Below are 87,525 nucleotides of genomic sequence, written 5' to 3'. Positions count from 1 at the left end.
GTAAAAAACTCTCGAAATTTCAGGTTCGCACTACAACCTTCGTTCTTTTGAACAAAAGTTTAAGCACATCGTTGTTTAATTTACAAGGTACAATCTGCTGTTTTCAAAGAGTTTTCACAACTTTTCGTTGTTCTCAACCGCTCATCAACAGCTTATTTAGTATATCAAAACCAGAAGCGTTTGTCAAGAACTTTTTTCGATTTATTTTTCAATCAATTTTCGTTCATCGACTCGATTCTATTTTGACCGCTGTCGAAACAGCTTATTCAGAATACCAAACTTTTCACCGTTTGTCAAGAACTTTTTTTCAAATTCTTTTTGGTACGCTGAACCGCTGTTTGAAAACAGCTTATTTAGGATACCATCGTTCCCCCTGTTTTGTCAATAACTATTTTTCATTTTTCTGCATTTTATGCAAACCCTTGAGATACCGCCGTAAATCTGCTATACTGAATATATTATATAAAGATTTGTGAAGAGAAAAAGGAGGTGTCGGCTTGCCTATCAAGATAGCCGACAGTCTGCCGGCACGCGCCGTATTGGAGAGCGAAAACATTTTCGTTATGACCGAACACCGTGCCGCGACACAGGACATTCGTCCTCTTCGCATCGGTTTACTCAACCTGATGCCATTGAAAATCATTACCGAAACCCAGATCCTGCGCTGTTTATCCAACACGCCGATCCAGATCGAGGTCGATCTGATCCAGACCGAAACGTACCATTCCAAAAATACGCCGGAGGATCATCTTCTCACCTTCTACAAGACGTTCGACGATATCCGCGACCAGAAATATGACGGTTTTATCATCACCGGTGCGCCGGTAGAGACCATGCCGTTTGAGGAAGTCGAATACTGGAAGGAACTGACCGAGATCATGGACTGGACTAAAACGCACGTTCATTCCACGCTGCACATCTGCTGGGGTGCGCAGGCCGGTCTGTATTATCACTACGGTATTCTGAAGTACATGCTGCCCGAGAAAATGTCCGGTATTTTCAAGCACCATGTTCTGCTGCCGAAGGAGCCGCTGCTGCGCGGCTTCGATGATATCTTCTGCGCACCGCACTCGCGCCACACCGAGGTGCGTGCCGCCGACATCCGCAAAAATGATCGTCTGACCATTCTCGCGGAGTCGCACGAAGCCGGTGTGCACATCGTAGAGGCAATGAACGGCCGTCAGATCTTTGTGCTGGGTCACGGCGAGTACGACGCCGACACGCTCAAAAAGGAGTATGAGCGTGATCTGGCCAAAGGCATGAACCCGGAGGTGCCGCGCCATTACTTCCGCAACGATGATCCCAACGAGGACGTACTGGTGACCTGGAAGGCACATGCCAACCTGTTTTACACCAACTGGGTCAACTACTATGTGTACCAGACAACACCGTATTATCTGGACAAAATGTAATACCAAAGCCGCTCATCCATTGGATAGCGGCTTTTTTCACACAAAAAAGGGAGTATCAAAAGATACTCCCTTTCGTTTTACAGGTTCTGCTCTCTTCCCTCGTCTGCTGCGCCGACCAGATGGCACAGTGTCATCAGGCTGTCCGACAGATGCACGTTTTCGACCGGAACGCCCAGTCCCTCCAAATGAAGGTCCTCGCCGGTGAAATTCCACAGACCGCGGATACCGCGCTCTACCAGACCGTGTGCGATACGCGGGGCATCTCCGCGCGGAATGGTGAGCACCGCCACATCCGGCTTGTTGCGCTCAATAAACTCCGCAAGCGTATCCGCGCTGCGTACCTCATGGCCGCCAAAGCGCTGACCGATGAGCTGCGGATTTGCGTCAAACGCACACAGCAGTTCAAAGCCGCTGGCAGAAAAGTTAAAGTTATTAAGCAGTGCACGACCGAGGTTGCCGGCACCCAGCAGAATCGCCGTGCGGCCGGTCCGCAGACCCATGATCGCACCCAGCTCCTCCTGCAGTTTGTCGATATTATAGCCGTAGCCCTGCTGACCAAAGCCGCCGAAGCAGTTAAAGTCCTGACGAATCTGCGAAGCGGTCAGTCCCATGCGCTCTGCCAGTGCTTTGGAGGAGATACGCTGCTCCCCTTCAGCCTTCAGCTCACAAATATTCCGATAATAGCGAGGCAATCGCTGAATTACCGCTTTGGAAACCTCTTGCTTGTGTTCCACAGACCCTCTCCCTCTCTCAAATTCTATTTCTCGTGTAAATTACAACTTAGCGATGGTATCCAGCACATAATCGGTAAATTTCTGTGCAGTTGCACCGGTATCACGACCGGTAACAACAACCTTGCGCTCCTCTACCATGCAGATATCAAGTGCGCGGTCGAGCTTCTTCGCCAGTTCGATTTCACCGATGTGCTCAAGCAGCATAACAGCTGCACGCAGTACGGAGGACGGATCCGCGTACTTTGCGCGGCCTTCCTGTACCATACGCGGCGCAGAGCCATGAATTGCCTCGAACATCGCATAGCGCTTGCCGATATTGGCAGAGCCTGCCGTGCCGACACCGCCCTGAATCTCAGCAGCCTCGTCGGTGATGATGTCGCCGTACAGGTTCGGCAGAACAACGACCTTGAAGTCGCGGCGGCGCTTGTCATCGAGCAGCTTTGCGGTCATGATGTCGATGTACCAGTCGTCAAACTGTACTTCCGGATACTCCTTGGCTACCTTCTGGCAGGTATCGAGGAACTTGCCGTCGGTGGTTTTGATAATATTCGCCTTGGTGACGCAGGAAACGCGGTTCTTGCCGGTCTTGCGCGCATAGTCGAAGGCCAGACGAGCGATACGCTCGCAGCCCTGCGAGGTAGCTACGGTAAAGTCGATGAACAGATCGTCATCAATCTGTACGCCCTGAGAGCCGACAGCGTAGCCGCCCTCGGTGTTCTCGCGGTAGAACGTCCAGTCGATACCCAGCTCCGGCACCTTTACCGGGCGCACGTTGGCAAACAAGTCGAGACCCTTGCGCATTGCAACGTTTGCGGACTCTACGTTCGGCCACGGATCGCCCTTGCGCGGGGTCGTGGTGGGGCCCTTCAGGATAACGTGGCACTTCTTCAGCTCTTCCATAACGTCGGGCGGGATTGCGCAGCCGAGTTCAGCACGGCGCTCGATGGTCAGACCGTCGATCACGCGGAACTCCACCTTGCCGGCCTTTACCTTGTCTGCCAGCAGAACCTCCAGCGCATGCTGGGCCATGCCGGTGATCATCGGGCCGATGCCGTCGCCGCCGCACACGCCGATGATCAGCTTGTCCAGCTTGGAGTAATCAATAAAATCGTCCTGCTCCTTCATATCCATGATACGCTTGCGCTGGCTCTCTACAACTGCCTCAAATTTATCCAGAACAGACTGGTCGATAGACATGGTTTTGTCCTCCTACACCATTGATATTATTTTAACAAAAGAAAATATGCCTGTCAAGTCCGACCAGAGAACCCGCTTGGCTCTCCGGCCGGCATAACGTCTTGACTTACTTGCTCTGCTGACGTGCGTACAGCAGCGTACCGCCTGCAAGCAGTGCGTGACGCTGGCGCTCGGAAACCTCACAGTCGGCCTTGAAGGTCTTGCCGCCGCAAACAACGGTGACCTGCTCGCCGTTCTTTACTTCCTCGAGCACGTTCGGCAGAGAGATTTCATCCAGCAGATTGATTGCATCGTAATCCGCCGGATCGGCAAAGGTCAGCGGGATGATACCGGAGTTGACCAGATTTGCCTTGTGAATTCGTGCGAAGGACTTGCACAGTACGGCCTTTACGCCCAGATACAGCGGAACGAGCGCTGCATGCTCACGGGACGAGCCCTGACCGTAGTTTGCGCCGCCGACAATTACGCCGCCGCCCTGCTCCTTGCAGCGGGACGGGAACTCCGGATCGACGTTGATAAAGCAGTAGTTGGAGTAGTACGGCACGTTCGAGCGGTACGGCAGCAGCTTTGCGCCGGCCGGCAGGATGTGGTCGGTGGTGATGTTGTCCTCGGTCTTGAGAACGACCTTGCCGGTGTAGGATGCCTCGAGTGCCTTGCCCAGCGGGAACGGCTTGATGTTCGGGCCGCGAACGACCTCAACCTCAGCCGGATTCTCGGCCGGCTTTACGATCATGTTGTCATTGATGGTGAAATGCTCGGGCATTTCGATCTCCGGCATCTCACCGAGGGTGCGCGGATCGGTCAGCACACCGGTCAGTGCAGACGCTGCTGCAACCTCCGGAGATACGAGGAAGATCTGTGCATCCTGGGTGCCGGAACGGCCCTCAAAGTTGCGGTTGAAGGTACGCAGCGATACGCCGCCGGACTCCGGCGACTGGCCCATGCCGATGCAGGGACCGCAGGCGCATTCAAGGATACGCGCACCGGCCGAAATGATATCCGCCAGAGCACCGTTCTGCGCCAGCATATTGAATACCTGCTTGGAACCGGGGCTGATGGTCAGCGAAACCTCCGGGCTTACGGTCTTGCCCTTGAGGATGGAAGCGACCTTCATCATGTCGTGGTAGGAGGAGTTGGTGCACGAACCGATGCAGCACTGGTTTACCTTGATCTCGCCAATCTCGGATACCTTCTTGACGTTATCCGGCATATGCGGCATAGCTGCCAGCGGCTCGAGTGCGGACAGGTCTACGGTGTACTCCTCGTCATACTCTGCGTCCGGGTCGGAGGACAGCGGTACCCATACGTCGCCGCGGCCCTGTGCTTCGAGGAACTTCTTGGTTGCCTCGTCGGACGGGAAGATCGAGGTGGTAGCACCCAGCTCAGCGCCCATATTGGTGATGGTGGCGCGCTCCGGTACGGACAGGGTCTTTACGCCCTCGCCTGCGTACTCTACGATCTTGCCGACGCCGCCCTTGACGGTCATCTGGCGCAGTACGTCCAGAATAACGTCCTTCGCAGATACCCACGGAGACAGCTTGCCGGTCAGGTTGACGCGGACCATCTTCGGCATCGGGATGTAGTACGCGCCGCCGCCCATTGCGACTGCAACGTCCAGACCGCCGGCACCGAACGCCAGCATGCCGATGCCGCCGCCGGTCGGCGTATGGCTGTCCGAACCGATCAGGGTCTTGCCCGGTGCGCCGAAGCGCTCCAGATGTACCTGATGGCAGATGCCGTTGCCTGCCTTCGAATAGTAGATACCGTGCTTCTTAGCGACAGAACCGATATATTTGTGGTCGTCCGCATTCTCGAAGCCGGACTGCAGGGTATTGTGGTCAATGTAAGCGACCGAGCGCTCGGTCTTGACCTGATCGACGCCCATCGCCTCAAACTGGAGATAAGCCATCGTGCCGGTGGCATCCTGCGTCAGCGTCTGGTCGATCTTCAGACCGATCTCCTGACCCAGTACCATTTCGCCGTCTACCAAGTGCGCTTTCAAAATCTTCTGCGCGATTGTCATACCCATGTGTGTTTCCTTCGCTCCTTTATGTCCCGACGCGAAAGTCTTTCGCTTTCGCGCCCCATTCTCGTCAGAATGGGTGGTTGCGGCTTCCACAGCCTTCTCCACGGTGCAGCTCGCACCGTGCCCCAAAAAACAAAAATAGAAGTGGTGTTCGCATACACGAAACCACTTCTATTTTACAACATTCTATCGGTTTTGCAAAGCACTTTTCACCGCAGTGATTTGAAAAAGTTCAAGCCTTTTTCTGCGTTTTTTCAGCAGAATTACTGTTTTCGGCAGAAAGTCACTTGTATTTGTCGAAAAAGCGGTTTCGCAGCAGTTCAACTCACTTGTTCTCCTGCCATGTACCTTCCTCGGTCACTTCGATGACGCTGCTGGTCATATCCAGCTTGCGGTTTTCAAACGCTTCGCGGTTGTTCTCGTAGATGAGACGCAGACCCTCGAGCGTCAGGTTCGGGTCCACATCGTCGATAAGGTCGCAGTATTCCGCCATCATGCGGCCCATGCCGCCGGTAGCGACTACTCTTGCCTTGCCGCCCAGTTCCTTCTGGATATCCGTGATGATGCCGGTCAGCGCGCCGACATAGCCGCGCACCGCACCGGACTGCATGGACTGCACAGTGGTCTTGCCGATGGCATTCTCCGGCCGCTCAATGTCCACGCGCGGCAGCTTGGACGCCTTGAGGAACAGCGCCTCCATCGCCACCTTCAGACCCGGGAAAATCGCGCCGCCCTGATACGCGCCGTTCTCGTCGATGGCGTCAAAGGTAGTCGCCGTGCCGATATCCACAATGATGAGCGGCTTGCCATACTTGCGAACCGCAGAAACCGCGTTGACCAGTCGGTCCGCGCCGACCTCGCGCGGGTTGGCATAGCAGTTTTCAATGCCGATATCCGCATCGCGGCCCGCGATGACCGGCTGCACATACAGATACTTGCGGATGGCATTGATCAGCGTATACATCACCGGCGGCACGACCGACGCGATCACGACCGCCGTCGTTTCCGCGCAGCTGATCTCGTGGAAGTGGTAATACTGCGCGATCAGCATGCCCAGCTCATCCGAGGTGCGCTCAGAATTGGTGGAAATGCGGAACGAGCCGCGCAGCTTGTCTCCGTCATATAAACCGAACACCATGTTGGTGTTGCCTACGTCGATTGCTAAAAGCATAATGTTCTCCTAATTTTCTATTTCTCTTACAGACGCTCTTTTCGCAGCAGACTGCCGTCCTCATCGACCAGCTCGAGCAGCGCAGCCCGTCCGTTCTCGACAGTCAGCCGAGCGTAGCTGGCCGGGCCGCCGCGCGGCAGACTGATGCTGCCCGGATTGCATACCCACACGCCGTTCTCCCGCTCGAGCATCATGCGGTGCGTATGCCCGAAAAAAGCAAGCGCGCAGTGCTCCTCGTAAGCCCGCTGCGGCACAATGCCGCTCGACAGCATGCCGACACGCTCACGGTGGCCGTGCGTGATATAAATCCGCACGCCGCCCGGTGTCACAACCGCATTCAGCGGCACATCGGGGTCAAAATCGTTGTTGCCCCGCACGCGGTAGATCGGCATGGCCGGGAACACGCGCTCGATCTCGCGAGCATCCTCGGCGTGATCGCCTAAGTGAATGACCGCATCCGGTTCTTCCCTGTCTACCGCAAAGGCCATTGCCATGTTATAGCCGTGGGAATCTGCAAATATCAGCACTTTCATGTTGTTCCCTCTCTCTGCGCCGCACATATAGCTGTATTTTACACCGAGTATCCCGCGATGTAAAGTAATTTTCTTGCGATCAGCCACAATTTATTTCCCTGTGCACACACTTCTCCTCCCGGCGGCATATACTGTCATGAAACAACTTCTTATGAGAGAGGACGGGACGCGAATGAATCAGAACGAACTGCTCCGCAGACTTGCGGCACAGGCCGGTGGAGACGCGGCGCTCGAACGGCTTTCCGGTGCGCTCGGCACTGCAGACGGCAGACGTGCGGTCGAGCAGCTGTCCGCACAGCATGCCGCTGAGCTGGAACAGGCCGCAAAAGCCGCGCAAAGAGGTGACATGCGCAGCGCAGCACAGGCAGCGCAAAAACTCATGCAGACACCCGAGGGTGCGCGGCTGGCCGCACAGCTTCGGCACATTTTCGGCAAATAAGGAGGCGTTTGGATGGAAAACGATATGCTTTCCTCGCTGCTGAGCGACCCGGAGTCACTGCAGAACGCGATGAAAACCGTGTCCGACCTGCTCGGCGGTCAGCCGTCCGCACAGGCAGAGCCGCAGAGCACCTACGATCCGGCCTCCGAAATGATGCAGAAGGCGCTTCCGGTCATCGGCGCGATCGCGCAGAGCGGGCAGAATGCCGTAAAACCGGAAAAACGCGCACTGCTCGGTGCGCTCAAGCCGTTCGTTGCCGAGGAGGTCTCCGGCCAGTTCGACCGTGCCCTCCGTCTGGTCAGCATGGCTCGGATGGCGCGCGCGGCACTCGGACAGGTGAACCTCTCTGCAGACGATACCGCGCCGCGAGCCTTATAGGAGGTGCTGACCCATGTATAACCGCTATCTTGCCGCCGCAGAGCAGACCGCACCGGAAACAAACGAACCGCCGCAGAGCAGCACCTTTTCCGGTCTCGGACGCACGCTGAATGCGCGTCTGCAGGGTGTCCGGCTGGACATGGATACTATGATCGCCCTGCTCATCGTGTGGTTCCTGCTGATGGACGATGACGGCGTGGTGGATTGGGAACAGTTTCTGCTCACCGCCGCCCTGCTCCTGTTTGGGCTGTGAGTACATGAAAAAACTGCCGCACGGTTGATGTGCAGCAGTTTTTTATTGCATTCGCGTGCTATAATTGAGAATGAGCGCTATCCTTGCGCAGCTCTGTCCGCGCTGCCGCGATTTCTTGCAATACGGCAAGTATTGCAAGAAACCGCGCCTCAGCAGTACGCAGAATTTATTCGCAAACCGCTCTTGTTCCATTATGCGGTATTGCCTTAATCCGCGCCTTCGGTGCGCACATTCATTTTCCATTCTCCATTTTCAATTACAAAATAGGTCCCGACCCATCATCCTTCTCCTTGGTGATGGACTTGATCACAACAGTATAGCTGTCGCCCTCTTCGGTGGTGACATCCACCCGGTCACCGACCTTTTTGCCGAGCACCGCCTTGCCAAGCGGTGCCTTGCAGCTGATTCTGCCGTTCAGCGGATCACACCGCACGGTCGTTACCACCTGAATGGTATCCGTGTCATCATCGTCCTCAAACAGCAGCTCCACCTTATCGAACAGACCGACCTCATCCGCGCCCGCCTTATCCTCAATCACATGCGCGGATTTAATCATGCGCTCCAGATAGCGGATGCGGCTGCGGTTGCGGTTCTGCGCCTGCTTGGCGGCTTTGTATTCAAAATTTTCACTCAGGTCACCGAACGCACGTGTGCGCTTGACCTCCTCGATCAGCTCGGGCATCAGCTCCAGCTTGCGGTGGTCCAGCTCCTTCTGCATCATTTCAATGTCCTGTGCGGTCAGATCGTCATGCATAGCTTTTCATTTCCTTTCATGCTTCCATGCTCATGCCTTAGATTATATGCTGTTTGGCGGAATTTTGCAACGCCTGTCCTCCCGTCAAATTTCCGCATGGTTAAATTTGCGTGATAACCGCGCAGAATGTTCAACAATTTGCACAATTTTCTATTTTCCGCCATTTTTATTTGCTGTATCGTTTTCCATATGATATACTGTTGCTATACGCCTGTACACCACAAAGCAGGGTGCTGACGTTTTCCGTTGGCCGCCCTGCTTTTTTGCTGTGTACGGGAGAATCACAAAAAGGGGAATGAAAACATCATGGGAACTGCATTTTTGCGGCAGCTCAGCAGGAATTCAAGGGCTACAACGGGCAAAAGCTGGCCAAGGACCTGATGGCTGGTCTGACCGTTGCGGCAGTGGCGCTGCCTCTGGCACTGGCGTTCGGTGTATCGGCCGGTGCAACAGCGGCCTGCGGCCTGGTTACGGCGATTGTTGCCGGTCTTATCATTTCGGCGCTGACCGGCGGCTATTATCAGATTTCCGGTCCGACCGGTGCTATGGCAGCCATTCTCGGCTCGCTGATCGCGACCTACGGCATGCAGGGCATGTTCGTGGCAACCTTTCTCGCCGGTGCGCTGCTCATCCTTGCGGCGGTGCTGCACCTCGGCAACCTGACCGCCTTCGTACCCGCGCCGGTTATCACCGGTTTTACCTCGGGTATTGCGGTCATTATCGCGATGGGTCAGATCGACAACTTCTTCGGCACGCACTCGGAAGGGGCCAGTGCGATTGCGAAGATCATCTCGTATAAGGATCTCGGCTTTCATCCGGATATTGCTACCACGCTGATCGCGCTTTTTGTCGTTCTGCTGATGGTGTTCTTCCCGAAAAAGTGGAACGCGGTCGTACCGGCTTCGCTCATCGGCATTATCATCGCAACTGCGGCAACGATGATTCTGAAGCTCGATATCGCAACCGTCGGCGAGATTCCGAAAACGCTCATGCTGCCGGATCGTCTGTCTCCGGCACAGATTGACTGGAACACGGTTCCTGCTCTGCTGGCGCCGGCATTCTCCATCGCGGTGCTGAACATGCTCGAAAGCCTGCTGTGCGGTGCGTCTGCCGGCCGCGCGACCGGCGTCAAGCTCAACAACGATCAGGAGCTGTTCGCACAGGGCGTCGGCAACATGGTGCTGCCGATGTTCGGCGGCATTCCGGCAACTGCCGCTCTGGCGCGTACCTCGGTAGCAGTTCGCTCGGGTGCGCAGACCCGTCTGACCGGTATCTTCCATGCGGTCGGTCTGCTGATCATGATGTTTCTGCTCGCGCCGGTCATTCAGAATGTGCCGCTGGCCGGTCTGGCAGGCGTGCTGATGGTCACAGCATGGCGCATGAACGAATGGCACGCCATCAAGTACATGTTCAGCCACCGTTTCAAGGGTGCCATGGCGAAATTTATCGTCACCATGATCTGCACCATCGTATTCGACCTGACGGTTGCGATCGTAGTCGGTGTCGGTCTCGGTCTGATCCTGATGGTTGCCCGTCTGTCCAAGCTGCAGATCAACTACGAGCGTGTTGACATGTCCCGCATCAAGAGCAACGACGAGGCGCTGAACGAGCGTTACCGCAACGCAATGGTCGCTTACATCACCGGTCCGCTGATCTTCGCCAACATCGACACCATCGAGCAGCTGACCGAGCGTGTCGGCACCTGTGATACGCTGCTGCTGTCCATGCGCGGCGTGCCGTATATTGATATTTCGGCGGCACAGGCGCTGATGGATATTCTTCGTTCGCTGCACGAAAACGGCGTGGATATCGTACTGTGTGGCCTGCCGAGCAGTGCCATGAATATGATGCACCGCTCCGGTATTTATGATATGGTCGGTGAACAGGGCTTCTACTGGAGCGTAGAGCGTGCTCTGCTGGACCTTCGTCCGTATACCGGCAAAAAGTAACAATGCACAAGGCGTATGTTTGAGACATGCGCCTTTTCTCTTGTGGATATTATACAAATTCTTTTCATGGTTTTAATGCAATATAACGAAATTGCGTATTGCGTTTTTTCTGAAATGCGCTATAATAATATCGTAATCAGAAAGAACAGAAAAAATGTTAGCAGCACCGTCAGAAGACGGATTAAAGGAGGCTGATTATCATGACTAAGAAAAATTACATCCGCACGCTCGGTATGATCGCTGAATCCATGTTTATGCAGAACCCCAGCTACTCCTGGAGAGGCAGCATGGCTTGCCGCGATTTCTCCAAGACCCGCAAGTAAGATAAACAATAGAAAGACCGCTGTATGATTGTACAGCGGTCTGAGGCTGTCGAAAAACTAACGTTTTCCGAGCACGCTCTCGATCGAAACCACGCTTTCGATCGAATTTCGAAGAAAAACCGCGCCTTGCAGGCACATTTTTTCTTCCCTTGTATAAATTCCGAGGTACACGCCCCCGGAATTTATGAATTTGCTCCGCAAATTCTATTTTATGCGTGCTGCCGCACAAAGCACAAGAGTTGAAATGCTGCTTTTTCGACAGACTGAGACCGCTGTATGATTGTACAGCGGTCTTTTTTCCGGTTTGGGCGGTGAAAACACCACGGATTCCCCGTCCGGGCACTTGACAAAAGCCCGTCAGACCTTTACAATAATACTGTTGTCTGCAGGGTTAGTTCATCGGTAGAACGGTCGCTTCCCAAGCCACAGAGGCGGGTTCGATTCCCGTACCCTGCTCCAAAAAACACAGCCATCCAAATGGATGGCTGTGTTTTTTTCATATAACGGGTGCCGAATCAAACGCACGGTTTCGCCCGAAGAGCAAGAGAAGCTCCTCGGAGAGACCCGTGTCACGCCGCTCGTTGATGCGAAAGCTGTCCTCGGCTCTATGTACTTAGCCTTTGCGGATATCCTTAATGAGCTTTTCCTTCTCCTTGGCTTCCTTCTTTTCTTCCTTGAGGCGCTTTTTCTCCGACTCGTATTCCTTGCTCGGACACTTGCCGCAGTAATGAACCTCATATCGCTCGATACAGTCCTTGATCACCTTGACTGCCACCGAGCGCGTCAGCGCGTCCGACGTTGCGGTGTACTTGTGCTCCAGACTCTTGTAAATCTCGAAGAAATGCGCGATCTCGTTGCCATGATGCGGCGGCAGCTGGTCGATATCATGATAATAGTTCCAGTTCGGGTCCTCAAACGGAATGGCGATGATCTTATCGTCGATCTCGTCATCATCAATCATGCGGATCACGCCGATCGGATAGCAGTCCACCTCGACCATCGGGTCAAGCGTTTCACTGCACAGCACGAGCACATCCAGCGGATCGCCGTCGCCCGCATAAGTGCGCGGAATAAAGCCGTAATTGGCCGGATAATGCGTTGAAGTATACAGAATACGATCCAGCCGCAGCAGGCCGGTCTGCTTGTCCAGCTCATACTTTTTCTTGCTGCCTGCCGGAATTTCAATGACTGCCGTAAAGCTCTCCGGCGTTACGCGACTCGGATCAATGTCATGCCAGATGTTGATCATATCTGATTTTCTCCCTCTTTCTTCTTATTTTATATCCACAGTATAACAGACCTTTTCATTTCCCGCAAGACCTGCGGAGGAAAGAAACTTTTTATGCATTTTACATGAAACACATTGTTCCTTTACAAAAGCGCAGTATAATAGTAACTATAAAATGACGGCGTATGCCACCACGAAGGGGGACATGATATGACACAGAAGATTTGGGAGCAGGGCTACACCCAGAACCGTGAGTTTTCGTGGCTGCAGTTCAACGCCCGCGTGCTCGCCGAGGCGGAGGATGAGAACGTGCCTCTGCTCGAGCGTTTCAAATTCCTCGCAATCTTTACCAGTAATCTGGATGAGTTCTTCATGATCCGTGTCGGCAGCCTGTGCGACATGGCCGCCGTGGACAAAGGGCATACCGACAGCAAATCCGGTCTGACCGCCAAAGAGCAGCTGCATCTGATCTACAAGGCGGTTGAGCCGCTCTATGCACGTCGTGATGCGGCGTTCTCCGATGTGGACAGCAAACTGAGTGCGATCGGTCTGCGCCGACTGACAATGGATTCGCTTGCGCCGGACGAACAGAAATACATCAAGCGGTATTTCAAGGATATCATTGCGCCGGTGCTTTCGCCGCAGATCGTGGACTCGCACCATCCGTTCCCGCACCTTGAGGGCAAGGTGCTGCATATTGCCGCGCTGCTCAGCCACAAAAAGACCGAACGGCTCGGTCTTCTGCCCGTGCCCGCATCGCTGCCGCCGGTTGTGTTCCTGCCGGAGACACCGTCGCGCTATATTCTCACCGAGGACATTCTGCTCGCCTACGCTGACCATGTGTTCGAAATGTACGATGTACTTGAAAAGACCGTGCTCTGCGTTACCCGCAATGCGGATATTCAGGTAGACGACGAGACCTTCGGCGTAGAAGGCGGAGATTTTCGCAAAAAGATGGAAAAGCTGCTGCGGCAGCGCCGCCGCATGGCTGTCGTGCGCGTGGAGATCAGCCGTCCCATCAGCGACCATTTCAAAGAGCACTTCCGCAGCCGCTTTGAGGTCAGCGATGCACAGATTTTCCTGTCGCGCACAGCACCGCTCAAGCTCGGATATGCGTTCTCGCTCGGCGAACACCTGCCGGAAAAAAAGCGTGCGTTTCTCAGCGACGCGCCCTTCACGCCGCAGCAGCCGGCCATGCTGTCTGCCGGTCAGAGTCTGCTCAAGGCCGCTCTGCAGCGGGATATTCTGCTGTCCTATCCGTATGAGAGCATGGAGCCGTTCCTGCAGATGATTCGTGAGGCGGCAAACGACCCGGCTGTACTGGCGATCCGCATCACGATTTACCGGCTGGCAAGCAAGGCAAAGCTGGTCGAATACCTGTGTGCTGCCGCCGAAAACGGCAAGGACGTTACCGCACTCATCGAGCTGCGCGCGCGCTTTGACGAGCAGAACAACATCGACTGGTCCGAACGCATGGAAGAAGCCGGCTGCAAGATCATTTACGGCTTTGAGGATTACAAGGTGCACTCCAAGATCTGCCTGATCACCCGCAGAGAACGCGGAACCGTCCGCCATATTACGCAGGTCGGCACCGGCAACTACAACGAGAAAACCGCCAAGCAGTACACGGACGTGTCGCTCATCACGGCGGATGAACGCATCGGTCAGGACGCAGGCGCGTTCTTCAACAACATGGCGCTCGGCAACCTGTCCGGACGCTACAGCCGCCTGTTCGTCGCGCCGACCAGCCTGAAAAACAACATTCTGGCGTTGATGGACGAGCAGATTGCCAAAGGCAAGGACGGTTACATCCTGCTCAAGTTCAATTCGCTGACCGATATCGATGTAATCGCCAAGCTGCGGGAGGCATCCTGCGCAGGCGTCACAGTCGAGATGATCGTGCGCGGCATCTGCTGCCTGCTGCCCGGTGTGCCGGGCCACACCGAGAACATCACAGTGACGAGCATTGTCGGACGTTTTCTTGAGCATTCCCGCATTTATGTGTTCGGCCGCGGTGACGAGGAAAAAATGTATATCTCCTCCGCCGATCTGATGACGCGCAACACTGAACGCCGTGTTGAAGTTGCCTGTCCGATTGACAATCCTGCCGTCCGCGCCCGCCTGCATGATATTCTCTATGCCATGCAGCACGATACTGTCAAGGCGCGTGTGCTGCAGCCGGACGGCACCTACTGCAAAAAGCCTGCCGTTCAGGACCCCATCTGCGCACAGGATCTGCTTATGCAGCAGGCCATTGAGAACGCCCGCAAACAGGCCGCACAGCCTGCGCCGCATCCGGGTTTCCTCGAGAAAATCCGAAAATGGTTCTCCGGTTCCTGAACAAATGGACTGTCGAAAACTTCGTTTTCCCGACAGACTGAAAGAGAGGCTTCAAAGCCTCTCTTTTTCTATTTATTCTTCAGTTTTCTTTGCCGTCTTTTTTTCCGACTTGCCAATCTTCTGATTGATGTACGCCGGAACTTCCTTGAGCGGAATACCGAGTGCAACCGAAAGCTCGCTGTTGAGCAGTTCCTCGGCACGCTTGCGGTAGCGCTGATCGACCTGACTGACACGGCGTCCGTGCCAGCGCGACTTGGCGTAAACCGTCTTGATCAGCTGCACAAGCTCCTCGCAGTCGTGGCTCTGCAGCGCCGCCTGATAATGCTCATTCGCCATGCGGACACTATGGCAGACAAAGTGGTCCTCTTCGATGTCAGGAATAGAGTTGATAAGTTCCTCTGCTTTTTCGCGGGAGATTACCGGACGGGTAAACACCGGCGAATCCGTCGGAATATAGATGGTCTCCGTGCCCGTTACCGGTACCAGCGTATAGTACAGCTTATCCTCCTCGGTCTCGAACGGCGGCTTGCCGATTGACTCTACCCGGCACACACTGTTGGTTCCGTACACAATGAACTCTCCTGCCTGATACATCAAGATGCCTCCTCACACATCGCGTTTCATTCTGTTTCCGTTATCCACTTTTTCTGATATAATTATAGCACATTTTCTTGCAAATTGTAAGTTTTATTTGCTCTTTTCCTCATTTTTCGGCAATTTGACGTATATTTTCGCTGTAAAACCGCACGTCCGTGCGCAAAATTTCTCCTGCATATGAAAAAGCACCGTACATAAAGTACGGTGCTGAGACTGTCGAAAAACTTCGTTTTTCCGACAATCTGTGTTTTGACTTTGCAAAACACGGACGTCCGAAAGTTCCCATACGGAAACTTTCTCCCTCTGAAAGTATGAAAACCGAGGTACACGCCCCCGGTTTTCATGCATTTGCGCCGCAAATGCTATTTCATGCGCGCTGCCGCGCGGCAGCAGCGCTAAAACGGACTTTATTGACAAACCAAAGCACCGTACATAAAGTACGGTGCTTTGGATTTCAGCTTTTAGCCTTCGATTGCCGTGTAATCATCCGGAACGGTGATGCCCAGCTTCTCGCAGTTAGCCTTGTTGTACATCTTCGTAAAGTTCGGTGCAGACTGTACTTCCATATCGCCCGGGTTTGCACCGTTGGCGAGGATCTCGTAAGCCATCTCGCCGGTAGCCTGACCCAGCTCGTAGTAGTCGATCGACAGGGTAGCTACGCCGCAGCCGTTGCAGATGCCCTGCTCGCCTGCGATAACCGGAATATTTTCCGGGATAACAACGTTTGCAATTGCCTCGGTGCAGGAAGCAGCGGTGTTATCGGTCGGGATATACATAACATCGCTTGCCGCAGCAGCCTTCTGCGCTACGGAAGCAACGTCGTTGGAGTCGGTGAACGCATACTCGGTGCAGGTGTAACCCAGCTTCTCAAGCAGCGGCTTGATGGTGTCGATCTGGTACTTGGAGTTCGGCTCAGCGGAGCAGTACAGCAGACCTACGTTCTTGGCATCCGGGAACAGCTCCTTGAGCATGTCGGCCTGACCGTCGAGCGGTGCAAGATCGGTAGTACCGGAGATGTTGGTGCCGGTCTTGCCGGTCCAGTCGGATACGCCGAGTGCGGTGCCGTAGTCGGTTACCGAAGTGCCGAGGATCGGAATATCAGAGGTGCCGGCCTGTGCTGCCTGCAGTGCTGCGGTAGCGTTCGCCATAATGAGGTCCACACCCGCGGAAACAAAGCCGTTTACGATGGTGGTGCAGTTTGCGGACTCGCCGGAGGCGTTCTGCGAGTCAAACTTGACCTCGCCGCCGTCTGCCTCAACCAGCTCCTTCAGCTTATCCTGGAAACCCTGCGTAGCCGCATCCAACGCCTCATGCTGAACCAGCTGAACAATGCCTACCTTATAGCTGCCAGCCGAACCGGAATCGCTGCCGGAGGCTGCATTGCTGTCATCGCTGCCGGAGCTGCTGCCGCCGCAGGCAGTCATCGTGAGTGCCATGGCGCCAGCCATCAGCGCTGCGAGTAATCTCTTCTTCATGGGAAACCCTTCTTTGTTCAAATTTTACTTTTCACAGAACTTTTGCACTTCTGTTACTTCATCATTTTAGCAGTTAAAAGAGTGCAAGTCAAGTATACCGTTTAATTTTCTTACGATAAGAATTATCTATCCGTCATTTTTTACAATATCAACTTTGCAATTTGTTAACAATCTGTAAGGATTGTCAAATTCCAGTTGACCCTCGCTCCTGTCTATCGTACAATAGAGGTAACAAAAGCAGCACCGGTGAATCAGCTTCACGGTGCTGCTCTGCTACGATTTATATTACAATTTTTAAGGAGCGATACTATGAATATTTCGTTCTTCCTGAAACCCAAGGTAGAGGTTTCCTACTTAACCGAAAGCTGCCCGGTGCAGAAGGCCATTGACGACATGCTCCGCAGCGGCTTCACAGCGATTCCGGTGGTAGACGCCAAGGGCAAATACGCCGGAACGATTACCGAAGGTGATTTTCTGCGGCTAGTGCTGCATTACCCGAAGGAAACCCTCGAACAGCTGACCGTCGGTCAGGTTGAACTGCGGATACACCACCGCTCGGTAAGCATTGATGCACGCATGGAGGATATGGTCGATCTGGTCACAGCGCAGAATTTTGTACCTGTAGTGGACGGACGCGGTATCTTCTGCGGCATTGTCACCCGTCGGGATGTGATCACCTATCTGTGCAAGCAGCTCGGTAATTAGCGCAGCAGTTCGCGGTATGTATCCTCGCTGTCCGGCTGACCGACAACGGCCAGAGAAGCCTTCGAGCGGTCGAACACACGGCGGGCAAGGTTCAGGATATCATCTGCGGTCACACTGTCGTAGGAATCGAGCACTTCCTCGATCTTGGATACCTCGCCGCGCAGCAGCTCGCTGCGGCCAATGGTCATCATGCGGTTGCCGGTGTTCTCCAGACCCATGAGCAGCGTTGTCTTGACCTGCTCACGGCAGCGCGACAGTTCATCCGGCGCCGGGCCGTTCTGGCAGAATTCATCGAGTTCACGCAGGATGAGATCGAGCGCCTTTCGCTCGGTTTCCTGTCCCAGACCGGTGTAGATGGACAGCAGGCCGGTATCCAGATGCGGCGTGGTGAACGTGTAGATGGAGTAGCACAGGCCGTTCTGCTCGCGCACGCTCTGGAACAGGCGGGACGACATGCCGCCGCCAAGGATGGAGCTAAGCAGGTTCATTGTAAAGCGGTCCTCGCTGACAAGCGATACGCCCGGAAAGGACAGGCACAGGTGGTTCTGCTCGATCTCCTTGTCCCTCAGGAACAGGCTCGGCTGATAGGCTGCCGGTGTGATAACGTTTTTGCCCTCGCCCTCCATCTCAGAGAACAGCTCCTCGATAAAGTCGAGATCATCATCGGTAAAGTGGCCGGAAACCGCAACAACTGTATCCTGCGGGCGGTAATATTCGCGCATATACTTGTGCAGTGTTTCCGAGGTCATCAGCTCGAGCGTTTCCGCCGTGCCGAGGATTGGGCGGCCGAGTGCCGAACCGTCGTAGCAGCGCTCGAACAGCTTGTCGATGGCGACATCCTCCGGAGAATCCTCGTACATGTCGATCTCCTCGAGAACGACACCGCGCTCCAGCTCCAGATCCTCCTGTGCAAAGCGGGAATGCAGGAACATATCCGCCAGCAGAGCCACTCCGTTTTTCAGCCGGCTGTCCAGAACCTTCATATAGTAGCAGGTGCATTCCTTATCTGTGAATGCATTCGCCTGCCCGCCTAATGCGTCGATCGCGATTGCAATATGGCGGGCAGAGCGTTTTTCTGTGCCCTTGAAGATCATGTGCTCGATGAAATGCGATACGCCGCCGAGCTCTGCGGGTTCGTATCGGCTGCCGTTGCCGACCCAGATGCCGACCGACACCGTGCGCATGTTATCGATCCGTTCGGTAATCAAGCGCACACCGTTCGGGAGAATTCGTTTTACATACATAGGTTTTTACCTGCTTTCTGTTTGTACTCTTTCTCTCTATTTCTTATAGCAGTTATCGCCATATAAGAACAGGGGACATGATCGTCGTCATGTCCCCTGCTTCGTTCTCTAACGATCACAAGTTTAATAATACACCTTATTCCCGTTTTCGTCCAGACTGTATCGGTCACCATCGCAATCATAATAGTCACCGGTGTCGGAATCGTACCAGCCGCCTTCCTCCACAAGGGATTCCGGATCCACAGCAGTGGTATTCGACTTGGTATCCGTGCTCTTGGACGAATCGGTCGTATCCGTATCGGACTTGCTGTCCGTGCCGGTATCATCGTCGGTCGTGCCGCTGCTGATATCCGCGTCATCATAGATGTATGCATGGATATGGTCGGCTGCAACGTCCAGATCGTAGGTGATATACTCGCCGGAATTACCGGAATAACTCCACTCGCCATCCACCGGAATACGGGTGTGCTCAAGTGTCGGAATGCCGTTCTTGACCGCGCCGACGATCAGCGACGCCATATCAGTCGGCGAAAGCGAGGTCGTGACATACGGAACCAGCTTGCGCATGCTGCCGATCAGCTCGGTGGCGCTTGCACTCTGCAGCTTGGTGAAGATGGCGTTCAGCACAACGCTCTGACGCTCCACGCGCGCCCAGTCATCGCCGGTATCGCCCTTGCGGATACGGCCATAGCACAGCGCCTGCACGCCGTCCAGCGTCTGCAGGCCGGTCTTCTCCACGCCGGAGACTCCTTGCCCCGCTCTGCGCCGTAGTCCTTGATGACACGGTTGAGCTCCTTCAGCTCGTTATCGTTCTGCACGTCGATATCCACGCCGCCGATCGCGTCTACGATCTGCACCAGCTGCTCGAAGTCTACGGCAACGTAATCCTTGATATCCGTGCCGAAATTCTCGTTGATGGTGCGGATGGCAAGACTCGGACCGCCGCGGAAATACGCCGCATTCAGCTTGTCCTCACCGTAGCCGTCGATATCTACCAGAGAATCGCGCATCAGGCTGATGAGCTTGATCTTGCCGCGCGTGTTGTCCACGGTAACGATCATCATGCAGTCCGAATGACTCTGCTTGTCGCCCTCGCGGGTATCCAGACCGAACAATGCAATATTCGTAATATTTTCGTCCGCTGTGACGCTCGCCGCCAGATCTTCATCGGACAGCGAGGAGTCATAGGTATAGCCGAACATCGTGCGGTAGCCGTACAATCCGATGCAGAACAGGATCGCCAGCGCCACAACAGCGGCCATCGTGCGGAACAATGCACGCTGCAAGCGTTTGAAAGACATAGTGTTAGTCCTCGAAAGACTTCTCGGTCAGTTCGTGTACACGCAGGGTATTGGTGTAGTAAACCTCGCCTACCGGCATACCTGCGGTGATGGTGATAACGTCGCCAACGCGCAGATCGAGCGCAGTTACCGCTGCCTTCTCGGACAGATGGTACAGCTCAGTGCCGGACTGCGGGCGCTTTTCAACCAGAATCGGCTTTACGCCCCAGGACATGGTCAGGCGGTTAAAGGTCTTTTCACTCGGGGTAGCGGCGATGATCGGCGCGCCCGGACGGTAGGTGGATACAGCGCGAGCGGTAGAACCGGACTCGGTAAACGCTACAATGCCCTTAACGCCCAGATCAGCGGAGGTAGAGCAGGTTGCGTGCGAGATTGCCAGCGTCTTCGTGTCGCCGTCTACGTCCATGTTCTGGAACTCAAGACGGGTTACACGGCGGCGGTCGTAGTGGATGGTCTTCTCTGCGTTCTCTGCGATGCGGCTCATGGTGCGAACGGTCTCTACCGGATACTTGCCGACAGAGGTCTCACCGGACAGCATGATAGCGGAGGTGCCGTCGTAAACAGCGTTTGCAACGTCGGAAACCTCTGCACGGGTCGGGCGCGGGTTCTTAGCCATGGACTCGAGCATCTGGGTAGCGGTTACAACGCGCTTGCCACGGGAAATGCAGGTCTTGATGATGGACTTCTGGATCTCCGGCAGCTCCTCAAACGGAACCTCAACGCCAAGGTCGCCGCGGGCTACCATGATGCCGTTTGCCTCATCGAGAATCTCCTGTACGTTGTTTACGCCTTCCATGTTCTCGATCTTGCAGATGATCTCAACATCTTCCTTGCCGTGTGCCTTGAGGATCTCCTTGATGTCGCGGACGTCCTGTGCGGAACGGGTGAAGGAAGCAGCGATAAAGTCGATGTCCTGAGACAGACCGAACTCAATATCCTCACGGTCCTTATCGGAAACGAACTTCATGTTCAGCTTGATGCCCGGTACGTTGATGGACTTGCGGTTGGAGAGCGGGCCACCGTTGAGCGCCTTGCACACAATGTCGGTGCCGTTCTTGATCTCCTCGACCTCGAATGCAACCAGACCGTCGTCGATCAGGATGCGGGTGCCCGGCTGAACGTCGTTCGGCAGGCCTTCGTAGGTGATGGAAACGATGGTGTTGTCACCCTCGATATCGCGGGTGGTCAGCGTAAACTCCTGACCCTCAACAATCTCGATCTTGCCGTCCTTATAGGTCTTGGTACGGATCTCCGGACCCTTGGTATCCAGCATAATGCCGACCGGCATGCCAAGCTCCTTGCGGGCTGCCTTAACGGCGTCCATGCGAGCCTTGTGCTCCTCATGAGAGCCGTGGCTGAAGTTCATACGGGCAACATTCATGCCTGCCTTGATCATCTCGGGCAGTACAGCATCAGTTGCGGGACCAAGCGTGCAGATAATCTTCGTTTTGCGCATCGAAACATATTCCTCTCTATAACAATATGGTTTTAATAATAAAATTCTCTATACGTATACGTTTTTTATTTTAGCAGTTTTCCCGACACTTTGCAATCATCACCCGAACCCCATTTGGATTTTCATGCTTTTCGACAAAAAAGCAGACCCGCACCGCAAACATCTTGTGTTTTATGATACGCTCTTGTATAATAAAGAAGTATTCCCGTTTGAGAGTATGAAAAACATGAATGAAATGCTTTATCTGTATAAATAGATAAGGTTCTTTAGGAGGATATAGACTATGGCAAATCCGGTTTTGGTGATCATGGCGGCAGGTATGGGCTCGCGCTACGGCGGACTCAAGCAGATCGACCCGATCGGTCCGAACGGACAGATTCTGCTCGATTATTCCATCTACGATGCACACCGTGCAGGCTTTGACCGCGTGGTATTCATCATCCGTCCCGAGCTGCACGAGGCGTTCGAGGACGCCATCGGCAAAAAGGCGCGCCGCTTCATGCAGGTGGACTACGCTTATCAAACGCTCGACAATCTGCCGGACGGTCTGACCGCACCGGAAGGCCGTGAGAAGCCGCTCGGCACCGCGCATGCCGTGTGGTGTGCAAAGGAGCTGACCGCCGGCTGCCCGATCGCCGTTATCAACGCGGATGACTTCTACGGCGCAGATGCATTTCGCAAAATGTATGATTACCTGTCTGCCGCACAGGATGACGACAAATTCCGTTACTGCATGGTCGGATATCAGGTCGAGAACACGCTCACCGAAAATGGCACGGTCTCCCGCGGCGTATGCACCGCAGACGAAAACGGTCTGCTCGCACATATCATCGAGCGCACCGCCATTCACCGCGATGCGGACGGCATCATCCGCTATGATGCGGACGGCGATGCACCCGCCGGTGAGATTGCGCCCGGCACGCCGGTGTCGCTCAATCTCTGGGGATTCACCCCGTCGTTCCTGCCCTCGCTTGATGACGGCCTGCGTGAGTTTTTCGCAGGCAAGCTGCCGAACAATCCGATGAAGGCAGAGTATTATCTGCCGTTCGCGGTGGACACACTCATCAAGGACGGAAAGGCGACCGCAAAGGTACTCACCACGGATTCCCGTTGGTACGGCGTCACCTACCGCGAGGACAAGCCGACCATCTGCGCTGCCGTTGCAGCTATGACGAAAAACGGCGATTACCCCGCTGATCTGTAAAAAGCGAGGTTGTTTATGGATTTTTCTACTGAATTTGTTGCCTTGCGCGACAAGCTGCTGAACGGGCAGGATCCGCATTTCCGTTCCCAGCAGAACGTACAGGTTTCCGGCCGAATGACGGCGCTGCTGAGCGTTTTCAACTCCCGCACGGCCCGCAAAATCCTCGGTCTGATGCCCACCGGCGGCACGAGCCACGCACACGAATACCGTCTGCTGTTCGCCGTGCCCTCGCTCGATGAGCAGACACTTGACGACTGGTGGAAGTACGCGCAGCAGGTCAGCGCCGAGCTGGTAAAGCCGGACGAAAACCACGATTTTTCGCTGATTTCGGTCATTCTTGCCGCCGGCGAGACTGACAAAGCCGTGCTCAAAAAGCTGAAAAAACTGTCTGATGAGCGCAAATACCAGAGCGACAAGCACGGCTGGTCGTCCATCCGTCTGGCGGTCGTGGATCTTGATACGCACAAGGTGCACACCAACCGCATGGGCGATTCGCTGAAAAACATTCTCCAGCCGCTTGTCTGAGACAAATTCCCGGACAAAAATACGGAAAACCTCTTGAAAAAGTGCACTTAATATGATATAGTATCATGTACGCATATTGCGCGCATAGTCTCGTTATGCGCGATAAGAAAAATGAAAAGCAGTGGAGGAAATTACCTATGACTACCGCACAAATCGCTCTCTCGGTCATTATGATCGTTGCAAGCCTGTTCCTGATCGTTGTTGTTCTGCTCCAGCATGGTGCACAGCAGGGTCTGGGCGCTGTATCCGGCTCTGCAGACACCTTCTACGGCTCCGGCAAGGCAAGCGCATCCGACCGTATCTTTGCTCGTCTGACCTCGATTGTCGGCGTTGTTTTCGTCATCATTGCAATCGTCCTGAACCTCATCCACTAAGATGCAGACGGTTCAGCGACTGCTCCTGCTGCTGTTTGCCGCGTTCGCCGCGCTGACAGTCCTGCAGCAGATCCGCTACGGCATGATCTGCGGACGCAGTGAGCAGGAGGACAAACAGGATGATCCCAAGGCCAAAGCGTGCCGTCAGCAAAGCACGATCTACGCGATCGCAGCCGCGGTCAGCCTGATCATCAATATCATCATCGGCGCACTCAGCAAGTAAAGCAAAAGCTGTCCTTTCGGACAGCTTTTTGTTTTGAAAAATATCAAGTAAATGCAAAAATCCGCTGCTTTACAGCGGATTTCGGGTTCCATATTGATGAATGTCGATATTATAGGGCAGCCGCCTCCCCTTGTCAAGTGGAAGGCGGCTGTTCTTTTTAGTCAAAAAGTGCTTCGATACGCGGTTTCGCGCCCTGCCACTCCTCAGTGTGCAGACAGCAAGGGATTCGTTCGGCATCTCCATCGTGCGTCCGTCCGGTGTCAGACCGGTGAGTGATGCGCCCTGCTCCTGTGCGGCGGCAAAGTCCGCCAGCGGCACGAACAGCATCTCCGCGACCTCCGGGCCGGGCCGGAACGGCGGAATGCCGTCGATACGCGCCAGAAATGTATACGCCAGCTCATCATCAAAGCCGCCTTCGCCGCGCGAGTAGCGCTGACGATAACTGCCGCCGTCAATCAAGTCGGCTGCTGTCAGCTGCAGTCCGCTCTCCTCCCGCGCTTCGCGCAGAACAGCGGTCTGCGGCGTTTCGCCCGGGTCGATATGTCCGGTCGAGGTCAGGTCGAACCCACCCGGAAATAAAGGCCGGTCAAACTGCCGCTGCTGTAGCCAGATGCCGCACACGCCATCCCGCTTACCGACCACCCACAGGTGGCACACATGGTGGAACAGCCCCTGCGCATGCACGACGGCCCGCGGGCGTTCTCCGCAGGCACGTCCGTCTGCATCGTAAACAGTGAGCAGTTCTCCGCCGTTCTGGCTGTCAATCAGCGCCTGCTTCTGCGGCCGCGTGAGCCTTTTAATTGCTGCTTCGCGCTGCATGGCCTCGCTCTGCGTGTCGAACATTTCACTGTACGCCAGCGTCACCGGACCGCGTCCGCGCGTGTATTTTGCACCTTTTCCGCTGTTGTGCGCCGCCAGTCGAGCCGTGAGGTCGTTCGTCCAGCCGCAGTACAGCGTATCATCCGCACAGCGGAGCACATAGGTATATCCGCTCATCGGCTTGCCCTGATATCGCGCTGCGCAAAGATCGTACAGCCGCGCTTTTTGATTTGCAGACGCACCTTCGCCTTGCTCTTTTCACTATTTCCGCTGCCGGAAACCAGTATTACTTCGACCTCCGTACCGGGCGGCAGCAGTTCCACCGCGCTGTTGAACACCGGTGCCGGATAACCCGCCCAGACCGGCGCCATCAGCACCACTCTGTCATAGCCGACAAACAGCGGCATACCGTCCAGCGCGACCGCCTTCTGCTTGACGGCCTCCGGGCAGCCGCGCACAAACGCGGTGAACCGGTTGTACGGCGTTTTCGGCGTAAGCTCAATCAAATCGGCGTTCCGCGCCTTGGCTTCCGCGCGGGCGTATGACCGTGTTGTGCCGCCGAGCGAGTAATATGCTACTGCGGTTTTCATCAAAACCAACTCCTTAGATGCGTTTTCCGTTGAATTTCTGCGCGGCAGCGGCACAGTCCTCCGCGATGATGCAGGCAGCCGCGTTCACCGCGTCCTCGCACGCCTTGTCGATAGCCTTCTGCTCCTCCGCCGGGAACTTGCCGAGCACCCACGCCGCCAGATCGTAATCCGGACGCGGCTTTTTGCCGACGCCGATCTTCACGCGCGGGAAGTCCTCGCTGTTCAGATGATAGATAATGTTTTTCAGGCCGTTCTGTCCGCCTGCCGAGCCTTTTGCGCGCACGCGCAGCGTGCCCACATCGAGCGACACATCGTCCGACAGCACGATAATGTGCTCCGGCGGGATTTTGTAGAACGAAGCCGCATCGCGCACCGCTTCACCCGACAGGTTCATGAACGTCTGCGGCTTGAGGAACAGCACGCGCTTGCCGCCGAGCATACCCTCACCCGCCAGTGCCTTGAACTTCATGCGGTCGATCTTCTGTCCGCTGCGGGCGCAGTAACCCTCAAGTGCACGGAAGCCCGCATTGTGACGGGTATTGTCGTACTTCGTACCCGGGTTGCCCAGTCCGACCACGATCCACTCGATCGGCTGGGATGCCTTTGCGGCTTTTTCTTCATCCAACTTCTTAAAAATATCGAATATTGACATATTTTTCTCTCTCCGATGTCTGTTTAGTATGCCATGCTGCTGCCGAGCGTGTCGTCATTCTCCACCCAGTCGTGCACATTCACGGTGTCATATGTATCTGTGTCACGGCGGATAATCACCTTCTCAATGCCCGCATTGATGATGAGGCGCTTGCACATCGTGCAGGAGTTTGCGTCCGACATGATCTTTCCGGTGGACATATCGCGGCCGACCAGGTACAGCGTCGCGCCGATCATCTGGTCACGCGGAGCGGCAATAATGGCGTTCATCTCCGCATGCACCGAGCGGCAGAATTCGTATCTTTCGCCGCGCGGAATGCCCATCTTCTGACGAATGCAGGTGCCGATGTCGATGCAGTTGGCACGACCTCTCGGCGCACCGTTGTAGCCGGTGGATACGATGACGTCGTTCTTAACGATGACCGCGCCGAAGTTGCGGCGCAGACAGGTTCCGCGCTCAAGCGCAACCTGCGCCATGTCGAGGTAGTAGTTTGTTTTGTCCCGACGGTCCATTTTTGTTTCCTCCTTCTATATAGGAAAACCTGTTAGGTTTGATTGCGTTATTTTCATGCACTGATTATCCGGTGCCGGATAATCTCACCCGAAAAGGCACCCGTTTTCAAGATGCATCCGCCTTGCGGCGCACTGCGCTGCCCGCTCATCGTGTGTGATGAGCACCAGCGTATGCCCCGACCGATGCAATCGGTCAAACAGCTCCAGCACGCTGTCCGCCGCAGCAGGATCCAGTCCTGCGGTCGGCTCATCCGCCAGAATCACGCACGGTTCTGTCACGACCGCCCGTGCGATTGCCACCCGCTGCTGCTGTCCGCCGGAAAGCTGGTGCGGCCGGTGATTCGCCCGATCAGACAGGCCAACGTGCTCCAGAACCGCCAGTGCGCGTTTGCTCCGCTCATCCCGCGGAATGCCCTGCAGCGCCAGCGGCAGCGCAACATTTTCCAGCGCTGTCATGCCCGTCAGCAGCCGGAACTGCTGAAACACAAAGCCGATCTTCTCACTGCGCAGACGCGCCCGCTGTTTGGCCGGCAAATGTGCGACTGCTGCTCCGTCGAGCAGATATTCGCCGTCAGTCAGGCTGTCCAGCAGACCCAGAATATGCATGAGTGTGCTTTTGCCCGATCCGGATGCGCCGGTCACCGAAATGTAGTCACCGTCCTGCACGGTCAGATCGACTGAGTTCAGCGCACAAATGCCGTTCTTAGCATATATTTTACTCGCATGAATCAGTTTTAGCAATGCCGATTCACTCCTTCCCACCCTATCTTTGGCGGGAAGTATACTTATCATACCATGAATATGCGCTTTCCGCAAATTTGTATTGACATTGATCGGCATTGACCTTACTATTATATAGTAATCCGGTAGGAATACGCCACACGAAAGAAGGTTCCCCTATGAAAAATCCGCTGCGCTACCAGCTTTCCGAATATGACTGCGGTCCAACCTCCATGCTCAATGCGCTCGCATTCCTGTTTGAGCGTGAGGATATCCCGCCGGAGGCTGTCCGCAACATCATGCTGTACTGTCTGGACTGCTACGGCTCGGACGGCGTGAGCGGCAAAAGCGGCACCTCCTGTGCGGCGATGATGTTTCTCAGCAACTGGCTGAACGGCTTCGGCAAAATCGGCCGTCTTCACATCTCCACGCAGTATCTGTCCGGTCCGGCGGTGAATTTCGGGCAGAACAGCCGTCTGCGCGATGCACTCCGCTGCGGCGGCGCTGCCGTGGTGCGCCTGCACTTCGACGGCGAACACTATGTGACACTCACCGGCATTGATGAGAACGACATGGTGCGCATGTTTGACCCGTATTATCTTGATCAGCCGCTCGATACGGACGGCGTGCAGATGGTGTACGACCACCCGTGCGAATACAATCGGCTCGTGCCGCGCCCCTGCTTCGATCGTGAGACCCACGAGGTTTACGCGCTTGGCGAGATTGACACCCGCGAAGCCATTCTCCTGTTTAATGACCGGACGCGCCTGACGGCAGAGAATACCATCGAATATATGATTTAACGCCAAACGGCGGAACGATTTGTATCGTTCCGCCGTTTCAGTCTGTAAAAAATGATATCCCTGCCATTTCAAATAATCCGCGCGACAGCGCGCGTTAAATAGCATTTGCTTACAAATGCCAAAAAAGTCAGGGCGTGTACCTGACTTTTTTGACTTCTATAGGGAGAAAGTTACCGTATGGGAACTTTCGGACAACTTTGGAACGGCCCACGATCCGTTCCCGCTTGTCGGCGAAGCTGTAGTTTCACGACAGCCTCCACCGTTTTCATTCCGGCTGCTCCTCGCAGTATTTCTCCGTGTAGGCCGTTGCTTTGGGATCGCCTTTCGGCTCGCGTGTCTGCTCCCACGACGCAGCTCGGCCACTGCTGCCGAGTCAATATGCGCCGCATCATCGTACTGCGGGAAGGCCTTTGGCTCACGCTCTTTGTGATCGTGCCTGTGCATATAGAGAACGCTCCTTTCACACTGCAATGCGTTTGGACAAAAACTGCGCCGCCGACTGACACAGCTTGAGCAGCACCTCATCCGCCGTTTCGTCCTCTTTTTCGCTGACAAACGCGACACAGCCGCTGACATCGCCGTCTGTGATGATTGGCGCCGCCGCAACCACCGCGCAGCCGTCCTGAGAGGAGATAAGCACCTCCGGCTGCTCGTCCACACCGCGTTCGTAACATTCGCGGCGTTCCATCAGCTGCTCCAGCTCGGATGAAATACTCCGCTCCAGAATATCCTTTTTCGCACCGCCCGCTGCCGCAATCACCGCATCCCTGTCGCAGATGGCACAGCTCATGCCCGCTGTACGCGCCATAGCCTCCGCCAGCTCGGCGGATACCGCGCCCATCTCTCCCATCGGGGAGTATTTCTTGAAAATCACTTCGCCGTCGCGGTCGGTATAGATTTCTAACGGGTCGCCCTCTCGAATCCTAAGCGTTCTTCTGATCTCCTTCGGAATAACAACGCGGCCGAGATCGTCCCCTTATGTCAAGTAGGGGAAACACAAAAATATTTGTTTTTATTTCTCACAATAAAGCACGATTTTAGAGCTTTATACCCCAAAATTATTGCAAGTTTTTGCGACGGATTGTGTTATTTTAGGACACCATAACAAAAATCAATACCGAGATCACTTTGAGATCTCGGTATTTTTATTTACGGATTCCTCGATTCTATCGAACTTCCACACGATTTCTATGCTTTCGGTATCATAAATGATAACACGCTCTACTGCATCATATAAACATGTTTTCAGCTTAGCATCTGTGAGATTATCCATAGGGCGAAGCATTTGCCGGCGCTTCTCGTCAACTGATGCTATATTGTGCTTTTTCTGAATGTCAGCTTCACAGTCTTCGATTTGCACTTTCAGCATTGTCTGATGCTTTACGACAGCATTCTTTTGAAGCAGGTACTCATCTTTATTCAATACGCCTTCTCGATAGCTTTCGTAAAGTGCAATTTTTTCTCGATCACAGCTACTATACCGCATATTCAACAGAGAGAGCTTTTTCTCCAAGTCATTATCAGACGATAGGCTGTCCGACTGTTTTGTAGTAGCTTCAAGGCGAACAATACGAATCTGTCTTTTCAGCGCTTCGAAGATAATGGATTCCAAATCCGCTTTTCGCCAGCGAACATTAGCACACATGCTTGCTTTATGGTAGCGATGAGCAGGGCATGCAAATACCGTACCATTGGCTTTCTCCAGTTTTCCGCCGCAGTGAGCACAGAAGTACACACGATCAGACTGGTCATGAGATACCCTGACTGATTTTTTTCGGTGCGGAATCGCTTCTTGTGCTTGCTGATATTCATCACGAGTCACAATTGCTTCATGTGCATTTTCTCTAATGAACCATTCTTCCGGCGGAAGTCGGCATTGACTTTTGTCTCGAATAAATCTACTTTCTCTTGTGTGATTAACCATTGTACCAGTATATTTGATATTTTCTATCAGTTTGAGTACTTTCCAATGGGTCCATTGAGCCTTCGACTGGAAAGTCTTGCGAACTACGGATTTCTGTTGTGCCGGAGTAGGAATATTTTCTGCATTCAACTCTTTTGCTATTTGTGTGCAAGACTTTCCTGCGATTACATCCATGAAAATACGTCGAACAACCACTGCCGTGTTTGGCTCAATAATCAGATGATGTTTATCTGCCGGATCAACCACATATCCATACGGAGCAGTATTTACATACTTTGCTTCACGCTGTTTCATGCTCATAGCAGATTTAACCTTCTTGGAGAGGTCTTTACTGTAATAGTCATAGACAAGATTTTTGAAGGCTACATCCATACCTATGGTCTTGCCTTCATGCTGCAAACTGTCATAATGGTCATTAATCGAGATAAACCGAATACCAAGGAACGGAAAAATATGTTCCAAGTAATCTCCAACTTCAAGATAATCGCGACCAAAGCGTGATAGATCTTTCACTACAATGCAGCTTATCTCACCATGCTTTGCACATTCGATCATCCTTGTAAAATCCGGGCGCTGAAAGTTCGTACCTGAAAAACCGTCATCACAAAATTCCATTCGCGGCAAACTACAAAGCTGGGTGTCCTGGCTCAAATAGCTGTCAATAAGGGATCTCTGCGCGACAATACTGTTGCTTTCCTCTTTCAGGCTGTTAGAACGTTTATCCACATCTTCAAGCGACAGGCGCAGGTACATTGCAATTCGCTCTTTCATCAAGCCACCTCACCGGTAATCCGCTTACAAGCGTCGAGCAGCGCCGTTAGTTCATCCTTGAAATTTAGCTCAATTTCCAGCTTTCCGCTCTCGTGCAGCTTCATAGATGCAATGAATGCATTGACCATTTCGGAAGATACTTCAGTCGCATCCAGCAGATGTTCCATTTGGGATTGCCACTTCATGATTTCGTTCAGTTGCTCTGCTTCTGTATCTTGCACACATCCTCGTTCAGACAGTTTGTTTTCCAGAATATGAATATCTTCGCTAATCACATTCCTGTGATGCTGATATTCCTCCTCTGTCAGCAGGCCCTCCTTAAAATCAACATACATACCGCTGAGTAGCACCTGTTTGTGCTCCAACTTTTGACGCAGTATGCGAACCTCCTGCTCAGCAGGGCTTTGCATACGCTGCTGCGCTGCGGCTGTTGTCATAGCTTGCATGATCTTTGCTTTCTCTATAAAAGTGCTCGTCTGCGTTCTAATGAGAGAAAATACCGCTGTATCTAAATCCTTTTTTCTGATTTTAACGTCGCTGCAAGCCCGCGCACCATGCTCAGCATAAGTCGGACATTTGAATACATAGTATGCCTTATCGCCTTTAGAGCTAATCGAGCGGTGCATTTTCATAACAGCTCCGCACTTCGCGCAGGTAAACTTTTTCCCATAAATATTCTGCTCTCTCGGAAGATGCGCATATTTACCGCTATTGTTTTTCGCCTGCGCTGCGGCAATCTGGTTAACCTCTTGCACTTTGCAGAACAAGTTTTCATCTATCAACGGTTGATGCGTGTTTTTGACCACAATCCATTCCTCCGATGATGTGATATGATATGGTATTCCGTTGTACAAGCACTGACTTCCCTTTTTCTGCGCAAGATGGCCAATATAGACTACATTGTTCAGAATTTCTTTAATCATGTGTCTATTCCACAGTATCTTCCGGTCTTTCTTGTTGAAGTTAGTTTCTATCCCTCGTACTCGTTTAAGCTCACTGGGGGAGAGAATACCGGCATCATTAAGCCGTTTGCATATTCCCATATAGCTGATTTCTTGCGCACGCCACTCATAGATTTGTATAATGACCGGTGTTGTCTCGTCATCAATTATAAGATGATTCTTATTCTGCGGATCTTTTTTGTATCCGTACGGTGCATAGTTACCTATATAATCACCGCGTTCCATCTTGATACGCAGTGCAGACGTTACTTTGCGCGAAATATCTTTCGCGTAGAAATCATTGATGATGTTGGAAAGCGATATCGCAAGGTGACTCTCGTTTGTCATCGTTTCCGTATCCAGTCCGTCATTGACCGAAATAAATCTCAGGTTTAAGAAAGGACATACCTTTTCGATAAATCGTGCGCTTTCAATATAGTTTCGGCCCAGTCGGGACAAATCTTTCACAACAATGCACTCTACTTCTCCGGCCTTGGCTGCCTCGATCATACGCTGAAACTCCGGCCGGAGAAAATTTGTGCCGGTATATCCGTTGTCAACATATAAAGCGACCTGTGTCAGGTATGCGTGATTGGAAATATAGTTCTCTAAAAGAGTAATCTGATTATCAATCGAGTCTGAGCCTGATCCGTTATCTTCTACTGAAAGTCTGACATAAATCGCTGTTTTCCAGAGTCGGGCAGGAGCATCTAATGCCGCTGCCTGCACGCTCTGTTTTTTTCTCGATACTCTTGCCACTTATATCACCCCTTTTACAAGCTGCGCTGCTTGCTGCGTTTGTCCGGTTTGCTCTTCTTTTAGAAAAGCAACAATCGATGCAAAGCGATCTCCATGCATCAGCGCAACGTCAATATCTTTACTTGCATGGATGCGGATATTATCAATCAGATTTACCACTGTGCTTCGAGTTAATTCCTGTATATTTTTGTACTGCTTGAATTGCTCCAGCCATCCTTGCTGTGCCACCAGTCCGTCCATCACACTGTTGCGCTCACTGATAAGCTGATTGACTGCTTCAGTAGCTTCATTGATTTGTATATCAAACTGGGCTGTAAAAGCCTTATATTCCTCGCGCGTAATAAATCCGCTTTTGAAATCTTCGTATGCACCAACTTTCAGCCGTCTGTTTTTTTCAATCATTTCTTCTTGAAACGAAATTTTGGCATTGATCTTTTCGATTTCACGATTTTCCCATGCCAAACGATCAATTTGCTCTAATGCAGCCGACATATTCATAGCAGCCGCAATATGACCCTGTACAACGGCCAGTACCGTATCATAAACAATAGATTCCTTAATGATGTGGGAAGAACACGACTTTTTATCATGTTTGTTGCCATTGCACACGAAATAAGCATATTCTCGTTTGCCGTGATGATTTACCTTACGCACCATCGGACTTCCACAATCAGCGCAAAAGATTTTACCGGAAAACGGATGTACTCCGGGAGCCCCTGCCGGACTGCGCGTATCTTCCAGCATAATTTTACGGACAAGGTCGAACTGTGCAGGAGAAATAATCGCTTCATGTGCGTTTTCGGTGCGCGACCACTCTGTCTGCGGCTTTGCAATCGTCTTTTTCACCTTGTGATTCGGAGAAGTTGTCTTTCCCTGAACCAGCGTGCCTGTGTAAACTTCATTTCTCAGAATACGATATATAGCAACTGCACTCCAAACAGCAACTTTTTTTGTTTGAAAGCAGGTACGCTGCTTCGATCCGTGCGCCTTTTTATATTCGATAGGTGAAGGAACATTGATCTCATTGAGCCTGTCTGCAATCCGATTCGGGGATAAACCTTCAATTTTCCAACGAAAAATATCTTGCACTACCGATGCAGCAGGGGGATCAATCACTAACTGATTTTTATTGTCCGGAGCACGCATATACCCAAACGGTACATGAGCGCCTACAAACTGTCCATTTCGCCGCTTGGCATCCAGATTACTTCTTACCTTAATCGAAATGTCACGACAATAGGAATCATTCATCAGGTTTTTGAACGGCAGCACCAATGCATTGTTGCCGGCATCCGGCTTGGCATTATCATAATTATCATTGATTGCGATAAAGCGAACGCCCAGGCGAGGAAATACCTTCTCAATGTATTCACCCGCACCGATATATTCTCGGCCGAAACGCGATAGATCCTTTACCACAACGCAGTCTATCTCACCGACACGGATGGCCTCCATCATGCGCTGAAACTGCGGTCGGTCAAAATTCGCACCGGTATAGCCATCATCGCAATATTCCCGTACAACTGCGATTTCCGGATGCTTTTTCAAATATTCCTTGATCAACAGCCGCTGGTTGGAAATACTGTTGCTTTCCGTTTTTTCATTTACAACAGAAAAGTCGCCATCTTCCCTTGATAATCGCAGGTAGATGGCGGCCTTATACTCTCTGTCCAATGTTAGGTTTAACATAAAAACGCCACTCCTTACTTTATTTCGATCATCTATCCGAAAACAAGTATGCAGTGGTGTTTCGCTTGATTTTGTCCATGCCTATTATAGCATAGTACCATTCGCTTATCCAGCGAATTTTACTGGAACAAGATAAATCTTTTTCCATATTACATACTTGCTAAAAGGTTCACAAAATTATCATTGAGAGTTTCCTGTGTATTCGCATAAGAAACTCTCACAATAGTCTCGCCTACCTTAAACATATAGGGATTCTTGATTTGCTCTACATAGGATTTCATTCGTTCCTCTATCGGCAATGTTTTGTCGATCTCTACGTCACGAATATCCACCAGAGAGTCAAGCAGTTCTTTTCGATTTTCTTCCATTTAATCACCGCCTTGTACGATACATTATAACCATAATTTTCCTCGCAATTCACAACAGCATAAATCTTATCTGCAAATTGATGGACAGCAGCAAAACTGCTGTCCATTGTATTCACCGACAAGATCTTACGACCTTTTTCAGTATTATATGGCATATTTGCAGCTCGCCCCCTGCCAATATGGGAATGCTGCGAACTGCCGCTGGTTGTCGGCATCACGGGAATTTCACCCCTCCGAGGATCGCTCCGAGCCGCTTTACTGATAGAAAACGGGAGTATCATTATACCTGGTCACTGTATCATCGCAAGCAACCGTACCACACGGTTGTTATAGTTCATCGTGATTCGCTCGTCCGATTGGAGTCATGGCGCCGAAAACTGTGTTGCTACACAGTACCGGAAAGATCCGCAGCACTGATATCCTATTGTCAAGGTTCAGCAATCGAGATGAAATGTGATCTTAGGCTGGGTATCAGCCTGTTCGAGGACACCTTGTCAGATGTGCTCGAACAGAATGATAAGGCAGCGCATTCATCAGGAATATCTATTTGTATGGTGATGCGCTGCAAACCACAAACATCTAACTAATGGTTGAAATCAAAAATAGTGGCTATAACGTTTCATATACTCTTCTACGGTTTCACGAACCGATGTCACAAGCTGTTCTTCCATCACTCTGCGCCCAATCGAATTATACTCCGGCGGTATGTATCCAATCATATAGTCCACCGAAGTTGAAAAAAACGCTGCCAGCTTGCACAGATTGTCAATGCTCGGAGAACGTACACCGCTTTCATACGCCGAAATGGAAGAGCTCGTCATACCAAGTTCCTTTGCAAGCTGCTGTTGTGTCAAATTTCTCTCTAAGCGAAGTTTCTTTATATTTTCAGGGAGAATGTGTTTCATAAGGGTGTGCTCCATGTGCTTCATTCGATTGCGCAAGTTGATAAAACAGACTGATGACCTGTTGCCTATATATAGAATACCAAATTTTAGTCAACAGTTGGTGTTTTGAGTACACGAATCGTGGAATTTCAAAAATTTTTTTTGCTCAAGCACTTTTATTCGCGTGTTGTAAAATGAAGTTGCGCATTTAGTCAAATAAAAGGTCCACAGCGAGTGCCTCTGTGTTAGGGCAATACCGCGCAATACAATTTCATAAAACAGGAAAGTGCCCAACCCAGAAAAAGGTCAGACACTTCTCAAAAATCGCTTACGAGGCAACACTGAATTAGTAACCGTCAAATCTCCCTCCCCACAAAGCAAAGCACCGGATACCATCAAGGTATCCGGTGTACAATCAGAATATATCGGCTTCCGGTGCAATGCCAAGGAATTCATCCACGGCATTCGTTTCCGTTTCCAACTTCGCCAGCCGGGCAAACTCAGGACCGTTATCCGTTGTGATGGTACGGAATACCTTGCCGAAGTAATCCCACAGTTCAGACTGCATCTTCTGAAAGGCGGCCAACACAGAATCAGCGGATTTGTCCGGCAAGCGAGTAATGGAGATCCTCTTTCTCTCATTGTCTCCAACCTTCCCGAATTGAGGCCATGTTCTGCAGTCCCTCATCAACCGACTCGATCCCCAACATCACTTTTGTATATTCTTTATCAATTTGTTCCTTCAAAATATGTATCTGCTCAGAAATCGGATAAAGCGTATAATCGAAACCATCCAAAAGCAGTGATGCATCCACATCAAACTGCTTCACATTCTGTGAAAATATCTCCCTCACTTCATTGGTGAGACAAGCAGGCAGCATTCCTTCTTCTGCCAGAATCGCGGCACCTTCTGGTCCGCAGACGAAACTTACAAACTCCCACGCGGCTTCTCGTTCACGTGTATTCCGAGAAATGCATACCGGAGTTTGCCAAATCTCATCTATTCTGCTTTCTTCATTTTTCCAACTAGGCGGTGCACAAACTCCCCATTCAAAGGAAATCTTTCCGTTTTTCGTATCATTAATGAGATAATTCAGGAACCAGCTTCCGTGTACAAACATCCCATAATCACCTTGTTCGAACATACGCTGCACACCTTCTTGATCTGACATTTCGCTTAAAGGCTTCATTACACCTTCCTCCTGCATTCGTAGCATTAACTCCAAACCAGGACGCAACTCTTCAAAAGAGCTGTTCGCTACCGAAAAAAACTCATCTGTTAAAAAAGACATCTGGCGGCTAGGAGCGATCAACTGAAAAACGCTATATTGATCTGATGATAGGGAAATATGTTGCTGAAGCGTTTTGGCCAATTCCTCAAACTCCAGCCATGTCATATTACTATCAGGGTACTGCACACCAGCCTCATCAAACATTGACTTATTGAAATATAGCATAAATCGATCCATCCGATACGGCAGACCAAGCAGCTCGCCGCTCCGAGAATCACGCAAAGCATCCAAAGCTAAATACGAGTCCAGTGGAAGCTTATCCTTCTCCAAAAACGCATCGATCGGATAAATCATGTCCTGTTCCTGCAACATAGAAAGAGACTCTAACTGGTTGACAAAAATCACGTCCGCTTGCTGCCCTGATTCAAGCATGCTCTCCAATGTTTTATTATAATAATAGGAATTAAACGCCACCACTTCAACCTGAATATGAGGATGAGATTCTTCAAAGGCCGCAATCAATTTGCGGTCATACGAGACAACATCATAATCCCACAAGCATACCCGTAATACATGCGGCTCTTCTTGTGGCTTACGCATTGTCTGCACAACAAAAAGTGCTATTCCCAATATGATACATATTCCTATCACGCCCCAGAGTACATGTTTTTTCATGGCGACCCTCCATGCTGTTTGCGATACTCTGCGGGCGAGCGGCCCGTAACTCTTTTAAAAATACGACTGAAATAAAACTGATCCGGATAGCCAACCAGTTCAGCGATTTCATAAACCCGAAAACCACTCTTCCGCAAATAACTTTTCGCATGCTTGATACGCACCGAAGTCATATATTCTACAAAGCTCATTCGGGTATATCGTTTCATCAGCGTACTGAGATATCCAGGCGAAAGGTGAAGCTGCGCTGCTACCTGCTGAACAGATAACTCTTCCATATAATGTTCTTCAATCAACTTCTCCGCCTTTTGAATGATAAACTGATATCCTTTTCGATTTTCTTCGGCAAAATAGACCTCTATATTGCGTTGCAACTGCTCGATCCATTTGAGAAACCGTTCTCGTGTCTGCAATTTCAGTAATGCCGAGTCTCCCTTAAAACCTTCGGGAAGCAACCTATCTACTGGTATCGCGCATTGCACACAGTATTCATATACTGCACTTGAAAGCATCATCACCATATAGAGAATTTGCTCGCGAGAGCGGATAAGGCTGAGCTTATGCTGTATCGCCGCAAATGATCGTTTTATAACCTCATCATCCATTGCGCTTAGGCCGTTTTGAATCTTCTGTTTTTCTTCAAAAACGTACCATTCTTCCGCCTTATCCGGCTGTACCGGCAACAGACCATCGTGAAACAGCAATACTCTTTTCTCCGGAAAGTGAAACGCATATTGTACCACCTCTGCCGCACGGTAACGCGCAGTTTGCAACGCATCAATCCCGCCATATTCCGTACCAATACCAATAACGCAAGAAAGGTCCAAATAGATGCGCAGCATCTCTTCCATTCGCTCAGCTGTCTCCATGCACAGCTTTTCAAATTCCTCTATTCCTGTGTCTTTCATGGCGCTTCCGATCAGATAAAATTCACCTGTTTTTCCTTCAACACAAAAAACGCACAAACTTTCCCGCGCGATTTCTTGCGCAATATTGATTACAGAGAATTCAAGTGTGTGATATTCTTCCTCTGGCAGTTCTTCAAAGCGAAAAACATCTCCTGTCTTAATTAAAAAACAAGCTTTGTTGGAGGATGGAAAAATAATATCTGCCTGACTCATGCGTTGTTCCATCTCTGCTGCACTTAGATAGAATCGGCTTACAAAGTCGCGTAATACGCGCGTGCGCAGCATCGATTTCTTTTCATATTCATTTGTATCCGGCTGTCTTGTAAAACGTTGCTCAGCCTGCATCAAAACGCTCAACAGCAAACTGGGGGTTAATTCTAGTTTCAGCAGATAATCTATGGCACCGCACTTCATTGCCTCGCGAACCAACTTATAATCATCATATCCACTTAGAGCTAAAATCACTGGGACACTTTCTTCCTGACTAAGATTTTTAATCAGCGTCACGCCATCCATCTCTGGCATTTTCATATCTGTAATCACGATATCCGGCTGAGTTGTACGATACAACATTAACGCCTGTCGGCCGTCTTCTGCCTCCGCAACAATATGATAGCCGTGCTGCTCCCAATTCAGCATTGTTCGCAAACCGATTCGCATTGTCGCATCATCATCAGCTATTAGCACCCGGTACATCCAGATCCCCTTTCCGTGGTATCCACAGCGTTACCACTGTTCCCTTACCCCATTCGCTTTCAATATTCAGCCCACACGAAGATCCAAAATAAAGCTGCAAACGCTGCAACACATTGCTCAGCGCAATGCCATTCCCGCCTTCCTCTTTTCCGCTTGTATTTTGTTTGCTGTACAGACACTGAAGCAACTGATTAACTTGCTCTGCCTGCATGCCTTTTCCTGTATCGCGCACCGACAGATAAACAAATCGTCCCTGCTCCCAACCTGAGATCTGCAAATCACATTTTCCATCTTTTCCATTCATACCATGCAAAATTGCATTCTCGACTATAGGCTGCAGCGTAAACTTTGCAATCTGCTGCGACATCAGCGCGGCGGGTACCCCTTCACGCGTGTATCTTATTTTTCCATTCAGACGAATATTTTGTATGTACACATAGCTATCCAGCAACTCTAATTCTGTCGATAGCGGAATTTCCATCCCTTCAACCGCTAAATTTGCACGAAGTAATTTCCCCAATTTCTCCAGCATGTTAGCAATTCCGCTCTTTCCCTGCATACCAGCCATCAATCTCATTGAATTGAGTGTATTATACAGGAAATGTGGATTCATTTGTGTTTGCAGCACGTTAAGCTCCACTTTCTTCCGTTCACGTTCCTGTACAATTTTCTCTTGCATCAGTTTCTGCAGGCTGATCCCCATGTCCAGAATATGTCGGTTAAGCCGCATAATCTCATAGGCTCCCCCTACCTTCTGCGAGTGATCAAAATCTCCTTCGGATAACCGGTTCACGTTTTCGATAACTGTTTGCAGAGGTTGAATAAAACGGTCTGTCAGCAAAATACTGCTGACTACTATGACAAGTAGTACAATTCCCACCAGCATGCTTCCAATCACCCATGCAGATTTTTGCTGCATCTGCAGCAATTCAGTTGAAACATGTGCCTCAAGTGACCAAGAAGTCGCTGCCGACTGAACATTATACTGCATTTTCCGCCCTTCCTGCATCACTCCCTGTACAGATAAGATATCACCTTCTGCATTACGCAATAAAACCTGTTTATCATTCAGATCCGCCGCACCAATTACATCATTGAAAACCGCAGGCGACAGAAGCGCGATAACACGTCCTTTTTTTTGGTCTCCCGCACTACTGGTTAAGTCCCGAACATATAACACCACTCTTCTGTAATTACTAAACGAGCATAAATTACTGCTTAACGCGCCCCAGTTTGTATCATCGGTGCGACTTGCCGTTTGCGCAATCAATTCCATGCGGTCGATCAGCGGCGCTTCCACTCCCATACGAACATCCAGCCCATTTTCACCCACAATAAACAGCGACAGAATATACTGAGAAATCATCCGCCGGTAAAACTCTTCCTGAATCTGATGTTTGAATAAATAATGCTCCTGCGAATACTGCTGACCATCCTCCTGATTCAGCATATTATGTAAGATTTCATTATTCTGTATCCAATAAAACAGATCCTCCATCTGAGTCGTTTGATATTCCACCAGTTCTAATGCATGTTCCAATCCCTGCCGCTCCTGCTGCGCCATCCATTCAGCTGTCTGTGTCTGAACAGATACAAAGTAACCGGAAACTGCAATGACTGCCGGTATCAACGCCCCCAGCACAAAGCAAAGGAGGAGCTGCCTTTTTAATGTATACTTTTGCATCTCAGCCCCTCCTTTTATACTTTAATTATATCTTTCAAAAACTTCTGGTTCAACCGGATATTTATTCCAGTTCTACCCATGCACCATTCTGCTGATGGCTCTTTACGCAGGCCTGCACAAAACGCACGCCATTGACCCCATCCCCGCCTGTGGGATACCAATATGGCGGCCGTGAAATCCCTTTCTTATGATCCTCGATATGGCGCACCCATTCTCGATATAAGTTAGCAAAAGCATCATGATATCCTTCTACCTGCCCATTTGACAAACGGGTCATTGCGCGCGTTTTTGCATCCAGATAGTCCCGTCCGGCTGCATAAATCTGCACCGGCTGATCTAGCAGCGCCACTTTCAGCAGTTGCGGCTGCAGATGAGACCACTCTAAGGATCCCTTCTCCCCCATAATCCGAATATTAATATTGCAATCTTCTCCAACAGCAGTTTTGCAGCCCCACATCGTGCCGGTTGCTCCACCAACGTAGCGCACCATCGCGGAAAAATCAGTCTCCATTGGTCGCTCTTTAGGAACGCTGTCAAAAATCGCTGCGATCGACTCGATCCGCAGTCCAGTCATACAGGCAACCAAATATTCGATATGGGTGCCGATATTCGCCGTACATGCCGACGCCCCGGCAATTTGCGGGTCAAAATGCCAGGGTTTAAAATTTGCTGTCCGGATGATCTGACCATCCTGCCGATATTCGCTGACCACCTTAAAAATTCGTCCGAGTGCCCCCGATTCAACCATCGCACGCGCCTGTCGAATCATCGGATACCCTGAATATGTATAGTTCACTGCCAGCAAGGTCCCTGTGCGCTGTGCCAACGCCGTCAGCTCGCATGCCTGTTCCGAAACGTTTGTCAGCGGCTTTTCACAGAATACATGGATCCCCTTTTCCAAAAAGCTGCACGCGATAGCATAATGGCTCTCATTCGGGGTCGCGATCACGACAAAATCTATCCCATCCCCGCGTGCAGCTTCCCGCTCCGCCATTTCGAAGGCATTCGCGTAAATACGCTGCTGATCCACGCCCCAAACCTGTCCCTGCTGCACATTCTTTTCCCAGTCGCGCGAAAAACAGCCTGCCGATAATAGGAGCTGTCCATCCAACAACGCAGCGCGGTAATGTGCCGCACCAATCTGGCCACCATTTCCGCCGCCAACCATTCCAAATCGAAGCATCGTTTTCTCCCCTTTCCATCCCCCCCCAAAGGAGCAGACGACCCATTGCATAAAGCGCGGGTCGCCTGTTCCTAACAAGAGAGAGAGTAAATGAGTGATATGAATTCGTTTTACTTGCGCTTAACCTGTACGCCTGCGATCTCTTCCAGAATCTTAGTGATAGACCAGTTGTCCTCATCCGGGTAACGGGTCAGGCCAGCCATGAAGAGTTCTCTTGCGCTAGCGGTCGTCGGCATATAGCAGCCTACCTCACGCGCAAGATCCATGGTGATGTTGAGGTCCTTGGACATCGTCGTAATAGCAGAACCGGTATCTTTGAACTTACGATCCATAATCAGCGGTACGCAGTTCTTAAATACGCCGCAACCGCCGCCGGAGGTGCCGATAACGTCGAGTAGAATCTGCGGGTCAACGCCAGCCTTCGCGCCCATAACCAGCAGCTCGAAGGTAGCGGTGAACTCAGCGCCGATCAGCGCCTGCAGGCAAGACTTAACAACCTGACCCTGACCGGGCTCGGTGCCAACATGGTTCGGATTGCTTGCAATAGCATCCATAACGTCCTTGCAAGAATCATATACTTCCTTCTTGCCGGAAGCCATGAGGGTCAGCGTGCCGTTATGCGCACCCGAGAGGCCGCCCGATACGCCGGAATCGATCATCTCAATGCCGTACTCCTGCAGGCCCTTTGCCAGCTGCTGCGCATAGCCCATGCCGATAGTAGCAGTCAGGAACAGAACTGAGCCCGGCTTCATGGTCTTGCACAGGCCATTTTCACCAAAGGCAACGTCCAGCGCCTGCGCACCGTTCATAACCATAACGAATACGACTTCCGCGCCATCACCGACTTCTGCCGGAGAGAAGCACGGTACGCCACCGTAACCTCTCAGTTCTTCGCGCTTCGCCTCAAACAGATCGTAGCCGCGCGTCGTAAAGCCAGCCTTAAGCAGGTTCTTTGCAATACCCATACCCATATTGCCCAGACCGATTACACCAACAGTTCTCATCACAAACACTCCTTATATTATAATATGTTTTTTATGCAAAAATTTCCTTGAGGGTCTCAATATCAATGCGATAGCCGTCTACATAATCCTTGCCTTCCGGACGATAGATGTTCTCCAGCGAGACGAATCCATCATAGCCGTCATCACGCAGCGCCTTTGCAATACGCGTCAGGTAGGGAGCAAGATCTCCGCGACCGATCGCCACAACCTCTGCCGTAGAGCGAACCGGATCGAGTAGCATATCCTTGATATGCACATGACCCAAGCAGTTCTTCACTTCTTCGTAGCCATTCGGGTACGCAATGTCGCCAACCCAAGCCGCATTGGCCGGATCCCACAGCACAGATACGTTCGGGCTGCCGAGATCCTCGATAAAGCGGCGTGCGGTGTAAGCGGAAGTCAGCATGCCGTTGAAGCCGTTCTCGACGATTAAGCTAATGCCTTCCTCCTCAGCCAGCTTTGCGATCGGGCGATACAGCTCAATGAACTTCGGCCAAGCCTTGTTGCCACCAGCATTCCACTGATCCGCACCATTCTTGCCCCACATTACGATCTGGCGGGCAAAGCACATTGCGCGAACATGCTTGGCGCCAACGATCTTAGCAATCTCGATGCCGTTTTTCAGCAACGCCATCTGCTCCTGATACTTCTCATCACCGACTTCGATGCCGCCGACACCAATGCCGACAAAGGCATGTGTCGTTACGCTGGCAACCTCAATATCATACTGATCATTGAGTGCCTTGATCTTACGTGCATCGTCCAGCGTAAGGTATTCGACGCGCTTGCCATAGGCTTCCTGCAGCTCGGCATATTTTACACCGGTTTCATTCATGATCTGACATGCAGTCTCATAATCCTGACTGATGCCGTTGGTAATTGCACTGATTTTCATTTTAAATTCCTCCAAATCTTTTTACTCAAAATAACAGCTGGTCAGATCAAAGCTCTCACCAATCAGCTTTACACCCTGCAAATTAGCGCGTGCTGCACATTCCTGATTGCGCTGATAGTACGCAATGCCCGGTACATCTTCCATGAAGATCTGCTGCGCCTTGATATAGCATTCTTCCTTAAAAGCATCATCCGTCGAGGTACGCGCATCATCCAGCAACTTGCTGAACTCATCGTTGACGTAGCGCATCATATTGGTGCCGCCCGAAACTGCAAAATCCTTGTGCATAATCTGATAGAAGCACTTATCCGGTTCGCCGGTCGATGCATTGATACCGTTGAGGAACATGTCATCTTCCGTACCTTCAAACAAGATATTGAACCAGGTTGCGTAATCATACGAATGGATATTTACCGTGATACCAATTGCAGCCAGCTGGTTCTTGATAACCTCTGCTGCCGAAATACGAGCTGCCTTGTCATCGATATACAGTTCTACCGTCAGGCCACCATCGGGATAACCAGCTTCCACCATGAGTTTCTTCGCCTTGTCCAGATCATATGTATACGGTGGATTGGTTTTCAGGCTCTCATCAAATGCCCAAGTATCAGTAGTCAGCGGACCGTAAGCAATCTGTCCCTGGCCTTGATAAACAGCTTGCAGGATTGCATTCGGATCAATTGCATAGGCGACTGCCTTGCGCAGTGTTGCATTATTGAACGGCTCCTTAGATGTATTGAAGCAAACAAAGTCATTTGTGACCGAACGGCCGCGAATCATCTTGAGTTCTTCATTTTTTTCTACACGCGTGATATCATTGCCCGAAATATCCAACGCCAAATCAATGCCGCCGGTCTCAAGTTCGATCATTGCCTGCGAAGATTCCGGGATGATGCGGAAAGTCAAAGTTTCGATTTTCGGCTTGCCGCCCCAGTAATCATCAAAGGCTTTCAGGCGGATATAGTCACCCTGTACCCAGTCATCGATCATATAAGCACCAGTGCCAACGGGCTTCGCACCAAAGCCATCCCCCATCTCTTCCATTGCCTTTTGGCTGACGACATACAGATTGGTGGTTGCCAGATAGCCAAGTGCAATCGAGTTCTTATAGGTGAACGGCATATAAACAGTCTTGTCATCGACAGCTTGATGCCATCCCAATCCAGCCAGTCAATGCCGCCAGAAGAAGCAGTTTCCTTGCTCGCTGCCTGGAAAGAATACACAACATCTTCCGCTGTCATGGTTTCTCCATTATGAAACTTTACGTCCTCACGCAGCGTAAACTGCATGGCCATGCCATCGTCAACATACTCCCATTCGGTCGCCAAACCGGGAACATAAGTGTTGTTCTCGTCGCCCAGTTTAACCAGCGACTCAAAAATCTGATTGTTGATTCGCAGAATTTGGCTGCTAACGCGCTTATACGGGTGCAGGTCCTTGGGGTCCTGATTAGTTGCAACAACAAGTTCAGTCTTACCAGCTGCATCCTCCGCTGATCCGCCGCCACCACAACCTGTTGCTAGCAATGAAACACTCATAATCAGTGCCAGTGCCAGCGCTACTTTTCTCTTTAGCATTCCATTTCCTCCTTCTGATTCAGTGCATTGGGTTGATTTCTTTTGTAAGATGACATGCTACAAAATGACCAGGCTCTACTTCCTGCAACTCAGGTTCCTTCTGAGAGCATATCTCTTTCGCATAGAGACAACGCTGGCAGAAGCGGCATCCCGGTTTGGGATCAATCGGAGATGTCAACTCACCCTTTAAGAGAATGCGCTCTGTCTTGCTGTGAATATCCGGCAATGGAATCGCAGAAAGCAACGCTTTGGTATATGGATGATATGGTTTTGCGAACAGCTCGTTCGACGGACTCTTTTCAATCAACTGCCCTAAGTACATGACACAGATATGATGGGAAATATATTTAACTACCGACATATCGTGTGTGATAAAGATGTAGGTCAATCCCAGCTGCTCTTGCAGATCCTGCATCAGATTCAAGATCTGTGCCTGAATGGAAACATCCAGCGCTGATACTGGCTCATCGCACACAATGAACTTCGGGTTAAGCGCCAATGCCCGTGCAATACCGATACGCTGCCGGCGCCCGCCATCCAACTCGTGAGGATATGTATTAACTAGACGCGCCGACAGACCTACCGTATCCATCAATTCTTTAACGCGGTTGTCCACCTCTGCCTTAGAAAAGCTTCCGGAAATAATCAGCGGCTCGGCAATGGCCTCCGCAATGGTCATGCGAGGATTCAGGGAGGAAAACGGATCCTGAAAAATAATCTGCATATCCTCGCGCAGTTTACGCAACTCTTTTGGGGAAACATTCGTGATATCCTGTCCACGGAAATAAATCGATCCGCCCGTAATATCCAGCAGATGTAGGATCACTCGACCTAGTGTCGATTTGCCGCAGCCGGATTCACCAACAACGCCCAGTGTTTCGCCTTCGTTTACTGTAAACGAAACGCCATCCACTGCGTGCAGCACACCCGACGGTGTAGGAAAATACTTTTTCAGATCTTTAACTTCCAATAACGTACCCATTACTTTTCCCCCCTTTCTTTCCACTTAGCGCAACGCACCACATGTCCGTCTCCAACATCCACCAGTTTTTGCTCCTGTTTGCATTCTTCCGTGCAATAGGGGCAACGGGTATTAAATTTGCACCCTTCCGGCAAATTTGTCGGATCAGGCATCAAACCCGGAATCGGTGACAGACGTTCTCTCGTGTCATCCAGACCCGGCAAGGAACCGAACAGCCCTTCCGTATAGGGATGTCTATGGTGGTCAAAGATTTGCTCCACTGTGCCGAACTCTACGATTTCACCAGCGTAAATGATCGCAACCTTTTCACACATCTCGGCGACAATACCCAGATCGTGCGTAATCATCAACATAGATGTACCAAGGTCTTTTTTTAGCTGGTTCATCATTTCCAGCACCTGCGCTTGAATCGTTACATCCAGCGCGGTTGTAGGCTCATCAGCTATCAGCAACTCTGGATGGCAGGCCAGTGCAATCGCGATTACAATGCGCTGCTTCATGCCGCCCGAAAACTGATGAGGATAATCCCCATAGCGTTCCGCCGGAATTCCCACCAACTCCAGCGCATCGCAGGCCCGCTTTACCGCATCTGCTGCTGAAATCTTTTCATGCAGACGAATGGTCTCGCAAATTTGATCGCCAACCGTATCGATCGGATTGAGTGCCGTCATCGGATCCTGAAAAATCATGGAAATTTTATCGCCTCGAATTTTCAGCATCTCCCGGTCACTTTTTTGGGTGATATCTTCACCTTCAAAAATAATTTCGCCTTGACAAACCCGTCCGGGTGGATTAGGAATCAATCCGAGCAAGCTCAGCGCAATCGTCGTTTTTCCTGCACCAGTCTCACCGACCAAACCTAGCGTTTCGCCACGCCCGATCTGCAAATCCACACGGTTGACTGCATGCACAGTTCCATCATCAGTAACATATTCGATTACCAGATCGCGCACATCCAACAACTTATCGCTCACAAACGCCACCCCTTATTTCTTCAGTCTCGGATCCAACGCATCACGCAAACCGTCGCCAAGCAAATTGATCGCAAAAACAGTCAACAGAATAGCGAGCGCTGGGAATATTACCGTGTGCGGATAATCGCGCAAGAAGCCTCGCGCCTGCGAAAGCATTGCGCCCCACTCCGGAATAGGCGGCTGTACACCTACGCCCAAGAAGGACAATGACGCTGCCGTCATAATCGCCGTTGCAATATTGAGTGTTGCTTGAACAATAACCGGTGCCATTATGTTCGGAAGAATATGCCGTGTAATAATGCGCAAATCAGAAGCATTAATCGCCCTTGCAGCTTCGATATACTCATTGCCTCGTACAGAAAGCACCGAAGCGCGAACCACGCGGGCGAAGGCGGGCGTTCCCGAAATACCTACTGCAATCATTGCATTGGTCAGGCCAGGGCCAAGCGTTGCGGAAATCGTGATAGCTAGCAAGATGCCCGGGATTGCCAGCAGAACGTCCATCAAACGCATGAGGATATTATCTGTTCTATTGCCGTAAAAGCCTGCAATCGAACCAATAATGCCACCCAATACTGCCGAAATACCGACTGCAATAATACCTACCTGCAGGGAAATCCGGGCACCATAGATCACACGGCTAAGAATACATCTGCCCAGATTATCTGTACCGAAGGGAAATGCTGCGCAAGGCACCAGAAAAGCACGGTTGACTGGATCCTGATCATCATATCCATACGGTGCAATGAAGTCCGCAAAAACTGCAAGGAATACCAGTATCGCAAAGATTCCCAGGCCAAAAATGGCCATTTTATTGCGTTTCAATCTCTTCCAAACTTCTCCCCACTGTCCACGCTTTTTCGGTGGCGTATGTTCGCGAGATGCCGCCGGCTTACTTGTGGTCGCTATGCTCATTTCACCTTCACCTTCTTTCCTACTTTATACTGTGCTTTAATACGCGGATCTACGAATGCATAGATCAGGTCGATAATGAGATTCAAAATGCAGAACGTAAACGCGATAAACAATACACCGCCCTGGACGACCGGATAATCGCGCCCCTTGATCGCTTCCAGCATGAAGTTACCAAGTCCTGGAATAGCAAACAAGTTTTCTGTAACCATTGCGCCACCTAATTGCACGCCAGTCTGCAAACCGATAACCGTGATGATCGGAATCAACGCGTTCTTCAGCGCATGGTGCATAACGATTTTGCGCTCTGTCTGTCCTTTTGCCCGTGCTGTCCGAATATAATCCTGTCGGATAACCTCCAGCATGGATGATCTGGTCATGCGGGTGAGCAAGGCTATTGCGTTAAAACCGATGGCCAACGACGGGAGCACCCAATATTCTGGACCATAGAATCCGGAGGGCGGCAGCCACTTCAGATTCAATGCAAAAATCAATGACAGTACCATACCAATTACAAAGGTCGGTGTGGATACGCCAATTAATGCAATCGTCATCGAGATTTTATCCATCCATGAATACTGTTTTACCGCGGAGATGATACCGGTTGGGATACCGATGATCACCATAATCAGAATCGGGAAAATGGTCAAAAGCATTGTGGTAGGAAATCTGTCCAGAATCTGATCCAGTACCGGCTGACCCGAGGTATAGGATGTGCCGAAATCGCCTGTAACAACCTCACCAAGGAACCGTCCATACTGCACGATCAGCGGATCGTTCAACCCCATTTTTTCGCGCTGTTCCATGATATCCGCTTCTGTCGCCGCTTCACCCAGCACTGTGCGAGCCGGATCACCCGGTGCAAAATGCAGCATGAAAAACACAAGCGTAATAACACCAAACAGAACCGGAATCATGGATATTAAACGTTTTACAATATATTTTCCCATGTTTTCACCCCTTTTCAATGTCTCCGTTTCTATGGTTGAAGTATATCATAGGGCAATTCCGAAGAACATGGAGGATTATTTAATTTCATGTACATTTTCACACAATTTCATTACACCGTTCAAATTTCTGCTTGATACTGCATCTGCATTATATAAAATCGCTTTAAATCCCAAAAAACACTCTCCTGTCCAGTTCTACCACCTACTTCTCCGGACCGTCTCCCTTAACAATCATATAGTTCAGCTTCTTCTCGATTGCCACATTGGCCGCTGCAAGATTTTCCTGAACTTCATTCAAGTTTTCCGTGGTCACCTTGCTGTCCAGCTTCTCTTTCAGCGCTTCATCAAACATATTGCGCGAAATCGTGCCAGAAAAGGTTTCCAGAAGCAGAGCTTCCACCTTTATCTATGGCAACACCGCACAATTGAGCTTTCCCCAAAACAGAAAAGCGTCCAACCGCAAAAGGTCAGACGTATTCCAAAATCTGCTTACGAGGCAAACATAATATTCATTTTTGCAATTTTCTTTTGCAATCCTCGGTATCGCATCTTGTGGAAACGAAGCTGTAGCTTAACCACAGCAAAAAATGTTCAACCTTGGCGCGTACAGAGGATTTCTCATGCTCACGGCGTTTGATTTGTGCTTGGGAGCGTGCGGAGTTATTCTTACTTTGACTGGGACGGCGATTGATTTTATAGTGGACAGACTTACCGGCTTTGTTTTTCTTCAGCGCTTCCGGACGTTTCTCCGCTCCGAGCTAGACGCTATCTCCATAGACTTCTTTCTCATCTCCGGCAAGAAGTTCTGAGATCACCGTAACACCATACTCGTTGGCAACTGTCACTTTTACCGTATGAACCAAACCACTTTCTTTATCTACTCCGATATGGGCTTTATAGTTAAAGTGCCCAAAGGAGCGTTCAGAAAGCAGCTCAACTTGTTCACCAAGCGTACCGAGTTGCATTGCCATATTTAAGTCACGCAAAGAGATTGTATTGTTCACAAAATCTTCTGCAAAGGAAATATAAGAATCATCCGCACGATAACCAAAATTCGTTTACTTCTCGAACAAAAAATGCTCCATTTAAGTAACAATCGGTATTTCCAGTACGCAAATCGTAGAATGCTAAAGTTTTTTGAATACAAACTGCCCTCTATATGCTGCTTAGCACATAGAGGGCAGTAGGCTGTTTATACAATCTTCGAGATTGTTTCGTTCAATCTGGTATTTTGCAACATACGTCGCGCGGTCCAGACATTTGCAAAATACATCGGTGTAAACCAGTAATTTTTTGTAGTATCACCGGATGCCATAGGCTCTGTCAGCGAATTGCCGACCTTAACGTACCCTGCAACACCTAACAGTGACAGCTGAATATAACACATCAGCGCAACTGTTTCGTCAATGTCTTGTGCCACTACAAGCACGTGGTTCTGGTAATTTAGATTTGCCTTTTCAAGCTGATGTTTTGCTTCATGTACGCCAGCGATCAGCGTTGCACCACCGCCGCAGCACGGATCATTGATTGTAATATAGCCTTGATTCTCAACCTGCTTTGTGATATTACCCATCACGATAGCCGCCATCATTTGGCAGACATGATATGGCGTGAATATCTGCTGCAATGTTTTTCTGCTAAGATTAAGTCGCATATAGGCTTCGCCCAGGAAGTCCTGTTCAGAGTTGTTCTCCAATGCCATAACCAGTTGGGCCAACAATTCAGGGAACATTCCCTGCTCCTGTTTGTTATACTTCCTAATCGTTTGCAGATAACGCTTCTCCCGTTCTTCAAAGTGTTCCTTATCCAGCGGGTTAGATAACGCGCAGGCCGCCATCAGCACAAAATCTTGCCAAACCTCCAGCGGGTGATGCCTAGCGGAAGAAAGCTGCTGAAAAGTTTTCAAAAACTTCTTTGGGTAATCTTTCGGTTTCTGCATAGCCCTTACCGATGGCAAGGGCACTGTTGTTTCTTCTGCTGTATTCAACCACTCTGAAAGAGAGAGGTTGATTGTTTGCGATAAATTTTCTCTCTGGGACAATATAATTTTCTCCTTTCCGCTCTCATTTACGACACGAATCGCTCCATGATTGTCAATTCTGCTGATTCATTGTCCATTGCACTCATGCGCAATACCTTTTCGCAGAATCGGTCCAACGAAAATGCATTGCCAGCCGAGTCCCGATCCATCAGCAGACCAATCACAGAACACCGTTCCGCAGAGATTTCAGCTTGCAGCTGCTCGGCCAAGTTATCCGAAATGTCACAGTATCCGTCAGTAACGAATAGAATATCTGCGTTTGAAAATTCTTCTTCGCGGATAAGACGCAATGCTTCGGTCAGTGGTGCTTCAAAATTCGTACCGCCATCAAAGAAGTGTTCTGCAGCAGCCAACAAGTCACTATTCGTGAACTTCCCCGGCAGAAAACGATCTGTACGGATGGAATTCTTGCCCGAAAAGTGAATCAGGCAAATTTCCGGCCTTCATGTGCACAGATATCCTGCACTGCAAGCGCAAGCGCCTTACCCCATGCGGCATTTTCACCGTTGGTAGAACCGGATTCATCCAGACAGACGATCACATCGCCACGTCCCTTACGGATTTTTTCACGCTTGGCATACTGCACCAGACCTTTAGCCGCATACCGCCGCATAAACAGCGGTGTTGTAGCAGGAGAAGCCAGTAGCGCCAGTTCACCAGACAAGAGATTCTGCAAGTCACGGCCGCGAGTCAGTGAAAACTTTTCACCTCTGCCATGTGCATAGGCGTTTTTTCGTAATGCAGACAGCACTTCTTTCATGCGCCCCAGTTGACGGGTAATATCCTGCAAGTAGGTGTTATCCTTCAGTTTTTGCAGCAGTTCTTTGTTTTGCTGTGCTTTCTCCTTGCCGGTACCGTCACCGCTTCCCCAGCAGGCAGATGCATAGGCTGCTGTCTGGGCAGTTTCCAGCCCGCTCTGCATTACAGCCTGCAGCGCCGTTCTCTCCTGCGAAAGTTGTGTGCGAAGCGCATCAGACAGCATCTCCTGTACAACACTAATCTGTTCGGTGACACTGGAAAATTGCTCGGCTGTACGAAGCGTTTCAGGCAGTTTTGCATTGTTCTTCTGCACTTCATTCATGCAGTCCTGCATTTTTGCGTGTAAACAGCACTGTTTTTTCAAAAGCCTTGACAAAACTAAAGCCAGCTTTCCAGCCACATCAGCCAAGCGCTTTTTCATTTCAGTAATGGTCTGTTCCAGTATTTTCGCGGTTTCCAGCGCTGCAACGTCATTGCCCATGCAGGAATACCGCAGTTCAGCATATTCCGACTGGTTCATCATTTCATTCAGAACCGCTGCTCGAATGGTAGCCTGCGGCGTACGCTGATCCGGTGAGGTGCTGCGATGGTCCGTTGCATACAGCATATGAAACAATTCTGCCAACAGCTTATCCTCAGGATGGCCGCCGGCATCCTCAAATACCATCTGTTCCAGTCTAGTAGGACGAAAAGCGGAATCCATGTGCAGTGCATTTCCACTATCGGCTTGCTTTAAAGCGTTTTCTGCCTGCTCTAATGTAAAAAATCTGTATTTCATTGTATATTCTCCTATAAAAGTTGTACCGCAGAGCATAAAACTCTGCGGTACGATTGGTTTTATCGTTAGAACGGCGGTTTGTCAGTCGGTGTTCCGCCAGGCCCCCATGCATAGCCATCCGGTACACCGGAAAAGTCCGGTGTCGGATACTGTGCTGCAGCACCCTGGATCGGCTGCGGATAGCCGCCCATCGAGGGCTGTGCTGCCGGCTGCTGTGCCTGCGGTGCAGGCGGAGCCATTGTCGGAGCGGAAGCCGACGGTACCGCGGCAGCGTTCGGCGCGCCAGGCGCACCTGTCGTTTCAGGCTTTTTATCAAGGAACTTGATGTCGGAACCAACCACCTCATATGTCATGTGCTTTTCGCCGGTCTGCTGGTCCGTCCATTCGCGCTGCTGCATCCGGCCCACCAGGGACACCAGACGGCCCTTTCTGCCGAATTCCAGCACGAACTTCGCCTGATTTCCGAATACGGTACAGCCAAAGAAGTCCGCCTCCGGATCACCATCGCGCTTGAAATCACGATCCACGGCAAGACGAATGACTACTACCGGTTTTTCGCTGTTCTGACCGCGGCGTTCCGGGTCCTTGGTCAATCGACCGATCAAAATAATCTGGTTTAACATCGTTATACTCCTCCTTAAACAGCCTGTAACAGACTGAGTTCTTTCAATGTGCTGTACGAAAAATGACACGTATCATGCGCTTTTCGATTGAGCGATTCCAAATCTGCCAGCGTTTCTGCGGTCTGCGCCCGCTGTTCATCGGATTGTGCACTGTCATCGAGCACACACCACTCCTGATAAAGCGCTGCAAATGCAGCACGCAGCGGCACCAGAGCCTTAACAGACGGTGCAGCGTCAAATGCCGCAAATGCGTCCCGTCCCTTGTGCAGCAGTTCGCCCAGATGTGTTCTCAGCGGGTTATCGCACAGCTTTTCAAGTACGACACGCACCGTTTCGATCTCTTTCGGCTCGTTCCAGAGATAATTTTTGAGCGAAAGCAAATCATTCGGCTGGACTTCTGCGTGTCCGGCAAGCCATGCAGCCGCCTGAGCAATGCGTCCGAAGCCAAAGAATTTGCGGTCAGATACCGTAATATTCTGACGGCGCAGTTCGCACAGCACATCGTCCATCAGTTCATTAATGGATTCCGGCACAGGCACCAGCTGCACCTGCCTCTGCATGGCATACAGCTCTCCCAATGCGATTGTTGCTGTAACCGTACCGAATTGTTCGTTTTGCTTTTCTTTGAGGATGCGGAGCCGTGCTTTACGATTTTGCACATTGCGCGTGACCACTTTCAGCTGAAAACGGTCATACAGCGGTGCCAAAATCTGTTCCTCTGCATTGCGGAAGTTTGGAATCTCATTGGAGGCCGAAAAGAACGAAATGACAGGAACATCGGTCGTTACGCCTTCGTTGGTATAGCGGCGTTCGTTCAGTACGGTCAACAGCGAGTTCAAAATGCCATCACCGGCTTTGAAAATTTCGTCAAGAAACACAATATGTGCATCTGGAATTTTCCCTTTGGTAATAGTCGTCGGTGTGCCTCGGTCAAAAGCGACAGACCTTTCTGGTACTGCTCCATAGCCTCGGTGAGCTGTTTCAGCCGTGCCGCAGCTGCAGTATCCGCCGGATTCGTCTGTACGGTCTGCATAATAGCGTTCAGCTGCTGCTTCATCTGCTGATAATGGGGATCTTTCGCAAGCACCTGCGCCGGTACTGCACCGGGAATCAGGCTCGCCAGATCAAGACGACCAAACAGCGCTTCTTCGTCTGTCTGCTTGGAAAGCAGGCGTTCAAACTGTCTTGTACCGGTAATGCGCTTGCGAAACTCATTGATTGCGAAGCTCTTGGCCTGTCCGGGATCACCCAGAATAAACAGGTTGCTGCCCGACAGGAGCGCCATTGCAATCGCATGGATCAGTTCTGCACGCTCGGCAATTTCGCCGTTCAGTTCTGATATAACTGCCAGCATTTTATCTCGTAACATAGTAGTCCTTTCTCCTTGTCTGGTCATGCGGCGCCATTATTCTTAGATGCACGGCGCACCTCATAAATCTGCGGGCAATACTGCAAAACTTCATCCAGCGACAGTTCGCTGACATGATACATTTTGCCGACAGCCTGCTGCAGTTCCCGTTCGATGAACACATAAGCATCCGCTTCATGCATAAAGAGCAGCGCCTTTTCCAGTCCGCTTAACGTGACATTGTGTTCGTCATCCTCCAAGCTGTGACTGGAAACAAAGGCATAGCGGGAACGGTACAGAAAATACACTGCATATACACCGGTATGATCACTCATCACGCCGCCTCCTCTCCGGAAACGGACGGAATCAGCTCATACAGCGTTGTACCGCTCGGCAGCTCCTCATCCAGACTGAGCATCACCGGCTGGTGGACAATCTGGCGGTGCTGGCGCAGCAAAGCAGCACGCATACTGCTATATGCGATTGTAGAAAAGCAGTATTTCTGCAGTTCTTCGCTCTGTACATACCGCTGTGCCGCGAGAATCAATCCTAAAGCTGCTTCGCCATAGGCATCTGCTGCCGCATCATTCGGCAAATGGCAGTCTTTAATTACGCAATAAATCAGTTTGTGGTACTGTGCGACCAGCGCACATTCCGATTCGGTTAATGGTCGATTTAAAGTATCTGTTGTCATTATTTATGCCGCCTTTCTGTTCATATATGGTCTGTTTTTCTGATATACCATCAGCATGTAGTTGAAGTCCCCGTGATTGCACATACAGCGTAAACGGTAATCGTTTACCTTGCCAAAATACGCAAAATCATAGGTCGGACACCAGTAATCCGGCTGTTTAGCATCTTCGTTTGCCGCGCAGAAACGACGCATAGCCGCATCGCTGCGGAGTACCGTGCGAGCGAGGCGCTTGAAAAACGTATTTGCCTCGTTGATGCTCTGTTCGGTCAGAAAATAGCTCTGAACCGGATACCAGAAATTCTTGCGCTTCGGTGAAAACTGACCAACTGCACTGAGCAGACGGTTTTCCGGCTTGAACGAAGTCATTCGCTCCGCTACGCCAATAGGAATCAGGATAGGTTTCTTCATCTTTTTCTCCTTTTACGCCGCTTTGCGCGTGCGTTTAGTCTTGGGTTTCTCTTCGACTTTCGGCTGCCGAGTCGGCAGCAGCAAATGCAGCTCGTTGTCAGCTCGCAGCATCATGGCTCCGGTCTTGTCAAACTGGACTGCAATATCGTTGCCCTGCATGAGCGAGGCCGCTTCCTTTAGATAAATATAGTTGTAGCAAAAGCCGTCCTTGGGAAGTGGTGTTTTAACCACGCAGTCCATCTCAATCTGACCGCTGACTGTGCTGTTGGCATTAGAGATGAACTGTAACCGCATAGTGCGATCATCTACCGGCAGCAACAGCAGTTTGGCGTTGGTCGTACTGCCTGCACTAATTCGTTTGAGCGTATCCAGCAGTACACCACCATCAACCTGTGCCTCATGAACCATATGAAAATGGTCTATCAGCGGCTGGATATTCACATACTGTTCCTCGTTCAATCGCGCACGAAGCACCATGCCGGGACCGCAGAACACTGCATTACCGTTAGAAACACCGACTTTGTAATGTGGTATTCCGTTAAATACGTGCAATACCGTTTTCATGGCATCTACAGCTAACAACATATCCAGCGGTTGGGTTTGCGTAGTATCTTGAGATACCGTAGTCAGACGATAGCTATCGCAGCTTGTTGCCGACCATTGCCCATCGTGTACGGTGACTCGGATGCAGTTCAGCACGCGCAGGTTTTGCTCGCTGTCTTTGGCGGCAGAAAACAGAACTTTGGAGCTGATCTCGTAAAATCCGTCTGCTTCTGTCAGCGATTCCGGCGTACATGGCTCTGGGACAGGATATTTCTTGGCATCCATGAGAGCGAAACAGTATCCGGTCTTTGCGTTGCGAACGGAAATTGTCGTATCATCGGTTTCTACGGTGGTTACTTCCTCACGGAACAGTTCCAGCATGGATTGCAGTACACTGCCGATCATCATAGCCTTGCCGCTGTGCTCAACATAACAGTTCAGCCGCGCTTGCAAGACACATTCGTTTCCCATTGCAGTAAACTGCACATGGTTGTGGTCCTCATCCGCTTCCATTAGGACGCAGACTTTCTCTTTTGCAAGGAATTGACGTCCGATCACAAGACAACATCGCTTGATGATTGGCTGCATTTCCGAGCGGTTTGCGGAAAACTTCATAGATTTGGTTCCTCCTTTTTTCGTTTTGAGCATAGAAAAAGACCATATGCTCCCGTTTAGGGTTCATATGGTCTTAAATGCTCGTTTCAGGTTCAAAGAGTAAGATACGACTCGGAGCATAATAATGCCCGGGCGGATACGTTGACATAGTGTTACTTTGACCTGAGTATAACAATAATGTACATCTGCAACAGAGTAAATACCAGTTGAAGATTATTCCTCAAATAAAGGCGAGGGTACTAAATTACTGAGCTTGTAGTTAAATGTGAAAATCACCGCAAGTTTTATATGGCCAAGCAGAATAATTCTCAACTGTTCATTTTTTCATTCTTGTTATATAGTGATTCTATAACAGGTCAAAGTATCACTATGTCAACGTACCCGCCCAGGCATTTTTCTGTCTTTGGGTCGTAGCCGAATCTTTGAAACCTGTAAGACAAACCAGACCACATGAATCCTTAACTGGAATCGTGTGGTTTTTTTTGTTGCAAAAAAACGAAGGAGGAACCCTTATGAACACCGAAAACAACCCGAACCCCATGAGTCTGGACGATCTGTTTGCAGCATCGCCCGCACCTGTCGCTCCCGAAAGCACTCCGCTTCCGGAAATCGCACAGACCGCACCCACAGAAACTATCGTTCCCGAACCAACGCCATCCACCGAACAGCAGACCACTCCCTTTGCTGCCGAACAGCCCGCCGCTTCTCAGCCGGACAACATCATTGATCTGTTCGGTGCAGTTGTAGAACAGAGTGAGGAAGATTCGCTTGCAGAACTTCTGGTGAAAGTCACCACAAGTTGCCCTGTATTCGACTACGCTTCGATTCAGGCCGAAATCACCGATGCAGACATGACCTTTGAGCAGCTTCGTGTGAAAATGTCCGCAGACTGCCCTGAGCTGGAAGCGCGTGCTCATGTTTCTTGGACACTCAGCTACGCCGGCCTCACGGAACGTATCACCGACGTCAACAGCACGATCTACTCTGCAAAGTCCAAACTGGAACAGAGCAAGAAATTCAAAGACGCGCTGAAAAAGCACAAAAGCAAGGATAAACTGCCGGTTTGCAGCGTAAAGCCTACTGTCACCGCGCAGAAGAAGGGAATTCTTCCTTTCCCTGCATACAAGGCAGTCTGCGAAAGCGTGGATGCGGCAGAAAAAGCGAACGCGCCTATCTGCTATATTCCTTCTCAGAACGGACAGATTTACGAAATGCGCCGCAACGAGATCGGTACGTTTATCGCGCCGTCCTCAAAAATTGTGGAGCTGGACATGGTACGGGCAGGGTTTCAGATGAACCTGCCCCGGCTTCCAGCCGCCAAGCTTGCGGAAATCATTTCGTTCTTTCGCCGTGTGTGCGCAGCGCATGACCGCTGCATGGAAGCGCTCGTCAATGTGTACTGGGACCGCGTGGAGCAGGAATATATCCTGCGCGTTCCGACGCAACAGGCTACCGCAGTCAGCGTGGAAACAGATCTTTCAGACCGCCCGGACGAAAGCCGCTATTATCTCGTGATGGAGGTTCACTCGCATAACATGATGGCGGCGCGGTTCTCCAGGACGGACGATGCGGACGAACAGGCCACGCGCCTGTATATGGTCATCGGACGGCTAGATCGGTTCTATCCCGAGATCCGCTGCCGGTTTGCCTGCGGCGGACAGCACATTGAAATTCCCGCCGAACAGGTCTGTGAACGGACCGATGTGCCGTTCTCGACTGCGTGGCTCACTGCCGTTCATGCCTACCGAAAGGAGGCGGCGTGATGCGTTTTCGCACAGACTGCCCCGTCCACATCGTTATGCTCGGCTGCGGCGGCACCGGCGGGCACATCGCACCGCACCTGTACCGCCTGCTACACGCGCTGTTTCGTCCGTCTAAGGTCATTCTCTGTGACGGCGACGTCGCGGAGAAGAAGAACCTCGTTCGGCAGAATTTCATCGCGTCAGACCTCGGCAAAAACAAGGCAGAAGTGCTGGCAACGCGCTATTCCGGCGCATTCGGCATGGAAACCTGCTTTTCGGACCGCTTTGTAGAGAGTGAACAGCAGCTTAAAACACTGCTGACACCCAATCAGCGAAACGCTCTTGTCATTCTAATCGGCGCGGTGGACAACAATCGCAGCCGACAGCTTTGCAACAGTGTGTTCTGTCAAGCCCGCGATCTCATTTATATCGACTCCGGCAACGGACTGTCGAATGGTCAGGTCGTGTGTGGTGTCCGTAAAGGCGGCCGAACGGTACAAAAACCAGTGGCTCGTTTTTATCCGGATATTCTCGATCCGACGGATAAATTTCCGTCCGAACAGTCCTGCGCGGAAGCGTCTGTTTCCGCACCGCAGGCCATTACCGCAAATATCATGGCGGCAACGCTCGTGCTGTGTATGCTGTATAACATTCTGGCTACCGGCGAGCTCGTTGCCCGCATGACGACCTTTTCCAGCAAAACCGTAAATGTCCGACCGCTGCTCTCCAAACGGAGGGCAGCATAATAGACCGTAGGAGAAGTATTTATGTCCAAATTAAATCTCTCCGGATTCCTCAATGACCTCGACAAACTTCCTTTTACCGTAAGACTCCTCGATGATTCCGGGGAGTCTTATCTCATCGAGAAAGTTTTGAAACCTCTGCTGGCAGATGAACTCGTGTCCATTGATGATCTGGATTTTAATAAATTTGACCAGACCTGTATCCATACACTTATAGAACGCTGCGAAGAAGCTGATAACAATTGCTCAGCGCTTCCGCTGTATCAGCAGGCTCTCAATACCCGTCCCGCAGTACAATCAGACTGCGATTTTGTATGAGGAGAACACCTATGGAGTATTACGAAGATTTGACCAATGCCCTCAAACAGCTGGCTGTCGCACAGTCTTTCCGTGATGCCGGCCGTCTGGATGCCTATACGGATATCTGCGGCCCCTGCATTGATTGTGACGAAGATTTCCTCTATGGTAACTGGTATGATCTGATCAATGCTACTGCAGATTTCGCTGATATTCGCTGGGACGAAAGCGAAACCTGTGAACGTATGTATTTTTCCGACGAACCTATGCGCCAGTATTTCACCTTTGTGAAGCAACACGCCGATGGTCTTGGAATCCGTATGAAAGACGATCCCTATTATAAGGACATTTGTACGGATGTTTACGACACCTTGCTCGATGCCTGCCCATACAGCTGTTATTTCCGAGTAGTGACACAAACACACCACGTGTATGGCTACGGCTTGTCAGTCTGGGTGTATTGCGAGCAATTCTATGACCCCGAGTCCTTACTGGATGGGATTTTACAGGTTATCGGAATCTTCACTCATCGATTATCCATGCTGAAAGCGCAAGGCTTGATACCTTCAGACAACCTGATTTCCTTCCCCGAACCTGCCGTAAAGGAGGCGGCTTAACGATGATCCGAGAAGCAATTCTTCACTTTGACCCATTGCAAACCCAAGTCAAAACCGAAATCATTGACCAGAACGGCCTGCATCGTGTCAAGTACATCGAAAACGATGAACTTATGCACGCAATCCGCCAGAACAGCTACGCACCGCCGCAGCACAGCGGCCTGCTGCCGCCGAACTGTATCGCGCTCACCGAGCACAAAGAGCAGTGGACGGTAACGCTCGCAAGTGATTTCGATTACTGCGAAGTATCCTATCACAACACGCAGTACGAGAATTTCCCGGTTCCGCGGATTCTGCTGTCCTGTACCCTCCATGGCGATAGATTGCAGAACTTTCGTCTGGCGATTGCCAATCAAGGAGAGTTAACACCGCAAACTGTGCTGTACAAAAGCCCATTTCCCAACGTCAACGACTTTTCGCTTTGTGTCGGTTCCAATGCCTTTACCGGATATGATTCGATCCGGAAACTGCGGACACTCGTTCATCATGTGATGGCCGTGCCGTTTGGCGATGACTATTACCGACCAGAACAGACACGCTTAAATCTCAGTGCCCGTGAACTTTTTGAGCATTTGAAAGACAAAACACCGGATTACTATTACAGTCATGTGCTGATTCCATCTGGTAAGACCCTTTCCGATTTTATAGGAGGTAAATTATGAACGCAGAAGAACTTTCGCGCCAACTCAGCGAACCATTCCCATCGTCCGATGTAGAATGGCGTATCACCAAGGTACATCAGCGCTCCGGCCTTGCTGTACCGTATATCACCAGCCGAGCCATTCAAATCCGGCTTGACAATGTAGTCGGCCCTTTCCGTTGGCGTACACGGTATATTCCGTGGCACCAGTACATTCCCAAGCGTCCCGCGGTGAGAATCCTGAACAGGCCGACCGTACACCAATTCCCTCTCAGCTCTGCGGTCTGTCCATCTATGATGAGAACAAGCAGGAGTGGATTGAGAAAATCGACGGCGCCGAAAACACGGACTTTGAGAGTATCAAGGGCGGTATTTCGGACAGCTTCAAACGTGCCGCTGTTCTCTGGGGCATCGGCCGATACCTGTATCTGTTTGATGCAAAGTGGACTGCTATCGACGAGCGCAAGCGCATCGCTAATCCTGCCGAACTGACACAGTATTACACTGAGAAACTGAAAAAGCTCGGTCTGTGCACCGCGCAAAGCAGCAATAAAACCACGGCCTGCTACTGCGTCACTGGTCTGACCCCTGCACCTATTAAAAATTATCCAAACGCCGCATGGATTGACCTTACCACACCGGACGGTCGTGCACTGAAAGTTTTCAGCTTTGGCACAAAGCCCGGACTCGTGAACGGTATTCAGCTTCAACAGGCTTCTATTGTACAGCGAAACAGTGCAAATGGGAGCTACTATGAACTTGCCGACTATCAGGCGGCATAAAGGAGAGAACCACTATGACCAGTTTTGTTATCACGCAGCTGTCACTGTGCGGATTCCGCGGCTTTGCCACGGAGCACATCTGGACGCTGGGACAGCTCACCAAGATCACCGGCCACAACTATCAGGGCAAATCCTCGATTGCAGATGCCCTTGCATTTGCACTGACCGGTGCTCCGTACTTCGGCGGGCGTGATTTGGACCGACTGCACAACAACGACACTTCTACGATGTGGGTCGAAGTTGAGATTCACACCAACGAGGGACGTACCCACAAAATCCGCCGTGTTCGTCAGAACAGCCGTACCGTGTTATCCGTAGATGGTGCAACTACCACGCAGGAACACTTCGCGGAGCGGTTCGGCAGCAAAGATCTGATTCTTTCTCTTCTGAATCCACTGTACTTTACAGAAGTGCTTGGCGGCGACGGAAGAAAGCTCATCGAGCAGTATCTTCCACCGGTTTCGCACGAAGCAGTTCTTACTAAATTGAGCGAGCATATGCGCGGTATCCTTGCAAACGATGCCCTTGCCGTTCCGGCAACCTATATCAAATCCCGCCGCGATGAACTGAGGGAGCTTGAAAAGGACCGTTTAGTTTTGAGCGGTCAGCTTGAACAGACCGAACTGCAGCGCACGAAGCTGCAGAAAGAGCTGACGGAGAAGCAGACACTTCTCGCACATACCACAGCGGCTATCGCTCCGCTGGAGCAAAAGCAGGCTGCACAGGATTTCTCTTCTGTTGATTCGGAAATCCAGAAGTTATCCGAGCAGTACGATGCGGTACAGGACGATTCTGCTGATAAGGCACGTTCCGAACTGCGAGGCCAGTTGAACGCTATACGTTCCCGACAGTATTCCTCTGTAAATGCGGTCAAATTGCAGAAAATGCAGTCTGATCTGCAGCTTATGTACGGACGGTATAACGATGAAGCCGCACGGCTTGATTACCTGCAAAAGCAGGGCGCCTGTCCGACCTGTTTGCGCCGCATGGATGCAAACGCTATGTCCGAGGTACAGACCGCCTACGCCAAACGCCTGCAAAAAATCCGCACAGACGGCACCGCATTACGCCGGCAGAGCGAAGTACTTTCCAAACAGGAACAAGCACAGCGCCAGCAATTTGATGCATGGCGTTCCGGTGAAATCGCTCGTCTGGAGCAGGAATTGCAGAAACTTTCTTCTGTAACAACTGCCGAACAGCAGCGTGCGCTTATCAAGGCGCGAATCAAAGAATTAACTGCTGTTCGAGTGTTTGGCGGTTTGACTGATGCCGAACGAAAACAGTACGAAAAGCTGATGACCGAGAAAACAAGATTGGAAAGCGAGATCGCCACCATCGGCAAGCTACTTTCCAGTCTGCCGCAGGGACAAAAACAAGCATTGGATAACCTCGATGTGCAAATCCGTATGCTGAACGACAAGCTGACAGCAGCAAAAGCCTATCAGGCCGAACGTGCACAGCTTTTGTTTGCACCGGTTCAACTGCACAAAGCCACCCTTAAGCTGGTTGAGCCCATCAAAGAGAGCGGCGAAGTGCGCGATGTATTCAAACTGACCTATGATGGGCGCGACTATGTACAGCTTTCGCTGTCCGAGCGCGTGCGCTGCGGCTTGGAGGTTGTAGAACTGCTGACCAAACTCAGCAGCAGGAGTTATCCCTTGTTTGTAGACAACTCCGAATCGCTTTGTGACCTCGGTGCTGTGCAGCCTGCCGGACAGCTTATTCTGACCCGTGTTGTCAGCGGCCAGACCTTACAGGTGCAGGCTGTTGATACCGTACAGCGTAAGGCAGGGTGAGCATATGGGATTTATCACATTTCCAATCCTGCAAACAGCACGAAAAAGCGGACTTGCGGTCAATGATTCCGGCTCACAGCTGCACATCAACTGCCCGTTCTGCGGTGACACCAAGCGGAGGCTGTATCTGTATTCCAATACAGAGCAGTATCACTGTTTTCATTGTGGTGCCCATGGCAACGCGGTCAGCCTCTATGCACGCCGTACAGGCTTATCCTATGCGAGCGCCTATCACGTACTGGTGGCCGATGAAATGCTGCACTTCCCGCTTCCGGCGGTACAGAAGCCGCCCGAGCGTGAACCGGCAGGCATCGAACAGCGTGACGCTGTATACCGTGCCCTGCTGGACTTGCTTCCGCTGTCCGCAGAGCACCATCAAAACCTGTCCGGCCGAGGGCTGTCTGATCAAGCGATTGTGGCAAACAGCTATCGTTCACTGCAAGACGGAAAGGAACTGCGCGACAAAATTGCCGCGCAGCTCTCCTCTCGCTATGATCTCAACGGTGTACCGGGGTTCTATTTTCGTGATAATGCATGGCGGCTTTGCTCATACAGCGGACTGCTGATACCCATTCGTGCTATGACCGGCCAGATCCAAGGTATTCAAATCCGCCGCGAAAACACCAAACGCATGAAATATGTCTGGCTTTCCAGTGCCGGCAAGCCTTATGGCACTGCCGCACGAAGCTGGATCCATGTGACCGGAAACTGTGCGCAAAACACCGCAGTTATCACCGAGGGACCGCTGAAAGGCGATGTTGCCAGCGCGTTATCTGGTAACGCACTGTTCATCTGTGTTCCCGGTGTTGCTGCGATAAAATATCTGCCAGACACGTTAAAAAGTCTGCATCTGACCTCTGTTCAGGAAGCGTTCGATATGGACAAGCTGCGCAATCCGCAAGTCGTAGCTGCACGAAAGCGTCTACGACAAGTGGTTACCGATTGCGGCCTGCCCTGCAAAACACTTATCTGGAGTGAAAACTACAACGGCATAGACGATTATCTTGCCGCAAAACGAATCAGCTAAAGGAGAGATTTCTTATGACAAATCCTAACCAATTCATGGTCGTTCAGGGCAATAACCTTGATGAAACTCAACTGCTCGGTAAGTTCGTCTATTATTCTTTGGGCGATGTGCTGGTAGACAAGGCCGAGTTTGAGAACATCTGTAACGTTATGGACTTCCCGTATTCCGGCCGCCGTATTTCGGTAGTTGACGCTTTTCGGAGTGCAACCGGTCGTGTGATGCGCCGAGTTGAGGCAAATAGCAGAGGTTCGCAGGAGATTTTTCGGATTTATTGCCGCGATAACATGCACAATGGACAAATTTATTCGCGTGAGTTAGTACGTGAAACCGTCGGTTTAAGCACGAATCGCTACGAAAAGTTGGCAAATGTATGCTATGACCGCAGCAAGGATCAGATGTACTGCAATATCGAGCAGAACGATCCGACGGTCGATGTTGCTCAGCTCTGCGATGAAATGGAGCAGCGCTTTCAGGTCTACCGCAACTGTCTTGGACGCAGTCAAATCGACACGATTGTGACGCATTACCTTGCATCTCTGGATGCCTTGCCAATCTCGATATACGGCAAGCTGTACTTCGTCCCGCGCGACCATATGCACAAGGTTGACCTCTTTGAAGATTTTCTGGAAGCACTGAATCGCGCCAATCGCAACGATAAGCCGCTTATCGTCAACAGCTTCTTCGTAGCCGATGACGATAAACAGCGTGAAAAGATGACCGCGGAGTTTTATACTCTTGTCCGCAAAGAGGCACAGGAATATCAGGAACGCGCCGCTTATCTAATCAACAATGCCAGCCAGAGTCCTGCTATTCTGGAACGCTGGATCAACCGAATCCGTGAACTCGAGGAAAAGAAGCAGCGCTTCGAAGCCCTGTTCCGCAAGCAACTCGATGAAACCGACAACGAATTTGATACACTTCGCCTGTATTCGCAGGAATTGCAGATGCGGGCAATGGGATTGAGAGCCAATAAGGCCGCCTAATACCTTATAAACAGAAAACGCTCAGCAAAAGCTCGGTGGTCGTAAAACAGTAATATGTGAATTTCTTGGAACAGGCATGATTTCGGTCATGCCTGTTCCGCTTTTATCAGTTCATCCACAGGAATATAGCCAACAAGGTCATATTCGATATGTACCCTCTGTTTGCGCTTACCGCTGGACTTGTCCGGTGCCTCCACATAAACCGCCTTTACAAGCTCTCTGAGCGCATATGGTGTAAGTTCTGTGAGGTCGGTGTATCTGCGTGCCCGCTGAATAAACTGTTCAAGGTCTTCTATCTGTCATTCCTGTACTGCAATCTCTTTTTGCAGATTTACGATTTCAACTTTGAGCTGCGCCTGCTCATCCTCGTAGGTCTTGCTCATCATGGCAAAGCGATCATCGTTCAGCTTGCCCTTGGCGTTGTCCTCGTAGATTTTGATAAACAGGCGGTCAAGTTCCCCTATACGCTTTTCTGCCTGTGCCAGACGCTTCTTATATATCCTTATCCAGCATAGAATAATAACCCAACAGCATACTCGTCTAACTCTTTCAAAAAAGTATTGACTGCCTATTGAAGATCAATCAAGTTGGTATCAGTTACCTTTCTAACATCAAAGTTAAGACTGCTTAAAACACATTCAATGTCATTAGCATCATTTCTTGGATTATTTAATTTGTTTACATAAATGTAATCAGAATTTCCAATCACTAAGGCAATTCTATCGTTCATGTTATATCCCCTTGCACTTTGCTTTACAATCTTAGCATATCCCGCCGTCTGTGCTGTCTGTTAGACAACGCAGCGGTTAACCTATTTTTCTAAAAATTTGAAACCTGCAAGTTACTTGCAAAGGTCAAAACAAACTTTGCAAGCAGTGCACGTGTGTACACACATCGTGCGTTTTGCAAATTTCAGCGAAGCTGATTTTTGCAAAAGCTTGTTGGGAAGCATCCCAAACCATTTGACAATTTTTTCAAAATCAGCTACACTCCTGCGGAGCTGACATCACTTCAGATGGGAAAGAGAAAGCAGGATTTTTTTAATGCCTTCGTAAATTTCTTCCTGATTCTTTTTGATTTCTTCAATGTCAGCTTCGTAGATGTTACCCGTTGTGTTGAGCTGTTTGGCAATCTGGTTTTCGCTGTTGGATATCCGTTTCATTTTGGAAGTCAACTCACGGAGTTCGGGCATATCCAAATTCACAACATACCCGTCGATTGCCATTTTGCGGAGATAAGCACTCATGTTGTCCGTTCCCATCTGTGCCATTTTCTGTTTTATCAGGTCAAGTTCTTTTTCGTCTACAAAAAACTTGACCTGTATCGGGCGCTGACGGATTGCTGGTTTTCGTTTTTCTGCCATTGTGAATACCTCTAAAGCACTTCTTTTTTGCTGGTAGGTTATCTCAGCTCCCATATCATTTCGCTTAACCGATAGAACATTTCTTGTCGTTCTTCAATGGCTTGCTTATTCCAATCAGGCCAAGACGACAGCAGTGAGTTTGTTCTGTTGATAGCAGTATCCTGTCCTAAATTCACCAGTTCCGAGATAGAAGAAGTGATGTAGAATTTAGACTGTTTATAGTAAGTTGCCTTGTTTGCATAAACATCATTCTGGATTGATCTGTTGATGGTGTTTTCAAGCAAGGTAAGATTTCCAAGCCGGTTAATATATACAGAAAATTCTTCTTCATTCATGCCGTACAGTCCTTTATCTGTACAAGCCTGCGGCATAATGTGTTCAATCTCAACTGCTGTTTCCGTATAGGTAGTTAAATCCTCCACCGTAGTTTTCCCTAATTTCAATGCATCTACATACGCAGTAATTTTACCGAGAATAAACTTGATTCGATATTGCTGCATACTGTTCAACCCCAAGCGAAGGAAGTTGGATTTATTATCGAGTTTCCAGTCATTCACGGTGGGAATAATAGTGTTCTTTACAAAACAATCTAAGTCCTCTGCTGTAACGATATTGCGAACATCTCTGCACCACAATGCAAAAGTTCGCTCTGTGATATTGGTCGCTATTTTATCAATTACCGTGTAATAAACCACAGATTCAAGGATGCTTTTGAATTTGGCAAATGCCTCCGAGTTCATGTTGGAAGCCGCAAGAAGAAGCATCAAGTGCAGCTTATAGGATTTACCTGCCAGCAAAGGAATGTTCTTCAAATGTACATTTCCCTCTAATGCATCATCGGGCATCCTGCACTTAACATATAACTCAACATTCTGTGCCATTTTTTGAACAAACTGAAATGGAGCTTCTTCATAATGGCACTGAGCGTTGTTATTACTGAGCCAGGTATAGATCTGATCTTCACGGAGAATCCCATCTTTTTCGCTGGAGGTATCATAATTGGCCATGATAAAATAGCGAAGAAAACGGAGCGGCTTCTCATCAATTTTTTCCAGCGAACGGGTAATAGACTTCCAGTTCATATTTAGTTCTTTGAATTTGCTTCTGTCAACCTGACGGAAAACCATATTCTTAAGCAAATCCATCGGGTCAAGCCCTTTGCCTCGCTGATTGATTGTTTCAAAAATTTTCAGTGCATCAGAAATGTCATAAGTTTCAATACGAATAAAGCTTGTTTTGTTTAGCAGAAATACAACAAATTTTTTCAAATCAGCGATTTGGGGGAATTGTTCCTGCAAAAAGTCCTGAATCGTCTTGAATGCGTCGAACAGTCTTTCTCCCGATTGAGTGATATAGTTCGGTCTTTCCTGTCCTTTTTCAATCAGCTCTAAACAATTTCCGGCATCTTCATACTGAAGCTGAAGATGATACAAGTTAATAACATCACCCTCACTATTCATGGTTGGGCTATAAATTAAATTTTCAATAACACTGGTTTGTTCACCATGATCCATGTAGATTTTTTTGATTGCACACAACAGAATAAAAAATGTGGTAAGGCGCTGCTGTCCGTCAATCAACTCAAACTGGCTGCCAGAGTCATAAGTTACAATAGTACCAAGGAAATAAGCCTTTTGACTATCGGTATTGTAAGCATCAAGTAAGTCTGCCAATAGCTGCTCTACCTGTTCGTCTTTCCAAACATACTCTCGTTGATAGTCGGGAACAATGTAGTGATTCTTAAATGCGGAGTTGATCGAGTGATCGTTATATTTAATATGCGTATCGGCCATCGGTTTCATCCTTTCCGGTAAATCGGCGTGTGTACACACATTATTATACAAGAAGGCACCATATTTTTCAAGATTAGTTTCCAAATTCACTGGATTAAAGCATAACTTTTCATGAGCACATTCTTGCCCAAACAAGAGCTGCCCCGCTGAATGGCAGGGCAGCTCTTGTTCGTCACCAAAAATCAATCAAGGTTTTGGTATTCTGTAACTGTCTTGAGGTAGACAGCAGGATCGCCGTTAAGGATTAAATCAGCATATGCAGCAGGGTCATTATCGATCAGGTAGTCGAGTTCCGACTGTTGATACATATTATTCACTACCTCGTTTTCCACAGCGATAGTGTCGATAGAAACCATGCTGCCGTCTGAAAAGCAAAGCTCTACACAAGCAGTATCAAGGTTAAATTCACAAGATAACAGGTGTTTCATGGTAAATACCTCCATAATTCTAATATTTTGTTGCAAAAAAGAACGATGCCGGTCATGCAACTCGACATCGTTTTTTTCGTTGTTGTTTCCAACCCTGTCAGACAGATGCCGTAAAATAGTAATTTTTTAGAATTACTGCCTTACGAGCACCCATCTAAAGCTGGGCGTTTTCTGTTTTATTTAAGATGAAATTCCATACGCTTTTCAGGTTTCGTGATTTTTCGAATCGTTCCAAGCGGATCAACTTCACATTTATATAGTTTGGACAAGCTGAAAAATGGAATAGATGTACGCATATACTGCTTATCCAACGTAGAGATTTCAAATGTGCCGCTTTTACTTCGAACCTTACCTCTGAGAAAATATCCATGGTCTACTTCAATAGAATCGGAAGAAGTTGTGCTTTTCAAAGTGATTGCTTCTGGCAGTTCGATATAAATCACGTCATTTTGATAAAGGGAAAAGATAAAATCATGTTCATCCATCAATAACATACGATCCGGATTTTTGGTTGCCGCTCGTAATGGCAGAGCATCTTGCAACGTATCCTTAACATAGATAGGCACGAAGTAATAGGCCTGATCAGCTGTACGGAATACATCAATGCGAATCATATCGCCATTAATGCCGATACCACCGCGAACGCGTACGAAGCTGCGCGGACGCTGTATAATAGGAACCGATTTAACCAAAGGACCACGCAGACCATTGGATTTAGGCTTATAAAAAGGTTCTGCAAAAGCCTCCGATGCATTTCCGCCAAATGCAATAAGACGCTTGCGCAGTGCAGTATACAGCAGACGATCACGTTCCGGCTGAAAATAGTCAGCAATTTCCCTATCATTATTCAGCTTTAATTTGGTAAGTGGAACTTTGGCCACGATTTGGTCACCGCGACTGCGTAATATGGTATCACGATGAGCGGCACCGCGAACTCGATGCTGTGACATATGAGAAAAACACTGCTTGTTGGATGCACAAAGTGAAGCGAATTCTGTCTGCAAGGAATTCCATGGTCGAAATAGAGTGTTTTCATAATTCCCCATAAAGAAGTTGGACAGCTGCTCACAGGTATGTGTGTCAATGATTGCCGTAAGGATAGCATTTGCAGCAGGTTCCATTTCAATAGGTACATTATCAAATACGCGTTCCGTGCTCAGACCGGTTATTCGTGTCTTTAACGACGATACAGTCACATCTGTATTACTGGATGCAGATAGCGTACGATGTAGGAAAACAGCAAAAGAACTAAGGAGCGACGAAGAATTATACAATGAACGCTGTTTCTGATCAATACTATTCTGTTCATTCCACTTGGTCGTCAAAAGATTTGTTCGAGTTTTGCGATGGTTACTTTTACAAGCGCGTTGACGAAAATCTTCATTCATACCAAACAATGCTCCAGGCAGCGCAGTGCGCTTATCGGAAGCAGAACGAAGAACTAATACAAGGTTCTGTGGGCTATGATCATAGCTATCAGCATAAGGAATGATATGATCTACAGAAGTTTCTGACGACGATAAAACCTGGTTTAATGTCAGCGGAGTACCCGTATAGATGCACTGGTGATCTTGCCTATGCCATAATAGAATACGATTTCTTTCATCATTTGTTAGATTGCGCTGAAGAGTTTTGCTTGCGTAAACCAGAAATGGCTGAATACTTTTTTCGTAGGCAGCCATTGTTTTTTGATATTTTTTACGAATAGCCCTAGGCGCACCCATAGAATATGATGTACTGAACTGGATGGTGGTAGGCATTCCATATTCACGAATAAGTGCTTTGATCAAAACAATAGACTGAGACAGAACACGCTCCGTAATAGGACGGGCAATGTGATGAAATTTTTTGAAATTCAGCGGTCCATTATACGCAAAGGGATTATTAGGATAGGCTTTATCCCGTGCTTCATCGGCAGACATGCCCTTCTCCAGAAATGGCAGCATCTGTCCGATAGCTTTGCGAGAATAGAAATCGCGTTTAATAAGGTGTGCATTAATCAGAGCTTCGCACAGCTCTTTGGAAAACCCATAGGCTTTTAACTGCTTTTTCCATTGGTCATTCGGTGTAGAAACGAACATGATGAGAAGTTTTTCCCAATGTTTGTGCAGGATGCCTTGTTCATCCGGAAACTGTTTGGAAAGTGCCGTGCGGAGTTGGCGACCATGAGGTGTAACGAAATCTTTGACTGCAGACGCGGAATACGCATGGCCATTGAGATGCAGTGTCAGAGGAGTATCGGATTCCAGATGCAGTACTTTGCGCGTAGCCGCAAGGACACCCGATGGGTTCTTGGTGCAGGCAGCACGAATCTTTTGCTTTTGCTCATCTGTTTTTTCAATAATCTGTGTGTTATGAACAATAGAGTACGGTGCATTGACCATACATAAGAAGTGAAAGCGTTCTGCAAGCGGAGTGACTGTCGGACAGCATTCATGCTGTGGCTCGAGGGGACAATAAATGCCGCTGACCCGGCGTTTATGACGTGCATAAGGACTATTAGGACCCGGACCATTCGTGATATGGCGCTGGCGGCAAAGAATCTCGGTATATTTCTGTTCAAAGGCTTCAGTGGCAAACGGATTGCCTAAACTGAGCTGTGCATAAAAGAGAAGCACGACTTCATCGCGAATCATATCACGAGTAACGCAAGTAATATACGGTTGTCCGGTTTTGAACGGAGCGAATACGCCGTTCGGACGAAATCGAGCATCACGATAGAAGAGTTCACCGACAGTACGATATTTGTACTTCTCCATTTGTTGCTGATTTTCACGAATCGATTTACGCATTTTAGCGTCATTGCAGAGAACCATAGAAGACTCGAGTTCTCCTTCATACTGAAAACCTCGATGATGCGCAATATGGTACAATACATGAACCCACTCTTCTGGTGTCAGCTGGCGCTCCAGACCTTCTGTACGTAACTGCCACAAATAATCCACAGACTTGTGGACAAGTTTTTCGATGGGCGGCAGACCAACTTGTTCAAAAAGCTCACGCAGTTTTGAGAAACGATAACGGATACGCGCATAGCGGCGGCGAGTCAGTCGATACCTACGACGTTCAATGCCAGGTACAGCGCCATTGAACGGATTTTCGGCAACAGAGAAGAAACGAACACCCATACGTTCGAGATGACAGGCTTCACCCTGCTCATTCTCGCTGATTACCGCCCAACCGATTTTATCATTATCCAGATGTAAACCAATTCTATACTTCATAGTAAATCTCCTGTAATACAAAGATATCCCGACACAAGGCCGGGATAGAGCTTTGTGATGCCAAACCTGGGTGTGGCAACGCTGCTTTCTATTGTTGCGTTAGAAAACATCTTTAGTATAATGGTAAAAAGAAAGATTTGCAATAGAAAAATTTGCAACGGTAACTGCAAGGACATATTGCAAGTGACTACTCATAAAAAGAATCTACACTATTGCTATTATCGTGCATTGATGTTATACTATTTTTGCTAAAATTTTTTAAGACTGTGGCTCCCCTGCTTTTAAGTTGCGTTAGAGAGATGGGAGTGCTCAGATCTTCTTACCCACGAGGACCTGTACGTTTAGATACAGGTCCTTTATTATACCACGGAATATCTAATACTCTGGTGTTTTACTTTTATCTACATTTTATATATACTGTTGGCGAACACTAAATTTGTCAAAAAAAATTTTTTCTTTTCATATTTGCTTATGCAAATTTACTTTTTATGTTTTATTTTGGAACATATTTCTTGCACTAATTTCCCTATATAAAGTTATGAATACACTATATTTTTAATTTTTCATCATCCTTTTCTTTCATATTAGTTTTTTCATATGCAATCTCAAAAAGATTCTCGCACTGGTGCTGGCGTTCGCTTGCGCGTTCACCATGTTCGCCGGTGCAGCGTTCACGGATTCGGCTGACATTAAGGTTGACGCTGAAGTTGTGGACACTCTGGTTGCTCTGGGCGTAGTAAATGGCTACGACGATGGCTCTTTCAAGCCCAACGGCACCGTAACTCGTGCGGAGATGGCGAAGATGATCTACGTCCTGCGCACCGGTAACTCTGACGCTTCGGCGTACAACGACGACAAGACCTCTTTCACCGACATTGGCTCCCACTGGGCTCGTGGCTACATCAAGTACTGCCAGTCTCTGGGCATCATTGCTGGTAAGAGCAACACCAAGTTCTGCCCGAACGACAAGGTAACCGCTCAGGAAGCTGCAAAGATGCTGCTCGTAACCCTGGGTTACGATGCTGCCAAGGCTGGTCTGACTGGTCCGTCCTGGGCTGCTAAGACCAACGCACTGGCTGACGAGAACGGCCTGCTGGAGGATGTTAACACTTCCTTCACCGCTGCTTGCCCGCGTCAGTACGCTGCACAGCTGATCTACAACACCATCGACACCCCGACCGTTGTATGGCGCGACGATGCTTACACCAACGTAACCCTGCTTGGCACTGACAACAAGACCGTTGGCGAGAAGTACATGGGCCTGCAGAAGTGGATCGGTACCTTCGAGGGCGACAGCAGCATCGTATCCGCTAAGGATGGCGAGATTACTGTTAATGGCTCTATCGATGGTCAGCACAAGACCGTTACCAACAGCACTTCTCAGGTTTCTGCTGTAGCTGCACAGTTCAAGGCTGACTTCGACAACAAGTATGTTGGCGAGGAAGTTTCCGTACTGTTCAAGGACGGCAACACCGGTACCAAGAACCAGCCGGACGCTAAGGACACCATCTTTGGTATCTATGTAACCGGCAACACCAAGGTTTACAACATCGTTAAGGGCGATCTGCAGTCCTGCTCTGACGCTGGCAAGATCAAGTTCAACGACAAGAAGTATGATGTTGCTGCACATACTGCTAACGATGATGTAATCGTTACCAACTTTAACACCACTATTGATGCTGATCATATTGATGCTGCTACTTCCAACAACCAGACCACTGGTGCTACCGCAGCTGAGGTTGCTACCTACATTACCCGCAACTACAAGGTAAACTCTAACGATGCTATCAAGTTCGTTACCAACGACGACAACAAGATCGTTAAGGCTTACGTTACCACTTCCAAGTTCGGCAAGGTTTCTTCCGTAACTTCTTCCAAGATTGGCGTTGAGGGCCTCGGCACCAAGGATCTGGATGACTGCGTAGTATACGACGGCATCAAGGCTGGCGATCTGGTTCAGTACGTTGAGGCTTATCAGTCCTCCGAGCGTAAGAACATCATCACCAAGGCTGAGACCGTTGAGGGCAAGATCGAAGCATTCAAGGCAAGCGATTCTCAGATTCGTGTAAACGGCAACTGGTACAAGTTCTCTGCTAACACTGCAGTAGCAACTGATTTCACCAATTCCGCTCTGACCTCTAGCGACGTAGACGACACCTACAAGCTGATCGTAGACGGCAAGTACTACGTTGCTTACAACAAGATCTCTGGCTTTAACAACTATGCAGTTGCTACCGTTGGTACCACCGAGTTCGGCGATACCCGCGTTAAGCTGCTGAAGGCTGATGGTTCTGAGACCACCACCACCGTTGACGAGCTGAAGGACGGCGCTGCACTGCCGACCACTGGTACTCCGTCTGTTCTGGATACTTCCAAGGCAGCTGGCAAGCTGTTCGCTTACAACCTGAAGTCCAGCGACTCCAAGGTTGACCTGAGCGCTAAGGATTACACCAATGTAGCTTCTATTGCTTCTGGTTCCTTCAACGGCGATGCTAAAACCGTAACCTATACTGTTTCCGGTAGCTCTGCTGTTTCCAAGATCGTAGCTTCTGATGCTGCTATCTTCGTATACAACACCACCGACAGCAAGTGGAAGGTTTACACTGCTAAGGATCTGGGTAACTTCTCTCTGGCTGCACAGAACGTTCAGTACATTGTTGATGATAACAAGATTGTTGCTCTGGCAGTTAAGGCAAGCAGCTTCCCGACCGGCGGTTCTGACTCTACCGCTTACGGCTACGTTACCAACCGCATCGACACCAAGCTCGGCGACGACACTGTTGTTCAGCTGACCATCTGGAACGGCTCTGAGGAAGTTACCCTGAACGTTGACGGTTCTTCCTGCTCTGCATACCGTGGCGACTTTGTTGAGTACCCGATCATCGCTTCCGATGCTAAGGCTAACAACTCTGACGTTAAGGTTGAGTCGACTACCGGTACCACCCGTTTCGCAGTAGTTAAGGTTAAGTCCGTTGAGGATAAGCGCATCATCACCACCACCGACAAGGTTGGCGTTGATGGTAAGGTTATCAACGGTCAGGATGCTGCTTGGACCCTGACTTCTGACACCGTTAAGATCGGCGTTAACACCGATGACAAGGAGAAGTCTGACAACAACTCCGTTGTTGCTTACACCAAGACCTTCGGCGATGACTACGCTAACGCAGCTATCTTCTACGAAGCAAAGTCCGGCTACAATGAGATCAAGGCTATCTTCATTGACTCCGACAACAAGCTGCAGTCCTACGTTCAGGATTCTAGCGCTTCTGCTCAGGGCAATGCTGGTGCTGCTTACACTGTAGTTGCTCCGACCGTTTCTGGCGTAGCTGGCGTAACCGCTACCGCAGATAAGACCTCTGCTGTAGCTGGCGAGACCGTAACTGTAACTGTTGCTGTAGCTGCTAACTCTGCTGCTAATCAGGTAACTGTTTCGGCTACCAATGGTACTGTTTCTCCGGCAACTGCAACTACGGTAGCTGCTGGCCACACCTACACTTTCACTGTTGTTGTAGGCTCTGCTGCTCCGGTTATCACTGTAACCGCTGCAACCGTTTAAGTTTTACTTAAACATAAAGAAAACCCCGAGGAAATCCTCGGGGTTTTCCTTTTGCCATTACTTAATGGCCAGGTAGGTATACACACAGGTATTCTGGTTCATGGCACAGCTGGAGTTATGCAGGACTGCAAAGCCTTCATCGGTGATGCCCAGCGCAATGCGTTCACCGTACATAACCGGAGAACCATCGGTTGCCAGACCGCCGTACATTGCGTTACCGTAACTGGTGTAATAGCCCTCGCGGAACAGCAGCACGGCCTTCGGACGATAGCCAAGTTTGATTTCACGGTTGGCCTGACCATCGCCGATGTAATGCGATGCGGTAATCTCTGCCTTGCAGGTCAGGACCTGTCCGGCCTGTTCCAGACGCTGCTGCAAGGTGGCGTCCATATTGCTGCGTGTGTTAGCTTCTGTCTGCACCGAGCTTTCGATTGCAGTGAAGCGGTCGCGCACGTCTTGTGCCAGCTTGTCGCCGTCTACACAGCCGCTCGGCAGCTTGCCCACCGATGCGTCACGCACCTGCTTCTGCACGTTTTCGATCGCGTCCTGAACGGTCTGCGCCGGTACGCCTGCGCTTTCGTGGTAGCCCATCTTAGCCGCTGCAGAGAAGTCGATCAGTGCATCGCACAGCCCATTGAACGACTGACGCAGTTCCTCTGCCGAGGAGTCAAAGTACGCTTTCAGGTCGCGTGCGGACATGTCCGGCTGGTCCGGCAGATCCACAATGCGCTTGCTGAATACCTGCTGACGATTTGCTTCGAATCCCATAAAAATTACCTCCTAAACTCGCATGGTGTTTTGATGTGAGTAATAGAATAGCCGATTTTTCTGAAATTGCAAGAAAAACTTTTCAAAATCGCGAAAATTTTTGAGGGTAAAGGATATCATTGAGCAAAAATATTTTCAAGAGATAATAATAGAATCATACTTTGGTTAGTACGTCTTGCGATTAAAATTGACAATGAAATCAATCACATATATACTTAAATAAAAGATAACAGCATCGCCGTTTAACAGATTATTACAGAAATATTTTAGATGAGGGATATCGATGAAGTGGTTTTTATCATTAGATGTAACCGTACAAGCTGCGCTGATTGGAGTTGGTGGTTCAGCATTAATAGCTGTTATATCTGGCCTTTTCAGAATTGCAAAAAAAAGACATTCAAGTGAAAAGAAGCCTCATTCCACAATAATAAACCAGACATCATCTGGAAATGATAATACCTTTATTGGAATTCAGAACAACCATACTGGAGGGAAAAATGATGACTGATACGACAGAAATCCATCAAAATGCAGGATTGGGTGCACACGGAAACACATTCATCGCAGAGCAGAATAACGGATTATCTGTGGAAGATGCTACTACGATGGCATTTACTATATTTCGTGAGTATTATCCACAGTTGCGAGAAGAGATGCTCTCTGATCTATACAAAATACTGGAAGAGAAGCTAAAAAATATAACGCCAGAGAATATTATCCCACCATCTCCAAGAATCGCAGTACCGACTTTACAAAATGCAAGTATAACGGAAGATATATCGATAAGGGAATTATATGCACAATTACTGGCTAACTCCATGGATGCGACGATAAAAGATGGGGTGCATCCGGCTTTTGTGGAAATTATAAATCAACTCAGTCCCGATGAAGCTAAGCTTCTCCGTTATTTATTTACACAACTAATTGTACCGACAGTTACATTGAAACGTGTGAATGAACAGAATGAGGGCAATGACATCATTAAAAATTTTTCTAATATTGGCGAACTTGCTGAATGTGAAAATCCATTGAAAATCAGTGAATACTTTGACAATTTACTTCGTCTTGGATTACTTGAAAGTTCAGAAACGGCTTCACTTGTTGACAAGGCTCTATATAATCCATTAAAAGAACATGAATATATATTATCTCAAATAAATATAATTACTTCTCAAGAGCCGCCATTTAATAAATCTCATCTAAAAGAGGGCTATATGGCAATGACGGACTTCGGACGATCTTTTTGTAAGATTTGTCTACCTACTATGTAAGTGCTATGATAATTTATAAAAGATATTTCCAGCAAGTTAATATTCAAAGTGGTAAATTTGATTTGAACAGACTTTATCATTAGTTTAGATTATACTTGGTGCGCAAGTTCAAATGATTACGGGTGAGAAATATGACCTTAATGTGTGGATTTAATATAGGTACGTTTAAGCAATTCTACCGATTTAAGGACAAAACCCCCGAGGATATCCTCAATGTCAGTAAGTTAAGCTGGCAAATCCTCCTGCCTTCAAAAATGAGAAGGCAGGAGGATTTTTTTGTAATCAATCAAAGGAAGACCGTTACGACAAGGTTGACAGCAAGGACACCATCGTAATGTTCGTAAATTCTGATGATTCTGAGGGCGTAACCGGTATGGATTACACCAACATCAATCTGGCTTACGCATTCGACAGCGACTTCTGCATCACCTCTTATGATAAGACCTCTGGCACTTACACCATTACCGGTCTGTCTGAGGACGCTACTCCGAACGTAATGGCTTACTTCGACGATAACGATCAGATCACCGTTCTGGTTGTTGACGTAAACCGCAACATTACCGAGTGGTAATTTGTTCGGAAAACCGAATAACTTGTTTGGCTCCCGCTGAATGAGTAAAGGCTCCCCCGAGGAAAAATTTCCTCGGGGGTATTATTTGTGCGCTCACTTGCAGTGAAGGGTAAGTTATGCTATTGTATTATCAGCATGGAATGTTTTGGTTAAGATAAAAGTCGCGCAAAAGAGCGCGAATGTTTCGCGCACCCGACCCTTGCAAAAGGTCCCTAAAACTCTTGCAAAAGGGCTCGCCCCGTTCGCGCACCAGAAGGTGAGTATTGGGGCTCGACTCTTACAATCCTAACAAGTGTATTTGGTGTTGAAGGTGCTCACCTTTTGACACCCTTGCAAGACTTTTCTATTGACGGACACAATCCAAGTAATGTGTAGTTAATCCTGTTACATCTTCAAGAATTCGCTACTCAGCGCTTAGTATTAAGCCTGTTTAGATTTTTTGCGGTCATCAGATGGCAAAACGTGCAGTTTAGGACGTTTATTCGCTGTTGCACGCACTTCACCCGCATGAATATAGTCTTTTGTCTTGTTATGCGTCAAGTCCAGCATATCAGCGATTGCAGCCACACTGATACCGGCCTTTGCATTTGTATAGGCCAGATCTTCCTGATCTTCACGCGACATGGTGTCATTGATTCGATCACGACGAGAGTAAGCCATGGTTAGCACTCCTTTCCATAGTGCAGGAAAACCCCGCTCAAAAGAGCGGGGTTTTCGATTGTGCTGAATAAGAACTTATACAGCAGCGCCGGTTACGGTGATTGCCGTGCCAAGAGCGATAACCTTAACGGTTGCCTTGCCAGTAGCATCGAAAGTAACCTTCTGAGTGGTGCTCTTGCCGTCAGCTGCAAATACAGCGCCGGTCAGAGTTACCTTCTGCTCAGAAGAAGCAGTAGCAGTCAGAACCAGATCGTAGGACTTACCAGCCTCGAAAGTATCTGCGGTGCAGGTAACGCCGGTAACGGTACCAGACTTAGCGATCGTGGTAGAATTCTCGTTCATGCCCTTCATCTTGCCCTTTACGTCGAATACGATGAATGCCAGATCAGCGTCGTCGTTGGAGCCGAAGGTCTCATCCATTACGAAGTAAGCGTTGATGTAGTACTTGCCGGAGTCAGCGATCTCCTCAGCTGCGAACAGAGCAGTACCGGACTTGCCGATCTGATCGTCGTCGTCAGCGTCGGAATCAACGTTCAGGATCTTGGTATCCTTGGTGATGTTCAGCTTGTTAACGCCGTCAACAGTTACCCAAGAATCGCCGTTTACGCCCTGTACGCCAGCGTAGTACAGAGTAGAGGTGTCCTCAGAACCCTTAGCTACAGCAGCAGTGAACTTAGCGCCGGTGTAGGTCTGTACATCGTTGATATAGCCGTCCTCATCGATGGTGGAGTAGCCGATTACCATGCCCTTGTCGCGAGCGCCAGCAGAGTAGGAAACCTTCTCAACAACGTCTACGTTCTTCTCGCCGTCCCAGATGGTGTAAGCGGTGCGATCGTCGCCGGTCTTGTAGCCAGTCTTAACGATGTAAGCGTAGTTGTCGTTGGAGTGACCGGTCTTGTCAACGTCACCAACGTAAGCAGAAGCCAGCATGATCTTGGTCAGACCGTTGGTCTTCTTGGTGAACGCAGAGGTCAGCGTGCCCTGATCGCCGGTAGCCAGAGCCTTGTACTGCTTGCCGGTTACAACCTTGCACTTGCCGGAAGACTGAACCAGAACAACCTTAGCGTTGTCATCCATTGCATAGGTAGACTTGTAGGTGTTGTAATCCTTACCAACGCCGGATGCCAGCGCCTTATTGGAATCAAAGGAAGTATTTGCGAAGCTGGTGATGATCTCCTGAGCCTCGTAATCGTTGTACTTCTTGCCAGAAAGCTGAGTCAGCTTGTAGCCGTCCTTGGACTCGGAGTAGCTGTAAGCAGTACCCAGAGCAGCGGTGAAGGAATCGCCGTTGGACTTAACAACCTTGTCCAGAGTTACGGTCTTGGTGGTGCCATCAAAGAAGGTCAGCTTAACCTGATCGCCAGTGATGGTGTCACCGCCGATACCGGTAACAACTGCTACGGTCGGCAGAGCGCCGTTGGAATCGTCAGAGCTGATATCCAGAGCAACGCCGTTTACAACGTAAGCCTTTACCTTGTCGCCGGTGTCAACGTCAGAGAAAGCCTTAGCAGCGTTGTACCAGGTGGAGCCGATCTTGTACTGAACATAGCCAGTCTTGGTCTTGAAGCCGTTTACGGTGTCGTTCAGAACGTCAGCCTTAACAACGTCCTTGTTGTCCTTGTACAGGTTCTTGGAAACTACTGCGTAGTCGTCCTTAGCAAAGCCCTCAGCGATGTTCTCGTCAGCAGCCTTGTAGGTGTCGCCAGCAACGATCTCGGAAGAAGAAGCGTAAGTTACCTTAGCAGCGGTCTTCTCGATAACGATAGCGGTGTCAATCTTGTTGTCGCCGTCGGAATCAACGAAGGTTACCTCGGACAGGGAGGTGTTGCCGTTGGTCTTCTCAGCGTTCAGGGCATCACCCTTGTCGAAGTAAGAAACAGCTTTCTTGCCCAGCTCGGAAGCACCGTTGATACCAACAAAGTAGGTGTCGATGTTGTTGGAATCAACAGAGTAGGAAGTGCCATCAAACTTGATCTTCTGACCGTCCTTCTCAACGTCGTTCATCAGAGTATTGTAAACGGTGTTGTCAGAGATAGCATAAACGCCCAGAACATTGTTCAGCTTGCCATCCTTGAACATTACCTTAACCTTCTGGCCCAACAGGGAGGTATAATTCTCAGCTACCTTGGTGAACTTAACCGGATTAGCGGTATAAGTATGGTAGTTGTCAGAATCGTAGTTTTTGTCCAACTTGATGGACAGAGCATCCTTGTCGATGGATACCAGAGTACCATAGTCTGCGCACAGACCCATGTAAGCGTGACCTACGGTCTCCTTAACGCCGCCGTTCAGAACATCGTCGAAGGACTCGGAGTCCTTGGACCACTTAACACGGTTAACGTCCAGAGTGTTGTAGATCATCTGAGCTGCGTACTGACGCGGCAGGCCCTGCTCCAGAGCAGCGTTAACGTCGTCCAGAATGCCAGCAGCGCCAGCGTACTTCAGGGTGTTGGTGCGCCATGCAGAACCGGTCAGACCAGCCTTGTCGGTGTCATAACCAGCTACAACCAGCAGCATCTTAGCAGCTTCAACGCCGGTTACCGGAGAGTCCGGGTCAAACTTGTTGTTGCCCTTACCGGCGATAATGCCCTGGGACTCACAGAACTTGATGTAGCCCTTTGCCCAGTGGTTGCTGATGTCAGTCAGCTTGGAATAGTTGCTCTGATAAGCAGAGTCATCGATCTTGTTGTTGCGAACAACGAAGATCATCTTGGCCATTTCCGCACGGGTAACGACCTTGTTCGGCTGGTAGGAACCATCGGTGTAACCGGTGATTACGCCCAGCGAAGAGAGCATGTTCACAGCGTCAGTAGCCTTGATATCAGCCTGATCCGTGAACGCCGCACCAGCGAACATGGTGAATGCACAAGCGAACGCCAGCACCAGTGCGAGAATCTTTTTGAGATGGCATATAAAAATCTCAAAGTTGGGACTAAATCGTATTCTCAGAGAAAAATGTCGAGAATCGAGAACATTTTACAGATTTGTGCGTCTAACAATATGAACCATATTATGGATAATAAGTTGCAGACTTCATGCGTTCAATGCAAAAAACATTTCGTCAGTATAAACAAAAATTTGAATAGATTTTGTACAGATATTCATTTCTCTGCTTCACACATAGGATGTGAAATATCCATTTATTTACTCAATTCTGAGCATACCGATATTCACGAAATAGTTGAATTTGCGAATGATTTTGAAGAAAATAATCCATCTATCGTTTGACTTTATTCTTTTGTATGCAACCTCAAAAAGATTCTCGCACTGGTGCTGGCGTTCGCTTGCGCGTTCACCATGTTCGCCGGTGCAGCGTTCACGGATCAGGCCGACATTAAGGTTGACGCTGATGTAGTGGACACTCTGGTATCGCTGGGCGTAATCGAAGGTTTCGAAGACGGCTCCTTCCAGCCGAACGGTACTGTAACCCGTGCTCAGATGGCAAAGATGATTTACGTTCTGCGCACCGGTAACTCTGACGCTTCTGCGTACAATGACGACAAGACTTCCTTCACCGATATCGGCTCTCACTGGGCACGCGGCTACATCAAGTACTGCCAGTCCCTGGGCATTATCGCTGGTAAGTCCAACACCATCTTTGCTCCGAATGCGTCTGTAACCGCTCAGGAAGCTGCCAAGATGCTGCTCGTAACCCTGGGTTACGATCCGGCTAAGGCTGGTCTGACCGGTGCTGGCTGGGCTGCAAAGACCAACGCACTGGCTGACGAGAACGGTCTGCTGGAGGACGTTAACACTTCCTTCACCACCGCTTGCCCGCGTCAGTATGCTGCACAGCTCATCTACAACGCAATCGACACCCCGACCGTTGTATGGCGTGACGACGCTTACACCAACGTAACTCTGCTCGGCGACGACAACAAGACTGTTGGCGAGAAGTATATGGGTCTGAACACTGCTGAAGGCGTTATCGAGTCCGTATCCAAGGAAGACGGCAAGACCACCTACAACATGACTCTGACCAATGTTTCCAAGAAGAACGGCACTGAGTTTGTTGCTTCCAAGAACAGCAATGACAAGTTCTACGCTGACGTAAACTTCACCAAGGTTGCTAAGGACTACACCTCTCTGAAGAACGTGAAGGTTAAGGTTCTGTACAAGGGCACCGACAAGGTTTACGGTGTATTTGCACTGTCTGAGGACAACACCACCCTGTCCGGCGTTCTGGGTAACTTCAAGCAGGATGGCTCCAAGCTGAAGTACAACGATGTTAAGTATTCTGTTGCAGCTGCAGATAAGTCCATGGTCAAGATTGACAATGGTTCTACCAACAAGCTGACTACGAATCAGACCATCGATCAGTGGGTTAAGGCTGAGAAGAACGGCATGGCTAAGGCTTTCGACACCAAGGCTATCTCCAACGACGGCACTTCCAAGATCAACCTGCTGGACGTTCAGTCTTTCGCAGTTGCTCAGGTAACCTACGTTGGCAAGGATTACATCAACGTATCCAAGAAGGCTGACGATACTCTGGCTACCTACACCATCTCCAAGCTGGAAGATGATGAGGCTGTTTACCCGTCCGACCTGAAGAAGGACGACTACGTTGCAGTTACCGCTAAGGCTAACGTACCGGAAGAGAAGTACGGCGTTACCAAGCTGGAGACCGTAACCGGCAAGATCACCTCTACCAAGAACTCCGGCGATGATGACTACAAGGTTCAGATCGACGGCAAGTGGTACGAGATGGCTATGGCTAAGACTGGCTCCAACTCCTACTACGGCAACAAGGAAATCAAGCTGAACGACACCGCTGCAGTTGTTGTTAAGGACGGCTACATCGTTTACGTTGACGACAACAAGGCTTCTACCTCTGATATCGCTCTGGTTATCGAGGTTGCTCAGACCTCTGGTGTAGGTTCCAAGTGGCAGGCTGACATGCTGTTCGCTGACGGCAGCCGCAAGACTGTTGAGCTGAACGACAATCCGGGTGCTGGTTTCTGGACTCCGGCTGTTTCTGCTGAAGCTAACGCATTCCTGGCTTCTTACGAGATCTCCAACGGCAAGTACAAGCTGACCACCATCTCTAAGCAGGCTGTTCCGAGTGGCTATGATGCTTATGATGCTGTAACCACTAAGAGCAACACCGTTGACAGCAACAAGATGACTTCCGGCGATGTTAAGTACATCTCCACCGATGCAGTTGTATACGTTCGCTACAAGTCCGGCAGCGACACCAAGTACCGTGTAACCACCGGTACCGACATGCGCAACTGGAGCAAGAACAGCAAGTTCGCTTCTCAGGCTCTGGCTAAGGAGTCCAACGGCTACAACTATGCTCAGGTTGTATTCGCTAATATGGACGCAGGTCTGCCGGGCGGTTCCGGCGTAACCTACGCTTACATCTTTGGTTCTTCCTCTACTCGTGAGAACGACACCGACTACATCGTATACGAGGCTTGGAACGGCACTCAGGACGTTAAGCTGAAGGTTGAAGGCTCTACTGTTCAGTACAACGAAGGCGCAGTTGTTGAGTACACCGTTGATTCTGAGGGTGTTGCAACTCTGACCAACGTTGCTAAGAAGGACGAGTGGACCAAGGTTGGTGCTATCACCGGCTACGACTACAACGCTGACAAGATGGATGGCACGATCTCCATCAAGGCACAGGGTGACACCAAGGCTGCTGATTATGAGATCGACACCGATGACGATGCATACGTTCTGTTCATCGACACCGATGACGGCTCTGGTGCTCAGGGTGTAGTTCAGAAGGCTGCTGATAAGGCTGGCGATTCTGACAAGTACATCGCTAACGCAGCAGTTAAGGATCTGGGCAATGGCAAGGTAATCATTGTTGTTGACTCCACCAACGAGCTGAAGACCTCCCTGTTCACCAATACTGACCTGTCTGGCGGTATTGCTAAGTAAATACTGTTTGGCTTCGCTGAACACAACAAAAACCCCCGAGAACAAAGTTCTCGGGGGTTTCCCTATTTTGCTGTAAGGCTATGCTTTGGTCAGCGTGAGCTGATTACTGAAGCATAGAAGCAGCGTCTACAACCCAAGCAACAGTAGTGTGCATCTGAGTATCGGTGTAAACGGTAGCACCAGTGAAGGTAGCGCCTGCCTTGATAACCTTAGCGGACAGGGTGGTACCAGCAACAGAGGTGGTCTCGTTGGTCTTAGAACCAGCTGCGGTGTATACGTCAGCAGAAGTGATAGATGCAGTCTTCTTAGCAACTACCAGCTTAGCGTCTACAGAAGCCTTTACCTTGCCCAGCTCAGTAGCGGTAACAGTACCGGTCAGGGTCAGGGTCTTGCCAGCCGGAACGGTTACGTTGGCGTCGATAGCAGAAGCGTCAACGGTAACGTCGCCGGAAACCAGAGCAGCTGCAACGTCAGCAGCAGTTGCGCTGTTCAGAGTAACAGTGCCGTGCAGCTTATTCTTAACGTCAACCACCAGCAGGTCTACGTCAGCGTCAGCAGCAGTGCCGTCCAGCTTGTAGATTACGTTGTTGAAGTAAGCGTTGCCGAACTTGTCAGCCTCAACGATGGAGCCGGTGGTGTAGCCAACGTGCTCATCAGTATCAACGTACAGAACCTTGGTATCAGCGGTGATTTCGTTCTGGTTAGTGCCGTCGAGGTTACCTTGGTCTGCTTGTCGTTTACGCCCTTGATAGCACCCTCGATGCCGGTGATAACTGCAACGTCCTCGATCTCCTTATCAGCGTTGATGGAGGAGTAGCCGATTACAGTACCCTCGGTACGATCGTTAACATTGGACTTCTTCTCGGTTACGGTTACTTCCTCAGCGCCGGTCCATACCTTGTAGGTAACGTAGCCGGTAGCGGAAACGTAAGCGGAATCGGTGATGTAGCCGTAGTTGTCGTTGGTGTCAAACTGAGAAGCAACACTGTTTACGCCTACTACAGCGTAGGTTACCTGGGTCAGACCGTCAACCTTAGAGGTGAAGGCTGCAATGCCGCCAGCTGCGTAAACATTGCCGGTGGAAGTGCCTACCGTCAGAGTCTTCAGCTGCTTACCGGTGATAGCCTTGGTGTCAGTGGTAAGCGCCTTGTTAGTGCTAACAGTATCAACCAGGATTACCTTAGCATTATCGTTAACCTTGAAGCCGTCAATGGTCTTAACCTTAGCACCAGAAGTTGCAACGGTCAGACCGCCTGCGTTTGCAGCAGTTGCTGCAGAACCAGTGGACTTAGCAGTGTAATCGCCGTACCAGTCAGCAGTGGTGTTCAGTTCCTTGAAACGGTACTCGTTCTTTACGATCTCGTACTCGTAAACAGCACCGACCTTGAGATCATCCGGATCAACATAGCCATCTGCAGAGTGATCCTCGGTATCGTAAGCAACAATGGATTCCTTGCCATCAAAGTCAACAATCTTAACCTTGTCGCCCTCGATGTTGGAGCCGATTGCCTTGATTACGCAAACGTCGCCAACCTTGCCGGACTCGCCAGCGGTGCGCTTAGCGTATGCAACAACACCGTTGTAAACCCAAGCGTCAACCTTGTTGCCAACCTGAACGGAGTTCATGTCAGCGTTGGAGTACTGGTTGTACCAGGTATCGTCGATGCGGTACTGGTTAACAGAACCAGTAGTGGTCTTGGTGCCGTTGATGGAACCGGTGATCTTGGTAGCCTTAACTACGTTCTTGCAATCCTCGAAGGTGTTTGCGTAAACAGCTACGTAGTCGTCCTTAACAATGCCGTCAGCGATCTTCTCGTCCTCGAACTTGTAGCTCTGGCTGCCAGCAATGATTTCCTTGGTGGAAACGTAGGTAACCTTAGCCAGTACAACCTCGGTAACGATAACGGTGTCGATCTTGTTGTTGTCGTCGGTATCAGCCAGAACTACTGCGTTAGCAGAATCCTTGTCAACCAGAGCAGCAACGGAAGTGGTAGACTTGGAAACAGAGCCGCTTACCGGAACAGTGTACAGGTTGATGGTAGAATCAACGCTGTAGGAGGTGCCGTCAAACTTGATCTTGTCGCCGTCCTTGGACAGAGCGTTCTGAACAGTGGTGTAAACGTGGTTGTCAGCGGTTGCGAAAACGCCGATAACATCGCTGGTCTTCTTGAACAGAACCTTAACCTTCTGGCCCAGCATAGAGGAGTAATCCTTCTTCAGCTTGGTGTAGGACTGGTCGCCAGAGTTGCCAGAAGCATTATCTTCATCGCGATCCAGAGTGATCTTGAAGGTTTCCTTACCAACGGTAATGATAACGCCGGTATCGGACTTCAGATTCATGTACTTCTCGCCAACGGTCGGGTTATAGTTGTTCAGGTTAGCACCGGTAACCATCTTCATGTTGGTGTACTCGCCGTCACGAAGAACAACGGTCGGAGCAAAGATGGTGTTGTAGATCAGCTGTGCAGCGTACTGACGCGGGCAAGCTGCGGTGAAAGCGGTGTTAACGTCTTCCAGCAGGCCGTTCTCGTCAGCCAGTGCGTTGGTCTTGGATGCCCAACCGGTGCCTACCAGACCAGCCTTCTGAGCGTTGTAACCCAGGGTTACGAGCAGCATCTTAG

86 protein-coding genes, 1 tRNA gene and 2 pseudogenes are annotated in these 87,525 nt (G+C 49.8%); 28 read left to right on the top strand and 61 right to left on the bottom strand.

All coding sequences use genetic code 11. From position 1 onward, the window contains the following. The first annotated feature begins 497 nt into the window (after positions 1-497). On the top strand, positions 498-1,412 hold the full coding sequence (gene metA, locus DXB00_RS08185) for a homoserine O-acetyltransferase MetA (protein WP_118729700.1): 915 nt from the start codon (positions 498-500) through the stop codon (positions 1,410-1,412). 77 nt (positions 1,413-1,489) lie between these two features. Here the strand turns inward: metA and DXB00_RS08180 are convergent, their stop codons facing one another. From DXB00_RS08180 to DXB00_RS08160, 5 genes are all read right to left on the bottom strand, one after another. Then, positions 1,490-2,146, bottom strand: coding sequence for a redox-sensing transcriptional repressor Rex (locus tag DXB00_RS08180; RefSeq protein ID WP_118360961.1), 657 nt, complete (start codon positions 2,144-2,146; stop codon positions 1,490-1,492). A gap of 39 nt (positions 2,147-2,185) precedes the next feature. Next, positions 2,186-3,343 (bottom strand): isocitrate/isopropylmalate family dehydrogenase, encoded by a 1,158-nt coding sequence (locus DXB00_RS08175; protein WP_119214779.1) that lies wholly within the window; start codon positions 3,341-3,343, stop codon positions 2,186-2,188. 106 nt (positions 3,344-3,449) lie between these two features. Then, entirely contained in the window at positions 3,450-5,372 is a 1,923-nt protein-coding gene (locus DXB00_RS08170; RefSeq protein ID WP_118729699.1) for an aconitate hydratase, read from the bottom strand. 322 nt (positions 5,373-5,694) lie between these two features. After that, positions 5,695-6,540, bottom strand: a complete 846-nt coding sequence (locus DXB00_RS08165; protein ID WP_118286099.1) for a type III pantothenate kinase — start codon at positions 6,538-6,540, stop codon at positions 5,695-5,697. Between the two features lie 26 nt (positions 6,541-6,566). After that, on the bottom strand, positions 6,567-7,073 hold the full coding sequence (locus tag DXB00_RS08160; protein ID WP_158577993.1) for a metallophosphoesterase family protein: 507 nt from the start codon (positions 7,071-7,073) through the stop codon (positions 6,567-6,569). 172 nt (positions 7,074-7,245) lie between these two features. Here DXB00_RS08160 and DXB00_RS08155 point away from each other — a divergent pair, with 172 nt between their 5' ends. The 3 genes from DXB00_RS08155 to DXB00_RS08145 are packed head-to-tail and all read left to right on the top strand — an operon-like array spanning position 7,246 to position 8,143. Beyond that, complete coding sequence (locus tag DXB00_RS08155; RefSeq protein ID WP_118729698.1) at positions 7,246-7,512, top strand: hypothetical protein; 267 nt, start codon at positions 7,246-7,248, stop codon at positions 7,510-7,512. 12 nt (positions 7,513-7,524) lie between these two features. After that, positions 7,525-7,890, top strand: a complete 366-nt coding sequence (locus tag DXB00_RS08150; RefSeq protein WP_118729697.1) for a hypothetical protein — start codon at positions 7,525-7,527, stop codon at positions 7,888-7,890. Positions 7,891-7,903: 13 nt separating this feature from the next. Beyond that, positions 7,904-8,143 (top strand): hypothetical protein, encoded by a 240-nt coding sequence (locus DXB00_RS08145; protein WP_118729696.1) that lies wholly within the window; start codon positions 7,904-7,906, stop codon positions 8,141-8,143. Between the two features lie 256 nt (positions 8,144-8,399). On the opposite strand, the gene DXB00_RS08140 is transcribed toward DXB00_RS08145, so the two are convergent. After that, the gene (locus DXB00_RS08140; protein ID WP_117488359.1) at positions 8,400-8,897 is read right to left on the bottom strand and encodes a GreA/GreB family elongation factor; all 498 of its coding nucleotides are present in this window, start codon (positions 8,895-8,897) and stop codon (positions 8,400-8,402) included. A gap of 380 nt (positions 8,898-9,277) precedes the next feature. Here DXB00_RS08140 and DXB00_RS08135 point away from each other — a divergent pair, with 380 nt between their 5' ends. The 3 genes from DXB00_RS08135 to DXB00_RS08130 all read left to right on the top strand — a co-directional run bounded on the left by DXB00_RS08135 (position 9,278) and on the right by DXB00_RS08130 (position 11,628). Then, positions 9,278-10,846, top strand: coding sequence for a SulP family inorganic anion transporter (locus DXB00_RS08135; RefSeq protein WP_119214778.1), 1,569 nt, complete (start codon positions 9,278-9,280; stop codon positions 10,844-10,846). A gap of 200 nt (positions 10,847-11,046) precedes the next feature. After that, positions 11,047-11,169 carry a hypothetical protein gene (locus DXB00_RS17700; RefSeq protein ID WP_279220784.1) on the top strand — a complete coding sequence of 41 codons (123 nt, stop codon included), beginning with the start codon at positions 11,047-11,049 and terminating at the stop codon, positions 11,167-11,169. 385 nt (positions 11,170-11,554) lie between these two features. Next, positions 11,555-11,628 (top strand) — tRNA-Gly (locus DXB00_RS08130). Positions 11,629-11,782: 154 nt separating this feature from the next. Here DXB00_RS08130 and DXB00_RS08125 read toward each other — a convergent pair. Beyond that, on the bottom strand, positions 11,783-12,415 hold the full coding sequence (locus tag DXB00_RS08125; protein WP_118480997.1) for an inorganic diphosphatase: 633 nt from the start codon (positions 12,413-12,415) through the stop codon (positions 11,783-11,785). A 192-nt stretch (positions 12,416-12,607) separates the two neighbouring features. On the opposite strand from DXB00_RS08125, the gene ppk1 reads away from it, so the two are divergent. Then, positions 12,608-14,737, top strand: a complete 2,130-nt coding sequence (ppk1, locus tag DXB00_RS08120) for a polyphosphate kinase 1 (protein ID WP_118729694.1) — start codon at positions 12,608-12,610, stop codon at positions 14,735-14,737. A 72-nt stretch (positions 14,738-14,809) separates the two neighbouring features. On the opposite strand, the gene DXB00_RS08115 is transcribed toward ppk1, so the two are convergent. Both DXB00_RS08115 and DXB00_RS08110 read right to left on the bottom strand, forming a co-directional pair. Further along, positions 14,810-15,331: a CarD family transcriptional regulator gene (locus tag DXB00_RS08115; protein WP_119214777.1), complete on the bottom strand. Its 522-nt coding sequence runs from the start codon at positions 15,329-15,331 to the stop codon at positions 14,810-14,812. A gap of 464 nt (positions 15,332-15,795) precedes the next feature. Continuing rightward, positions 15,796-16,809 carry an ABC transporter substrate-binding protein gene (locus DXB00_RS08110; RefSeq protein WP_118729692.1) on the bottom strand — a complete coding sequence of 338 codons (1,014 nt, stop codon included), beginning with the start codon at positions 16,807-16,809 and terminating at the stop codon, positions 15,796-15,798. A gap of 309 nt (positions 16,810-17,118) precedes the next feature. On the opposite strand from DXB00_RS08110, the gene DXB00_RS08105 reads away from it, so the two are divergent. Continuing rightward, entirely contained in the window at positions 17,119-17,514 is a 396-nt protein-coding gene (locus tag DXB00_RS08105) for a CBS domain-containing protein (RefSeq protein ID WP_118360983.1), read from the top strand. On the opposite strand, the gene DXB00_RS08100 is transcribed toward DXB00_RS08105, so the two are convergent. From DXB00_RS08100 to pyk, 4 genes are all read right to left on the bottom strand, one after another. Next, the gene (locus DXB00_RS08100; RefSeq protein WP_118729691.1) at positions 17,511-18,758 is read right to left on the bottom strand and encodes a M16 family metallopeptidase; all 1,248 of its coding nucleotides are present in this window, start codon (positions 18,756-18,758) and stop codon (positions 17,511-17,513) included. The genes DXB00_RS08105 and DXB00_RS08100 overlap by 4 nt on opposite strands. Positions 18,759-18,881: 123 nt before the next feature. After that, positions 18,882-19,496, bottom strand: coding sequence for an LCP family protein (locus DXB00_RS08095; RefSeq protein WP_119214776.1), 615 nt, complete (start codon positions 19,494-19,496; stop codon positions 18,882-18,884). Continuing rightward, positions 19,379-20,059, bottom strand: coding sequence for an LCP family protein (locus DXB00_RS17695; RefSeq protein ID WP_119214781.1), 681 nt, complete (start codon positions 20,057-20,059; stop codon positions 19,379-19,381). Before DXB00_RS17695 ends, DXB00_RS08095 begins: the two co-directional genes overlap by 118 nt. 4 nt (positions 20,060-20,063) lie before the next feature. After that, entirely contained in the window at positions 20,064-21,515 is a 1,452-nt protein-coding gene (pyk, locus tag DXB00_RS08085) for a pyruvate kinase (RefSeq protein ID WP_118729690.1), read from the bottom strand. A 283-nt stretch (positions 21,516-21,798) separates the two neighbouring features. On the opposite strand from pyk, the gene DXB00_RS08080 reads away from it, so the two are divergent. From DXB00_RS08080 to DXB00_RS08065, 4 genes are all read left to right on the top strand, one after another. Then, positions 21,799-22,719 (top strand): nucleotidyltransferase family protein, encoded by a 921-nt coding sequence (locus DXB00_RS08080; protein WP_118729689.1) that lies wholly within the window; start codon positions 21,799-21,801, stop codon positions 22,717-22,719. 15 nt (positions 22,720-22,734) lie between these two features. Next, the gene (locus DXB00_RS08075) at positions 22,735-23,244 is read left to right on the top strand and encodes a hypothetical protein (protein WP_118729688.1); all 510 of its coding nucleotides are present in this window, start codon (positions 22,735-22,737) and stop codon (positions 23,242-23,244) included. 137 nt (positions 23,245-23,381) lie between these two features. Next, positions 23,382-23,618: a preprotein translocase subunit SecG gene (secG, locus tag DXB00_RS08070; RefSeq protein ID WP_110436055.1), complete on the top strand. Its 237-nt coding sequence runs from the start codon at positions 23,382-23,384 to the stop codon at positions 23,616-23,618. A gap of 1 nt (position 23,619) precedes the next feature. Beyond that, positions 23,620-23,841, top strand: coding sequence for a hypothetical protein (locus DXB00_RS08065; protein WP_118729687.1), 222 nt, complete (start codon positions 23,620-23,622; stop codon positions 23,839-23,841). 69 nt (positions 23,842-23,910) lie between these two features. On the opposite strand, the gene DXB00_RS18170 is transcribed toward DXB00_RS08065, so the two are convergent. The 5 genes from DXB00_RS18170 to DXB00_RS08040 form a co-directional block, all read right to left on the bottom strand. After that, complete coding sequence (locus DXB00_RS18170; RefSeq protein ID WP_158581281.1) at positions 23,911-24,837, bottom strand: GIY-YIG nuclease family protein; 927 nt, start codon at positions 24,835-24,837, stop codon at positions 23,911-23,913. Beyond that, positions 24,834-25,250, bottom strand: a complete 417-nt coding sequence (locus DXB00_RS08055; protein ID WP_118729686.1) for a flavodoxin — start codon at positions 25,248-25,250, stop codon at positions 24,834-24,836. Before DXB00_RS08055 ends, DXB00_RS18170 begins: the two co-directional genes overlap by 4 nt. Positions 25,251-25,263: 13 nt before the next feature. Then, the gene (gene pth, locus DXB00_RS08050) at positions 25,264-25,902 is read right to left on the bottom strand and encodes an aminoacyl-tRNA hydrolase (protein ID WP_118729685.1); all 639 of its coding nucleotides are present in this window, start codon (positions 25,900-25,902) and stop codon (positions 25,264-25,266) included. A gap of 23 nt (positions 25,903-25,925) precedes the next feature. Further along, positions 25,926-26,414 carry a deoxycytidylate deaminase gene (locus tag DXB00_RS08045; RefSeq protein ID WP_118729684.1) on the bottom strand — a complete coding sequence of 163 codons (489 nt, stop codon included), beginning with the start codon at positions 26,412-26,414 and terminating at the stop codon, positions 25,926-25,928. Between the two features lie 84 nt (positions 26,415-26,498). Then, positions 26,499-27,155 carry an ABC transporter ATP-binding protein gene (locus DXB00_RS08040; protein ID WP_199677291.1) on the bottom strand — a complete coding sequence of 219 codons (657 nt, stop codon included), beginning with the start codon at positions 27,153-27,155 and terminating at the stop codon, positions 26,499-26,501. Between the two features lie 158 nt (positions 27,156-27,313). On the opposite strand from DXB00_RS08040, the gene DXB00_RS08035 reads away from it, so the two are divergent. After that, positions 27,314-27,937, top strand: a complete 624-nt coding sequence (locus DXB00_RS08035) for a peptidase C39 (RefSeq protein WP_118729682.1) — start codon at positions 27,314-27,316, stop codon at positions 27,935-27,937. 460 nt (positions 27,938-28,397) lie between these two features. On the opposite strand, the gene DXB00_RS08030 is transcribed toward DXB00_RS08035, so the two are convergent. The 32 genes and pseudogenes from DXB00_RS08030 to DXB00_RS07885 all read right to left on the bottom strand — a co-directional run bounded on the left by DXB00_RS08030 (position 28,398) and on the right by DXB00_RS07885 (position 56,754). Then, a complete protein-coding gene (locus tag DXB00_RS08030; protein ID WP_330427923.1) occupies positions 28,398-28,778 on the bottom strand; it encodes a stage V sporulation T C-terminal domain-containing protein in 381 nt (126 codons plus the stop codon). 27 nt (positions 28,779-28,805) lie between these two features. Next, a pseudogene (locus DXB00_RS17950) lies at positions 28,806-28,898 on the bottom strand (AbrB/MazE/SpoVT family DNA-binding domain-containing protein); the annotation flags it as partial. A gap of 162 nt (positions 28,899-29,060) precedes the next feature. Next, entirely contained in the window at positions 29,061-30,632 is a 1,572-nt protein-coding gene (locus DXB00_RS08025; protein ID WP_119214774.1) for a recombinase family protein, read from the bottom strand. Next, positions 30,632-32,332: a recombinase family protein gene (locus DXB00_RS08020; protein WP_119214773.1), complete on the bottom strand. Its 1,701-nt coding sequence runs from the start codon at positions 32,330-32,332 to the stop codon at positions 30,632-30,634. The genes DXB00_RS08025 and DXB00_RS08020 overlap by 1 nt, the downstream gene beginning before the upstream one ends. Then, a complete protein-coding gene (locus DXB00_RS08015; RefSeq protein ID WP_119214772.1) occupies positions 32,333-34,021 on the bottom strand; it encodes a recombinase family protein in 1,689 nt (562 codons plus the stop codon). Positions 34,022-34,170: 149 nt separating this feature from the next. Next, positions 34,171-34,389 (bottom strand): DUF6870 family protein, encoded by a 219-nt coding sequence (locus tag DXB00_RS08010; protein ID WP_119214771.1) that lies wholly within the window; start codon positions 34,387-34,389, stop codon positions 34,171-34,173. 596 nt (positions 34,390-34,985) lie between these two features. Next, the gene (locus DXB00_RS08005; RefSeq protein ID WP_158581280.1) at positions 34,986-35,294 is read right to left on the bottom strand and encodes a helix-turn-helix transcriptional regulator; all 309 of its coding nucleotides are present in this window, start codon (positions 35,292-35,294) and stop codon (positions 34,986-34,988) included. Positions 35,295-35,688: 394 nt separating this feature from the next. Further along, positions 35,689-35,841 carry a hypothetical protein gene (locus DXB00_RS16340; RefSeq protein ID WP_158581279.1) on the bottom strand — a complete coding sequence of 51 codons (153 nt, stop codon included), beginning with the start codon at positions 35,839-35,841 and terminating at the stop codon, positions 35,689-35,691. A gap of 70 nt (positions 35,842-35,911) precedes the next feature. Further along, on the bottom strand, positions 35,912-37,180 hold the full coding sequence (locus DXB00_RS07995; protein WP_119214768.1) for an ABC transporter substrate-binding protein: 1,269 nt from the start codon (positions 37,178-37,180) through the stop codon (positions 35,912-35,914). Further along, positions 37,177-38,784 carry a response regulator gene (locus tag DXB00_RS07990; protein ID WP_119214767.1) on the bottom strand — a complete coding sequence of 536 codons (1,608 nt, stop codon included), beginning with the start codon at positions 38,782-38,784 and terminating at the stop codon, positions 37,177-37,179. The genes DXB00_RS07995 and DXB00_RS07990 overlap by 4 nt, the downstream gene beginning before the upstream one ends. Then, positions 38,762-40,468, bottom strand: a complete 1,707-nt coding sequence (locus DXB00_RS07985; protein ID WP_119214766.1) for a sensor histidine kinase — start codon at positions 40,466-40,468, stop codon at positions 38,762-38,764. Before DXB00_RS07985 ends, DXB00_RS07990 begins: the two co-directional genes overlap by 23 nt. A gap of 61 nt (positions 40,469-40,529) precedes the next feature. Beyond that, positions 40,530-41,651: a Gfo/Idh/MocA family protein gene (locus tag DXB00_RS07980; RefSeq protein WP_158581278.1), complete on the bottom strand. Its 1,122-nt coding sequence runs from the start codon at positions 41,649-41,651 to the stop codon at positions 40,530-40,532. A 110-nt stretch (positions 41,652-41,761) separates the two neighbouring features. Then, complete coding sequence (locus DXB00_RS07975; RefSeq protein ID WP_119214764.1) at positions 41,762-42,655, bottom strand: NAD(P)-dependent oxidoreductase; 894 nt, start codon at positions 42,653-42,655, stop codon at positions 41,762-41,764. A 31-nt stretch (positions 42,656-42,686) separates the two neighbouring features. Next, positions 42,687-43,550 carry a sugar phosphate isomerase/epimerase family protein gene (locus DXB00_RS07970; RefSeq protein ID WP_119214763.1) on the bottom strand — a complete coding sequence of 288 codons (864 nt, stop codon included), beginning with the start codon at positions 43,548-43,550 and terminating at the stop codon, positions 42,687-42,689. 21 nt (positions 43,551-43,571) lie between these two features. Continuing rightward, entirely contained in the window at positions 43,572-44,648 is a 1,077-nt protein-coding gene (locus DXB00_RS07965) for an ABC transporter substrate-binding protein (protein ID WP_305143095.1), read from the bottom strand. Next, on the bottom strand, positions 44,537-45,127 hold the full coding sequence (locus tag DXB00_RS17690; protein ID WP_119214761.1) for an ABC transporter substrate-binding protein: 591 nt from the start codon (positions 45,125-45,127) through the stop codon (positions 44,537-44,539). The genes DXB00_RS07965 and DXB00_RS17690 overlap by 112 nt, the downstream gene beginning before the upstream one ends. Positions 45,128-45,146: 19 nt before the next feature. Next, on the bottom strand, positions 45,147-46,109 hold the full coding sequence (locus DXB00_RS07955; protein ID WP_119214760.1) for an ABC transporter ATP-binding protein: 963 nt from the start codon (positions 46,107-46,109) through the stop codon (positions 45,147-45,149). Beyond that, on the bottom strand, positions 46,109-47,083 hold the full coding sequence (locus DXB00_RS07950) for an ABC transporter ATP-binding protein (protein WP_119214759.1): 975 nt from the start codon (positions 47,081-47,083) through the stop codon (positions 46,109-46,111). The genes DXB00_RS07955 and DXB00_RS07950 overlap by 1 nt, the downstream gene beginning before the upstream one ends. A 12-nt stretch (positions 47,084-47,095) precedes the next feature. After that, complete coding sequence (locus DXB00_RS07945; RefSeq protein WP_119214758.1) at positions 47,096-47,998, bottom strand: ABC transporter permease; 903 nt, start codon at positions 47,996-47,998, stop codon at positions 47,096-47,098. Then, positions 47,995-48,945, bottom strand: coding sequence for a nickel ABC transporter permease (gene nikB / locus DXB00_RS07940; protein ID WP_119214757.1), 951 nt, complete (start codon positions 48,943-48,945; stop codon positions 47,995-47,997). The genes DXB00_RS07945 and nikB overlap by 4 nt, the downstream gene beginning before the upstream one ends. A gap of 202 nt (positions 48,946-49,147) precedes the next feature. Beyond that, complete coding sequence (locus DXB00_RS07935; RefSeq protein WP_119214756.1) at positions 49,148-49,345, bottom strand: hypothetical protein; 198 nt, start codon at positions 49,343-49,345, stop codon at positions 49,148-49,150. A gap of 89 nt (positions 49,346-49,434) precedes the next feature. Next, positions 49,435-49,853: pseudogene (locus DXB00_RS17180) on the bottom strand (transposase); the annotation flags it as partial. 284 nt (positions 49,854-50,137) lie between these two features. Continuing rightward, on the bottom strand, positions 50,138-50,986 hold the full coding sequence (locus tag DXB00_RS07925) for an N-6 DNA methylase (protein ID WP_243107184.1): 849 nt from the start codon (positions 50,984-50,986) through the stop codon (positions 50,138-50,140). Between the two features lie 26 nt (positions 50,987-51,012). Continuing rightward, positions 51,013-51,339 (bottom strand): hypothetical protein, encoded by a 327-nt coding sequence (locus tag DXB00_RS07920; protein ID WP_119214754.1) that lies wholly within the window; start codon positions 51,337-51,339, stop codon positions 51,013-51,015. 71 nt (positions 51,340-51,410) lie between these two features. Beyond that, complete coding sequence (locus DXB00_RS07915; RefSeq protein ID WP_147359195.1) at positions 51,411-52,559, bottom strand: hypothetical protein; 1,149 nt, start codon at positions 52,557-52,559, stop codon at positions 51,411-51,413. Positions 52,560-52,588: 29 nt separating this feature from the next. Further along, the gene (locus DXB00_RS07910) at positions 52,589-53,146 is read right to left on the bottom strand and encodes a single-stranded DNA-binding protein (RefSeq protein WP_119214752.1); all 558 of its coding nucleotides are present in this window, start codon (positions 53,144-53,146) and stop codon (positions 52,589-52,591) included. A gap of 14 nt (positions 53,147-53,160) precedes the next feature. Further along, positions 53,161-54,024, bottom strand: coding sequence for an AAA family ATPase (locus tag DXB00_RS17685; protein ID WP_305143093.1), 864 nt, complete (start codon positions 54,022-54,024; stop codon positions 53,161-53,163). Then, positions 53,982-54,515 (bottom strand): AAA family ATPase, encoded by a 534-nt coding sequence (locus tag DXB00_RS17170; RefSeq protein ID WP_305143092.1) that lies wholly within the window; start codon positions 54,513-54,515, stop codon positions 53,982-53,984. The genes DXB00_RS17685 and DXB00_RS17170 overlap by 43 nt, the downstream gene beginning before the upstream one ends. A gap of 23 nt (positions 54,516-54,538) precedes the next feature. After that, entirely contained in the window at positions 54,539-54,829 is a 291-nt protein-coding gene (locus DXB00_RS07900; protein WP_119214751.1) for a hypothetical protein, read from the bottom strand. Continuing rightward, positions 54,829-55,188: a hypothetical protein gene (locus DXB00_RS07895; RefSeq protein WP_119214750.1), complete on the bottom strand. Its 360-nt coding sequence runs from the start codon at positions 55,186-55,188 to the stop codon at positions 54,829-54,831. Before DXB00_RS07895 ends, DXB00_RS07900 begins: the two co-directional genes overlap by 1 nt. 3 nt (positions 55,189-55,191) lie before the next feature. Next, positions 55,192-55,596 carry a hypothetical protein gene (locus DXB00_RS07890; protein ID WP_119214749.1) on the bottom strand — a complete coding sequence of 135 codons (405 nt, stop codon included), beginning with the start codon at positions 55,594-55,596 and terminating at the stop codon, positions 55,192-55,194. A 12-nt stretch (positions 55,597-55,608) separates the two neighbouring features. Beyond that, on the bottom strand, positions 55,609-56,754 hold the full coding sequence (locus tag DXB00_RS07885; protein WP_119214748.1) for a hypothetical protein: 1,146 nt from the start codon (positions 56,752-56,754) through the stop codon (positions 55,609-55,611). 512 nt (positions 56,755-57,266) lie between these two features. Between DXB00_RS07885 and DXB00_RS07880 the strand changes: the two genes are divergently transcribed. The 9 genes from DXB00_RS07880 to DXB00_RS07840 all read left to right on the top strand — a co-directional run bounded on the left by DXB00_RS07880 (position 57,267) and on the right by DXB00_RS07840 (position 65,381). Further along, positions 57,267-58,517, top strand: a complete 1,251-nt coding sequence (locus DXB00_RS07880; protein WP_119214747.1) for a Mov34/MPN/PAD-1 family protein — start codon at positions 57,267-57,269, stop codon at positions 58,515-58,517. Next, on the top strand, positions 58,517-59,242 hold the full coding sequence (locus DXB00_RS07875) for a ThiF family adenylyltransferase (RefSeq protein WP_119214746.1): 726 nt from the start codon (positions 58,517-58,519) through the stop codon (positions 59,240-59,242). The genes DXB00_RS07880 and DXB00_RS07875 overlap by 1 nt, the downstream gene beginning before the upstream one ends. Positions 59,243-59,263: 21 nt before the next feature. Beyond that, positions 59,264-59,557 carry a hypothetical protein gene (locus tag DXB00_RS07870; protein ID WP_119214745.1) on the top strand — a complete coding sequence of 98 codons (294 nt, stop codon included), beginning with the start codon at positions 59,264-59,266 and terminating at the stop codon, positions 59,555-59,557. A gap of 11 nt (positions 59,558-59,568) precedes the next feature. Next, positions 59,569-60,153: a hypothetical protein gene (locus DXB00_RS07865; RefSeq protein ID WP_119214744.1), complete on the top strand. Its 585-nt coding sequence runs from the start codon at positions 59,569-59,571 to the stop codon at positions 60,151-60,153. Positions 60,154-60,155: 2 nt separating this feature from the next. Beyond that, positions 60,156-60,815, top strand: coding sequence for a hypothetical protein (locus tag DXB00_RS07860; RefSeq protein ID WP_119214743.1), 660 nt, complete (start codon positions 60,156-60,158; stop codon positions 60,813-60,815). A gap of 178 nt (positions 60,816-60,993) precedes the next feature. Continuing rightward, complete coding sequence (locus DXB00_RS07855; RefSeq protein WP_199697271.1) at positions 60,994-61,575, top strand: Rad52/Rad22 family DNA repair protein; 582 nt, start codon at positions 60,994-60,996, stop codon at positions 61,573-61,575. Positions 61,576-61,589: 14 nt separating this feature from the next. Continuing rightward, entirely contained in the window at positions 61,590-63,371 is a 1,782-nt protein-coding gene (locus DXB00_RS07850) for an AAA family ATPase (RefSeq protein WP_119214741.1), read from the top strand. Positions 63,372-63,375: 4 nt separating this feature from the next. Continuing rightward, positions 63,376-64,398, top strand: coding sequence for a CHC2 zinc finger domain-containing protein (locus DXB00_RS07845; RefSeq protein ID WP_119214740.1), 1,023 nt, complete (start codon positions 63,376-63,378; stop codon positions 64,396-64,398). Between the two features lie 14 nt (positions 64,399-64,412). After that, positions 64,413-65,381 carry a DUF6744 family protein gene (locus DXB00_RS07840; RefSeq protein WP_119214739.1) on the top strand — a complete coding sequence of 323 codons (969 nt, stop codon included), beginning with the start codon at positions 64,413-64,415 and terminating at the stop codon, positions 65,379-65,381. 86 nt (positions 65,382-65,467) lie between these two features. Here DXB00_RS07840 and DXB00_RS17165 read toward each other — a convergent pair whose 3' ends face one another. The 6 genes from DXB00_RS17165 to cas9 all read right to left on the bottom strand — a co-directional run bounded on the left by DXB00_RS17165 (position 65,468) and on the right by cas9 (position 72,189). Continuing rightward, positions 65,468-65,677, bottom strand: coding sequence for a DUF4368 domain-containing protein (locus DXB00_RS17165; protein ID WP_305143094.1), 210 nt, complete (start codon positions 65,675-65,677; stop codon positions 65,468-65,470). A gap of 272 nt (positions 65,678-65,949) precedes the next feature. Beyond that, positions 65,950-66,111: a caspase family protein gene (locus tag DXB00_RS07830; RefSeq protein WP_119214738.1), complete on the bottom strand. Its 162-nt coding sequence runs from the start codon at positions 66,109-66,111 to the stop codon at positions 65,950-65,952. Positions 66,112-66,387: 276 nt separating this feature from the next. Next, positions 66,388-66,744 (bottom strand): plasmid mobilization protein, encoded by a 357-nt coding sequence (locus tag DXB00_RS07825; RefSeq protein WP_119214737.1) that lies wholly within the window; start codon positions 66,742-66,744, stop codon positions 66,388-66,390. Positions 66,745-66,782: 38 nt separating this feature from the next. After that, a complete protein-coding gene (locus DXB00_RS07820; protein ID WP_119214736.1) occupies positions 66,783-68,723 on the bottom strand; it encodes a DUF262 domain-containing protein in 1,941 nt (646 codons plus the stop codon). Continuing rightward, positions 68,720-68,965 (bottom strand): DUF6061 family protein, encoded by a 246-nt coding sequence (locus DXB00_RS07815; RefSeq protein WP_119214735.1) that lies wholly within the window; start codon positions 68,963-68,965, stop codon positions 68,720-68,722. Before DXB00_RS07815 ends, DXB00_RS07820 begins: the two co-directional genes overlap by 4 nt. Positions 68,966-69,141: 176 nt before the next feature. Continuing rightward, positions 69,142-72,189 carry a type II CRISPR RNA-guided endonuclease Cas9 gene (gene cas9, locus DXB00_RS07810; RefSeq protein ID WP_119214734.1) on the bottom strand — a complete coding sequence of 1,016 codons (3,048 nt, stop codon included), beginning with the start codon at positions 72,187-72,189 and terminating at the stop codon, positions 69,142-69,144. A gap of 625 nt (positions 72,190-72,814) precedes the next feature. Here cas9 and DXB00_RS07805 point away from each other — a divergent pair. Beyond that, positions 72,815-75,745 carry an S-layer homology domain-containing protein gene (locus tag DXB00_RS07805; protein ID WP_119214733.1) on the top strand — a complete coding sequence of 977 codons (2,931 nt, stop codon included), beginning with the start codon at positions 72,815-72,817 and terminating at the stop codon, positions 75,743-75,745. A 57-nt stretch (positions 75,746-75,802) separates the two neighbouring features. Here the strand turns inward: DXB00_RS07805 and DXB00_RS07800 are convergent, their stop codons facing one another. Further along, positions 75,803-76,513, bottom strand: coding sequence for a hypothetical protein (locus DXB00_RS07800; protein WP_119214732.1), 711 nt, complete (start codon positions 76,511-76,513; stop codon positions 75,803-75,805). 283 nt (positions 76,514-76,796) lie between these two features. Here DXB00_RS07800 and DXB00_RS16335 point away from each other — a divergent pair, with 283 nt between their 5' ends. The 3 genes from DXB00_RS16335 (at position 76,797) to DXB00_RS07785 (ending at position 78,355) form a co-directional block, all read left to right on the top strand. Further along, a complete protein-coding gene (locus DXB00_RS16335) occupies positions 76,797-77,021 on the top strand; it encodes a hypothetical protein (RefSeq protein WP_158581277.1) in 225 nt (74 codons plus the stop codon). Further along, on the top strand, positions 77,011-77,784 hold the full coding sequence (locus DXB00_RS07795; RefSeq protein ID WP_158581276.1) for a DUF4393 domain-containing protein: 774 nt from the start codon (positions 77,011-77,013) through the stop codon (positions 77,782-77,784). The genes DXB00_RS16335 and DXB00_RS07795 overlap by 11 nt, the downstream gene beginning before the upstream one ends. A 334-nt stretch (positions 77,785-78,118) precedes the next feature. Beyond that, a complete protein-coding gene (locus tag DXB00_RS07785; RefSeq protein ID WP_119214729.1) occupies positions 78,119-78,355 on the top strand; it encodes a hypothetical protein in 237 nt (78 codons plus the stop codon). A 420-nt stretch (positions 78,356-78,775) separates the two neighbouring features. Here DXB00_RS07785 and DXB00_RS07780 read toward each other — a convergent pair whose 3' ends face one another. Beyond that, the gene (locus DXB00_RS07780; protein ID WP_119214728.1) at positions 78,776-79,015 is read right to left on the bottom strand and encodes a hypothetical protein; all 240 of its coding nucleotides are present in this window, start codon (positions 79,013-79,015) and stop codon (positions 78,776-78,778) included. Between the two features lie 75 nt (positions 79,016-79,090). Next, entirely contained in the window at positions 79,091-81,898 is a 2,808-nt protein-coding gene (locus DXB00_RS07775; RefSeq protein ID WP_119214727.1) for an S-layer homology domain-containing protein, read from the bottom strand. A 387-nt stretch (positions 81,899-82,285) separates the two neighbouring features. Here DXB00_RS07775 and DXB00_RS07770 point away from each other — a divergent pair, with 387 nt between their 5' ends. After that, positions 82,286-84,904, top strand: a complete 2,619-nt coding sequence (locus DXB00_RS07770; protein ID WP_119214726.1) for an S-layer homology domain-containing protein — start codon at positions 82,286-82,288, stop codon at positions 84,902-84,904. 103 nt (positions 84,905-85,007) lie between these two features. Here DXB00_RS07770 and DXB00_RS07765 read toward each other — a convergent pair whose 3' ends face one another. Continuing rightward, positions 85,008-85,436: a hypothetical protein gene (locus DXB00_RS07765; RefSeq protein WP_119214725.1), complete on the bottom strand. Its 429-nt coding sequence runs from the start codon at positions 85,434-85,436 to the stop codon at positions 85,008-85,010. Positions 85,437-85,483: 47 nt separating this feature from the next. Beyond that, positions 85,484-87,525 (bottom strand): hypothetical protein (locus tag DXB00_RS16330; RefSeq protein ID WP_158581275.1); only part of this gene is annotated, 2,042 nt, incomplete at its 5' end.

Origin of the sequence: Butyricicoccus sp. OF10-2, assembly GCF_003481925.1 — a bacterium.
Taxonomy (GTDB): domain Bacteria; phylum Bacillota; class Clostridia; order Oscillospirales; family Butyricicoccaceae; genus Agathobaculum; species Agathobaculum butyriciproducens.
This window is presented reverse-complemented; position numbering and strand designations above follow the sequence as displayed.

Bases quoted from the DNA above. Each gene is read 5' to 3' on its own strand.
- secG (WP_110436055.1), top strand. From the start codon at position 23,382: ATGACTACCGCACAAATCGCTCTCTCGGTCATTATGATCGTTGCAAGC.
- DXB00_RS07895 (WP_119214750.1), bottom strand. From the start codon at position 55,188: ATGACAACAGATACTTTAAATCGACCATTAACCGAATCGGAATGTGCG.
- DXB00_RS07885 (WP_119214748.1), bottom strand. From the start codon at position 56,754: ATGAAGTTTTCCGCAAACCGCTCGGAAATGCAGCCAATCATCAAGCGA.
- nikB (WP_119214757.1), bottom strand. From the start codon at position 48,945: ATGGGAAAATATATTGTAAAACGTTTAATATCCATGATTCCGGTTCTG.
- pyk (WP_118729690.1), bottom strand. From the start codon at position 21,515: ATGCGCAAAACGAAGATTATCTGCACGCTTGGTCCCGCAACTGATGCT.
- DXB00_RS08100 (WP_118729691.1), bottom strand. From the start codon at position 18,758: ATGTATGTAAAACGAATTCTCCCGAACGGTGTGCGCTTGATTACCGAA.
- ppk1 (WP_118729694.1), top strand. From the start codon at position 12,608: ATGACACAGAAGATTTGGGAGCAGGGCTACACCCAGAACCGTGAGTTT.
- DXB00_RS07785 (WP_119214729.1), top strand. From the start codon at position 78,119: ATGTTCGTAAATTCTGATGATTCTGAGGGCGTAACCGGTATGGATTAC.
- cas9 (WP_119214734.1), bottom strand. From the start codon at position 72,189: ATGAAGTATAGAATTGGTTTACATCTGGATAATGATAAAATCGGTTGG.
- DXB00_RS17690 (WP_119214761.1), bottom strand. From the start codon at position 45,127: ATGCTAAAGAGAAAAGTAGCGCTGGCACTGGCACTGATTATGAGTGTT.
- DXB00_RS17695 (WP_119214781.1), bottom strand. From the start codon at position 20,059: ATGTCTTTCAAACGCTTGCAGCGTGCATTGTTCCGCACGATGGCCGCT.
- DXB00_RS07955 (WP_119214760.1), bottom strand. From the start codon at position 46,109: ATGGGTACGTTATTGGAAGTTAAAGATCTGAAAAAGTATTTTCCTACA.
- DXB00_RS17170 (WP_305143092.1), bottom strand. From the start codon at position 54,515: ATGTTACGAGATAAAATGCTGGCAGTTATATCAGAACTGAACGGCGAA.
- DXB00_RS08055 (WP_118729686.1), bottom strand. From the start codon at position 25,250: ATGAAAACCGCAGTAGCATATTACTCGCTCGGCGGCACAACACGGTCA.
- DXB00_RS07865 (WP_119214744.1), top strand. From the start codon at position 59,569: ATGGAGTATTACGAAGATTTGACCAATGCCCTCAAACAGCTGGCTGTC.
- DXB00_RS07910 (WP_119214752.1), bottom strand. From the start codon at position 53,146: ATGTTAAACCAGATTATTTTGATCGGTCGATTGACCAAGGACCCGGAA.
- DXB00_RS07860 (WP_119214743.1), top strand. From the start codon at position 60,156: ATGATCCGAGAAGCAATTCTTCACTTTGACCCATTGCAAACCCAAGTC.
- DXB00_RS07815 (WP_119214735.1), bottom strand. From the start codon at position 68,965: ATGAAACACCTGTTATCTTGTGAATTTAACCTTGATACTGCTTGTGTA.
- DXB00_RS07870 (WP_119214745.1), top strand. From the start codon at position 59,264: ATGTCCAAATTAAATCTCTCCGGATTCCTCAATGACCTCGACAAACTT.
- DXB00_RS07890 (WP_119214749.1), bottom strand. From the start codon at position 55,596: ATGAAGAAACCTATCCTGATTCCTATTGGCGTAGCGGAGCGAATGACT.
- DXB00_RS08030 (WP_330427923.1), bottom strand. From the start codon at position 28,778: ATGGGCGCGGTATCCGCCGAGCTGGCGGAGGCTATGGCGCGTACAGCG.
- DXB00_RS07840 (WP_119214739.1), top strand. From the start codon at position 64,413: ATGACAAATCCTAACCAATTCATGGTCGTTCAGGGCAATAACCTTGAT.
- DXB00_RS07995 (WP_119214768.1), bottom strand. From the start codon at position 37,180: ATGAAAAAACATGTACTCTGGGGCGTGATAGGAATATGTATCATATTG.
- DXB00_RS07845 (WP_119214740.1), top strand. From the start codon at position 63,376: ATGGGATTTATCACATTTCCAATCCTGCAAACAGCACGAAAAAGCGGA.
- DXB00_RS08165 (WP_118286099.1), bottom strand. From the start codon at position 6,540: ATGCTTTTAGCAATCGACGTAGGCAACACCAACATGGTGTTCGGTTTA.
- DXB00_RS07880 (WP_119214747.1), top strand. From the start codon at position 57,267: ATGAACACCGAAAACAACCCGAACCCCATGAGTCTGGACGATCTGTTT.
- DXB00_RS08155 (WP_118729698.1), top strand. From the start codon at position 7,246: ATGAATCAGAACGAACTGCTCCGCAGACTTGCGGCACAGGCCGGTGGA.
- DXB00_RS07800 (WP_119214732.1), bottom strand. From the start codon at position 76,513: ATGGGATTCGAAGCAAATCGTCAGCAGGTATTCAGCAAGCGCATTGTG.
- DXB00_RS16340 (WP_158581279.1), bottom strand. From the start codon at position 35,841: ATGCAGTCTGAACTGTGGGATTACTTCGGCAAGGTATTCCGTACCATC.
- pth (WP_118729685.1), bottom strand. From the start codon at position 25,902: ATGTCAATATTCGATATTTTTAAGAAGTTGGATGAAGAAAAAGCCGCA.
- DXB00_RS07975 (WP_119214764.1), bottom strand. From the start codon at position 42,655: ATGAGAACTGTTGGTGTAATCGGTCTGGGCAATATGGGTATGGGTATT.
- DXB00_RS18170 (WP_158581281.1), bottom strand. From the start codon at position 24,837: ATGAGCGGATATACCTATGTGCTCCGCTGTGCGGATGATACGCTGTAC.
- DXB00_RS08105 (WP_118360983.1), top strand. From the start codon at position 17,119: ATGAATATTTCGTTCTTCCTGAAACCCAAGGTAGAGGTTTCCTACTTA.
- DXB00_RS08175 (WP_119214779.1), bottom strand. From the start codon at position 3,343: ATGTCTATCGACCAGTCTGTTCTGGATAAATTTGAGGCAGTTGTAGAG.
- DXB00_RS07830 (WP_119214738.1), bottom strand. From the start codon at position 66,111: ATGAACGATAGAATTGCCTTAGTGATTGGAAATTCTGATTACATTTAT.
- DXB00_RS08115 (WP_119214777.1), bottom strand. From the start codon at position 15,331: ATGTATCAGGCAGGAGAGTTCATTGTGTACGGAACCAACAGTGTGTGC.
- DXB00_RS07915 (WP_147359195.1), bottom strand. From the start codon at position 52,559: ATGCTCTGCGGTACAACTTTTATAGGAGAATATACAATGAAATACAGA.
- DXB00_RS08075 (WP_118729688.1), top strand. From the start codon at position 22,735: ATGGATTTTTCTACTGAATTTGTTGCCTTGCGCGACAAGCTGCTGAAC.
- DXB00_RS08160 (WP_158577993.1), bottom strand. From the start codon at position 7,073: ATGAAAGTGCTGATATTTGCAGATTCCCACGGCTATAACATGGCAATG.
- DXB00_RS07945 (WP_119214758.1), bottom strand. From the start codon at position 47,998: ATGAGCATAGCGACCACAAGTAAGCCGGCGGCATCTCGCGAACATACG.
- DXB00_RS07970 (WP_119214763.1), bottom strand. From the start codon at position 43,550: ATGAAAATCAGTGCAATTACCAACGGCATCAGTCAGGATTATGAGACT.
- DXB00_RS08080 (WP_118729689.1), top strand. From the start codon at position 21,799: ATGGCAAATCCGGTTTTGGTGATCATGGCGGCAGGTATGGGCTCGCGC.
- DXB00_RS08150 (WP_118729697.1), top strand. From the start codon at position 7,525: ATGGAAAACGATATGCTTTCCTCGCTGCTGAGCGACCCGGAGTCACTG.
- DXB00_RS07900 (WP_119214751.1), bottom strand. From the start codon at position 54,829: ATGAGTGATCATACCGGTGTATATGCAGTGTATTTTCTGTACCGTTCC.
- DXB00_RS08110 (WP_118729692.1), bottom strand. From the start codon at position 16,809: ATGAAGAAGAGATTACTCGCAGCGCTGATGGCTGGCGCCATGGCACTC.
- DXB00_RS07795 (WP_158581276.1), top strand. From the start codon at position 77,011: ATGATGACTGATACGACAGAAATCCATCAAAATGCAGGATTGGGTGCA.
- DXB00_RS08045 (WP_118729684.1), bottom strand. From the start codon at position 26,414: ATGGACCGTCGGGACAAAACAAACTACTACCTCGACATGGCGCAGGTT.
- DXB00_RS08035 (WP_118729682.1), top strand. From the start codon at position 27,314: ATGAAAAATCCGCTGCGCTACCAGCTTTCCGAATATGACTGCGGTCCA.
- DXB00_RS08170 (WP_118729699.1), bottom strand. From the start codon at position 5,372: ATGGGTATGACAATCGCGCAGAAGATTTTGAAAGCGCACTTGGTAGAC.
- DXB00_RS08065 (WP_118729687.1), top strand. From the start codon at position 23,620: ATGCAGACGGTTCAGCGACTGCTCCTGCTGCTGTTTGCCGCGTTCGCC.
- DXB00_RS08005 (WP_158581280.1), bottom strand. From the start codon at position 35,294: ATGAAACACATTCTCCCTGAAAATATAAAGAAACTTCGCTTAGAGAGA.
- DXB00_RS16335 (WP_158581277.1), top strand. From the start codon at position 76,797: ATGAAGTGGTTTTTATCATTAGATGTAACCGTACAAGCTGCGCTGATT.
- DXB00_RS07850 (WP_119214741.1), top strand. From the start codon at position 61,590: ATGACCAGTTTTGTTATCACGCAGCTGTCACTGTGCGGATTCCGCGGC.
- DXB00_RS07825 (WP_119214737.1), bottom strand. From the start codon at position 66,744: ATGGCAGAAAAACGAAAACCAGCAATCCGTCAGCGCCCGATACAGGTC.
- DXB00_RS07980 (WP_158581278.1), bottom strand. From the start codon at position 41,651: ATGCTTCGATTTGGAATGGTTGGCGGCGGAAATGGTGGCCAGATTGGT.
- DXB00_RS07875 (WP_119214746.1), top strand. From the start codon at position 58,517: ATGCGTTTTCGCACAGACTGCCCCGTCCACATCGTTATGCTCGGCTGC.
- DXB00_RS08010 (WP_119214771.1), bottom strand. From the start codon at position 34,389: ATGGAAGAAAATCGAAAAGAACTGCTTGACTCTCTGGTGGATATTCGT.
- DXB00_RS08140 (WP_117488359.1), bottom strand. From the start codon at position 8,897: ATGCATGACGATCTGACCGCACAGGACATTGAAATGATGCAGAAGGAG.
- DXB00_RS17700 (WP_279220784.1), top strand. From the start codon at position 11,047: ATGACTAAGAAAAATTACATCCGCACGCTCGGTATGATCGCTGAATCC.
- DXB00_RS08135 (WP_119214778.1), top strand. From the start codon at position 9,278: ATGGCTGGTCTGACCGTTGCGGCAGTGGCGCTGCCTCTGGCACTGGCG.
- DXB00_RS08145 (WP_118729696.1), top strand. From the start codon at position 7,904: ATGTATAACCGCTATCTTGCCGCCGCAGAGCAGACCGCACCGGAAACA.
- DXB00_RS07985 (WP_119214766.1), bottom strand. From the start codon at position 40,468: ATGCAAAAGTATACATTAAAAAGGCAGCTCCTCCTTTGCTTTGTGCTG.
- DXB00_RS07780 (WP_119214728.1), bottom strand. From the start codon at position 79,015: ATGGCTTACTCTCGTCGTGATCGAATCAATGACACCATGTCGCGTGAA.
- DXB00_RS08025 (WP_119214774.1), bottom strand. From the start codon at position 30,632: ATGAAAGAGCGAATTGCAATGTACCTGCGCCTGTCGCTTGAAGATGTG.
- DXB00_RS07990 (WP_119214767.1), bottom strand. From the start codon at position 38,784: ATGTACCGGGTGCTAATAGCTGATGATGATGCGACAATGCGAATCGGT.
- DXB00_RS08015 (WP_119214772.1), bottom strand. From the start codon at position 34,021: ATGTTAAACCTAACATTGGACAGAGAGTATAAGGCCGCCATCTACCTG.